94 protein-coding genes and 1 pseudogene are annotated in these 115,343 nt (G+C 47.9%); 24 read left to right on the forward strand and 71 right to left on the reverse strand.

What is annotated here, in order from left to right; genetic code table 11:
- From C161_RS31625 to C161_RS19375, 9 genes and pseudogenes are all read right to left on the reverse strand, one after another.
- A pseudogene (locus C161_RS31625) lies at positions 1 to 489 on the reverse strand (hypothetical protein); the annotation flags it as partial.
- Positions 490 to 535: 46 nt separating this feature from the next.
- Positions 536 to 3,739 carry a DEAD/DEAH box helicase gene (locus C161_RS19340; protein ID WP_036672086.1) on the reverse strand — a complete coding sequence of 1,068 codons (3,204 nt, stop codon included), beginning with the start codon at positions 3,737 to 3,739 and terminating at the stop codon, positions 536 to 538.
- 227 nt (positions 3,740 to 3,966) lie between these two features.
- Positions 3,967 to 4,386 carry a chemotaxis protein CheW gene (locus C161_RS19345; protein ID WP_164783412.1) on the reverse strand — a complete coding sequence of 140 codons (420 nt, stop codon included), beginning with the start codon at positions 4,384 to 4,386 and terminating at the stop codon, positions 3,967 to 3,969.
- A gap of 625 nt (positions 4,387 to 5,011) precedes the next feature.
- Positions 5,012 to 5,959 (reverse strand): aminopeptidase, encoded by a 948-nt coding sequence (locus tag C161_RS19350; protein ID WP_036672087.1) that lies wholly within the window; start codon positions 5,957 to 5,959, stop codon positions 5,012 to 5,014.
- A gap of 93 nt (positions 5,960 to 6,052) precedes the next feature.
- Positions 6,053 to 8,044 (reverse strand): alpha/beta fold hydrolase, encoded by a 1,992-nt coding sequence (locus C161_RS19355; protein WP_051449815.1) that lies wholly within the window; start codon positions 8,042 to 8,044, stop codon positions 6,053 to 6,055.
- Between the two features lie 60 nt (positions 8,045 to 8,104).
- Positions 8,105 to 8,671 carry a TetR/AcrR family transcriptional regulator gene (locus tag C161_RS19360; RefSeq protein ID WP_036607516.1) on the reverse strand — a complete coding sequence of 189 codons (567 nt, stop codon included), beginning with the start codon at positions 8,669 to 8,671 and terminating at the stop codon, positions 8,105 to 8,107.
- Between the two features lie 433 nt (positions 8,672 to 9,104).
- A complete protein-coding gene (locus C161_RS19365) occupies positions 9,105 to 10,403 on the reverse strand; it encodes an ABC transporter substrate-binding protein (protein ID WP_036672088.1) in 1,299 nt (432 codons plus the stop codon).
- A gap of 603 nt (positions 10,404 to 11,006) precedes the next feature.
- Entirely contained in the window at positions 11,007 to 11,843 is an 837-nt protein-coding gene (locus tag C161_RS19370; protein ID WP_036607337.1) for a carbohydrate ABC transporter permease, read from the reverse strand.
- Positions 11,843 to 12,724: a carbohydrate ABC transporter permease gene (locus tag C161_RS19375; protein ID WP_036607341.1), complete on the reverse strand. Its 882-nt coding sequence runs from the start codon at positions 12,722 to 12,724 to the stop codon at positions 11,843 to 11,845. Before C161_RS19375 ends, C161_RS19370 begins: the two co-directional genes overlap by 1 nt.
- A gap of 143 nt (positions 12,725 to 12,867) precedes the next feature.
- Between C161_RS19375 and C161_RS19380 the strand changes: the two genes are divergently transcribed.
- Together C161_RS19380 and C161_RS19385 are read left to right on the forward strand one after the other, a co-directional pair.
- The gene (locus C161_RS19380) at positions 12,868 to 14,697 is read left to right on the forward strand and encodes a cache domain-containing sensor histidine kinase (protein ID WP_036672091.1); all 1,830 of its coding nucleotides are present in this window, start codon (positions 12,868 to 12,870) and stop codon (positions 14,695 to 14,697) included.
- A gap of 5 nt (positions 14,698 to 14,702) precedes the next feature.
- Positions 14,703 to 16,331, forward strand: coding sequence for a response regulator (locus C161_RS19385; protein ID WP_036672093.1), 1,629 nt, complete (start codon positions 14,703 to 14,705; stop codon positions 16,329 to 16,331).
- A gap of 342 nt (positions 16,332 to 16,673) precedes the next feature.
- Here the strand turns inward: C161_RS19385 and C161_RS19395 are convergent, their stop codons facing one another.
- Entirely contained in the window at positions 16,674 to 17,639 is a 966-nt protein-coding gene (locus C161_RS19395) for an arsenic resistance protein (RefSeq protein ID WP_036672097.1), read from the reverse strand.
- A gap of 226 nt (positions 17,640 to 17,865) precedes the next feature.
- On the opposite strand from C161_RS19395, the gene C161_RS19400 reads away from it, so the two are divergent.
- Positions 17,866 to 18,624 (forward strand): tryptophan-rich sensory protein, encoded by a 759-nt coding sequence (locus tag C161_RS19400; protein WP_036672098.1) that lies wholly within the window; start codon positions 17,866 to 17,868, stop codon positions 18,622 to 18,624.
- A gap of 115 nt (positions 18,625 to 18,739) precedes the next feature.
- Here the strand turns inward: C161_RS19400 and C161_RS19405 are convergent, their stop codons facing one another.
- The 4 genes from C161_RS19405 to C161_RS19420 all read right to left on the reverse strand — a co-directional run bounded on the left by C161_RS19405 (position 18,740) and on the right by C161_RS19420 (position 22,986).
- Entirely contained in the window at positions 18,740 to 19,114 is a 375-nt protein-coding gene (locus C161_RS19405; protein ID WP_017690870.1) for a RidA family protein, read from the reverse strand.
- 148 nt (positions 19,115 to 19,262) lie between these two features.
- Positions 19,263 to 19,919 (reverse strand): oxidoreductase, encoded by a 657-nt coding sequence (locus tag C161_RS19410; protein WP_442789435.1) that lies wholly within the window; start codon positions 19,917 to 19,919, stop codon positions 19,263 to 19,265.
- A gap of 285 nt (positions 19,920 to 20,204) precedes the next feature.
- Positions 20,205 to 21,362, reverse strand: coding sequence for an MFS transporter (locus C161_RS19415; RefSeq protein ID WP_235193865.1), 1,158 nt, complete (start codon positions 21,360 to 21,362; stop codon positions 20,205 to 20,207).
- Between the two features lie 208 nt (positions 21,363 to 21,570).
- Positions 21,571 to 22,986 carry a sensor histidine kinase gene (locus C161_RS19420; RefSeq protein WP_036672102.1) on the reverse strand — a complete coding sequence of 472 codons (1,416 nt, stop codon included), beginning with the start codon at positions 22,984 to 22,986 and terminating at the stop codon, positions 21,571 to 21,573.
- A 240-nt stretch (positions 22,987 to 23,226) separates the two neighbouring features.
- On the opposite strand from C161_RS19420, the gene C161_RS19425 reads away from it, so the two are divergent.
- Complete coding sequence (locus C161_RS19425; RefSeq protein WP_036607365.1) at positions 23,227 to 23,880, forward strand: phosphatase PAP2 family protein; 654 nt, start codon at positions 23,227 to 23,229, stop codon at positions 23,878 to 23,880.
- Between the two features lie 4 nt (positions 23,881 to 23,884).
- Here the strand turns inward: C161_RS19425 and C161_RS19430 are convergent, their stop codons facing one another.
- From C161_RS19430 to C161_RS33060, 6 genes are all read right to left on the reverse strand, one after another.
- Positions 23,885 to 25,396: an HD domain-containing phosphohydrolase gene (locus C161_RS19430; protein WP_036672104.1), complete on the reverse strand. Its 1,512-nt coding sequence runs from the start codon at positions 25,394 to 25,396 to the stop codon at positions 23,885 to 23,887.
- A 191-nt stretch (positions 25,397 to 25,587) separates the two neighbouring features.
- On the reverse strand, positions 25,588 to 26,526 hold the full coding sequence (locus C161_RS19435) for an anti-sigma factor (RefSeq protein WP_036672106.1): 939 nt from the start codon (positions 26,524 to 26,526) through the stop codon (positions 25,588 to 25,590).
- Complete coding sequence (locus C161_RS19440) at positions 26,523 to 27,119, reverse strand: RNA polymerase sigma factor (RefSeq protein WP_036607374.1); 597 nt, start codon at positions 27,117 to 27,119, stop codon at positions 26,523 to 26,525. Before C161_RS19440 ends, C161_RS19435 begins: the two co-directional genes overlap by 4 nt.
- A 1,166-nt stretch (positions 27,120 to 28,285) precedes the next feature.
- On the reverse strand, positions 28,286 to 28,597 hold the full coding sequence (locus tag C161_RS33055) for a hypothetical protein (RefSeq protein ID WP_017690878.1): 312 nt from the start codon (positions 28,595 to 28,597) through the stop codon (positions 28,286 to 28,288).
- Between the two features lie 263 nt (positions 28,598 to 28,860).
- On the reverse strand, positions 28,861 to 28,968 hold the full coding sequence (locus C161_RS32810; protein WP_017690879.1) for a hypothetical protein: 108 nt from the start codon (positions 28,966 to 28,968) through the stop codon (positions 28,861 to 28,863).
- Positions 28,969 to 29,011: 43 nt separating this feature from the next.
- Positions 29,012 to 29,116: a hypothetical protein gene (locus C161_RS33060; RefSeq protein WP_017690880.1), complete on the reverse strand. Its 105-nt coding sequence runs from the start codon at positions 29,114 to 29,116 to the stop codon at positions 29,012 to 29,014.
- Between the two features lie 445 nt (positions 29,117 to 29,561).
- On the opposite strand from C161_RS33060, the gene C161_RS19450 reads away from it, so the two are divergent.
- Positions 29,562 to 30,686, forward strand: a complete 1,125-nt coding sequence (locus tag C161_RS19450; RefSeq protein WP_036672109.1) for a PsbP-related protein — start codon at positions 29,562 to 29,564, stop codon at positions 30,684 to 30,686.
- A gap of 180 nt (positions 30,687 to 30,866) precedes the next feature.
- Here the strand turns inward: C161_RS19450 and C161_RS19455 are convergent, their stop codons facing one another.
- Positions 30,867 to 31,193, reverse strand: a complete 327-nt coding sequence (locus C161_RS19455; protein ID WP_036672111.1) for an MTH1187 family thiamine-binding protein — start codon at positions 31,191 to 31,193, stop codon at positions 30,867 to 30,869.
- A gap of 773 nt (positions 31,194 to 31,966) precedes the next feature.
- Here C161_RS19455 and C161_RS19460 point away from each other — a divergent pair.
- Both C161_RS19460 and C161_RS19465 read left to right on the forward strand, forming a co-directional pair.
- Complete coding sequence (locus tag C161_RS19460) at positions 31,967 to 34,285, forward strand: ribonucleoside-diphosphate reductase subunit alpha (protein WP_036607378.1); 2,319 nt, start codon at positions 31,967 to 31,969, stop codon at positions 34,283 to 34,285.
- 406 nt (positions 34,286 to 34,691) lie between these two features.
- Positions 34,692 to 35,723 (forward strand): ribonucleotide-diphosphate reductase subunit beta, encoded by a 1,032-nt coding sequence (locus tag C161_RS19465; protein ID WP_036607380.1) that lies wholly within the window; start codon positions 34,692 to 34,694, stop codon positions 35,721 to 35,723.
- A gap of 108 nt (positions 35,724 to 35,831) precedes the next feature.
- On the opposite strand, the gene C161_RS19470 is transcribed toward C161_RS19465, so the two are convergent.
- Together C161_RS19470 and C161_RS19475 are read right to left on the reverse strand one after the other, a co-directional pair.
- Positions 35,832 to 36,236 (reverse strand): toxin-antitoxin system TumE family protein, encoded by a 405-nt coding sequence (locus C161_RS19470; protein WP_051449816.1) that lies wholly within the window; start codon positions 36,234 to 36,236, stop codon positions 35,832 to 35,834.
- A complete protein-coding gene (locus C161_RS19475) occupies positions 36,211 to 36,927 on the reverse strand; it encodes a helix-turn-helix domain-containing protein (protein ID WP_036607382.1) in 717 nt (238 codons plus the stop codon). Before C161_RS19475 ends, C161_RS19470 begins: the two co-directional genes overlap by 26 nt.
- A gap of 212 nt (positions 36,928 to 37,139) precedes the next feature.
- Between C161_RS19475 and C161_RS19480 the strand changes: the two genes are divergently transcribed.
- Both C161_RS19480 and C161_RS19485 read left to right on the forward strand, forming a co-directional pair.
- Positions 37,140 to 38,114 (forward strand): SMI1/KNR4 family protein, encoded by a 975-nt coding sequence (locus tag C161_RS19480; RefSeq protein ID WP_036672112.1) that lies wholly within the window; start codon positions 37,140 to 37,142, stop codon positions 38,112 to 38,114.
- 21 nt (positions 38,115 to 38,135) lie between these two features.
- The gene (locus tag C161_RS19485; RefSeq protein ID WP_036672115.1) at positions 38,136 to 39,170 is read left to right on the forward strand and encodes a phosphotransferase family protein; all 1,035 of its coding nucleotides are present in this window, start codon (positions 38,136 to 38,138) and stop codon (positions 39,168 to 39,170) included.
- Positions 39,171 to 39,298: 128 nt separating this feature from the next.
- On the opposite strand, the gene C161_RS19490 is transcribed toward C161_RS19485, so the two are convergent.
- The 17 genes from C161_RS19490 to C161_RS19570 all read right to left on the reverse strand — a co-directional run bounded on the left by C161_RS19490 (position 39,299) and on the right by C161_RS19570 (position 57,134).
- Positions 39,299 to 41,110 (reverse strand): S9 family peptidase, encoded by a 1,812-nt coding sequence (locus tag C161_RS19490; RefSeq protein ID WP_036672118.1) that lies wholly within the window; start codon positions 41,108 to 41,110, stop codon positions 39,299 to 39,301.
- Positions 41,111 to 41,217: 107 nt separating this feature from the next.
- The gene (locus tag C161_RS19495; protein WP_036672121.1) at positions 41,218 to 42,024 is read right to left on the reverse strand and encodes a 4'-phosphopantetheinyl transferase family protein; all 807 of its coding nucleotides are present in this window, start codon (positions 42,022 to 42,024) and stop codon (positions 41,218 to 41,220) included.
- Positions 42,025 to 42,058: 34 nt separating this feature from the next.
- Positions 42,059 to 43,282 carry a M16 family metallopeptidase gene (locus C161_RS19500; RefSeq protein ID WP_036672123.1) on the reverse strand — a complete coding sequence of 408 codons (1,224 nt, stop codon included), beginning with the start codon at positions 43,280 to 43,282 and terminating at the stop codon, positions 42,059 to 42,061.
- Positions 43,275 to 44,582, reverse strand: a complete 1,308-nt coding sequence (locus tag C161_RS19505; protein ID WP_036672126.1) for a M16 family metallopeptidase — start codon at positions 44,580 to 44,582, stop codon at positions 43,275 to 43,277. The genes C161_RS19500 and C161_RS19505 overlap by 8 nt, the downstream gene beginning before the upstream one ends.
- Before the next feature lie 25 nt (positions 44,583 to 44,607).
- Entirely contained in the window at positions 44,608 to 45,585 is a 978-nt protein-coding gene (locus C161_RS19510; RefSeq protein ID WP_036672129.1) for an LpxL/LpxP family acyltransferase, read from the reverse strand.
- Positions 45,586 to 45,587: 2 nt separating this feature from the next.
- A complete protein-coding gene (locus C161_RS19515; protein WP_036672131.1) occupies positions 45,588 to 46,769 on the reverse strand; it encodes an arginase family protein in 1,182 nt (393 codons plus the stop codon).
- 27 nt (positions 46,770 to 46,796) lie between these two features.
- A complete protein-coding gene (locus tag C161_RS19520) occupies positions 46,797 to 48,185 on the reverse strand; it encodes an MATE family efflux transporter (RefSeq protein ID WP_036672133.1) in 1,389 nt (462 codons plus the stop codon).
- A gap of 18 nt (positions 48,186 to 48,203) precedes the next feature.
- Positions 48,204 to 49,172 (reverse strand): hypothetical protein, encoded by a 969-nt coding sequence (locus tag C161_RS19525; protein ID WP_036672135.1) that lies wholly within the window; start codon positions 49,170 to 49,172, stop codon positions 48,204 to 48,206.
- Positions 49,165 to 50,322, reverse strand: coding sequence for an acyl-CoA dehydrogenase family protein (locus tag C161_RS19530; protein ID WP_051449817.1), 1,158 nt, complete (start codon positions 50,320 to 50,322; stop codon positions 49,165 to 49,167). The genes C161_RS19525 and C161_RS19530 overlap by 8 nt, the downstream gene beginning before the upstream one ends.
- Positions 50,322 to 51,044, reverse strand: a complete 723-nt coding sequence (locus C161_RS19535) for a hypothetical protein (protein WP_036672138.1) — start codon at positions 51,042 to 51,044, stop codon at positions 50,322 to 50,324. Before C161_RS19535 ends, C161_RS19530 begins: the two co-directional genes overlap by 1 nt.
- A gap of 15 nt (positions 51,045 to 51,059) precedes the next feature.
- The gene (locus C161_RS19540) at positions 51,060 to 52,016 is read right to left on the reverse strand and encodes a 3-oxoacyl-[acyl-carrier-protein] synthase III C-terminal domain-containing protein (protein ID WP_036672140.1); all 957 of its coding nucleotides are present in this window, start codon (positions 52,014 to 52,016) and stop codon (positions 51,060 to 51,062) included.
- A gap of 20 nt (positions 52,017 to 52,036) precedes the next feature.
- A complete protein-coding gene (locus C161_RS19545) occupies positions 52,037 to 52,915 on the reverse strand; it encodes a hypothetical protein (RefSeq protein WP_156946136.1) in 879 nt (292 codons plus the stop codon).
- The gene (locus tag C161_RS19550) at positions 52,915 to 53,175 is read right to left on the reverse strand and encodes an acyl carrier protein (protein ID WP_036672144.1); all 261 of its coding nucleotides are present in this window, start codon (positions 53,173 to 53,175) and stop codon (positions 52,915 to 52,917) included. The genes C161_RS19545 and C161_RS19550 overlap by 1 nt, the downstream gene beginning before the upstream one ends.
- 18 nt (positions 53,176 to 53,193) lie before the next feature.
- On the reverse strand, positions 53,194 to 54,480 hold the full coding sequence (lysA, locus tag C161_RS19555) for a diaminopimelate decarboxylase (protein WP_036672146.1): 1,287 nt from the start codon (positions 54,478 to 54,480) through the stop codon (positions 53,194 to 53,196).
- Positions 54,481 to 55,869 carry an ATP-binding protein gene (locus tag C161_RS19560; protein ID WP_051449818.1) on the reverse strand — a complete coding sequence of 463 codons (1,389 nt, stop codon included), beginning with the start codon at positions 55,867 to 55,869 and terminating at the stop codon, positions 54,481 to 54,483.
- Positions 55,808 to 56,818: a 3-oxoacyl-[acyl-carrier-protein] synthase III C-terminal domain-containing protein gene (locus C161_RS19565; protein WP_051449819.1), complete on the reverse strand. Its 1,011-nt coding sequence runs from the start codon at positions 56,816 to 56,818 to the stop codon at positions 55,808 to 55,810. The genes C161_RS19560 and C161_RS19565 overlap by 62 nt, the downstream gene beginning before the upstream one ends.
- A gap of 121 nt (positions 56,819 to 56,939) precedes the next feature.
- On the reverse strand, positions 56,940 to 57,134 hold the full coding sequence (locus C161_RS19570) for a hypothetical protein (RefSeq protein WP_036672150.1): 195 nt from the start codon (positions 57,132 to 57,134) through the stop codon (positions 56,940 to 56,942).
- Positions 57,135 to 57,318: 184 nt separating this feature from the next.
- Here C161_RS19570 and C161_RS19575 point away from each other — a divergent pair, with 184 nt between their 5' ends.
- A complete protein-coding gene (locus C161_RS19575) occupies positions 57,319 to 58,569 on the forward strand; it encodes a helix-turn-helix domain-containing protein (RefSeq protein ID WP_036672152.1) in 1,251 nt (416 codons plus the stop codon).
- A 120-nt stretch (positions 58,570 to 58,689) separates the two neighbouring features.
- Here the strand turns inward: C161_RS19575 and C161_RS19580 are convergent, their stop codons facing one another.
- Positions 58,690 to 58,893, reverse strand: coding sequence for a hypothetical protein (locus C161_RS19580; RefSeq protein ID WP_036672153.1), 204 nt, complete (start codon positions 58,891 to 58,893; stop codon positions 58,690 to 58,692).
- A 135-nt stretch (positions 58,894 to 59,028) separates the two neighbouring features.
- Complete coding sequence (gene fosB / locus C161_RS19585) at positions 59,029 to 59,448, reverse strand: metallothiol transferase FosB (protein WP_036672156.1); 420 nt, start codon at positions 59,446 to 59,448, stop codon at positions 59,029 to 59,031.
- Positions 59,449 to 59,603: 155 nt separating this feature from the next.
- Here fosB and C161_RS19590 point away from each other — a divergent pair, with 155 nt between their 5' ends.
- The 4 genes from C161_RS19590 to C161_RS19605 all read left to right on the forward strand — a co-directional run bounded on the left by C161_RS19590 (position 59,604) and on the right by C161_RS19605 (position 65,292).
- Entirely contained in the window at positions 59,604 to 60,503 is a 900-nt protein-coding gene (locus C161_RS19590) for a glucose 1-dehydrogenase (RefSeq protein ID WP_036672159.1), read from the forward strand.
- Positions 60,504 to 60,627: 124 nt separating this feature from the next.
- On the forward strand, positions 60,628 to 62,238 hold the full coding sequence (locus tag C161_RS19595) for a gamma-glutamyltransferase family protein (RefSeq protein ID WP_036672217.1): 1,611 nt from the start codon (positions 60,628 to 60,630) through the stop codon (positions 62,236 to 62,238).
- Between the two features lie 367 nt (positions 62,239 to 62,605).
- Positions 62,606 to 63,613 (forward strand): BMP family lipoprotein, encoded by a 1,008-nt coding sequence (locus tag C161_RS19600; protein ID WP_083669874.1) that lies wholly within the window; start codon positions 62,606 to 62,608, stop codon positions 63,611 to 63,613.
- Between the two features lie 26 nt (positions 63,614 to 63,639).
- Complete coding sequence (locus C161_RS19605) at positions 63,640 to 65,292, forward strand: methyl-accepting chemotaxis protein (RefSeq protein WP_036672162.1); 1,653 nt, start codon at positions 63,640 to 63,642, stop codon at positions 65,290 to 65,292.
- An 880-nt stretch (positions 65,293 to 66,172) separates the two neighbouring features.
- Here the strand turns inward: C161_RS19605 and C161_RS19610 are convergent.
- From C161_RS19610 to C161_RS19625, 4 genes are all read right to left on the reverse strand, one after another.
- Positions 66,173 to 67,852: a bifunctional ADP-dependent NAD(P)H-hydrate dehydratase/NAD(P)H-hydrate epimerase gene (locus tag C161_RS19610; RefSeq protein WP_036607437.1), complete on the reverse strand. Its 1,680-nt coding sequence runs from the start codon at positions 67,850 to 67,852 to the stop codon at positions 66,173 to 66,175.
- Positions 67,853 to 68,055: 203 nt separating this feature from the next.
- Positions 68,056 to 68,688, reverse strand: coding sequence for an NAD(P)-dependent oxidoreductase (locus C161_RS19615; protein WP_036607440.1), 633 nt, complete (start codon positions 68,686 to 68,688; stop codon positions 68,056 to 68,058).
- Positions 68,689 to 69,006: 318 nt separating this feature from the next.
- Entirely contained in the window at positions 69,007 to 69,435 is a 429-nt protein-coding gene (locus C161_RS19620; RefSeq protein ID WP_036672164.1) for a GNAT family N-acetyltransferase, read from the reverse strand.
- 28 nt (positions 69,436 to 69,463) lie between these two features.
- Positions 69,464 to 70,282, reverse strand: a complete 819-nt coding sequence (locus C161_RS19625) for an imm11 family protein (RefSeq protein ID WP_036672166.1) — start codon at positions 70,280 to 70,282, stop codon at positions 69,464 to 69,466.
- Positions 70,283 to 70,462: 180 nt separating this feature from the next.
- Here C161_RS19625 and C161_RS19630 point away from each other — a divergent pair, with 180 nt between their 5' ends.
- Positions 70,463 to 71,350 (forward strand): hypothetical protein, encoded by an 888-nt coding sequence (locus C161_RS19630; protein WP_036672168.1) that lies wholly within the window; start codon positions 70,463 to 70,465, stop codon positions 71,348 to 71,350.
- A gap of 934 nt (positions 71,351 to 72,284) precedes the next feature.
- On the opposite strand, the gene C161_RS33435 is transcribed toward C161_RS19630, so the two are convergent.
- Positions 72,285 to 74,996, reverse strand: a complete 2,712-nt coding sequence (locus tag C161_RS33435) for an S-layer homology domain-containing protein (RefSeq protein ID WP_036672221.1) — start codon at positions 74,994 to 74,996, stop codon at positions 72,285 to 72,287.
- 364 nt (positions 74,997 to 75,360) lie between these two features.
- On the opposite strand from C161_RS33435, the gene C161_RS19640 reads away from it, so the two are divergent.
- Positions 75,361 to 77,682, forward strand: a complete 2,322-nt coding sequence (locus tag C161_RS19640; RefSeq protein WP_036672169.1) for a helix-turn-helix domain-containing protein — start codon at positions 75,361 to 75,363, stop codon at positions 77,680 to 77,682.
- A 353-nt stretch (positions 77,683 to 78,035) separates the two neighbouring features.
- Positions 78,036 to 79,574: an extracellular solute-binding protein gene (locus tag C161_RS19645; protein ID WP_084650401.1), complete on the forward strand. Its 1,539-nt coding sequence runs from the start codon at positions 78,036 to 78,038 to the stop codon at positions 79,572 to 79,574.
- Positions 79,575 to 79,672: 98 nt separating this feature from the next.
- On the opposite strand, the gene C161_RS19650 is transcribed toward C161_RS19645, so the two are convergent.
- The 7 genes from C161_RS19650 to C161_RS19680 form a co-directional block, all read right to left on the reverse strand.
- Positions 79,673 to 79,912: a YezD family protein gene (locus tag C161_RS19650; protein ID WP_036607453.1), complete on the reverse strand. Its 240-nt coding sequence runs from the start codon at positions 79,910 to 79,912 to the stop codon at positions 79,673 to 79,675.
- Positions 79,913 to 80,068: 156 nt separating this feature from the next.
- Positions 80,069 to 80,944, reverse strand: coding sequence for a sulfate ABC transporter permease subunit CysW (gene cysW, locus C161_RS19655; protein ID WP_036672171.1), 876 nt, complete (start codon positions 80,942 to 80,944; stop codon positions 80,069 to 80,071).
- 67 nt (positions 80,945 to 81,011) lie between these two features.
- Positions 81,012 to 81,848: a sulfate ABC transporter permease subunit CysT gene (gene cysT, locus C161_RS19660; RefSeq protein ID WP_036672173.1), complete on the reverse strand. Its 837-nt coding sequence runs from the start codon at positions 81,846 to 81,848 to the stop codon at positions 81,012 to 81,014.
- A gap of 87 nt (positions 81,849 to 81,935) precedes the next feature.
- A complete protein-coding gene (locus C161_RS19665; RefSeq protein WP_036672174.1) occupies positions 81,936 to 83,015 on the reverse strand; it encodes a sulfate ABC transporter substrate-binding protein in 1,080 nt (359 codons plus the stop codon).
- Between the two features lie 484 nt (positions 83,016 to 83,499).
- Entirely contained in the window at positions 83,500 to 85,377 is a 1,878-nt protein-coding gene (locus C161_RS19670) for a rhamnogalacturonan lyase (protein WP_051449820.1), read from the reverse strand.
- 233 nt (positions 85,378 to 85,610) lie between these two features.
- Positions 85,611 to 86,978: a helix-turn-helix domain-containing protein gene (locus tag C161_RS19675; protein ID WP_083677579.1), complete on the reverse strand. Its 1,368-nt coding sequence runs from the start codon at positions 86,976 to 86,978 to the stop codon at positions 85,611 to 85,613.
- Between the two features lie 194 nt (positions 86,979 to 87,172).
- Positions 87,173 to 88,228 carry a lactonase family protein gene (locus C161_RS19680; RefSeq protein WP_036672175.1) on the reverse strand — a complete coding sequence of 352 codons (1,056 nt, stop codon included), beginning with the start codon at positions 88,226 to 88,228 and terminating at the stop codon, positions 87,173 to 87,175.
- Positions 88,229 to 88,463: 235 nt separating this feature from the next.
- Here C161_RS19680 and C161_RS19685 point away from each other — a divergent pair, with 235 nt between their 5' ends.
- Together C161_RS19685 and C161_RS19690 are read left to right on the forward strand one after the other, a co-directional pair.
- On the forward strand, positions 88,464 to 89,324 hold the full coding sequence (locus C161_RS19685; RefSeq protein ID WP_051449821.1) for an AraC family transcriptional regulator: 861 nt from the start codon (positions 88,464 to 88,466) through the stop codon (positions 89,322 to 89,324).
- 145 nt (positions 89,325 to 89,469) lie between these two features.
- Positions 89,470 to 90,153: an S-layer homology domain-containing protein gene (locus C161_RS19690; RefSeq protein WP_036672178.1), complete on the forward strand. Its 684-nt coding sequence runs from the start codon at positions 89,470 to 89,472 to the stop codon at positions 90,151 to 90,153.
- A gap of 115 nt (positions 90,154 to 90,268) precedes the next feature.
- On the opposite strand, the gene C161_RS19695 is transcribed toward C161_RS19690, so the two are convergent.
- The 3 genes from C161_RS19695 to C161_RS19700 form a co-directional block, all read right to left on the reverse strand.
- Entirely contained in the window at positions 90,269 to 90,895 is a 627-nt protein-coding gene (locus tag C161_RS19695; protein WP_036607468.1) for a nitroreductase family protein, read from the reverse strand.
- Between the two features lie 65 nt (positions 90,896 to 90,960).
- On the reverse strand, positions 90,961 to 91,092 hold the full coding sequence (locus tag C161_RS33355) for a hypothetical protein (protein ID WP_268745231.1): 132 nt from the start codon (positions 91,090 to 91,092) through the stop codon (positions 90,961 to 90,963).
- Positions 91,093 to 91,157: 65 nt separating this feature from the next.
- Entirely contained in the window at positions 91,158 to 91,622 is a 465-nt protein-coding gene (locus C161_RS19700) for an RrF2 family transcriptional regulator (RefSeq protein WP_051449822.1), read from the reverse strand.
- A 430-nt stretch (positions 91,623 to 92,052) separates the two neighbouring features.
- Between C161_RS19700 and C161_RS19705 the strand changes: the two genes are divergently transcribed.
- Entirely contained in the window at positions 92,053 to 92,784 is a 732-nt protein-coding gene (locus tag C161_RS19705; protein ID WP_036672180.1) for an MBL fold metallo-hydrolase, read from the forward strand.
- Positions 92,781 to 93,353 (forward strand): TetR/AcrR family transcriptional regulator, encoded by a 573-nt coding sequence (locus tag C161_RS19710; RefSeq protein ID WP_036672181.1) that lies wholly within the window; start codon positions 92,781 to 92,783, stop codon positions 93,351 to 93,353. Before C161_RS19705 ends, C161_RS19710 begins: the two co-directional genes overlap by 4 nt.
- 1,060 nt (positions 93,354 to 94,413) lie before the next feature.
- Here C161_RS19710 and C161_RS19715 read toward each other — a convergent pair.
- Genes C161_RS19715 through C161_RS19725 form a run of 3 tightly spaced genes read right to left on the reverse strand, consistent with a single transcriptional unit; the run spans position 94,414 to position 98,176 of the window.
- On the reverse strand, positions 94,414 to 95,544 hold the full coding sequence (locus tag C161_RS19715) for a hypothetical protein (protein WP_036607479.1): 1,131 nt from the start codon (positions 95,542 to 95,544) through the stop codon (positions 94,414 to 94,416).
- A 54-nt stretch (positions 95,545 to 95,598) separates the two neighbouring features.
- On the reverse strand, positions 95,599 to 97,041 hold the full coding sequence (locus C161_RS19720; protein WP_051447038.1) for a glycosyltransferase family 2 protein: 1,443 nt from the start codon (positions 97,039 to 97,041) through the stop codon (positions 95,599 to 95,601).
- Positions 97,022 to 98,176, reverse strand: coding sequence for a HEAT repeat domain-containing protein (locus tag C161_RS19725; RefSeq protein WP_036672182.1), 1,155 nt, complete (start codon positions 98,174 to 98,176; stop codon positions 97,022 to 97,024). Before C161_RS19725 ends, C161_RS19720 begins: the two co-directional genes overlap by 20 nt.
- A 217-nt stretch (positions 98,177 to 98,393) precedes the next feature.
- Between C161_RS19725 and C161_RS19730 the strand changes: the two genes are divergently transcribed.
- Positions 98,394 to 98,879, forward strand: a complete 486-nt coding sequence (locus tag C161_RS19730) for a CcdC family protein (protein WP_036607484.1) — start codon at positions 98,394 to 98,396, stop codon at positions 98,877 to 98,879.
- 119 nt (positions 98,880 to 98,998) lie between these two features.
- On the opposite strand, the gene C161_RS19735 is transcribed toward C161_RS19730, so the two are convergent.
- The 5 genes from C161_RS19735 to C161_RS19755 all read right to left on the reverse strand — a co-directional run bounded on the left by C161_RS19735 (position 98,999) and on the right by C161_RS19755 (position 103,605).
- Positions 98,999 to 100,012: an NADP-dependent oxidoreductase gene (locus C161_RS19735; protein ID WP_036607487.1), complete on the reverse strand. Its 1,014-nt coding sequence runs from the start codon at positions 100,010 to 100,012 to the stop codon at positions 98,999 to 99,001.
- A gap of 174 nt (positions 100,013 to 100,186) precedes the next feature.
- Positions 100,187 to 100,933, reverse strand: a complete 747-nt coding sequence (map, locus tag C161_RS19740) for a type I methionyl aminopeptidase (protein ID WP_036607489.1) — start codon at positions 100,931 to 100,933, stop codon at positions 100,187 to 100,189.
- A 619-nt stretch (positions 100,934 to 101,552) separates the two neighbouring features.
- Positions 101,553 to 101,801: a hypothetical protein gene (locus C161_RS19745; protein ID WP_036672183.1), complete on the reverse strand. Its 249-nt coding sequence runs from the start codon at positions 101,799 to 101,801 to the stop codon at positions 101,553 to 101,555.
- Positions 101,802 to 101,961: 160 nt separating this feature from the next.
- Positions 101,962 to 102,813 carry a serine/threonine protein kinase gene (locus C161_RS19750; protein ID WP_235193866.1) on the reverse strand — a complete coding sequence of 284 codons (852 nt, stop codon included), beginning with the start codon at positions 102,811 to 102,813 and terminating at the stop codon, positions 101,962 to 101,964.
- Between the two features lie 105 nt (positions 102,814 to 102,918).
- A complete protein-coding gene (locus C161_RS19755; protein WP_051447040.1) occupies positions 102,919 to 103,605 on the reverse strand; it encodes a hypothetical protein in 687 nt (228 codons plus the stop codon).
- 547 nt (positions 103,606 to 104,152) lie between these two features.
- On the opposite strand from C161_RS19755, the gene C161_RS19760 reads away from it, so the two are divergent.
- The gene (locus C161_RS19760) at positions 104,153 to 105,106 is read left to right on the forward strand and encodes an L-lactate dehydrogenase (protein ID WP_036607494.1); all 954 of its coding nucleotides are present in this window, start codon (positions 104,153 to 104,155) and stop codon (positions 105,104 to 105,106) included.
- A gap of 164 nt (positions 105,107 to 105,270) precedes the next feature.
- Here the strand turns inward: C161_RS19760 and C161_RS19765 are convergent, their stop codons facing one another.
- The 6 genes from C161_RS19765 to C161_RS19790 form a co-directional block, all read right to left on the reverse strand.
- The gene (locus C161_RS19765; protein ID WP_036672185.1) at positions 105,271 to 107,979 is read right to left on the reverse strand and encodes a PAS domain S-box protein; all 2,709 of its coding nucleotides are present in this window, start codon (positions 107,977 to 107,979) and stop codon (positions 105,271 to 105,273) included.
- A 641-nt stretch (positions 107,980 to 108,620) separates the two neighbouring features.
- Positions 108,621 to 109,355 carry an ABC transporter permease gene (locus tag C161_RS19770; protein WP_036672186.1) on the reverse strand — a complete coding sequence of 245 codons (735 nt, stop codon included), beginning with the start codon at positions 109,353 to 109,355 and terminating at the stop codon, positions 108,621 to 108,623.
- Position 109,356: 1 nt separating this feature from the next.
- On the reverse strand, positions 109,357 to 110,073 hold the full coding sequence (locus C161_RS19775) for an ABC transporter permease (RefSeq protein WP_036672187.1): 717 nt from the start codon (positions 110,071 to 110,073) through the stop codon (positions 109,357 to 109,359).
- The gene (locus C161_RS19780; protein WP_036672188.1) at positions 110,070 to 110,984 is read right to left on the reverse strand and encodes an ABC transporter ATP-binding protein; all 915 of its coding nucleotides are present in this window, start codon (positions 110,982 to 110,984) and stop codon (positions 110,070 to 110,072) included. Before C161_RS19780 ends, C161_RS19775 begins: the two co-directional genes overlap by 4 nt.
- 84 nt (positions 110,985 to 111,068) lie before the next feature.
- Entirely contained in the window at positions 111,069 to 112,574 is a 1,506-nt protein-coding gene (locus tag C161_RS19785; protein WP_076319509.1) for a HAMP domain-containing sensor histidine kinase, read from the reverse strand.
- Between the two features lie 44 nt (positions 112,575 to 112,618).
- On the reverse strand, positions 112,619 to 113,302 hold the full coding sequence (locus tag C161_RS19790) for a response regulator transcription factor (RefSeq protein ID WP_036672191.1): 684 nt from the start codon (positions 113,300 to 113,302) through the stop codon (positions 112,619 to 112,621).
- Positions 113,303 to 113,530: 228 nt separating this feature from the next.
- Here C161_RS19790 and C161_RS19795 point away from each other — a divergent pair, with 228 nt between their 5' ends.
- A complete protein-coding gene (locus C161_RS19795) occupies positions 113,531 to 115,285 on the forward strand; it encodes an alpha-glycosidase (RefSeq protein WP_036672194.1) in 1,755 nt (584 codons plus the stop codon).
- The last annotated feature ends 58 nt before the right edge of the window (positions 115,286 to 115,343 follow it).

A 115,343-nucleotide genomic window follows, 5' to 3' on the forward strand; every position in this document is an offset into this window, starting at 1 on the left:
CTCCGCCCATGCCCCCAGCACGCCGGCGAGCAGCGCTTCGCGCGGCAGGCCGGCGTGCGCCAGCTGCAGCAGCGGCTCGGCCGCGAGGCGCGCGGCTACGGCGCGCTCAGCGGCCGCGGCATGCGCGCAGCCCGGGCGGCCGCAGGTGCATGCCACGGCCGCGCTGACCGTTGTTGCGCCTGGCGAGCCATCGGGCGCTTGCGTAGCCGGCAGCAGCCCGGCGAGCTCCTCGGACGCCGGGCCGCCGCGCAACAGGGCGTACAGCGTCAGCGGGCGCTTGCGCAACTGAGCCAGTACAGCCTCGCGCTGGGCTTCGCTCAGTCGCGCGGGCGTTCCCGTGACCGTGAACATGCCTGCGGCCGATCCGGTCTTGCCCTCAACAGCGGAAGCGGAAACGGAAACTTCCTGGTCCGCTTCCGCTGCTGTATTTACTTCTGCTGTCCATCCACCGGGGGACATATGCAGCTCGATCTTCCATTTTTCGCTCACAATAATCCCCCTTTCTCCACATCTATATTCCCCTGAATGTTCAAGGTCACAGCCACGTCTCACCCTGAAGAGAAATCAGGCCACGCAGCTCATCATCCGACATCTCGGTCAGCCAATTCTCACCCGAACCAACGACCTGCTCGGAGAGTGCCTTCTTACTTTCGATCAGCTCATCAATCCGTTCCTCCAGCGTTCCCTGACAGATCAACTTGTGCACCTGCACGTTGCGATTCTGTCCAATTCGGAATACACGGTCCGTCGCCTGATTCTCAACCGCAGGATTCCACCACCGGTCATAGTGAACGACATGACTCGCCCGTGTCAGATTCAGACCCACACCTCCGGCACGAAGAGATAGCACAAACATGGACGGACCCTCTCCTTTTTGGAAAGTCTCCACCATATCATCTCTTTGCGCCTTCGACACACCACCATGCAGGAAATAAGGTTCTTCCTCATATCGCTGTTTCAACCTCGATACCAGCAGATCTCCCATAGCAACATACTGCGTGAAGATCAGGGCCGATTCCCCGTTATCACGGATGGCGTCCAGCAGTTCAAGCAAACGTTCCATCTTACCAGATGCCTCAGCCTTGCCGTGGTCTTTCCGATTGCTGTCCGCCAGCACCGGATGATCACAGATCTGCTTGAGCTTGGTCAGGGAGGACAACACAATCCCTTTACGGGCAATGCCATTTCTGCCGTCCAGCCCCCCCATCAGATCATCCACCACACGCTGGTACAACACCGTCTGCTCCGGCGTCAGAGAACAATAGGATTTCAGTTCAAGCTTCTCTGGCAGATCCTTGCGAATATCCGGATCACTTTTCAGCCTGCGCAGCATGAATGGAGATACCAGTCGATGAAGCTCACGCAAGGATGCTGCATTTTCTTCAGATGGTCCCAGTCCCGTATAACGCTGACGGAACGATGAAGCGGTGCCCAGATACCCCGGATTGAGGAACTGAAAAATGGACCAGAGTTCGCTCAGTCGGTTCTCTACAGGCGTTCCTGTCATCGCAATACGATGAAGTGTAGACAGACGCATCACGCTTTGTGCTTGCTTGGTACGGTAGTTCTTAATATATTGTGCCTCATCCAGCACAATGGTGGACCAGTGCAACGAAGCCAGATCCGGGCCATCTCTGCCTGCCAGATGATAGGTCGTCAGTACAATGTCATGCGTCTGCGCTTCTGCCTGGAATTCGTTCCCGTGCAGCCGTTGTCCGCCATGATGAATATATAGCGACAGATCCGGGGCAAACCGCTTCAGCTCACGCTGCCAGTTTCCAAGCAGCGAGGTAGGACACACAATAAGTGCAGGCAGATGAACAGGCCGCTCATTCGTGTGCTGATACGCCGGGAATGCATCATCTGATCCATTCAGCAGCTCATTCTCACGGGCTTCCTCTTCAGCTGCCTGGCGTTCCTCGTGTTTGCGATCCAGCAGACAGGTAATTACCTGAATCGTCTTCCCAAGTCCCATATCGTCCGCGAGACATACGCCAAAGCCCAGCTCACGCATCGCGGATAACCATTGGTAACCTCGTTCCTGATAAGGTCTGAGTTCACCATGCAATTCTGCCGGAACCTGACGAGGCTCAATGCTGCGAAGCACCTGTCCATCGAGCAGGAAAGCAAGCATCCCATCAGATTCGGCACCAAAGACGGAGAGGCCCTTCCATGCGGAATCCTCCCCTTCATCCGCTGCCAGATGCAGCCATTCGGAGAGAGGCATATATTGTTCTTCTTCTTTTTTCATATAACGCAGGACTTGGCGAATCTCTTTTGTATCCACTTCAATCCATTCGCCACGGAACATAACATACGGAACTGTGGATTCAGCCAGTGCTGCCAGTTCCTCCGCCGTTACCGGTTTCCCATCCAGCATAGGCTCCGCTTTGAAAGCAACCAATTGTTCCATGCCAAGTGCCGATGTGGCTCCAGGCAACCGTTCTGTTCCCCGATTCAACATCTGCAGACGCAGTCCCGCACGACGTTTCCCGGCACGACTCCACCTTGAAGGCATGAGAACGGTTATCCCAGCCTTCTGCAAACGTGGAACCGCATGTGTGAGAAACTCAAAGAAACCCTGCTGCTCCAGCTTAATTTCCTCCGGACGAGCGGTAAGCAGCGCCGTCTCCAGTTCAGGTGCCAGTTCTGCCGCTTGCCCGAGTGCCATCAATAATTGCTCTGCCGCCGAGGTATATAACACCTTCCCCCGGTCCAGATCTCGCTCTGGATGTGCCCAGATCGTCCGTGCAGGCAACCTCAAGCTTGGTTCCTGCTCACTGTCCGCCCAAAAGCTGATTCCCCAGATCGTTTCATGTTCGCCCAGCGGTGGCTCCAAGCGGAGCACCAGCTTCAATTGGCCTTCAGCAGGTGCCATCTCTTCTGCTCCCACGATTGGCATTGACGTTCCACCAACTTCTTGCAACGTATGAATAAACGCTGTCATATCGTCCGTCGGCCCTTGCACCGTCACAGGACGGAACATCGAGATCAGACTGTTCCACCAGAGTTCGGCTACTGGCGAAGATCCGCGTCGATATGGGGTGCGGTAACGGGACAGTTCACTGTCCATGCCCTCCAGTTCACTTGTCACTACAGCATGAATCATGCCACTCATGAATGAAAATAATACCGCAGCCCCTGCTTCTTCACGCGTTTCCGGTTCCAATGAAGCATAAGCTCCAGGAGCAGCCAATCCAATCGGAGGCATCGCTTCAGCAAGATCGCGGAAGCGTTCGATGTCCTCCTCCTGCTGCAAGCGTGGTCGCCATACGCCTGTTAATGTCTCTTGTCCGGTCCGTCGCCGTGCTCCGGTCTTTGCTGCGAATTCAGCCGATGGAGCAATTGCTCCCCGCAACAGCAGCTCCTGTGTGAACTGCGCCGCCTTGATCCAGTAACGCATCTCTTCTCCAACCTGAATTCCGGCTGTATTTAACAAACGGTCATCCCATTGCAGCAGCAACCTGAAGGCATCCTTTGGCGAGACTGCCAATCCTTCCAATGTGCGTCCCAGCAGTTGACGCCGCTTCGTGTTCTTCGCTTCAGCCGTGTTCCTCAGCGGATTCGGCCAGCGCAGCTCCGCAAGACGCAGAGCGGCAGGCTGAAACAGACGACCCCCGTCGCCAAAATTCAACCTTCTTACCACGTGGCTCCATGCATCCACACGTGGTTCCGATGTTTCACCGGAAAAACAAAAAAATACGTCACCAAGCCATACTCCATACAGCGATTGCATCATTAAAGTCTCCCGTCATCCCTTCGCATTGTTACTCTCCATCATATACGAAAATGACCGGATTTAAAAACCTTTGCCCATAAAAAGTGGTTATTTCGATGGTTAGGGCGTGTCTGAAAACGCCTTAGCGGCACAAAAAAATGTCCCTTCTCCCGAAAAGCGGATGAGGAACATTTGGGTAAACCGAAGGATAATACTGAATATTGAAAGAATTACGGATCGTTATACTCCTATGATCTGATCAAGCTGCCCAGTAATACATCGAGGTTCAAAATACCTGCACGATGATCTTCACAGAACCCGATTTTGTCAAAAACGCCAAGCATGAAACGACGGTGTTCCTCAGCTGGTTCCTCGAAACGATCGTAACTTACGACAGAATCGACCATATCTACGATCAGCGGTACAAATCCACCTTTGTAAGGCACCACAATAATACGTGTAGAAGAGGTATCCTCCTGGTCTGGCATGCCTAACAATACACGAAGACTCACCACCGAAACGACCTTACCGTACAGCGAAGCAAAACCTCGGATCTCCGGGCTTCCAAATGGAACTGTTGTCACCTGTACCATTCTGATGATCTCATGAACTTCATCAATTCGTAGTGCAAAGATCTGGTCTCCTACCGAAAAATTAATATATTGCATTCCCTCGTCCATAGTTATCCCCATATCCTCTCATTCCGTATAATCAGACTACTTTCGTCCCACTAGATGTTACTTTGGTGTATCGGTTATTTTTGACCAAATGTTTAGGCTTCAGATCAATTTTGCCAACTTCAACAGACGTTGCATTACGGTTGCTGTCTCCGCTCTGCTCATTTGCCCTGTTGTGGAGGGTGGTGGAAATCAGTCGTTTTAATATTGAGCGTAAGTAACCTGACATCGGATTGAAAAATTATATTCAAAAAAAAGACCAAAGATCAGCTTTATGCCGATTTTCGGTCTTTTTTATCCCCATATATTATGGATCTGTTTCTATGTTTTCAAATACTTGGAACAAAAAAGCGTTATTACTGTGGATAACTTGTTTAATTACTCCAAAACGACTGTTTTATCGCATGAAAATACGAGTTATACCTGATTTGTGGATAAGTTGTGCACATATTGCACACATGCTGTGGATATCTTTGGCGTTTCATGTGGATATTCATTAATTTAATGTGGACATGTTGTGTATTTGTTTGTAAATCTGACGTAAAATCTGAATTTCCGCTTCAGTTATCCATTACTGTGGACACGTTGTGGACATGCCCAATTTCCTTCGCTGTAGTTATTCGACCAATTCACCCTGACGCATGATCAGCCTGTCATCGATGTACACGTCCGGCTTTTGTACAACTGCATCAATATGAACACCTGCGGCAATCGTTCCACCAAATGTGTTATTGCTGCCAAAGGCCACATGAATTGTGCCGTACACCTTCTCATCTTCCAGCACCACACCCGTGATTCGCGCCTTGTTATTGGTACCGATCCCGAATTCGCCGAGAAAACGACCATCGCCCTCACCAAGCGTTTCCAGTAATTGAGCCCCATCTGGTCCTTCAGCTGACACCAATCGTCCTTCACTAACGGTCAATAGCATCGGTTCACGGAGTGCCCCAATTCCAGCAACGGAACCATCTACAACAATACTGCCCTCACCCTTGCCCTCAACGGGAGCAATATAAGCTTCTCCTGACGGCAAGTTGCCCGATTCACCAGGGTTCAAATACATACCTGTGCTTGGTACACCGTTACGATCTTCAATGGAAAAGGAAAGACTATGGCCCTGCTTCTCTATTCGCACATGGCGACCTGCGGTTAATAGAGCCGTTACCTTCTCGGTCAACGCCTTTACTTGCGAATATTCAGCTGTAATGGCTCCGTTCATAAACATATCCTCTGTCATGCCAGGCATGGTTGCCACTCGGGTCCCTGAAGCAGCGGCTTTTTTGCGTGCTTGGGTATGTGTTAATGAATATCGCGTTACACACACGGCTACATCTGCTCGAATCATGGCCTCTGCAATCGGCGCCGGTGGCTCTTCTCCAGATCTGCTGCGTTCCTCCATGATTAACAGGACCGACTCTGCACCAAGTGCTTTGCCTGCCTCATAGATGGATTCAGCCAGATCCCGCTTCATATCGTCTGCGACAACTACCAGATTCTCTCCGCTGCGCAGTCCGAGACATTTCGTTAGCACATTTTTACTGATTTCCACACGTTGCTTGCTCATACATTCATCTCTCCTGTCTTTGGTTCAGCTCTCAAAAGTCGACTTGACCCTTTCGACAATTAGCACGGGATTCCTGCATGTCCAAACCTGAACTCACCTCAAGGTATCGGCCCATTGGGCGAGGATTGCAGCTGTTTCCTTATACCGAAACGTCGGAAAGTAATGTCCATAGGGGACATCTATCCGTTTGACCTGTGAGTTCATATCTTGGGGATAGTGATATTCCTGATCTTGATTGGCCCACACAACTAATACATTCTTGACATAATGCTGACTTTCCATTTTCGCCCACAACGTTGATCTGGCGCCTTTCCTCTGACCCGAGTGGATCCAGCGCAACAAGTCTGCATGTGCTCCTGCAATACGAGGGGACTGGAGACTGGAGCGTATTCTCTTGCCCATGGCCTCGGCCATAACACTGCTGTCGCCTACGCCGCTATGTGAACTGAACATTTGATTCCAACTTTTCTCCGATCTGCCACGCAGCAGGGAGCGTATCACCCCTCTTGGTAAACGGGAAACCCATCTTAGGACATTCGGATTTGAATTGTTGGCAACTGGCTGGAGCAACCCCAGTCGAATGTCTGTCCGCCCGCTACGCATCTGTGCCGCAGCTACAATAGCAGCCCCGATCGAATGACCAACCAGCTTCACCGGACCCTCAAACTCACCAAGAGCCGTAAGCAGTGCATCCACCTGACCTTCAAACGCTTCATCCCCCTGATGTACCGGGGACCGTCCGAATCCAGCGAGATCGATTAACCATACCGGGTTCCCGGTCCGGTCCCTAAGCTGTTTTCCTAAAGGTAACATCTCATCCGCAGATTGAAGCAAACCATGTACAATAATCCAAGGCTCTCCCTCACCCTCCCAACCAAGCATAGCCATATTTCCACTTCGAGACCGAATATAATCTGTCGGAAAACCCTCAGGTAACGGCGTATACCGAAAACGATAGTCCAGATCGGCTGTAACCAGCGGAAGCTGTTCCCGGATGTCCGGCCAGGATTGCCCCATACGTGTGAACAGAGCCTCCGTCTCTTCAACCGGGAATGACCTGTTGGTAATAAAAGCAACCGACTCCGCTGGAACACCACTGATGCGTGAACCACCTGATTTCATGATCCATTGAATCCACGGTAATGGCACAGCCCCTTTGGGTTTGGGTACGTCCAATTGCTGCGCCAAGAGTTGCAGCAGTTCCTTCATATTGGGACTGTCTTCCCTCCGCGCCAATAGCGGATAAGTTCCTCCGACTGGAGCAGCTTCCCTGGATAGAAAAACTAGTGTCTCTGCAACAATGTCATTCTCCACAAGCGGTAACCAATAGGATGAACCTCCCGGCACTACCGGCATAAGTCCTTTCTGAATCGCCTGAATGAGCAGTCCAATCCCACCCGTTTGCTCGGTTTCACCTGTGGGACGTGGCCCAACCACTGTACTCGGATTTACAACGGATAAGGGATAGCGATGCTGTTCTGCATGCTCGCGAATATGCAGATCGGCATGGAACTTCATCTCTTCATATGCACTTTCATTATTATCCACATGCTCAACCTGTAGATAATTCCCCTGTTCATTCCGCTCTCCATAAGGACTCATATAACCAACAACGTGGATAAAGTGTCTCAATCCATGAGTAGAGTGGATTTCCTGTGCTAGCTGTGCCAGTTCCCTGGCCCCGTTCATGAATATCTGCTCGGCTATTTTTCGTTCCAAAGTGACGTCCATCGTTCCACCCGCGTGAATGATCACATTTGCTTCAAGAGCACGCTCCCGATCTACTGCGGTAAGGCCAAGACCCGACATGGATAAATCACCTGTAATAAAGGTAATCCGCTTGAAATCCTTCACTCCATAAGCCTTCAGCACAGTTCTGGCTCGCTGTTCCGAACGAACCAGCAAGAGCAATTGTGCGTCTCCCTGCGTAAGTTGTTTGACCGTTTCTTTGCCGATAAAACCTGTACTACCTGTCATAAAAATGGTCGTACTTGCCATATCAGACTTACTTATTACCTGATTCATGTTTGTTGAATGTGCTGCTGTGTTTTCTTCATTGGATACACGGTTAGTATGTACAATCATTGTGTTACGGCTCCTTTTAGTACTATATAGTACTAGTTATATTCAAAAAAAGAGCTTCGATTAACGAAGCATCTGACAAAACGTACGCGCCGATTGTTCTATAATCCCTACATCACGGGCAGTTCCCGCTAGGATTAGTGAACCTTCCAATGCGGCAATAAACAACAACGCAGCCGGTCCCGGTTCGATTTCTTTGCGAAATTCACCGCGATCCAAACCTTGCTGAAACAACTTCTCCACCATCGGTCTAAGTTCACGAAAGAATCTGGATATGCTTTCCTTCACTTGGGGTGCACTGTCCGGTGTCTGCATATATAACGTAACAAAAGGACAGCTCCCTTCATAATTTCGGCCCTCAATGCCTGCCGACAACAATGCCATGAATGAGTAGATACGCTCCTCCACTCCTCGCTCACGCTGACTGAGCAGCAGATACAGCTCCGACTCATACTGGGCAATCCAGTATTGTACCACGGCCTGGAGCAGCTCCTCCTTGTTTTTAAAATGATAATAAATATTTGACTTGGATACCCCACTCACGCGCACGACTTCATCCATGCTGACGTAGCTGTACCCCTGACGCAGAAATAATTGTGCCGCCACTTCAACTGCCTTGGTCCGGTTCACCGGATTGGTACTTTTGGATTTGGCGGGTCCCGTATTCATTTTTGGATTTGTCATATTTAGAACTATACAGTACTAATCAGTTGAAAACAAGTATTTCTGTTAACAAAAGAGGACCTCCCACTCCAATTACTCCACACTTGTCCACATTTAGAGTGTAATACACACAGGATATCCACATATAGTATTAACTCTGTGTTAAATACGTCATTAGATCGTTAAACTGCTTAGGGGTTATCCACATTTCAGGGATATAACTGACTTTGAACTTTTCAGAGAGCGTCATTGGCTCCTCGGAAAAACAAAAACAGGCCAACCAGAATAAGATTTCTGGCTAACCTGTTTCAATTAACTCATATATTAGATAGACTAACTTTTCTATCCGAAGATTTCTGAACCATTTTTGGTAACCTGTGGATACCGTCCATGATCCGGATTATTTTTTCAGACTATCCCAGTTCTGTTGCAATGCGTCGAGCAATCCGGCTTTATCCGATTTGCCTGCAACGTAAGCCTGAATCGTGCTGCCATACTCTTGTGGAACCCCTTCAGGGAAACGGTTGAAGTTCCAGCTGAGTGTTTTATTTTCCTGGCTATACTTCATGATCTCTGTGGCGAGGTCACCCAGATCCTCTTCGGATGCCGTGATGGAACTGAACGCCGGAATGAATTTGAATTCTTTCGTCATGTATTGTTTCCCGATATCCGAAGTTACGAGCCACTCCAAAAACTCTTTTGCTTCCGGTTTCACTTGAGAGTTCTTGTTCACAACCCAATAGTTCGGTACACCGACAAATAATTTGTCATTAGGTTCATTGTTAATTGGCATTGGCAGGATACCCAGATTCAGATCCGGATCGATTCCATCGATCTGTACTTGAGTCCAGTTCCCTTGTTGCATCATCGCCGCTTCTCCACTCGCAAACAACGTAACTTGCGTATTGTAGTCGGTTGTCAGCGGGTTTTTGTTGCTGTATTTCAGCGTTAAGTCGAGCAAGTTGATCCAGTCGGCGAACACTTGGTTTCCAGGAATTTTCTCCGTACTTTCGTTGAGTCCCTGGATGAATTTCACCGGATCTGCCTGATTTGCAAATGCGACGTTTACGTTATGATTGCCCAGCACCCACCACTCCTGATATCCATTAGAGAATGGGGTAATGCCTGCGGCTTGAAGTTTCTGTGCCGCTTGATCCAATTGTTCCAGTGTCGTTGGAATTTCAGTAATACCTGCTTTTTGGAAGAGGTCTTTGTTATAAATGAAACCATAACCCTCCAGCGCGAGCGGCTGTCCGTAGAGCTTACCGTCTTTGGTCATTGGCTCTTTGGCTACTTCGAGTGCATCCTTGGCCCATGATTCTCCAGACAGATCTTCCAGATATTCAAGCCATGTATCCAATTCACGATAACCACCTACGTTGAAAATGTCTGGTTGTTCGCCAGCGGCAAACTTGGCTTTTAATGCAGCACCGTAGTCACTGCCGCCACCTACAGTCTGAATGTCCAGTTTGACGCCTGGATGGGAGGATTCATATTCCGCTTTGAGACGATTGAGCGCTTCCGCGATTTCGACTTTGAATTGGAAGATTTTAATGGTTTTATCTCCAGCAGCAGCCTCGCCACCACCTTGAGTATCCGTGTTGACCGGACTGCCACTCTTGTCCCCATTGCCACAACCCGCGAGCATTACCGAAAAAGCAATCAGCATAAGCAACGTCAACTTTGTCATTCTTTTCATACATACACTCTCCCTATAGTAGTTTCAGTATAACCGTTCCACTAATGAATATTTACACTGGCACTCCGATGACAGAATAACCTTCCCTTGAAGCGTGTTTTCATTCTAACGAACCGAGCGCACGTTATTCGCACCTATTTGCACAGGTTCCAATTTTAACGAATCACAGCGACGTTATTTCGTCGATTTGGTCAATTTTTAGGGCTCTGACGCCGTCTTGTACCCGAATAACGTTGCTGAGATTCGTTACAATTTGTATTCCTTGATTATCCACCTATTAAGATGCGGTGGATTCGTTAGCGCTTTGAATACAAGCTTCTTTCTTGGTCATTTCTCTTTATCGTTCTCTTCTCTTTATTGCTCTTTTCCCCAGGAGTCATGCCCAAGCTATACGGGCATGGCTCCCTTTGCACACCTCCATGCGAGGTGGGAGCAAAGGGATCAGGATGCGATGTAGGAGCGGAGCGTTCGCCTTTGATACTCGGTGGCTTCCTTGCCCTAATACATTCAGGCCACCGAGGAGCAACAGCGACCGAAAGCGCAACTTGATCCCGCAGCGACCTTGTGCTCGCACTCGCACCACAGCGACCCTGCCCTCGCACCTTATCCTTTAACTGATCCAGCCGTAATCCCCTGAATGATGTACTTCTGCATCAGCAGGAAGAAGATAATGATCGGCATAATACCGAGCACAAGTGCTGGCAAGGCCAGATCCCATTGCTTCGTATATTGTCCGAAGAGTGCAAAGGTCGCAATCGGGATCGTACGCAGGTTGGAGCTTTGCAGGATCAGCGATGGGAGCAGATAATCATTCCAGATCCAGAGTGTGTTCAGAATGATGACGGTTACATACATCGGTTTCATGAGTGGAAATACGATCCGGAAGAACACTCCGTAGACCGAGCTTCCATCCACACGAGCCGCTTCCTCAATCTCCAGTGGGACGGATTTTACGAATCCGTGGAACAGGAAGACCGACATCGGTGCCCCGAAACCAAGATAACAGATAATGAGGCCGCCAAGGCTGTCGATCAATCCCAGATTACTGGTTACAGTAACAAGTGGAATCATGATAGACTGGAACGGAATCACCATCGCGGCAATGAACATGCCGAACAAAATACGGTTGAACCGGGTATCGCTGCGGACCATTCGGTACGCGGCCATGGAACTGATCAGCACAAGCAACAGATTGCTGACCACGGTAACGATAAGCGAGTTCATCAGCGCGGACGGAAAGTTAATTTTCTCCCAAGCGTTCGCATAGTTGCCCCACTGAAATACTTCCGGCCAAGCAGCCGAATTGGTGAGCAGATCACCGAAGGTTTTGACCGAATTCACAAACAGGAAGTAAAACGGAACCAGGAATAAAAGTCCAAGGAGTACCATGACAATCTCGGTTACAATGGTACTGAAGCGATAATTTTTCGTCGTCTCCATTAGGCTTCTACCTCCTTGCTCTTCGTCAGACGTACCTGAATCATGGTGATGATGGCAACGATTACGAAGAACACGAGCGCTTTGGCGGTTCCGATGCCATATCTGTTATTCACAAAGGCTTCATTGTAAATATTAAGTGCAACCGACTCTGTCGATCCGAACGGTCCACCTTTGGTCAGTGACAGATTGAGATCGAACATTTTGAACGACCAGGAGATCGCCAGGAATAGACAGATTGTCACACCCGGCATAATGAGCGGAAGAATGATGCTCCGCAGTACCTGCCAGCGACTTGCGCCATCAATCTCAGCAGCTTCCAGCAGATCAGGGGATACATTTGTCAGAGATGAGATGTAGATGACCATCAGATATCCTGCGGTCTGCCATACAAACACAATCACGATTCCCCAGAAGGCGGTTGGTTCGTCTCCCAGCCAAGGAAGGTTGAAGAAGGACCAGCCGGTTACATCGCCTACTGCTGAAAACCCTTTCACAAATATGAACTGCCAGATAAAGCCGAGCAACAACCCACCGATCACGTTAGGCATAAAAAAGATCGTACGCAGAATGTTTCTCGTCTTGAGCGGTTTGGTCAGGAAATACGCCAGGAAAAAACCAATCACATTGGTCAGTACCACACCAACCACGGTGAAGCGTACCGTAAACCAAAACGCCGTTTGGAACTTGGGATCATTCGCAAAAACATGCACGAAGTTATCAAACCCTACCCAATTAATGTTCTCGGATACCCCGTTCCAATCCGTGAAGGAATACACCATGCCAAGCAGGAAAGGGACCACGATGATGAGAATAAAAAACACGATGGAGGGACCCACGAACACAAGCTGCTGTAACAGCTGTGAAGATTTGCGATGCTTCATATCGTTCTCCCCTTCTATAGATGGATGAAGTTGGTCTCTTTTTCTATTAAACCCCATTATCGCCGAGGGAAACACCGACCCTTGTGAACAGTTGGGGGTAAAATATTGTCCTCTCTTAACCTGCAACCAGAAGGGGTGTTCCGATGTCCAAATACTACAGTATACGCACCAAATTGATTGCCTTTATGCTCATTGCTACCACACTTCCACTGCTCGCATCGATCAGCATGACGTTTATCCAGACCAAGACAGCCCTGCGGGAACAGGCTGTGGAAGAGAACAAACGCCTGATCTACCAAGCGTCCACCAATCTCAACAACTATGTGGATAACGTGGCCAGAGCGTCGCTCGCTGTGTATAACGACCCAAACTTTCTGCGTAACTTGGCAAAAATTCCTGGTGATTATCGTGCGGTGGCCGAAGTGTACACCACTTTGCAGACAATACGCGCGGCTGTGCCGGATGTATTCCAGCTGTATTTGCACTCTTTTGCCGCTAATCAATCCACCTTGATTACGAACCCCTTTCCGAAGCGGGAGGAACGCAAACAGGCCTATTCCGGCTCGCTTCATGGAAAAACAGGCGGTGACAGCCCGGATATCTGGGTGGAATCGGCACACATGAGTCACACATACGGATTCAAGGCTGCCTCCCCCGATGACCCTGCCAGAACGGTCATTACCCTGCATCGGGTGATCAAGGATATTCCGTCCACCGAGCGTCTGGGTGTACTCGCCATTGATCTGAATATGAATACCATTGCAGCAATCTGTGGCAGGCTGTATGATCCGGCTAAGGAACAGATCTATGTGGTGGATGGTCAGAATCAGATCATTTACCAAGGACGTTCCGAGGTCAATCATACGGATGCACTACGAGCGGAAACGGCTAGTGAACTGAATATCGCGCGATCTGGCGCAGGTACAGCCCAGAATGTTGCAGGGCATTTTGAACAGGATCGTTCCATGTATGTATACCAGCAACTTGGCAGCACATACGCCGATTGGACCATCGTCAAACAGATCCCGAATGAGACGTTATATGCCAGAGCCACCACACTTACGTGGAATAACGCGATGATTGCCATTGCGGCACTTGCATTGGTCATTGTTGCAACCTTGTTCATCTCCATCCGAATCACCGGTCCGCTCAAGCAACTCATGCGGTATATGAACCAGATTCAAGCCGGGCGCCTGCATGTGGATATCCATCTATCCAGTCGCGATGAATTCGGGGTGCTCGCTCGTCATTTCCGGGATATGATGGATACGGTAAATAATCTTATTTTGCGGGAATATCGACTCGAGATCGCCAATAAGACAAATCAACTCAAAGCGTTGCAAGCGCAGATTCATCCGCATTTTCTGTATAACACACTGCAATCGATCGGTACACTCGCCCTTCAACAGCAAGGACAACGGGCGTATATACTACTCTCTAGCCTTTCCAAAATGCTGCGCTATAGCATGCGGGATCAGACCTGCGTGACCTTACGCGAAGAGGCGGAGCATGCCCGGTTATATCTGGAACTGCAGCAGGAGCGGTTTGGTGACCGCCTTGAGGTGGATTTGGATTTTGCCGAAGATACCCTATCTGTCGAAATGCCAAGAATGACGTTACAACCTTTAATTGAGAACTATTTCAAACATGGAGCAGATATTCAGCCTGGCAAAGGTCACATATCCCTGTCCAGCCGCCGGATCAACGATCATTGGATTGAAATAGAACTGAATAATAATGGCCCATCCATACCTGAAGATAAATTACTGGAGATCCGCGGATGGCTGCATCAAAGTCATACAACAACCGGGTTATCCACACAAGAATCCGACGAGTCTGAATCCATCGGTCTACGAAATGTAATACGCCGACTTCAATTGAACTCACATCCCGGTCACTCAGCCAGGCTTGAGATCAGCAATCGGGAACCCAATGGTGTGAAGATCACGGTTAAACTATACGCGGGAGAGTGAACAACATGAAGGCACTGCTTGTAGATGATGAAAAACATGTCCGCGATGCCATAAGGTTGCTTGGTCATTGGGAAGAGTTTGGCATTGATACATTACTTGAAGCAGCAGACGGGGATGAAGCCATCGCCGCCATCACGGCACATCAACCTCAAATCATACTCAGTGACATGCGTATGCCGGGCAAGGACGGTATGGCATTGCTTGAATGGATATCGGCTCATGCCCCACACAGCAAGGTGCTGGTTATCAGCGGATATGATGATTTTGAACTTGTGAGGCATGCAATCAGACATGGTGGCATGGACTACCTCCTGAAACCTGTGGAAGCAGATGAGCTGAATGCATCTCTATTAAAGGCCGTTACAGCTTGGGAAGAGGAAGACGCCATTCGGATACAATCCACCAGGCAATCCATTGTTGTTAATCGAATGCGCCCCCACTACCAGGATCGTCTGCTCACCGAACTTGCCGTCGGCAGAGGCAGCAGCCCATCACACATGCAGCGATTGCAGGATGAGTTGAATCTCCCTAGTGTTATCCCTGTCTGTAGTGTCGCTGTCACCAGCCTGTCCCATCTGGATGCAGGTTGTCTGGCAAAATATCGCAGTCAACCGGACCTGCTTGTGTTCTCCGTGCTCAATATCTGTGCCGAGATGTTATCCACACCAGACGAAGGCGTAATGTTTCGGCAGTTGGATCAACCGGACGAGATTGTTCTGCTGCATTGGGGTCCATCCACATCATTGGAACATATTCTGGACAAGGTCAATCAGGGATTGGAGCAGACGATTCAGCGCCGGCTTCATTTTGGCATCTCCATCTGTGAGTCTTATCCTTGCGGAATCTCAGCGGCCTATCTGGAAGCAAGTTCAAGGCTGTGGCGACGTAATGCTGTGCAAATTAAACAGCGAATCCATGCCTCAGTGGAATCATCAAATGGAAATAAAACCAGGCGTTTAACCGCCCATGAAGAACCCCTGCGTATGGCAGCCATGAGTTGCCGGGCTTCCAGTGTATCTGCTGCGGTCGCCGAGTGGCTTGACCCGATTACTGATCTTGCGGTTGTCAGTGCTGAGCAGATTCAGCAATGGATCGAGGAGCTGGAATGGATGCTGAGCCGCTGGCTTGATGATACGGCAGGTTCGTCATTCCATGAGGAAGAAGTGACGGAGGAACAGTCTATTCCCTTTGCCGAGTTACCTTTGGACGCTGAAGGACTGTTATCTTTCCCCCTGCTTCGTTCATTGTTGGAACAACGACTGCTTGCCGCAGGAAAGGCGCTCACCGCTCACCACCACGCCAATCCTGATCCCATGAGTGAGATTGCACGTTATATGGACGCCCATTATCAGGAGGACCTGTCCTTACAGCAGATTGCCGCGCGTTTCTATCTGAGCCGGGAGTATATTTCCCGTAAATTCAAACAGCATTTTGGTCTGAACTGGTCGGAATATCTGGGCAAACTGCGGATCAACAACGCCAAGCTGTTACTGCAAAATCCTTCCCTTCGAGTCGTCAAAATCTCTGAGATGGTTGGATTTCAGGACGAAAAGTATTTCAGCAAAGTGTTCAAAAAAATGGAGGGCATCACGCCAGCGGAATATCGTAAAACATTATTGGAGGCTGGAACGTAGGAGCTTCAACTCAAAAAGGACCCCCAACGGAGTCCTTTTTTGCTGTTTATTTTGGAACACGAAAATTAGCCTATATCATGACGATTTGTTGGCTCTTTCTTTTCTAAGATAGGATACGATCCGAAAGATTGCAGCTACAGCTATACCCAAGTAGAGATAATAAACTTTATTTCCCGTTGTATGAGCTGCTATGGGAAAAAAGACTACGATGAATGGTACCAGTGCAATATCCAGGTAGAACATGATCTTCCGGTAAGTAAGGATACTCATAACCCCCTTTTATTTACCAAAAATGGTTTTATTAATTGTAATATATCATAACATAGATACACCCTAGTACGCTCACCGATCCCGCAAAATCACCGCAGGTACAAGTCGAATGTAGATTAGCTCCCCTGCAAGCTCCACCATCGTCTGTGTAACAATAACAGCCGCAGCAATAGTTGCCCATTCTGGCGGGAGTGCCAGCGCTAGCGGCAAAACAACCAACGAATTCCGTGTGGCTGAACTGAAAATTAACGCACGCCCTGCGCCTGTATTCAATCGAAACCCATTAGCAATGATCCGAGATATCCAAGGCATAATGATCAGAAAAGCAATGTAGATCGGGATCACTTTTACGATGATCGCCATATCATTGTAGACTTTGCCAATCTGGGAAGCGACAACCACGATCAGCGCAAGTGCCATCATCGGAACCGGGAGCCATGCCGTCGTATTTATGACCCGCTCACCGCTCGCTTTACCTCTTGAGAGAACTTGTGTAACGACAGCAAGCAGCAGTGGAATAACGATCAGAAATAAAAAAGCCTCCACAAACGGCCCTACCTGCATGATCTGCGCCACCTCGGTACCCATCAATAGCCATAAATAAAACGGCAACAGGATCATTTGTATAACAAATAAAAGAGGTGTTGCGGCGAGCATCAGTTTCTCATTGCCCCTGCCGAGTTGTGTGAACACAATGACGTAATCAATACAGGGTGTTAACAGTACCAGATAGACTCCGATCAGAACACCTGGTGATTGCGGAAAGACAAGTGTGAGCAACCATACAACTACAGGTACAACGATAAAATTAGCCACCAGTAGCGCCCCCATAAATCGAAGATTCGACCAGGACTCTTTTAACTGTAAAAAGGGAATCTGTACAAACATGCTGTATAACAGAACGGCAAGAACCGGGGACACGGTGTAGTGTAAAACATTCCCCCATACCGGATTACTCAGCCCTATCACTGCTCCTACGAACAGTGCAACTACATAGAACCAGGTTTGCTGTTGCTCCATCGTTTCTCTTGTGAGCATTCTCTTCCTCCTCTTCCAGTGGGACATCGTGGGCATGGACATATTTCTGCTTCGTTTCGCGTACATTGGGACAGAGTGCCGTTCCAACATAAGCGGCAGAGCACAAGGATCTGAAGGATCAACTTGTGAATTTTTTGCGGCTGTTATTAGAATGTGCAAGAACTGGGTATATTCATTGTAGACTGACCCGTGGTTCATTCATTCGTTAAACCAAGGAGGAAACACAATGTCACGTAACAATCCGTACAAGTGGTTAAACGCCATTGGTTTTATCGCTGTAATTATCGTGAACTACCTCTCCAACGCTCTGCCGATCGGGGGCAAGACCAATAAAGAAGTATCGGATATGTATCCTGTGCTACTCACACCTTCTGGCTATGCCTTCTCTATATGGGGTTTGATCTACTTGCTGTTGGCAGGGTTTGTGATCTATCAGTTCGTGCCCGCTTCCTGGAAAAGGGATTCGATTACCCGTCTCGGGTATTGGTTCCTGGCAAGCTGTGCTTTCAACGTAGCCTGGATTTTTGCTTTTCAAAACTTGCAGACCGGTCTCGCTTTACTGATTATTCTACTTCTTCTGTTGTGCCTGATCATGCTGTATGTAAAAACACGTACCATTACGGTTCCAACCACTGCTGAGATCTGGCTTGTGAAGCTGCCATTCAGCATCTATCTTGGATGGATTAGCGTGGCAACGATTGTCAATGCAGCTGTACTGTTATATAAAATTGGCTGGGATGGTTTTGGTATCAGCGAACCAACCTGGACGATCATTATGCTGATTGTCGGTATGGTGCTGGCTGTCCTCGTTAGTTTCCGTTATCGCGATAGCATATACCCACTTGTATTCACATGGGCGTATATCGCCATTGCACTTAAACAAAAGGATGTCACTTCCGTATATTATACGGCAATCATCATTGCGATCGTACTGGCCATCTATGCGGTATGGTTGTTCTTCGCCCGGAATCAGGATCGCGATTGAGTAGTTTTCATCATATATAACGCTTAAATATAACGAAAACACGTAACGCAAACAGCCGATTCTGGTCTTCGACCTGAAATCGGCTGTTTATGTATAAAAGAACGAATAGGTTGTCCTATTTCAGGGCAATAACTTCAATCTCAACCAGTGCATCTTTTGGTAAACGAGCAACTTCCACTGCACTGCGTGCAGGATAAGGCTGTTCGAAGAACGTGCTATACACTTCATTCACAGGAACGAAGTCGTTCATGTCCTTCAGGAACACCGTCGTTTTCACGATTTTATCCATACTTGTACCTGCTGCTTCAAGGATAGCCTTCACATTGCTCAAGGACAGACGTGTCTGCTCTTGTACATCTGCACCGAATTCTCCCGTTTGGGGATTCAGGCCAAGCTGTCCGGAAGTGTAGATGAAATCGCCTGCATCAACGGCTTGACTGTATGGACCAATGGCGCCTGGCGCCTGATCGGTAGAGATTGGTTTTTTCATGGACGAGTTCTCCTTTGTGTTCGTTATCCTGCTGCCGCATGGAGTCAGGGTTCGAACTCATTTTTGTTGCCTATTATACCACGATCTACCTCAAGCGAGAAACGCTCCTCACTAGCCACATGAAGTAAACAGCTCGTTCAAAGGTTTCTTAGCCCCCGTCCACACCAAGGACATGAATGACTTCATTTGAATACACATGGTTTCCCTTGGCTTGCACCAGCGCAATATTGGTCATGGCCTGTGCAATGGTTGCGGCGTGGACCGCCCGGTATTTGTCCGCTCTGCCTTTCATCCAGCGATCCAGAAACTTCATGGCATAGGCAGCCATCTGCTCACCAAACCGCTTCTCGTTTCGATCTCCCAGAATTAAGGAAGGGCGGAAGATATGCAATGACGGAAAACCGATATCGGACAATGCATCCTCCATTTCCCCTTTGGTCCGACTGTAAAAGACCCGAGAACCTGCACTCGCTCCCATGGAGGAGATCACCAGCATCTGTACTACACCATGTTGCTTCGCAATCGTAGCTGCACGAACCGGGTAATGATAATCCACCTGACGGAAATTGTCCTGACTACCTGCTTTTTTGATCGTTGTACCCAAACAACAGTACAGGTCATCGATTCCATCGAATAAGTGGTCTTGGCTCTCCAGCTGTTCCCAGTCCACTACATGCTGTTCCAGTTTGGGATGTTGCAGCTCAAGCGGACGTCTAACCAGAACGCGAACCAAGCTGTATGCCGGGTGCTCCAGCAGATTATGAACCAGTAATTCGCCTACAAGCCCGGTGGCTCCAATCACCATGGCTTTCCGTTCGAGACGATTCAAATACATCCCTCCACTTCGCCATCTTTTTTGAAGTCATACCAGATACATATGATCAACCTAATGATTTACACGATAACGGAGAGGACAGAAATAACCTGAAGAAGCGGAGCTAAAAGCTTTCTGAAAGAAAGCTTCATCGGAAGCATACGCTTCGCCTTTATCCCCGGATTTTCCCTTTTCTAAAAGGAATCAAAAAATCTGGGGATAACAGCGATCGGAAGGTTGTTCTGTCATCGAAGTGCCCGTGTAAATATTCAATATCTATTTTAACAGTACACGACGTCCAAGGGTAAATGTCAGAATCAGCATCACGACACCAACCCCCATCTGAAATCCATAGGCTGAGATCCAGGCCAGCGCATCGGACCAGGTTTCCATCTTTTCATACAACCAGCCACCCAACAACGGCCCGAGAAACGAAGTGACTCCGGTCAGAGCCGAATACACCGCGACAAACATCGGTCTTTCACTTTTGGGTGTGTCTCCAATCGTAAAGTTAAATGCCAGCTGGTTGAATCCACCTACCCCGATCCCAAGGAAGATATGAGATAGAAATAGTGCGATCAAAACGGGCATGAACGACATTAACCCCCACGACAAACAGGAGAGTGCAATGACTGGCAATGTCCAAAATAGGAGGGTTTTGTTGCTGAATCTGGCATTCAGATTACCCCAAACATAGAAACCGGCCATCATAACCAGCGTCTGGACTACCGTGATCAGGGATACCGTCTGATAATTGATGTTCAATAAATCGAGCATAACATAGGAATAAAGCGGAACAATCAAGGTCTGGATCAATAACCATGAAGCCAGGAACAGCGTTGCTTTCAGGAAAGAACGATCCTGGAACGGCTTGATGAACATGCGCCAGAAAACCTTTTCGGTAGAACGTTCGAAGGGAACGTCCGGATAGAAGAAATAGATGACTGTATTGGCAATAGCACAGATCCACACCGGAATAAACAGGATCAGAAAGCCCATTTCTCCCGGGTAACGGTCCAAAACAATACCGCCTGCAAATAAGCATACGCTTCCAAGAGCATTCAGAATCGTATTTCGAATTCCAAAATAACGCCCTCTCACCTTAGCAGGTACGATATCGCCAATTAGTGAAGTCCAGATCATACCGCCGATGGTATTTGATATAAAAGCAACCGTATACACGCCAATATATACGCTTACCCACCACTCTTTGGGGAATATGAACGGGATCAGTCCCGTTGCACTCCACAAGATGCGATGTGTGCCCACAAATAACAGAAGCATGCGTTTACGGCTGCGAATACGCTGCATCCAGTAAGCTGCTCCGATCTGGGCAATGTTCACAAACGTGGTAATCGCGAGCACAAAGCCGATATGTCTCGACCCGGCCCCAAGGTACAGCAGAAATCCGGTTAAAAATGGGCCTCCCAGCAAGGTCTGTAAAATAATTGCCGGTACACCCTCCCATGTTGCAATCGATAAATTCGTGCGTTGTGTCGAACCCTTGCGCCGTGGTTTGCTTGCTAACGGGGGAGGGTTAACGTTGACCGTCTTCTGTATGGGGATACACTCCTTAGACCGGGTCTCAAAAGCCGGTCGATGCTAGTTGTCATCCCAAATTCTACTCACGGCGCGAAGGTTGTCAACTCATTTTTTCACGGTCCAACGGGAGATAGAGATAGAAGGTGCTTCCTTTACCTTCAGTGCTCTCCAGTTCAATCGATCCCCCCAGTAATCTCGCTAAATCCCGACTGATTGACAGGCCTAGTCCGGTACCGCCAAATTTTCGACTAATCGACCCGTCTGCCTGCTGAAATGCTTCAAATATGGAATGATGCTTGTCCTCAGAAATGCCAATACCTGTATCCTGAACGGAGAAAATAAGCCATCGATTCTGAATACCTGCATTCTTAATCTGCTTGGTGCTTACGGTCAGCGTGACCTTCCCCCGGTGAGTGAACTTGATGGCATTGGACATCAGATTCCGCAAAATCTGTTGAACCCGCTGGGGATCAGACCAGAGCGTCTCGGGCAGTCCCTGTTTTTTGTCCAGAACCAACTGAATACCTTTTTTCTCGGCAACAAGCTGAAAGTGGCTCATGGCATCTTCTGTAAGTTGTGCGACACTGATATCCTCCAGTACAATATCCAGCCGCCCCGCTTCTACTTTGGAGAGATCCAGAATATCGTTAATGAGCGTGAGCAGTTCCTGCCCGGAGTGGTCGATCATATTGGCAAAACGTACAATATCCTCCTGATCCATCGTGTCGGCATTCTCGCTGATCATCTGGGCAAAGTTAATGACACTATTGAGCGGTGTACGCAGTTCATGGGACATATTGGCGAGAAATTCCGATTTGTACTGTGAGGCAATCATCAATTGTTTCGCTCGATCCTCCAGTACAATCTGGGCTTTCTGTAACTCTTCCTTTTGCACAGACAATAGCCGGTTTGTACTCTGGATCAGCAAAATTCGATTCTGTTCATTCTGAAAATCACGTAAAATAAATGCAAAAATAAGGCTCAGCAAAATACCTGTAGGGAGTGTATAAGGCATAATATGTGAAAAGAAGTATGTAGCCGGGATCACACCAACGATAGCAATGTTTACACTATTGACCACATTGACGATAACTGTAACAAGGATTCCTTTAATAATCAGCCTGTAGTTGCTGCGTCTCATCCATATATTCAGACCTGCACATATCACGCCCAAAACAGACATGTTAAGAACTGCCGCCAATGTAGCATCCGTGATGCCAAAAGTCAGCCTCGACAGCCCAATTCCAATACCCACGATAATTACGCTATAGGGTTGTCTATACGTTAGAACGGCTACAATTAAAGGAACATATCGAAGATCAAAGACCACTTCATCGGTGAGTTGAAACCCAAAAACCGTACTGATCCAACCTGCAAATATAAGGACAAGCACGGAGCTGATCTGCTTCACTCGGGAAGAGGTACGTATTACGACATATTTATAGAACACACTAGCAAGATATGCAATGGTAATAAGCATCCCCATATTCAATACGAACATTTTTGAAAATTGCATTCACTCACTCCTGTTGTACCGACTTTACTGGCCAAAGTGCCTTCGTCCGTATGTGTCTCTATCATATCATGCCCATTGAAACTTCCGCATTCCTTCTTCGTCAAAAAAATACACAAAAATACACAAATCAGGATTCAATTTGTGCGCTGGTCGTAGTAGAATATATTGTTGTTTAAATTTGAATTAGTTATTTGCTGGGGTCATGCTCCTAGGGAGCATGAATGAAAGGAGTAAGGTGTTGTGCAATTGTTAAAAAGCAAATCCTATTGGCTGTCATTGAGTTTAATGCTGTCTTTGGCCGTCATGGGGCTCTTCTATGATATTCTTAATAGTCCAGAACGCGGGTTCGTAGTGCTTGATTCGCCGCTTGACCGGATCATTCCTTACGTGCCTGGCATGTCCATTCCATATTTGGGCTGGTACCCGTTTGTATTCGGTGTGCTCGCTTACCTGTGTGCCAAGGATCGCCTGACGTATTACCGTGTCTTGTTATCCATGAATATCTGTGTCTGGATATGTTATCTGATCTACTTCAACTTTCAGACCATGGTACCGCGCCCGGAACTTACGGGTACAGGCCTGGGAGCATCTGTCCTCGGATGGCTCTATAGCCAGGATCGTCCTTATAATTGTTTTCCAAGTATTCATTCTCTTCACTCTTATCTGGTTATGCGTGCTGTTCTCTCGGTTCCAAGCATCCGCAAACCCATCAAGATTTTGGTGGCCGCCGGGGCAGCAACCATTATAGTATCCACGCTAATGATCAAACAACATGTGATCTATGACGCCTTGGGTGCAGTCATACTCGGCGAATGTGTTCTCACCATCATAACTGGCCTCGCTCTACACCGGAGACGCAGAAAAGAATCGAAGTGGACAGAGGGAATCAGCTGATCCCTCACTTCGATGGTTTCTGAAGATGCTGTTGACGTCTCCATTCATCAATAAACAAACCTGCAAAATAGGGGTCCCATTGGGTCCCTTTTCCTTCTTCCAAAATCGTTAACGCTTTCTCGTGACTCATCCCATTCCGATAGGGTCGATCAGACGTCATGGCATCAAAGGCATCCGCTACCGCAATGATGCGGCCAAAAAGGGGAATATCATCACCAGCCATCCCATCCGGGTATCCTTTGCCATCATATCTCTCATGGTGAGATCGTACACCAGGCAGAAAGTCAGCCATGGCATCGATGGGTTCTATCTGTAACAATATACTCTCTCCCTGCACGGGATGTGTCCGAATAATTGCGAATTCCTCATCGCTTAGTTTTCCATCCTTCAGCAACACCTCATCAGGTATGCCGATTTTCCCGATATCATGAAGCAGGGCTGATTTGTACAATAAATCCGCCTGTTCCTCACTCATTCCGCTCAGCTTACCAATCATCAGCGAATACTCTGCCACACGCATGGAATGTCCTGCCGTGTACTTATCTCGGGCGTCTAAAGCAGCAGCCAGCGTAGAAAAATAACTTTGCAACAACTGTCGATTGCGTTCCTGTCTCATCTCCAGCCGATTAATCATCATATTAAAACCGGAGATCAGTGCCGAAAACTCATCCGCATATAGATCCGGAGCTCGTCTGCCAAGATCTCCCCCCTGAATTCGGTTCATCTCATGCGTCAGTTCAGCAACTGGATCACGAACATCACGAATCAACAGCCAGCTTCCCACCAGCGCAAACCCCGCGCCCAGAACAACGATGAGAATTCCCCACAGTATGTACTCTTTCGCAAATTCACTGTCCATATACTGAAGTCGGATATATGTAGCCAGGAAAAATAGAAATAGAGGAAATAATCCAATCAGTGCCGTACTTAACTGAAATTTACGCTGGATCGATACCAGGATGCGCCCTCCCAGTGAAGGTTCCATCCCGTATTGGACTTTGCCTCGATGTCGAATCTCAAGTAAAAGGGGTCTAATCGCCCGCACCGTTAGGTAATACTCAATCAGCGCATGCATGATGGCAATCAGAAAGGCACACGCAGCGGCCACGACAGTATAGAAGTAAGGAAATTCAAGCCACCCTGTGGATATCATCCATATTGTTAATCCGGCTGCCGGAAGTGAGAAGCCAAGCATGTGCGGACCCATGATCCGATATATGGTCTGTCCCGGGAAACGATGAATTTTCTCATACATGTGGTTCAATTCGTCTCTCTCGTGGTGCTCGGAATTGAAAAATTGTCTTATGGGGCCAAGCTGTACCCACAGCGTAATTAATTCTGCAACCAGCATGAACAAGAGTGAAATCAGTACAATGAAGATGAGTCGAACAAATTGAATATTGGGTATTTGCAGAGTAGATACCATAACTACTGTACCGACAACAAAAACAGCTGCCAGTGAACCGATCAGATAATTGCGTATCAGGCGAAAGATAAATGAACGGTATGCTTCCAACTGAACCCCTCACTCTCTATGTGCAACCAGTTCTCCCTTGAGACACAGGGAGATTAAGGGTATTGCCTTCTATTTGTTTATCGGTTGCTCCGACTAAAAAAATTAATAAAATCCAATGGATGGGCATCAAAACTGGAAAACACAAAAAGGCTACTCCACGACGGAGCAGCCTTTGGTGTTATATCCTATATTTATCCTTTAATCTTGGCAGCCAGAATCATTGTACCGCGCGGCTCATCTCCCATTGCATCCGGTTCAAGCGTGATGGCAACCGTATCATAGTCGTTGGCCGAATCCAATGTGTAATATACCGCTCCCGTTCCGTCACGACTAAGGAAAGTACCCGCATTCTGAGGGGTATCTCCTTTGATCAACCAGACCTGAAAAGCCTCGTTGCCTTCCAGGTTCGGCAGGTTCTCAGCCTGCACAACCAGGTGGGTGCCTTTGTTGTCAATAACGATGGTTGCGAGACCCTGAGCTACAATGTCCTGCGTTGCAGGATTCAGCTTCACTGCCTCGCCAGTCTGCATGCCCTGTGCAGGTTCCAGAGCTGATGCCAGCTGCTCTTGCAGCTGTGCATTCTGCGCCTGTGCCTGCACCAGTTGCTCTTGCGTAGCCGACGAGCCCGCCGCTTGCTGCGTCAGCGAGTCGATCTGGCTCCGCAGCTGCGCCGTGTACACGCCCAGCAACAGTGCCGCGGCCGCAAGGCCGGCACTGGCTATGCGCCAGGCGCTGCTGCTACGCGCACGCGCGCGCGCTTGTGGCTGCCATGGCTGTGCCTGGGCAGCCTCTTCCACCCGGGCCGCACGTTTGTGCTGCGGCGCAAGATCTTCCTGAAGCACCACGGGTGCTTCAGGCTCTGCAGGAGCAGCCGCTGGCTTCGCCTCGGCGCTCTCCTGCCCATGTCCGAGCACGTTGCCCAGCACACGTGCTCGCATGCCTTGCGGCGGTGCTACAGGTTCCGCCGCAAGTGGCAGGAAGCCAGTCACTTCCTGCAATTCCCTTACCTCCTGGCGGCAAGGTTCGCAAGTTGCCATATGCGCTTCAAACGCCGCCACTTCCTCTGCTTCCAGTCCGCCCAGCACATACATCGGTGCCAGATCAGACCACTCCTCATGTCGTTCTATCATGGATGTATGCCCTCCCTTCCCGCGTCCGGATGCAATTCAGCATCGGCCAGCAACTTTTGGAGCTGTCGCATGGCAAGCCTGACACGGCTCTTTACTGTACCCAGCGGAATCCCGAATCGGCTGGATACTTCCTGCTGGGTTAATCCCGCATAATAAATCGATTCTATAACTTGTTGCTGATCACCGTTTAGTTGGGACAACGCCTCTTTAATCCGGGTTCCTTCCCATTTACGCTGCACTTCTTCTTCCGTATTCGTATGCTCATCGGCATAGGCCGCCAGTGTCTCGTGTTCAACTGAAGTAGTCGCTGCCCCTTTTGATTTCCGCCTCAGCATGTCCACTGCTATGTTACGCGTGATCGCAAACATCCATGTGGTCAGCTTCCCCTGTGAGGCATCGTATCGTTCAGCATTATTCCAGACCCGCATAAAAAGTTCCTGAACGGTCTCTTCTGCCGTCATGGGATCACCAACGATCCGGTAGGCAAAAGAATACACCGCTCGCTCATAACGGTCATATAAAAGCTCCAGTGCGGAGGCATCACGTTCCGCAATCTGCCGCATTAACCTGCTGTCCTCCATCGATTCAGTCATGCGAGGGCCCCTTTCTGTTTCTTCCCTCTTATTATAACCTACGCAGAAACTTTTGAAGAGGATTACCCCTATGAAGAAATAGTCTGAGAAATTTTCTGTATCTTTTCAAACTAACCTTTCACTTCCCAACTTAAAAACAGTCCGAAAACATGCTGCTCTGGTCGCGCTTTCCTTTTTATTGCAGAAAATTACAACCTGTGGTATACTATAAGAGTTGTATTAAACAACCTCATATGATTTCTGTCTTCTTTAAACCCCGGAATATTTTCTTCATGCTGCGACCGCAGCGAACTATAAGCACATTTAACCTATGAAGATTGAAGAACCTGAATCACAATAACCCGGTAGTACAGAGTTTCACAAGATGTTCCCATTCACACTGGCGCGGTCATCGGAGCCGCAAGGACAAAAGAGAGGTAGGGCTTTTGTTGTTTTGGATATCACTTATTCTTGAGAAGATTGAAAACATACACAAAGCACCCGGAATTGGGTTCCGGGTGTTTATCCATGTCTACATATCCAATTTAGCACCATCTACAGGCAATTGCTCCCCTCTTCATTGAGAAAAGTCTTCCTTCCACTTATCAGATAATCAGATAAATTCGGATATGCTTTAAAAACTTTTCCATTCTCCCACTGACTGCACTCCTGGATACTTCCTTACTTCCTTACTTCCTTACTTCCTTACTTCCTTACTTCCTTACTTCCTTACTTCCTTACTTCCTTACTTCTCCAATTGTGCAAATAACTTCGGCCTCTAAAGCAAATGTTTACGCTCACCAGACGCTAACGAATCCTGCACACCTTATATTGGGGATTTCTGTGCTATGTAAAATCTAACGAATCTCAGCCACGTTAATCCATGTCACTTCATGAATATCGGCTCCAAACATGCCCAGATTCAGATAATAAGACGTCTACGATTCGTTAAACTTTTGAAATGGCAAAAATGCATGGAATAGCGTCTGTGGAGTTCGTTAAAGAAAGTAATCCCAACGCTCCTTCACTTCTAATAAAAAAGGGACACCGCAGGATGAAATCCTACGCTGTCCCGCTCTGAATCATAGGTACGTTATGCCCCAACATGGAACTCAGACTCGGAGTTTATTTAGAGCACCCAACGCAACGATCTACGATCAGCAAAGTCTCCTTGCACTCCCAAAGACTTAGATAAACATCGTTTTGGAGATGATGACCAGCAAGATGAACAGTACAAGGATCGTACCCATGGAACCCCAGCTTCCGCCGCCATGACCATAGGATACTCCACAACCCTGTTGATAACCGTGCATCATTGGAGCCTGATTGGCATGGTGTCCGTATCCATAGCCATATCCCATTGGCATTGTTCCACAACCATATCCATACCCATGCATTTCATGACCTGTGTATTGGTATCCTTGCATATGCTCATAACCTCCCATATGTCCGTATACGTGTCCCTGTCCGTTCGGTGAATTCGGTTTTACTTCGCTCATTGTTCATTCCTCCTTAACATTTGCCTACACCCCTAAGCTATGTATTCAGCCTACCTCTGGACCGGGCTATCGCCCTCATTTTGACAAAATGGGCGTTTAGCCATGAGGTACCTTCCCCATTTTCGAAGCATACGCCGTCCTTCCATTTCTTGAATTCCACCAATTCTTCCATTCAACCACAAGCTATCTTATCTGCCTGGCTCTCCACCATGCTTGTCCTCTAGAAAAAAAACCCCACCGGTTGCCCGGCAGAGCTCGCCATATTATACCCAGAAAGATTTAGTGATGATTACGAGAAGAATGAACAGAACCAGGATTGCTCCAGTCGATGTCCAGCCGCCGTATCCTACGCCTTCAACTACGTTGCTCATGCAGAACCCTCCTTTACAAATATATTAGGGTCCAAGCGGTTTATTAGATCAAGAATGCTTTAGAGATGATGACCAACAAGATAAAGAGAACCAAGATCGCGCCAGTCGATGTCCATGCGCCGCCGTATCCACCTACTACTCCACTCATGTAAACCCCTCCTTTGATTTGAGGTACAGTTCACTATATGCACCAATCACACATGGGACCGGGCTCAGGTCGAAAATGGGCTGTTTTTTTTCCACCGACTATTCGCTAATTGCACCTACATAAAGGGTTAGTTCTTAAGCCGGAATGTTATGTTCATATATGTTTAAGTCATAAATAAATCCCACGGTTATATCAACCAAATGTATGTACTATCACTCAAAATGGATACCCATACGGTATATTATTAGCTTTTAACTTGTTAAATACAGATAAATTATCTTTTTAGTAATTATGAATACTGAAATCTTTATTTATGTTATTATTTTACTAATAAAATAGAAAGGAGTTTCCATGCCCACCACCTAAACCAGATTATCCCAAACGAAATGATGACCTTAGAAAAGAACCCAACCGATGGGAAGCACATTAGGAGAAATTAGACATAATGAAGAAACTTATTACGATTTTGGCATTAGCCACATTGCTTACTGCTTGTGGTAATTCAGAAACAAATACAACAACCAATAACCAAACGTCCGAAGCATCCAAGGCAACTGAAACTGTCTCAACAGAAGCAAAAGCTACGAAATACACTACATATAGTGGAGAAGGATTTTCTTTTGCATATCCTGAATCCTGGAAAAGCGTAGATACAAGTCAAATGAATGCTCCATCCATTAAAGCTGCTTTTTCAGACCAATCTTCATCAGTCACATTTGCAGATAATATGAATCTGACGATTGAGGCCAGCTCAACCGGTTCAATTAATCCTGAAGAATACGCCAATAATATAGTGGATTATTACACACAAAGCGGTTCAAGCATCGGCATTTCCGATTATAAAAAAACCAGCTACACAAACAAACCTTATAAAGAATATAGCGCTGGTGTCTTGGAAGGATCCTATAAGCATTCCTCGGGTACAGATGTTATCCTTGTGCAGTATCTGATTCCGACCAATACAGAACTCTATACCATGACGTTAACCTACGCCAAGGAAACTTATAATCAGGATGAGATCAAAGATATTCTTGATTCCCTAAGCATTACTGCTTCTCTGGAGCAAACAGCACCAACTGCAACGACTGGAAATTCATCTGCCACAGCATCAGCTGCCGATTTCTTTAATGAGTTAACTCCGTACATTACGGAAGATACAGCCTTCATGGAGCAGGCTTCCTATGATTTCTTTGGCAAGCATAGCGATGTATTCCCTGCCAGCACAGCAGAACTCCGCAAAAAGGCGAAGGATCTCGTTGACACCAATGTGACGACCCGCCATCTGAATAAAAATGTGGCTAACTATTATGATCAATTCGTGCAAGTTAGCGGTGAAGTCATTTCAGTTGAGGAAGATAGCTCGCTCGGAGCAACCTTCTCTATCGTTCATGTCATGGATGAGAACGGAAACGATATTATAGCGTTATATCCTGCAACGACCGGAGATTTGCTTGATGGTGATTACGCCACGGTTATCGGTGCACCAATTACCAACTTCTCTTTTGAAAATGTTGGCGGTGGTTACACCAACGCCACTTTGATTGGAGCCTCATTGGTAGTTGCAGATTAATTGATGATAAATGTGTGTACACAAAGGACCAGCTTATGAACGCTAAGCTGGTCCTTTTTTGTCTTTCAGTTTATAAATGTCAGAAATTCACGTTAGCTACACAATATACACAATCTAAGCTTTAATTAATGACTTATAACATACTGAATAACCGAATATACGGATGTTTACACTAATCCATTAATTAGGTCTCGCCTGATGTGACGTCAGTTTATCCTGAACCGATTGTAACTTCTGTATACTTGAGGCATCCGGTTTATCACGACGGTCGTCAATTTTGACGGATGTGGAAACACGCTGAGCTCCTGACAGAAACGGCGCTTCATGCAGAGCCGCAATTGCTGTAAAGATCTCGTTAAGCGGTCCCTCAATAATGGTGCTCATCGAAGTTAACTGATATGTAATGCCCCGTTGATGTTCCAATACCTTTTGCATGTCCGCCACATAACTGCTTAGACTGGTTGTACCCGTTCCGATTGGAATTACAGTCACTTCTGCTATTGCCATTTTGCTCCGCCTCCTCTGGGCCCCGTGAACAACCGCTGCCGCTAATTTTAGTTGATTTTTGACTATTTTTATTCTACCAGTTGAATGCGTTACAATTCAAACTGACGTGAAGACGTCATTCAAATTGGTCAAAAAATTTTTTTGATAAATCTTCAAATCTTCCAGTCCTTTTCCTTTGCGGATTCCTGGCTTAAATGGTATACTCGGAATTACGTTTTACTGTATCGGCCCACTTTACAAACACAATATGTTGGGTTACAGTATGTTGACAGCTACAAAATGTAGTAACACTAGATTTCTCCGCTTCTATTAGTCACCTTCTGCATTCTCGCGAAAAACAGGATGAAATCACCTCCAAAGGCACGTCCCTGTAGGTGTAAATCGCTTTCTCGAAACAGAGTTGACATGGAGGTTAACGGGGCTGTTTGGACTGCATCCGGTATCCTCAAACTACAGGCACATCTGCAATAGACCAAAGCTTACATAAGCACCCTTTTCTGTCGATATCCAGAACTTCTAAGACAGTAAGGAAGCCAGAGCATCCATGGGCATTTTCAGCCGCGAGGCGGGAGAATGCTTTTTATATGAGCATGTTCTGAATTGTGCTGTTTTGTGCTCCTCAAGTTGAGCGATTTAAGACATGAACTTGTCACCGCCGTTTCAGTCTGCCAAAAGCAACCTTTACCTTTTTCTCACCGTAAGACAACACTCAATTCTTTATATAAAGAATTTCTCCAATTTATATCTTTAACATGCGAAAGCGAGGAATATTCATGCCACAAGTTGTGACCAAGCCGAACAACCGCCAGCTTGCCTTTGATGATATGCGCATCTCGGTATATGCCGACCGTACTCTAGAAGGACTGGAAATGCTGGACAAGGAACGTCTGGTACGTGGGGTAAACAGCAAGCTCCGCCGTGATGAAGTTACCGGAGACGAAATCAGCAACGCTTTTATCATGAGCGCACTGGAACTGGTAACTAAAGAGGAGCCTAATTGGAAATTTGCAGCGGCGCGCTCCCTGCTCACTTCCCTTTACAAAAAAGCGGCTACCAACCGCAGATACAAGTCTTACCCGGACGAGCCTTATGGCGCATTTCACCCTCTTCTTGTAGATCTCGTGAAGAAAGGTATCTACCGCGAAGAATTACTGGAATGTTACACCAAAGAACAGATCGACGAACTTGCTGAGTGCATTGACTACCGCAACGATCTGCTCTTCGATTATATCGGTTTGCTCACACTGGCAGAACGTTACCTCGCTCACGATTTTGACGGAAAAGTAATGGAATTGCCGCAAGAGCGTTACATGGTTATCGCCATGTTCCTAATGCACCAAGAGCCTGCCGAGAGACGTATGGATCTCGTCAAGGAAGCATACTGGGCCATGAGCAACATGTACATGACTGCAGCTACTCCTACGATGTCCAATGCAGGTAAAAAAGTAGCCGGTCAACTCTCCAGCTGCTTCATTGATACGGTGGACGACTCACTCGAAGGTATCTTCGATTCCAACACGGATGTAGCTCGTCTGAGCAAAATGGGGGGCGGCATCGGCGTTTACCTCGGCAAAGTCAGAGCTCGTGGTTCGGATATCCGTGGTCACCAAAATACAAGTTCCGGTGTAATCCCTTGGATTCGCCAACTAAACAATACAGCGGTCAGCGTAGACCAGCTCGGTACGCGTAAAGGTGCCATTGCCGTGTACCTGGACGTTTTCCACAAAGACATTCTGGCTTTCCTCGATCTGAAGCTGAACAACGGTGACGAGCGTATGCGTGCGCATGACGTATTCCACGGCATCTGTCTGCCTGACTTGTTCATGGAGCGGGTATCCACCCGTGGCGAATGGAGCCTGTTCTGTCCGCACGAAACGAAGAAAGTGATGGGCTGGAAGGACGAGAATGGTCGTGCACTCGGACTGGAAGATTTCTATGATGAGTCCTTTGGCGAAGGTGCGTTCCGTGATAAATACGAAGAAGCGGTGAATCACCCACTGCTGTCCCGGATTACAGTACAGGCGATTGACATCATGAAGCGTGTACTGAAATCCCAACTGGAGACAGGTACGCCATACATGTTCTACCGCGATACGGTTAACCGCTCCAATCCTAACCGTGCACACGGTATGGTATACTCCTCCAACCTGTGTACCGAAATTATGCAGAACCAGTCTGCCACTGTAATTGAAAAGGAAGAACTCGTAACCAAGGATGGACAAACTCGCATCGTGATTTCCAAAGTGCCTGGCGACTTTGTTGTCTGCAACCTGAACTCCATCCATCTGGCACGTGCTATACCTCATAATGTATTGGAGCGTCTTGTTCCAATTCAGGTGCGCATGCTGGACAACGTTATCGACATTAACAACATTGAAGTGTTGCAAGCCCAATATACCAACAGCCAATATCGCGCAGTCGGTCTGGGAACGTTTGGACTTCACCACCTGCTTGCTCTCGAAGGCATTCATTGGGAGTCTGAAGAAGCTGTAACGTATAACGATAATCTGTATGAAAAAATTAACTACCTGCTCGTGAAATCCAGTATGGAGCTGTCCAAAGAAAAAGGACATTATCCGAAATTCAAAGGTTCCGATTGGGAAAGTGGTCATTACTTCGACCAACGCGAGTACACATCAGGTGAGCGCGTAGGCGAGTTCGTGACAACCGAACAGTGGAAAGAACTGCAAGCCGAAGTACGACAAAACGGTGTACGTAATGCTTGGTTGTTCGCCATTGCACCTAACGGTTCCACGTCCATTATTGCCGGTTCCACCGCTAGTATTGATCCGCTCTATGAGCTGTTATCTTATGAAGAGAAAACAACTTACAAAATTGCCAATCCGGCTCCGGATCTGTCCGAAAAAACAAGCCCTTATTACCAAACAGCGTTCCAGGTGGACCAACATGCTTCCATTAATATGGCGGCTGCCCGTCAGCGCCACGTCGATCAGGGACAAAGTTTCAACTTCTATGTTCGACCAGATATTAAAGCAACAGAATTCCTGGAATTGCATCTGCACGCTTGGAGAGCCGGCATGAAATCAACTTATTATGTTCGTAGCCGGGCATTAACGATTGAAGAATCTTGATTTTTACGCAAGTTACGTTTTATCCATGGTAGAGAAGATTTACTAGATTCAAGGTGACCACCAGGGCATCCTGTTTTGATTGCAAAATGGCGTTGCCCTGGTTCTTTTTTGCCTAAAACACGATCACAGCATCGCAAGATGTTGATATAGATGCCACATTATACAACCCTAATATATATAAAAGAATTAATGATTACACGATAACGAAGAGGACAGAACAAAGCTGAAGAAGCGGAGCTAAAAGCTTTCTGAAAGAAAGCTACTTCGGAAGCATACACTTCGCCTTTATCACCGGATTTTCCCCTTTAAAAGAGGGAATCAAAAAATCAGGGGATAACAGCGATCGGAAGGTTGTTCTGTCATCGTAGTTATACAGTGCAAATTCATTCAAGGAGTGAACGGAACAATGCAAGTACAGAAAATTTTTAACACCGAAGCCCCTAACCAATCAACACGTATTATTGAAGGTGAATGCTCCGGTATCCTGAACTGGAACGACATTCGCATGCCTCACATGTACAAATTGTACAAAGTATTATTGCTCAACCACTGGATCGCGGACGAGATTCCAATGTCCAAAGATGCTTCCCAGTTTGCTCAACTGGACGAGGAAGAGCAACGTACGTTTAAAATCAACATCTCTCTGCTCGCGGTACTTGATTCTATGCAAACGATGTTTGTTGGTGACGTAAAACGTTACTTTACCGATTCTTCACTCGAAGCGATCTCGGCCATTATCGGACAACAGGAAGTCGTTCATAACCAATCCTACTCCTACGTCCTGTCTTCGATCGTATCTGATCGGGAGCAAAAGGAAATTTTTGAATACTGGAAACATGATCCAGTCCTGCTTGACCGTAACCGTTTCATCGCAGACATTTACCAAACATTCCGGGACGAGCCGTCTCCACAGACGTTCTTCCAAGCTATGGTAGCCGATCTGGTACTCGAAGGTATCTTCTTCTATAGTACGTTTGCCTTCTTCTACAACCTGGCCCGTGACCAGAAAATGATGGCAACCAGCCAGATGATCTCGTATATCCAGCGGGATGAAAACCAACACTGTTACTTCTTCGCTGAAGTGTACAAACAGTTGCTGGTGGACTTCCCTGAACTGAACACACCTGAGAACATGGACTACGTATACACAACCATCCATCGTGCTGTTGAGCTTGAAACCAACTGGGCACATTACACACTCAGCAACGTGCGCGGTATTGACCTGAACGAGTTGGAAGATTACATCAAGTACATCGCCAACAAACGTCTGCGTCTGATGGGTATGGAAAAAGCATATGAAGGTGTGGATGTAAACTGCATGCCTTGGATCAAACCATTCTCCGATGAAGCTCTGAATGCAACCAAAACAGACTTCTTCGAAGCTAAATCCCGTAACTACGGTAAAGTTGGCGACGATAACGGATTTGACGATTTGTAATAAAGAATAGATTATAAAAACAACACTCCCTGAACTGTGGCTATAATGCCTAAGTTCAGGGAGTGTTGTTTAATTCGTATGTACAAACATCATATTAGCGTTGAACTATTATAATTTAATAGAGATATTTCTTAATCTAATAAATTCAAGAATCGTATATAATTCTTGAAATTTTTCATTATTCAATCTTCTCTCATTTACCGTATGAATATGAAACGGGTCATACATCGTAATATTAGCAGGTGTTTCATCAGGATGATAATGAGCATGGAATTTCATAATCAACTCTTTTTGATCATCATACCAATCATACCAATATAACTCGATGAATCCCCCGTTTCGATCTATCTCCTCTACACAGTACATCTTCGATAAATCATTAAAGACAATTGTTTTACGAATAGTTCTAGCACTGCTTGGAAGACCCTGGGCACCATCTCGAATCTCCATAATAATATCTGAAAAATCATTCTCAATAAAACGAAAATTACTTTTCGGTATCTTTAAAGCCAAGACGCTGCCTCCCCAAATGGTGTTTCCAAACTTGTGCATCGGTTTCTTCTTCAGGTGTTAAGTTCAATTTAGTTCCGAGTGTCCGTTCGAATTCCCCTTTGTATTTATCTTCATATAAGGCAATTTGCCCTGTGTGGTAATCCAGGTCACTGACTTCTATTGTGGATTGGCGTTCTGCCTCTTCCTTTTTCCACATAGTCACAATCTCTTTAATCGTCGTTCTCTTACCTGATCCATATACATATGTAGTATCGTCTGGGATGAGATTATGTTTGTTGGACCCGGCTCTTTGAATCCCCATAAAACGGCCTTGATCAATCCAGTTAAAAATCGTCGTAATACTCACTCCAAAAAATACAGATAATTCTTTAGGAGTATAAGAATGTACAACTTCAATAGAAGGAATAGAAGGAACACCACTGTCTGTAATTCCTGTCGGTACATCCACTGCTTGACTTAACGCATGTTTGAGAAGCGTAACATACTTTTCTCTAAAAATATCAGCATCTTCAAAGATAGATTCATCCAGGTTACGGACAAATTCAGCATTATTTTTGACTGCAAATGCCAGCACTTTGAACAGTAAAATGCTATTATCCGAATTACTTAAGCTCTGAACTAACTCAGAAGCAATCTCATCCGTGTTCTGACTAAATATATTCTTCTCAACTCTTGTGATTCCCATATCCATCTCACCTCACACTCCTAGTATAGGATAGTAAAGTTTAACTTTCAACATCATACTTAAACAAAGTTAAACACAACTTAAACTTTATAGATCAAACTTAAAGTATACTTAAACAGTATGCTACGAAGAGCTTGATTTATACATTCTCCAACCAACACATACTTATTATATAATGAAAGAGATTCATACCCCTCCTACGGAAGTGAGGCCTATTCATGGAAAGAGAACTGCTGGAACAAATCAACTTGTGGCATGACCAGGACCAATTCAGTCTCATTATTGAACATATTGAACGAATCCCCGTCTCAGAGCGGGATTATGATCTGATTGGTCAACTCGCCAGAGCTTATAACAATGATGCACGTTACCGCGAAGCCGTTCAACATTTGTTGTCTGTCCAGGAGCAAGGGGTAAACGACCCGCTCTGGCAATACCGTTTGGGTTATGCATACTGTCATATAGCGTGTTATGAACAGGCATTACTGGCTTTTGAGAGAGCTGATGAACTTCTGCCCCATGATGAATCTACCCTTGAATTCCTTCGAGAGATTCGTCCCGAAGCGGACAAGATGCGTCAAGATCGCCAGCGTCATGAAGAGGAACTTGCCGCATTCGAGCAGAGCGGTATACAGAACCATCTAAGAGCCGCTTCAGGGACTTATGATCCCGCAACGTTCTGGGTACAAAGTGATTATGCGCAGGACAATCATGTATCAGAACCTTTTGATGAAGAAGAGATTTTGACTATTGAGAAAGAATTGGGTTACAAACTGCCCGCTTCCTATATTCAACTGATGAATACGCAAAACGGCGGTATCCCTGCGCTCACTGTATTTCCCACCAAAGAAGCGACTTCCTGGGCTGAGGATCACATTGCCATTTCAAGCATTATGGGAATTGGACACGATAAAATATACGCACTCGCTGGTGAGCTGGGAAGTCGGTTCATGATCGAAGATTGGGGATACCCCGACCTAGGGATTGTGATCTGTGATTGTCCATCTGCTGGTCATGATGTTGTTATGCTGGATTATCGCTTCTGTGGCCCTGAAGGCGAACCCTGTGTAGTTCATGTCGATCAGGAAAATGATTATGAGATTACATATCTTGCGCCGAATTTTGAAGCTTTCATCCGTGGATTGGTCGATGAGGATACGTATGACCTGTCTGACGAAGAGAATGAGGACTAAAACCCAGGAGGGTCCGGCCATATGACAACCCGTATTTATTTTGGTTCCAATCAACTTGGCGAAGTGGCCGCAGTTCCATTGCAGGATGCGCTGAATAAGCTTGACCTGGGAACCCTTGAAGATTATCAACGAACGGATAAAGGGGTTATGGGTCAGACACTGCTCATTCGCTCTTCCCGTGGAGAGTATATTCTGAAAGGCAATCCTTTATATGCAGGACAGTTACAGGAAGAAAAGTTCTTTGTAGAACAACTGGCAAAACATACGTCCATCCCTGTCCCTGATCCATATTTATTACATGAAGATACCCATCTGCTAGGCTGGAGTTATGCCATAATGCCACGCCTGCCCGGGAATCACCTGTATGATCCAGCATTCCAGGCTTCGCTGTCACAGCAAGATCAGGAAGAGATTGCCTGTATGTTTGCCCATACTTTGGCTGAACTGCATCGCTGGAAGGTGCCTGATGCCGGGGAATATGATCCTGTAGCGCAGCAGATTGTTTCCTTTGCAGGCGATTATCTGGACTGGTTGTACGGAACCATTCGTCACTGGTTACATGATGCTGAACAGTACTCGGTGATTACGGATGAAGATGTTCAGTGGGTGGACGAGCAATTCAAGAATGCTGAACCGGCATTTCGGTCCAGGGCTGTTCCGTGTTTTGTTATGGGAGACTTCAAGGTCGAGAATATTCTGATACAAAATCTGGACGACCGTTCTTCAGGGTGGCAGATTAGTGGTCTGTTCGATTTTACAACGGCCTATTTCGGAGACGGTACAGCCGACCTAACCAAAATATCCACCAGGTATGTTCGTGAGGGTCAACCAGAACTGGCCGCACAGTTCCTTCGCTGCTACCGGGATCTGGTCTGTGCAACAGATGCGGAGAAATGCCAACACTTCCGCACACGTCTCAGCATGCATCTGCTCTATCAACGTATCTTGTGGTGGGGGGAAGCCAAAGCGACAGGACAAGTGACGTGGGCAGCCGACCTGCCTTTTGCACAGTGGGCGCAGCAGTCCATCAATTCGATTGTCGCATTGTTAGATTAGTAGAATGTATCGTTCCATATATGTCGCCCAACATGCGGGCGCACGTATAAAACCGCCAGAGATCATCCTTGATCTTTGGCGGTTTTCCTCATCTCACTATATTTCAGTCAACGATGGAATCTCTCAACTTAAGCTTGTGCAACGGGTGACTCCTGATGTTTCTGCAAAAACTCCAGCATCCGGCGGTACACAAGAATCTCGTTTGTCTTCCTGGAGAAGCCATGACCTTCATCATCCAAAACGATGTATTCCACATCAAGTCCCTTGGACTGGAGCGCAGCCACGATCTGATCGGATTCGGCCTTCACGACCCTTGGATCATTAGCACCCTGAATGACCAGCATTGGATTCACCATCTGATCGAGATACGTAATCGGTGAATCCTTCGTTAAACGTTCGCGGTCACGGACCGGATCACCCAGCCAGTTATCCATCATCGGTTTCCAGTCTTCCGGTACGGATTCCAGGAATGTGAACAAGTTACTTGGCCCAAAAATATCGACCGCTGCCCGGAAGAGCTCCGGATGGCGACCTGCCAATAACAGGGTCATATATCCCCCATAACTTCCACCTACCACAAACAACCGCTCTGGCGATGTAATTCCCTGATCAAACAACCAGTTGATCCCGGCAACACAGTCCAGCCTTGGGCCTTCGCCCCAGTCCCGCTCAACCAATTTGACGAATTCCGCACCATATCCGGTACTGCCCCGGAAGTTAGGTGCAAAGATATGATAGCCCTGAGCGAGCATCATCTGGAACATCGGCCGAAAAAACTTTGCTTCGGAAGATTGCGGCCCACCATGAGGCCAAAATACGGTGTAACCATTGGCCTGCTCTGGTTTTGCTTTGAACAAGAGAGCTTCGATCTCCAGTCCGTCGTAGGAGTTATACCGAATAACGTCAGGGTACACGAGATCACTTGGGTCCAGTCCGGTTACCCGATTGGCAGTCAGCGGCTCCCAGGACTCAGCACCTGCTATTTTGCGATAAATGTTATGCGGTTGGATCGCTCCACGTCCGAGGATATACACATTGCCAGCCTTTGTAACGTTCACCTGCTCTATCGTATCCAGCGGCATCTCTATGCGCCGAGGCTCATCGGCATTTTTGCCCAATACGTACATACGATTCTCCGGCCCTGTAAGTGTCCAGAAATATAAGGTCTCGGAAGCCTGATGCCAGCGGATGAACTCCACATCTTCCCCTTCGATTCTGCACAATAAGCGGAATTCGCGGGTATCGATACGGTATTCAGCCACATAGGCGTATGCGGAGTCATCATTGGTAATGAGCAGAAGACGATTATCATCTGCAAAAATCAGATCAGATACCTGACTATGGCGTTCTGAGACTGGCAAAATCTCCATTTCCTCATTGTTACGATACAGATGCGCCGTCTGATACGTATTGGAGTACATTTTTAAAATGACATAACTCTTCTCGTCAGGACTTACAGCCACCAGGCTGCTCGTAACCTCTTCTCCACTGTATAACAGTTCATCTTCCCCTGTCTCCAGATCGATGCGGCGTGAATTCAGATAATTCGGATTACCCGCGCTGGTGACATAATAGAGACGCTGTCCATCCTCGGACAACTCAGCGAAATAACAGCGATCATTCGGTTCCGCCGGAACCACGGGCAGTGGAACACCACCCTCGGGTGGGAGTGCATATAGATGATAGTTCTCATCTCCATCCCGATCAAACGCGGTAAGAAGATGACGCCCCTGCGGGTCTGCTTTGATAACTTGACTGCTCTGATTCAAGTACGTTAAAGGATACGGGTATCCTCCAGGCAAATGCATCGCCCAAATATTCGGCTGACCGTTCAGATTGCTGTCCATGAACAAACGTTTCTCGTCTGCCGATACGGCAAAATGTGAAATACGGTACGTCTGAAAATATTGCTCGACATCCGGTTTAGGGAACTGAATCATGACAAACCTCCTTGGAATTGAACCAACGAATTTAACATTGGTAAATTAAGGTACCATTTGTCCATATTATAGGTAATGCCAATGTTTAGACAATAGATATGTAAGATTTAATTACCAATTCCCTCGTAGCTTTGTATATGATTATCCACATTCATCCAGCGTATCAGTGGTATCTCCCTCCCTGTCACGCATAATGATGCGGAGTAGCTTTTGCCCATTTTCAAAGACTGCAGCACATACTTCTGTCCGGCCCATTCCAGCAATTGCTCATGATTTCGTATCGCTTGTATCGTATTTAAATTTCTCCACTGTCCACATAAAGATTGACCTGAAGCCTTGATCCAGGCCTCCTTGCCTGTGAGGACTTTCCACAGCAGGGAAGAAGAATCCTCACCGGAACATATGGCTTCCAGCACATGATCCCGCTCTTCTTCCGTCAGGAAACGTTGGATGATGGCTTTCTCTCGCAGTAGTGGACGTACCCATTCCACATCCACGCCAAGCTCGTTGTTAGTGGATGTAACCGCCAGTACACATAGCCCATTCGTATGCGAAAGGCTGAATTGCGGACCTCCCACGAGATAAGGCTTTCCGGAAGTGCCGTATTCAAATCGAATATCCCTTACCTGAAGCTGCATGTACTGTGCCAGTACTCTTCGCAAGAAAACCCTTGAAATCATCCAGCAATGAGCCTTTAGACGTGAGGTTTTGCTGATTCTGACCATACGTTCATGTTCTTCTGAAGTCATTGCATCGGAGTCCATGGCAGCCGCTGTCTGCAGTTGATCCTCCCTTATGGGCAAAGTCTGTGTCCAAATGTGGACCTCTGGTTCTCCTGAAAACGGCATGGACGTATCATTCCCTTGTGCCCTCATTGCCAGAAGGCTGCTGATTGTTCCGGTTCTGGAATCCATAAGGCCCTCCTCCCTATGCGGGGTTACATACATGCTAACGTATAACAACCATCCGCAGACGAGTAGACGTTGCAATAGTTCTAAGACCACTCCTAACCTCTTCTTCTGTCAATTCAAGTGCATACGTGCCAAGCTGTATATAATCCAGTCCGATCACCTCATATTCGGAGACGTGCATGCATCGCTGTTTTAACGAATCCATGTCTGCATAATACTTGCTTAACCACTTCATCCGTGCATAGTTGAAGTTGGATAGGGACAGCGTTCCGTTCTGAATATGCTCACACATCTCTTCAACCCGGTTATATAAAGAAACGGGATCAGCTGAATACCCACAAGCGTTCGAAAAGGCAAATTCCTTACGATAATAGTGGTCCCATTCTGCACCTTTATGAAGCAGACCCAACTCCATACATTCCGCATGGAAATCCGAAGTTTCACCCAGTAAAGCTTCAATGCCGATCATGCAAGCGACTTGCTCTTTTAAATGCATCCCATCTTCGGCACGGAACCCATACCTTACAAGTGGCAAGGACAATCCGCATTCAATCTCTCGATATTGCTTATTGGAGTCCTCGCCCAAATAGTCGAGTGTAACTTCTGGCAGGTAGGCACCATTCAGTGGTTCCATCGCAGGGAATTTTTCCAGCATATCCGTAATGAACTCCGTTTCAACCGGACCGGCAACCGCTATCGCCATGCTCCCTGTGGCATAGTGAGTGTTGTAGGCATGCTTCAGCTCATCCGTTGTCATTTGGTACAGACTATCCGGTGTACCTGCAACATCCATCGTGATGGGGTGATTGCTGCCATACATCATCTGAGTCAACTGCTGCAAAGCTCGCCAGGAGGGCTGGTCTGCATACATGGACAGCTCCTGATGAATGACGGACCGTTCCTGTTCCACATGCATCGGGGTGAAATATGGAGCAGCTAGCATGCCGGTGAACACCTCCAGACTTCGTTTCAAATCGCCTGTGCAGGCCATTTGATAAGTCGTTACATCGTAACGTGTCAATGCAGATGTCGAAGCTCCCAGAGTATGAAATAACGGCTTGACGGGCCGTTGATCCGGATTGTAGAACATCATATGCTCAAGGAAATGTGCTCTGCCAGGTAGGGCTCCATCATGGATTGAGCCATAGGACACGGACCACGAAACAAAAGTATGATGGAACTGGGGTTCGGGGAAAATGTGGACCGACAGACCATTGGATAAACGCCTGCGGACAGGTGCGCTATTCACAATACTATTCATGAGTCACCTCCTGCACTGGTGCGGAATATTCGCTCTCAGGATACAAAATCCAGGTGACAGCCTTTTTCATGCCAGAGGCTACCTCAGCCACTTGTTCCGCAGTAACGCAGGATATGGCTTCCAGGAATTGCGGAGTTGTCATCTGGACCCGGTTGAGCAATCGATCGATATGAAGGTTGACCACCTGCTCAGGCAGATCGTATCCCACTTGCACATAATGCATCACATTCTGAATAGCTCTATTCAGCTCCACTTCCTGAATGTCTCCCCTGCATATCCTCAGCCATTCAGCGTCTATCGCTTCAAGGACCTCTGTCACATATCCACTGTTTGTTCCCGTTGTCACATGAAGCATTCCCCGATAATCATCCAGCGTGCTGTAGATCTGATACACCCATTGCTTTCGTTCACGAAGCTCAGATTGAAGCCTGGAAGCTGGCGTTGCGCCAAACAGGGAATGAAAAAGAAACAGGGCAGGATAATCCGACGATCCATACGTCACTTCGGTGGTAAAGGCCGCATTAATCTTGCATTGCTGAACATCCATCAGTTCAAGCATCATCTCGCCTTCCTCCCGGTGCTCAGCAGGTTGATCTTGCTCGATCACAGATGGAGTTGCTCCCCCATCAGTCGTGAAAATCGAAGGCAAAAAGGTCTCCATGACCTGAGCTATCATCACATCCGATTGGAAATCACCAATCACATGAATATGTATTGGGCTACAAAGCACTTCCCGGTACCATTCCTGCAATTTACCATTACGCACACAATGTTGCAGTTGCTCCAAGTCGGCATCCCTGCTTCGTCCCGCATACCCAAGCCACTCCAGACTGCGCCCCCGTATCACCTTGTCCCAATCGGAAACAGCATAGCCAGCATGATATTCTGCCCAAACAAGTTCCTCCTGGATCTGCGCTTCATCAAAATCAAATCCGCCCTTAAGGCTCGGTTCGAACATCATGTCTGCGAGCAGCTTCAGCGCATCGAGCGTCCGTGCATCGGTCCCGGGCAGCAACCCTGCAGGGATACGCAACCAGATGGATGCAAGCTGAGTCTCCCCCTTCTCCTCCAATTCGCACCTTAGCTCATCGGCATACATAGACCATAGTTGCTGCTGTAGCTTTCTTTTGCCGAGAGAATCCTGCCTGAAAAGCAGCCGCACAATGACTGCAAATACCGCTGAGGGAATCCTTCCCTGTTTGTTAACGATACCAAGGTGGAGATAACAGTTGGCGTATTGGCTTGTTGGCATCACATGGACCGATAGACGATTGTACTGCTCCGTAATGAAAGACTGCATCCTTGCCTCCCCCCTTATCTGACGGTTAACCCAAATTGTAGATCATGCCACTCGCGGTGTTCAGTCCAAGCTGACCGAATCCCTCCAGCGGCTTGGAGAACCAGTCCACCTGACTCTCAGCTTCCGCTGAATGAAGATTAGTCTCATCCTCTTTCCAGTGAATCACTTGCTGATGGTGACGGTCCCAGAATCTCCATAATGCAGGCTGCTTCAGCAGTTGATTGCGAAACGGCTCATATACACGTCCTGCTGATTCTTGAATATCCCCTTCTAAAATGAAAGGCGGCAAGAAAACAATTTTGGAACGAAAATCTTCAGTCAATGTCATGAAATAGGGACATACAGGCTTGCGTGTCTTGGCTAAAATACGAAAAATACCGCTCCTCGTCCGGATGCGTGAACTCAGGAAAGGAAGCTCCACTGCGCGATTATCCGCGTTGAACCCAGTCTGACCATCTACGAAAAGGTTGAATGAACCTCCCTTCCGCAAATGAGAATATAATCGTATGCCAATCATCTCATCCTCGGCATTCAACAGATCAGCACCTGCAAACTGCCGTAGGGTATTCCAGGACGATAGCTTCTGTTCCTGCTCTACGGTACCTTGTTCAGCCACCAGATAGAAGGGTAAGCCGGACTTCATGTGGCCTGCGCGAATCTCCTGTCCGATGGTAATCATGTTATGCCGGACGAATCCATAATGCCAGCTCAACAAGGCCCCACCTTCCTGCAGCGTCGCTTGCAAATGTTCAAGCCCCTCGACTTCATCCCAATCCATAAAGGAGTAAGGGTTTTTTTTGTGTTCATCAACCGTCCGCAAAAAAGCCAGATAATCCATCCAGATCAACTCCGGTGACGTTTCCAATTGAAGAGGCGAAAGTTCCTTAACAATATTCATTAGCGCATAGAAGAATCCCAGTCGAATTCCGTCTGTCTTTTCCCGATACAGCTCCTCCCTGACCTGTTCCCGATGTAACGTATATAATGTACGAAAATCCTTCATCCTTACACCTCCTGTATACCCTGATTCATGAATACTCCCGCTCCCGACAGCATTCCTTCCCTGGCTGCGCTAGTTCTAGAAGACGATTCAAACCGCCGACGATTCCGGTCGATACCATCCATCATATAGACCAACATTCGAAGCGCCAGCTCATATTGTCCAGGAATGTGCCGATCCGATTGCACACCCTGTCCTTCAACCATATCCATCCCTTCATAAGATAACGGGACCTCCAGCGCTGCAATAACGCAGTCTCGAATGTTCTGCCACGTCGGTCCTGCAGCAATCGGAAAATCAACAAACGGGAAGCTTCCCGGATCAAGGGAATCCAAGTCAAAAGTTAAATAAGCCGAGTCGACATCGTACTTCTGCCTTACCTCGTTCAGAACATGGCTCACCCTCTCGGGTGTCATATGCTCTGCCGATATCTGAATCAAGCCAGTATGGCTGTACATCTGATCTGCTGAGCGAAGACCACGCAGGCCGATCTGTACAACAGCAGCAACCGTACCCTGCTCTAGCAGATGTCTTACAAAATTGGAGTGACTGGGATGCTCCTGATGAATGGCATCGATACCGCAATCATGATGGGCATCGAACTGTACCAGCACCCTTCGACTGCCCGTGGCCTTTGCCATCATCTGAAGCACAGCATGCGTAATAGAATGGTCTCCGCCAATGCAGCACAATAGCGCCTGTTGATCCAGCGCATGATCCAGTGCGGCCGCAAGCCCCTTTTGATAAGGAACAGCTGTATCCGCCTCCGCTTCATTCATAAGACAAGTACCCCAATCCTGCATGGTTACGCTCTCAAGCAATCGTCTCCCACTTCCAATATCGTACAAGCTCGAATTCCCGGACTCTTGTAACGATGGATAGATGACCTTTTTCCACGATTCTACACGTAACGCATGCGCAAGTCCGGCAACGGAGGAGTTTAACATGCTTGTCCCACCAGAATGAGGGATACCCAAGATCCCCAGTTGAGGAGCCCGATGACCGATGAGAGGCTCATACAAAAAAAAAGGCGCTTCCGCAGGTTCCACCCCCGGCAAATCCGGGGGGCGTTGTGGCTCCAGCTCTTTCGCAGGTTCCAGCTCATAAAACTGACTGAACGTTTCATCCGCAGCGATCCACGTATCTGCAATGCGACGTACCAGATAAGCAGGTTCTGATGTTGTCATGCAAAAACCTCCTGTACGTAGTTAGAGTCAAGTCTGTGTGGAATAGCTCTTATTCGGCAACGTCGCTTCACCATCTGTACTGATGTCCTTATCCGCAGACGATTCCACATATTCCCGCTTCAGCATTCGCATGAAAGGCAGCAAGAACGACGACATGCCGACCACATTCATGCCAGCAATCACCGCATAGAAGTAAGTAACCTCATTGAAGGCCCGAGTCAGTCCCCAGCCAAGTGCGATAATAATCAGAAAATACACCGCATTCAGGAGTATGGCCTGGTATCCGCGCCCGCTCTGTTCCATCGTCAGCAACGTTGTCATCATGGGACCCATGCCAATATAGGAAAGAGCCACGATGGACAGATACCTTGCCGCTTCGGCTCGGGTTGCTGCGTCTTCGATCAGAAATGCGATAAGCGGATCTCGCCAGATCCAGACGGCAACGGCAATGATCACGTACAGAACAAAGGATTGCAGCAGACCTTGGCGATAGCTTGCATAGGCCCTTGGCCGGTGTGGCGACTGCAAATTATGATTGATGATAATGCCGATGGCCGATCCAATCACGATACCCGGCAGGATCGCCATCGTCTGAATTCGATAACCAACGCCAAAGCCAGCAACCGCCCCTTCGCCAAAGTGACTAACAATTTTATTGAAAAAAAATGTGCTCAGAAAAATCATGCAGTACGAGATGAACACAGGAATACCGACATGCCTGAGGGCCATCAGATGTTTTTGGGCAAAAGCAAAGCGTTCAAAGATCATTTCCCGACGAATGAACAGAATCAGCAGGGAGATGGCCAAGGACAAGACGGAAGTGATCAGGTTGGCATAGATGATGCCCTTCAGATCCAACCCGAAGACCGACACAAATGTATACACAAGAGCAATGTTTAGCATCGCCATCCCAACCGCGTTCCACGAAGCTGCCTGTGCCCGGCCCAGTCCTCGTAACGCCGCACTGGTCACCGCCGCCAGGACAGCCGGGATGCTCACTGCCATCATGCCCCCTACGTACAGCGTAAACATGGGCCCAATGTCGGCAGGCACACGGTAAAACCATGAGAGCACAGGGGTCAGTAACATCACAATGCCCCCGGTCAGAATGGCAAGCAGCATTGCACTGCCCATCATGTGCACGAACAGCTGGGTAAATGCACGTGAGCCCCCGGCACGACTGCGCGCCACCGCGACCTGAACAGACAGCTGCATCGCTTCGATGATGGCAATCATGACGAATGAGACAGGAATATACAATGAGAGCACATATAATACACTTTGACTCGTATGACCCAAGAAGAATACATTGGCCAGTTGTGTAATCACGTTAACCAGAGAAGCGAGCAGCATCGGAACGGCCGTACGGAATAACAAACGATGGATCGAGCCGGCCGTATAATCGATCCCCTGCATGGGGTTCACCTCCACAATTCATGAAGTCTTGATTTCTTGATTCATTGTAAGCCTGCTGAGGATCGGCAGACGTATCACATGCACGCAACAAGCCGATATCATCCGATCGTCATCCCATGAGACGAGCATGACCCGATCATCCGGCCTGATGATCCCCCGCTCTAGCTTATCTGCCAGCTGTATCCATACATCACCGCTCTGATAATCGGTTCGTGGTACGCAGATGGTCTTAGAAGGGGAAATATGCAAAACAGCACTGCCATTGAGACGTAATCCCAGTCTCGACTGAAGAATGACATGCACGGCTCCATGGCTATCCATCCATTCGCGGATCATGCCGAGTGCCTCGGATGAAAAAGCCGTGGCATCATCCGATCTAATGATCCGTTTTCCCGCATAGTGTATCTGCAACGCTCCTTGACCAAGGCCTACCTCAAGCGCCACCGCCATGTCGCCCAAATCACCCTTAGGTTCAGATGGTTGACCATATGCAATCTGTCCATCGTCATGGAGAATTCGCTGCTCCACCAGAACAATCGCAGTCCGTTCGTTAGGAAGCATGCTCCAAAGAGCAACCTGAATGGCCTCGGTGCCTGCGAGCGCACCCATATGGGTAATACCAAGTGGATGATCAACTCGCCACGGCGCCGTTTCAAGCATTCGGGCAAGTGGAGCATTCAGCGCATGACGTTCTGGACAGGTTTGGGCTAGGATCAACCAATCCCAATGCGGCTTTGTACCCAACTGCTCCAGCACCATAAGCGCAAGATCACCGGCTGTCACCCGTCTCCCGTCTGCCATAAGGGAGCGAGTCAGCGTTCCCACGCGACCATAGTAGTGATCCTCCATGTATATGTGCGGCGATACGTAAACATAATCATCCGGTGTTGGCCAATCCAGCGTGTACAGATGATCCTCCGCAGTAAGCCAGCAAATATGATCCACATAGATTGGTGCGCCAATATCACCATGAAGTGAATCAGACATGCTGCATCTTCCCGTTGGCATACGCCTGAAAAACGCTAATCTTCTGAATGGACGTTGTGCCTTCCATGAACTCAAAGGCCCTTGCATCGCGATACCATTTGTTCAACAGAGGATGCTCCAGCATGGAACCTGGCCCCATCATCTCCAGTGCCCATTCCGTCGCTTCCTCGGCAACTGACGCAGCCCGTATTTTACTGAGGGAAGCCAGATATCCCTTATTCGCATCATGGTCAATCTCTACTGCTGCATTCCGAATCATGCTGCGTAGCGCATGCAGACGCATCTCCAATCGCTCCAATTCTGTCTTTTCACGTTCTGTGAAGATCGTTCTGTGCTCCACAACATAATCATAAGCAGCCTGTGCAACACCAAGCGCCAATGCCGCCACACTAGGGCGCATCCGGTGGAATGTACGCAGTGCTCCCCACAGTCCACGCTTGGTTGGGCTTAAATGACGACCCAGAATATCTTTCTCTTCCAGTGGGAAAGCCTCGAATTGCAGATGGCTGAGTTGCAGACCGCGAAGCCCCATCGTGTCCAGCGGGGTTGCTGTGAAACCCGGCAGAGAAGGATCAACTATAGCGACCTGAATGCCCAGAGGCGTACGATTGGTCTGGGCAAATACCAGTCCAATACTCGCCCGGTGTCCGTTCCCAATGTAGAATTTATGTCCGGTTAGCTCCATTCCCCCATCCGGATGTCGCGTAATCCGCGTGCTGATCTCGGTTGCATCTGAACCCTTCTCCGGCTCTGACAAGGCAAAAACAGCCCAGGCCGGACCTTTCAGAAAGTGGCTATAAAAGCGCTCCTTCTGTTCCTCATCGCCCAAGTCAATCATGACGATGCTGGACATGGAAGGCCCAGGTCCTCCCAGAAAAACGCCCGCATCTCCTGCGGACAACTGCTCGATCGTAATGACTCTTTCCAGCGAAGAGAGTCCATAATATCGATCCTGACCTATGGTTACAATTGGCTGGCCGCCATACTCCGGGGGAATCATCATATGATTGATGGCCTGCAGGGCAGACGTGTGCAAAAAATCGGTGAGTCGGTCTGGCTCCCGGTCAATCGTCTGGCCGATCTGACGAAGCTCCACAGCATACTGCTTCATCACATGCTCGAATATCGCAATTGTTGATGGAGTAATCATCAATATTCCTCCTTAGCTGGCAACAGCATGTTTTTCACCAGTTGGCCTGCATATGTATATGCAGATACGCCATGTCTCAAAAAACCGAAACCGCCGCCAAGACGTTGAATCTGTCTGAAAGCTTCGTCCAATTCCTGATGTATCCACGCATGAACCCGGACCGATGGAAGACCTGGATTTGCTGAGAGGAAGCGGTCTTCAGGCAACGTTTCCGCCATGTAGAGCGTTGTCAGGATGTCAGCGACCATGCCTTTCACGAGCTGGTGCTGAAACGTGGATTGCCCGCCCGATATTCGCACCGACAAATGCCTGCGAACCTGCTCCAATCCAGCCTTGCACAGCTCTACGCGGAACTCAAGCAGGCGTGTTCTCAGCTCATTCGAGGTCACTTTCTCGCCTGATGTCTCTGCCTTCTCGCCCTCGTTCGGCTGTACCCGGCATAACAGTAGTCCAGAGGGCTCAAGCATCCGATCCTGCACATGAACGGCATGTAGTTGGTTCCAACGATACAGCCCTGCTGATTGTTCATGCCAAAGTAAAGCATCTTGTTCCATGAGATGAGCGGTTGCGAGCACGTAGGGACCTGTTGCCAAAAGCACTGGACGATTGTTCACCAGTAAGGTTTTTGCCTCCAACATTTCCGATATCGGAGCTACGGGGTTGCCTGCTGCCTTTGATCCGACGGGCTTAGCATCTGGGCCCTGGAATTCAATAACGTGCATTGTCATTCCTCCTGTTCATTCTTCTTCGCATCCTCCATGCTCCACCAGTGCAAAACCAAAAAAACTGCCGAGCCCGATACTGACCATGATGGAGCGTCCCTTCCTACACACCCAGTCCTGCTCCAATCCCGAACTCAGGTTAATGAACGGGTCGGTGGAAAAGTTATGTCCGATTCGCTGAATGTTATCCAGATATATCCGTTCAAGTCCAACTCCCGTACGTCGCGAGAATTCCTTCCAGGTAGTCCAGTTCACATTATGGGGAAAAATATGATTCACATCTTCGAAACTCAGGCCTTGCGTTGACAGCAGCTCTTCCATCCCTTGAATGATATGGTCCACATACAATCGGTTAAATGCCGAGATCTCATCGGCGGTTGCATGATAACCAGTATGGAACCGGGTATCTCGCAGCACATGCGCCGCCTGAACGACATGCTGACAGCTCTCTCTGCTCAATAGAACAGCTACGGCAGAATCACCCAGAATGGCCGATTTGCGCAGATAGCGCCATTCGGGAGGCAAAAAATTGAATTGATCCGCACAGATCAACAACACATTCCGAATGTGAGGCTGCGTTTGCGAGATTCGCTCAAGCCATTGAAGAGCGGCTATCGACGATGCACAGTTCATTTGGGATATGCCATAGAACGGTACATGTTCAAGCCCGAAGCGCTGAAGGACACGCTGCACAAGCCTGTAATCGCTCGGTGTCTGCACCTGAAAGGAATGGACATAGAGAACAAGGTCGATTCCGGAAAGGGCAGGTCTGGTCTGGAGCCGTTCCACAGCCTGTGCGATCGTATCGTCAAGCATCTGGCCCGGTTCCGTTACAGGCACACCTTCCAGGCGGTGGTACTTGCGCAGAAACTGAAGCTCGCCTTTTCCAAGCTCCAGGGCAGCCAGCACCTCTTCCGGCTGCTGAATCTGTTCAGGCAAATAGACGCCAATATCCACAATACCGAACCCCAATGTTCTCCCTCCTTCTGCGATTAGTGTCCATTCATACTCCATTCACAAGTTCGGATCAGCAAGGCGTGAACAAACGAATCCGTCTGCTCCAGATGCATAAGACATATGTACTCGCCCCCGTCCTTCTCTTCCAGTAACTCCTGTAATGCGAAGAATGGCGCTGCACTCCAGCGCGATGGATCATAATAACTCTTCGATCCACACTCCCTGTACCAAGCAGCCTGATTGCACAGCTGCTCCAGATCAGGATGGATGAGCAGGTTAATCTGATTCCGGTGAATGGATGCCCTGACACATAATCGATCAAGTACCATCTCCGCAGTATCGGCTACGGAATGCTCGGCATGTCGCATCTCTACACCAAGCAGGGAAGGTCCTACGCCTGTCATCCGATCAAGGTATATGGCTGCGGCCGTGTCCGGTCCAGGCGGCGAAACAAGTTCCATCGTTTCATAGGGGAGAGCCGTCTGATCCATGACCAGCAGCATGCCTTTCATGTAACCTTCTCTGCCCAGATAATGCTGAAGCATGTGGAGCGCCGCAAAAGGAGCACCAAAACCAAGATCATTTACAGCAAAACTGATAAAACGGGCCTGATAACGATCCATCAAATAATTCACAATTGATATATCCGGGCGGGTATTCGGAAAATTGTATGCCAGCAGCAACACATCCACATCCTGCATGACCCGATCAAGTCCCGTCTCTTCCAGCAGTTCCACACTCATCTCGTGATAGGCATTGTTGTTACGCCCCTGCAAAAGTTGAACGTCGTACTTGATCTGAGTACCTGCAAGCATATCTTGATGAAATCGCAGCAGTTCCGGATGTTCGAACGGAGGCTTCTTCTCCGAGAACAACCTGACTCCCATCTCCCGTATGGCAACAGGCGAAGCCATCAGGCCGCAATGAGCTGCTTCTCAATATAAGCAGCCAGGGAGCCTACCGTATCAAATACATCGGGCTCCAGATCATCCGGGTCAATCTCCAGACCTTCAATCCGGTCTTCCAGCGTCATCAGTAGTTCCAGAACCGAGGTCGAATCCAGGTACAGCTCGTCAAATAAAGATGTGCTTAATTGAATATCCTCCCTGGCTTCCGTATTCAACACTTCAGCAAGGGCACCTTTGATCTCTTCAAGCAATACTGCAGTTGTCATGATCATCATCTCTCCTCATCAATTGGTTATTGCCGTATGGGATATTTTAATCAAGCGTTGCTTGGACAGTAGATCCTGCGGAGTATCCCGCTCACGGATCAAGTGAGCCTCCCCAGCGACAATCAGCACTTCCGCCGGACTTCCATGACTCAAAAAGTGTGTGGGAGAAGCCGTTGGTCCGTAGGCCCCCGAATGAAAAACACCGATTAGATCGCCCCGTTCAACAGGAGGAAGCAATACCCGTTTCCCAACAACATCATTCGGCGTACATAAGGGACCCGTAATATTGTATTCGGCTACAGGGGACTCCCCATAACGCGTCAGGGAGGCAATCGGAAAATTACGCTTCACGTAAGAACCTGTGCCCACCGCCGCCATATGGCAGTTCGTTCCACCATCGGTTACGACGAAGTGCTCTCCATACGATTGCTTGACGTATAGAGCTCGACTGACCAACATACCGCAGGTGCCTACCAGATATCGCCCAAGCTCCATGAACAGCCGGGTGTTGGTATGACTATGCCGAAACGATTCGAACATTGGATTCAACTGTTCTGTCAGTGCGGCTATGGATAGGAACTGCTCACCTTCATGGTAGGGCACGCCCAATCCCCCGCCTACATCGACCATACGCAGCGTGATATCCAGCTCGTTCTCGATTCGATCAGCCAATTCCAGAATATGGCGGGTATTCTGAACGATCGGCTCTACATCCAACATGCGGGTTCCCATGTACACGTGAAGTCCCATGATCTCCACATGGGAGAAGCTCTCGAACTGTTCTTTCCCCTGGAGCACACTTTGTTCATCCATACCAAACTGACGTGGTTTGCCACCCATGGTCAGCCTGGAGCCTTTAACAGAAAAGGATGGATTCACTCGCAGCGCCACCGGCACGATTCGCCCCTCACTTGCAGCGATGATCTCTATGCGCTCCAGCTCCTGGAACGATTCACACACGATCGCATATATGCCCAGACGTATGCATGCCGTAATCTCGTCATCGCTTTTTCCGGGTCCAAGGAAAATAATGCTTTCTGCTGCTACTCCAGCCTGTACAGCCGTATGCAATTCGGCCAGGGAACATACCTCTGCCTGTGCTCCCATCTCCCGGAGCATGTGTACGATCGAAATATTGGGATTGGCCTTCAATGAATAGAACAGCTCCACTTGAGGCGTAAGCAATCCCCTAAGCTCCTGATACACCTGCTGCAACACATCCCCGTCATATACATACAGCGGGGTCCCGAATCTCTCGGCGATGTCCGAAACAGGCAACTGCTGAATCTGATATTCCTTAGACACTCACATCACCTCATTAATGGAAGATAGGACGGCTTCTATCGCTTCGTCGATCACTCCCAGCCGTTCAGGGGAGGACGCAATAATCACGCCATACAGACGTCCGGAGAACAAGGTCCCCTCACTTCTGAATGCCGCATTGACTGTGGCAAAATTATTAATCAATAATCCTTCGCCGCGTTCCGGTTCGAACATCAACGTACCCAACCGGGAACGAAGTACTCCGTATTCCAGCAGGTGATTGAGCCGGAGCGTATATTTTTTCGCCAATCCACATTGATCTTCGGGCAGCCATTGATACTGAATGTTGGTCTGATAGGTAGACATATTAAACCTGGCATTTATCTCAAGATTGGGCCAGATTGTACCGTCCTCGTCCAGAATGGCGTCCATGCCGGCAATGCCGTAGTATCCATCTCGATACAGAGCTGCTCCAATTCGCATGGCCGCTTCACGAATAACCTCAAGTTGAACATCGTTGAGCCGCGAAGGCATGAGATGCCCTTGATGTACGCCTTGCTCTACCAACGATTCCTTTACGCCAAGAAACTCGACTCCACCGGATCGATCGATGAGAATCTGGTAATTCAGGTCACAGATTTTATCAATCCATTGTTCAAGCACGTAGTTGATTTGTCGAATTCCTTTTTTGCTAGCCTGTTTCTCCAGCATGCTCATGCATTTGTGAAACCTGGCTTCATCGGTGATGACGGTAATTCCCTTGCCTGATACACCCATGGAATCCTTCAGCACAAGGCGTCCACCCTGCTCTAGAACGGCCTTTAGCTGATCGAAACCAGACACCAGTTCATCCAAAGACGTGCATTCAACGCCTGGAATTTGGCGAATACCCAGCTCCGCGTTGAGACGGCGGGAATACCCCTTGTCATTCACCCTGCGGAAGATATCTGAAGATGGAACAGCCAGCGGAATGCCGGTTCGTCGGGAGAATTCCTCTTCCTGATCCGAGGTTCCAAAGGGAACCAGATAAACATTCGTTCCAGCAGCCTGTGACAGCTCTCTCAGCTTGTCCATTGTCCTTGGACAATTCAGAAGATTCGCGGTAATGTTCAGTGCCGGATCATTGTGCTCCACCGTTATGCATCGGGAGCGACCAAACCCAAGCGCCTGTGCATCTGCCATGAATCCCTGATTCGGCGGCCCCTTGAGCAGGATAATATCGTTCTCTCCGGCGAGGAAAACACCCAGTTCCTCCATCCGATTAACAACGTCCGCAGCCGAGCCTATGCTTAATGAGGGCAGCTTGAGAATACCCGTTTCACTCCAGTACTCCTCCACCTCAAAATTGTTCAGATAGATAAAAGTAACGTCATGCTGGCCCGTTAACGCCCACTTGAGCTTGCTCGAAAAATCCGTCAATACGGTGGTCAAGGCCATCCCCTCCTATTCCTGCATACTGCATCACTGCTACGCTGAATGTAACCCCAAGTCCGACCGTAACAAGCAGATAATACTCCTCTGGTTGCAACAACTTCTGCTCTAGAATGGCTTGCAGATTAATAAATGGGTCCGAACAGAAGCAATGTCCGATCTCCTGTACGTTGGACGTATATATGCGTTCAAGGGGATAGGATAAACGGATAGCCACCTTCTTCCACGAGGATAGATTCACATTGTGTGGGACGATGTATCGAATATCCTGCAGCGCCAGACCCGCCTGCTCCACGGCTGCAACAATGGCTTCACATAACCGAGGCGTGTAGATTTCCTGAAACTCCCTGAGAATCTGCGGGGTTCCCGTTAGTACATTACAGAATTGGCCCAGGGTAACACTCGTCAGTCCAACGACACGACTTCCGTTACCCTTGTTACCCACCAGCACGGCGGCTGATGCCTCTCCCATCACGGTGGTATTGGGGATCAATTGCACAACGGGACTAAAGGTTTTTTCACCTGTCAAAATTAAAATATGATCATCCGCTTCCAATGAAGGCAGCAATGTCTCGGCAACATTCAGGGCAATTAAACCCGATGCACAGTTCTGCTGCGTAAGCGAAAACGCGATGGCATGCTGCAACCCGTAAGCCCTTTTCAGGGCTTGCAAAACTTTCATAGGAAAGGGGAAATTTTCCTGAATTGTGTGGCAATAAATGATATACTTAATCGAGTTAGGAGCGATCTCCGGGTTATTTACCACCTGGGTTAATACGCGCCCAAGCAACGAAGCCAGATCTCCATCCCTGTCTTGCCGAACCTGTTTCAAACCATGAATTTTTTCCAGTACCTTCGTCTGGGCATTATTGAGTCCCAGCACCTCGTTCAGTTCCCTGATCGGCACAATGTGCTCCGGAATGTAAGACCATATTTGCTTGATATGCATCGGCTTCAGACACCTCGTTATCACTAACGTACGAATCTCACTGAAATATAGGGAGATAAAGAGCTTCCGCAGAAGCTCCCATCTATGAATCTAGCGTAATGCAATAAGTAAGTAGGAAAAATCAGGCACGAGCCGCCGCTGCTGCACGAGCTGCTACAGCACGAGCCGCTACAGCACGAGCTTCAACTGCGCGAGCGGATACCGCGCGTGCACTGACTTCACGTGCCTCGCCCAGTACATTCGTTTCCAATTGTGCTGCTTCAACTTCTTTGCGCTTCAGTTGCTCCAGTGTAATGGGAGTCGCTTTAATGACCATTCATATCTCCTCCTTTCATCTTGGATACTCTGATTCTATAATCTCCCAAATTGGATTTAAACTGTAAATGGAGGTAAATGAACCTCTCACTCTCCTTACCCCTGCTTCTGCACGTTCGATGGACCCAACATACCAATCACATCTCCATTCCAATCAAACTATATTCAAGGGACGGTGAACGATCATGCTCGGACCCAAAATCCGGCAAATCCGGGAGCAGCTTGGACTGTCTCAGAAGCAACTGGCAGGTGAGGATATGACGCGTTCTTACATCAGCCTTATCGAAAAAGGTAGAGCCGTTCCCTCGCAGCGTATGTTAAAAATCATTGCCAGGAGACTTAATACACCCATGGAGTTTTTTTTGGGAGGAAGTGTATCGACAGATTCGGATATTGGTGAGGCTGTGTTGGAAAAGGCCAAAGCCTGTTACGCCGAGCAGAATGATTCTGCCTGCATCCGCATAGCTCGTAAAGTGCTGACACTGACGGAGGATACATCGGATCAGTCTGAAGCCTACCTGCTCATTTTGCGAAGTCACAACAGACTTGGGGATTATCGACAAGCCTTGGATGAAGGGGAAAACGCAGCATTTACGGTCATTCGAACGGGGGACAGGGAACGTATTGTTGAATATTATCTGGAAATGGGGAGAGCGGCTTTTCATGCAGAGCTGTTTCATGCTGCCCGGAAACATTATGAACAGGCGTATACGTACAGCAGCAGACTCAAACATCTACAGGAAGAACACATCCAATCGCTGACCTTTCTTGGCACAACTCATTTAAGACTAGGCAATGTGAATGAGGGGTTAAACTACTATCTCAAAGCGGAGAAGGAAGCCCAGATGGCCGGACAACCGGAACTGTATGGCGAGATTACGCTGGGTTTGGGCAAAGCCTATTATATGTCCGAACAGGACGGACACATGCTGCTAAGTTATGACTGGACCAAGAGATCCGTACAGGCCTATAAACAGGCGAGCAGCGAATCCTACGTTCTGGCACTTCACAACCTCGCCGTGATCCAGCTTCATATGGGGCAAAAAAAAGAAGCCCTCCCCTTGCTGGATGAATGCGCACGAATTTACGATAAACGCAATCTTCCCCACAAGAAGGCTTCCATATTAGAGGAAATCAGTAAAGTTTATTTGGAACAGCGTGAGCCAGAACAGGCAGAGGCCATCATCAAAGAAGCCCTCCAACTGCTGGATAAGCAAGATGAAGGGATGCTTCGTGCCAAACTGTATCGCTTGCTGGGTATTGTATTTCATGAGAAAAACAACAGCAATGAAGGTTATTACTTTTTAAGAATGAGTCACGATCTGCTTAAACGCATCTCTGCAAATCGCGAGGCTGACATCAGCCATCAACTCCTCCTGCTAAGCCTGCAAGAGCGTAAAATGAACTACGAAGATTATAAGTCATTTATCAAATAAAAGCGGATACCTTCTTCATCTAACAACTGAGGACATAGGGAAATGAACAGATGGATTTTAGGGTCTCTGAACAGGGACCCCACTTCCGGGAATCCACGGTGAAAGGGCACAGGATCAATCTCATCGAACAGGTACAGGATCATTCAGCTCCAGCAGCGTTTCCGTAGATACGGCATGCTTTTGTCCCTGCTGACCACTAAACTTAGCCGATCCTGCATGTGCTCCCGAAACATGAAGCTGTCCTGCAATAAAAGGTAGAAGCATGATGGTAACCATGCAGAGTTCACTTGCCATTGTAACGTATTTGCTTCCTTTACTCTCCATGCTCATCTCTCCTCATGTCTATAATCGGGTAGCATAGTCCACCATCGATTCCTGGCAACCTAAGACGTATTTTACGGATAATTGCAATGACTTTAAATACGTTAATCCCCATTTACCTCTACTTGCACATGAAACTCATGTATAAAAGGTCATATGATCTTTGTCTTCGCGATAATAATCCAGCCTTTGCTTCATCGTACCTGTATGCAGTTCGAACAGATGACCATCCGGATCGGTAAAATATACAGATAATGCATCCCGTGGATCTCTTGGCCTTCCGGGCAGAATGTCCGCCCCCGCTGCTCGCAGCTGCTGCACAGACGCGTCGAACTCCTCTTCTGTAACGGTAAATGCAATATGGGTATAGGTTCGTTCCGTATAGTTGCGAATAACATCCTCCTGATTCAGGGCAATCCACAGACCGGCAAGCTCAAAATAAGCCAGTTTGCGTCCTTTCACCTGAATTCGGGCACCGAGAGCCTGCTCATAAAAGGTAATGGCCCGCTCCAGATTGGATACGGAAAAGCACAAATGATTAATTCCTTGAATATTCATGTGGCTCCTGACACCTCCATCGATTTAAGGATCTATCCTTATTATGGTATATTCTGCGCAAAAAACAACCGCTCTGCTGTTTCCTCCCGCACCTTCTTCTGGGCGAATGCATAGGTTATCCGTATCAATGAACATTCGAGGAGGATGTAAAGCGAATGAATCCTGTCTATCCTTTTTATGGTGAGAAAACGGTATGCAAGGAGCAAAAGCTGGCATTTCCACCCCAGCATCAGGACCAGCAACCCGGTCTGGAAACCCTGATGGTGCCTGAACCGATCAGTGAAGATCCTGCCTATATCGGCAGCTGCAAACTCCAAGGTAAAGTTGCCATTATTACGGGTGGTGACAGTGGAATCGGCCGGGCGGCCGCCATCGCTTTTGCCAAGGAAGGTGCGGATATCGTCATTGCTTATCTATATGAACGGACAGATGCCGAAAGGACTCGTGAACGGATCGAAGAACTAGGACAGCGCTGTCTCTTAATCGAGATTGATCTCCGCTTAAAGAAAAACTGTGAAGCCGTCATTCGCACAACCATGGAAACCTACGGGAAGATCGATATTCTGGTCAACAATCATGGCGTACAGTATGTGCAGCCAAGCATCGTTGATATTACAGAAGAGCAGCTGTATCACACCTTTCAGACGAACGTGTTCGCCTATTTCTTTCTGATTCAGGCCGCTCTCCCCCATCTGTGCAGAGGTGCCTCCATTATCAATACAGCTTCCATTACAGCATATAAAGGTAATACCCAACTGATCGACTACTCTTCTACCAAAGGAGCCGTCGTATCGCTGACTCGTGTACTCGCCCAATCACTCGCTGCACATGGAATCCGTGTGAATTCCGTCGCCCCGGGACCCATCTGGACACCGCTCATTCCTGCCAGTTTCTCCGCTGAGGATGTACAGGTATTTGGAACAGATACACCCATGGGTCGAGCTGGTCAGCCTTACGAACTGGCGGCAGCCTACGTTTATCTCGCTTCCCGCGATTCATCCTACGTCACAGGTGAATGCATTCATGTAAATGGCGGCGATATGGTAACGACATAGGCTGATGTCAGGTTGGATTTGGCAGGTGTGGCAGGATATCGGTTGTTCAGTTGCGAAGAGGGTTAGGAGTATGATCCGGTTATGCCGGAGCCTGACATCTAGCGACAAGGAGCTGAACAACCTGATGAACTTCGATCCACTCTACCAACCGTATCCCTCTTACCGCGTGCCTGTGTATGCGAAACAAGGCATGGTCGCCACGTCTCAACCACTGGCTGCACAAGCCGGTCTGGATGTATTGAAAAAAGGCGGCAATGCCATCGATGCCGCCATTGCAACTGCGGCAGCACTCACGGTGCTGGAGCCAACGTCCAATGGCATTGGAGGCGATGCTTTTGCCCTCGTCTGGACCGAGGGCAAACTGCATGGCCTGAATGCCAGCGGCCCTGCGCCTCAGGGCATATCCATTGAGGCGCTTCAAGCGGCAGGCCATACGGAGATGCCGAAGCTCGGGGTTGTTCCGGTGACGGTGCCTGGCGCACCGGCGGGTTGGGCTGAGCTGAGCCGCCGTTTTGGGCGGCTCACGCTGGCGGAAGCGCTGGAACCGGCCATCCGCTATGCGGAGAAAGGTTATCCGCTTGCGCCTGGGCTGGCCCGCCACTGGGCAAGGGCAGCCGAGATCTATGCACGCCAGGGTGATGCGGAGGCAGGGCGTGCGTGGTTTGAGACATTTGCTCCAGGCGGGCGTGTTCCCGCAGCTGGAGAGATGTGGCGCTCGCCGGATCATGCGGCGACTTTGCGCCAGATTGGCGAGAGCGAAGCGCGAGACTTTTACGAAGGAGAACTGGCAGAGCGCATTCATTCCTTTATGGCAGAGCACGGTGGTTATCTGACTCGCGAAGATCTGAAGGCTTTTCAGCCGGAGTGGGTTGATCCCATCTCCGTCTCCTATCGTGGTTACGATGTATGGGAGATTCCGCCGAATGGACAAGGATTGATTGCTCTCGCAGCGCTTAATCTCCTGAAGGGATATGATTTTGACGAGAAAGAATCCGTTCTGGCGTATCATCAGCAACTAGAAGCCATGAAGCTGGCATTTGCCGATGGGGAGAAGTATATTACTGAAGAACGCAAAATGGGTGTGACGGTGGAGGAACTCCTGTCCGAGGCATACGCGGAAGAACGGCGCAAACTCATTGGTGATACCGCACGAGCACCTGAGGCAGGTGATCCACGTGCAAGTGGAACAGTCTATCTGGCTACGGCGGATGGTGAAGGCAATATGGTTTCGTTTATCCAGAGTAACTATATGGGCTTCGGCTCTGGATTGGTTGTTCCGGGGACAGGCATTGCTTTGCAGAATCGTGGACACAACTTCTCACTGGACCCTAATCATGCCAACGCCCTGGAGCCAGGCAAACGAACGTATCATACGATCATTCCGGGGTTCCTCACCCGTGGCAGTGAAGCAGTTGGGCCATTCGGTGTCATGGGTGGTTTCATGCAGCCGCAGGGTCATGTGCAGCTGGTTATGAATACGATCGATTATCACCTGAACCCACAGGCCGCCTTGGATTCTCCGCGCTGGCAGTGGACGAAGGGCAAAACAATTCTCGTGGAACCGGGTTTCCCGCAGCATATCGCTCAGGCACTCGCCCGCAAGGGACATGATATTCAAGTGGCAGTTGATCCATCCCAGTTTGGACGCGGTCAGATCATCTGGCGCAACCCGGACAATGGCGTATTATGCGGGGGTACGGAAACCCGAGCTGACGGCTCGATTGCGGCTTGGTAAAACTCGCGTCATTTTTATAATAGGATGATCACCTTATCATCCGTATAGGGTGAAATTTTAAGGCACAACAGAGATGATTCATGTTATCTCTGTTGTGCCTTTTTTCGACTTCCAACATCAGTAAACAACATACTGTAGATATTTATGTACCCTTTTAACCAGAGAAATGTAAAAATAATGTGTAATTCATGAAAAATACTTATTTTTTCGTAAATTTTCACTACATACCATAAATCACAGTGCCTTTCTGACCGATATAGATAAAGGGAAATCCTCACCATACGTGTCATCATGTACACGTCATTCCCTGGAGCTAAGGAACCATGCAAAACAGAAAAATGCGACTACAGAAATGAGGGTACCACACATGAAAACAAACAAGAACAGACGCGCAGGTCTAGGTCTCACCCTAATGATGATCCTGACGGTACTGATCCTGGGGGCATGTTCAGCCAACAATACAACAACGGCAACAGACAAAAGAACAAAGGTTGGGATCGTGCTTACGGAAGTGGGTCTGGGTGACCGTTCTTTTAATGATGCTGCTTTTGATGGACTGGTTCAGGCCAGAAATGAGAAAAGCATTGTCTTTGACTATCGTGAACCGGGCGACAATGCCGAAGCTGCATTTGAAGAGTTTGCGCAAGCCAAATTCGATCTGGTTATCGGCCTGAGTGATGCTGTCCAAGCGGATATGGAGAAAGTTGCAGCCAAATATCCTGACCAGCAGTTCCTCATGATTGACAGTCAGTCCGAACTGCCTAACATTGCCTCCATTTCATTCCGGGCGGAAGAAGGAAGTTATCTGGCAGGTGTTATTGCCGCTATGGCTTCAACGGAAGATCATGTTGGCTTCCTTGGTGGAATAGAGATACCGGTCCTTCGTAATTTCGAGCAGGGTTTTAAACAAGGTGTTCTGGCTGTCAAGCCGAATGCAACCGTTGATGTCGTCTACGCAGGGGACTTCGGCAATGCCGAGCTGGGTGAACAACTGGCTACAGAGATGATTCAGGAAAAGGGCGCTGACGTGATCTACGTTGCTGCCGGTCTCACAGGCGTAGGCGCACTGACGGAGATTCAGAAATTAGGGAAATACGCCATCGGTGTAGATACCGATCAATTCTTTTTGGCGGAAAAATCCATTCTTACGTCCATGCTGAAAAATGTGGATGTCTCTATCTATAATGCCGTTAACACGTTTGTTCAAAACAATCATACCTTCCCTCAAAAGGAAATCGTGGAGGGGCTGGCGGAGAACGCCGTGGGTCTGACTGCTCTACATAATATCACGCTCAGTGATGAACAACAGCAAACCTTCGAAGATCTGAAGGCAAAGATCTCTTCCGGTCAAATCAAAATTAAGCTTGATCAATAACCCATCGGATACAAGGAGGTACGCACATGAAACTACAGGGAAAACTGATACTTAATGCTCTAATTTCACTACTTCTATGCCTTGTGCTAGTCGCTTATATCATCATGCAATTGCTCAACATGAATGCCAAAAATCAAAATCTGGTACCAGCCATGCTCAAGGTGAGTGAACTGAACGCCAATCAGATTCAGACCCAGCAAGCGCTGGATGTCTACTCATTCTCCATGACAGCAGGAAACCAGGACGCCGTACTTCGCTTGCTGGATGAAGGTCAAACGATGATTCAGGAACTTACGGACGGATTGCTCGAAACAGATCAGCAGTTACAACTTATTCAGTCCATCGAGACAAAATTAGAAGCTCTCAACCAGGGAGCCACCGAAGCGATGAGTGCGATGAACAGTGCGGAAGCGAAACGTTACAGCACTCGGGTTCGGGGCATACAGAATGATATCTATTCGTTAGATGAGATGACTCGGGATCGTTATGATCAATATACCGTCGATTTGGAACGTGACATTCAGCAAACGTGGCAAGCCGCTCTGGCAGGAGCTATCGTATTGCTCGTCGCCGTGATGCTGTTTAATATGTATACTTCACGTCAGATTGCCAAGCGTATTCGAACACTCAAAGACGCCGCTGGACAAATTGCGGACGGTGACCTGACCGGACAATTACCGGAAGCTCGGGGCAAAGATGAACTCGATGACCTGAGTCGTTCCTTTGGTACCATGACTCATAATATCCGCGGCATTATTCAGTCGATTGGTGAAGCGGGTCATCGTGTCGATCTGATGGCGCAAGATATTGACCGCGGTAATGATACAGCCCAAGCGATTGTGCAGCAAGTATCCCGCACCACGGAGGAACTCTCGATTGGCAGTCAAAAAATTGCCGAGGATCTGAGTGAAACAGTGATGGTTGTGGACAAAATGCAGTCTACCTTCAATAGCAATCTGGAGGCCACTTCCCAATCGGTAATCGATGGTCGTGAAGTATTAACTACCGTTGAGGAAGGTAATAAGGCTGTAGCGGAGCAACTCCGCTTGGCCGAAGTGAATCGTATGGCGATGGCCGAGGTGGAACAAACGGTGCGGGAACTGGAAGAAAGCGCGGTTCGAATCACTACGATGACGGCATATGTATCGGAGATTGCCAAACAAACAACCATGCTCTCGTTAAATGCCTCCATAGAGGCTGCTCGCGCTGGAGAAGCCGGACGTGGCTTCGCTGTTGTTGCGGGCGAGGTGAACAAACTCGCCGAACAATCTGCGCAATCGGTCAAACATATCTATGCGGCTGTGGGCGAGATCACAACCTCCATGGACAAGGTGAAGAACTCTGTAGCACAAAGCATGCAGTTATTCGGCGAACAGGAACAAGCCACTGGCCAGACTCGCGAATCCTTCTCTGCTATTCGTGAAAGTGTGGAGCGCATTAGTACCGGCATCCATCAGCTTGCTGAGGACATGCAACACTCCAATGAACTCAGTACGCAGGTGCAACAAGCCATCGAAAATATCAGTGCCATCACCGAGCAGTCGGCTGCCAGCAGTGAAGAGATCACCGCCTCCACATCGGAACAACAACGTTCCTTCGCTGATGCAAGTATCAAGGTGAAGTCATTGCGTGATATTAGTGCAGAGATGCATCAGGAACTGCTGCGATTCCGGCTGTAAGCAGGATGCCGGAGAATTTTGGGTTGGACGTAGTTCAGATGTAGTTGAGATGCAGGTTAGATGCAGATTATAGGCATGTTATGGGCAGGTTATAGCCGAGCCAGGATTAGGTAGCGTGAACATACAAACAAATAAAGGGGAGCCTCCGTCATGCATCATGACAGGGCTCCCCTTTTCAGTACTAATCATTGTTTCATCCAACCATTAATTCGTTTCAAAGATATGAAAGTATATAAATTGAACTAAACATTTACACGAAACGGAGAAGACAGAAAGAACCTGAAAAAGCGGAGCTAAAAGTTGTCTGAAAGAAGCTGCCTCAGAAGCATATACTTCGCCTAAAAGCTTCTTGAAAGAAAGCCGCTTCGGAAGCATATGCTATCCCCGGATTTCCTAATTTATAAAAGAAAAAACTGGGGATAACAGCGATCGGAAGGTTGTTCTGTCACCGGAGTGTCCAGTGTAAATATTCTTTAGATCAACTTATATAGATAACAAGGCATCAACATTTCAGATCCAAACGTTTAACGAACTGAGCAAACCTTATTGGGCCATTAATTGCATGTTATAAAACCTAACGAATCTCAGGCACTCTATTCACTAATTTAGTCCGGTTTTTCAGGTGTTTTATCTGAAATACACAGAAATAACGTGGATGAGGTTCGTTAGCTTTTGCTCCTCGATGTAAACCGTGGTATAAGGTGTATCAGGTTCGTTAGGGCACTGGGAATTGGGTAGTGAGCACTGAGCAATGGACATCGTGCACTCATCTACTTTTAATGCGCTGGTGCGCTAGTTCGTTGGATCACTTGCAGTTTAGAAATGATTAGTCATAGACAGTAACCCAAAACCATAAGCTAGTCCCACACCTGCCCTATCCTCACAGTGCGTCGATGATGTCTCCGGCCAGCAGGGATGATGGGTCACCGCGCAGCAGTGCTGCACGTTCAGCGGCCTGTCCGTGGAGATATACGCCGAACGCGGCGGCTTGCTCCGCGCTGAGCCCTTGGGCAAGCAGACCGGCGATGATGCCGGTCAATACGTCTCCGGCACCGCCAGTCGCCATGCCGGCGTGCCCGGTGGTGTTGATGTACGCCTCGCCGGACGGCGTTGCGATGACCGTTCGTGCTCCTTTGAGCACAAGGGTCACGCCCTGCTCGCGGGCGTATTTTGCAGCGTGCCCAATGCGGTCACGCTGCACCTCTGGGGTCGACATGCCCAGCAGTCGGCCCATCTCGCCAGGGTGCGGCGTCAGAATTGTCGCCGCACTTCGCTGGCCCCAGTCGCGAGGCCCATGTGGGCCAGCGTCTGCCAGCATGTTGAGGGCGTCCGCGTCGATGACGAGCGGACGATCCGTATGTTGCCACAGACGGCGCAGCCAGTCTGTGTCGCCCTTGAAGCGGCCGAGGCCGGGGCCGGTCGCGAGCACGTCGCGGCTCTCCGCGAGACGCAGCACGGCGTCGGCGGAAGCCGCGTTCCATTCTCCGCTTTCGCCATCGGCGGCGGCAGCGAGCATGAGCTCGGGCACGGTGCCGATGACATGCGGCAGCAATGCCGCGGGCAGCGCCCATGTGGCGAGCCCGCAGCCTGCGCGCAGCGCGGCCTTGGCCGAGAGCAGGCCAGCGCCGCTCATCGGCAGACTTCCTGCGGCCAACAGTACGTGGCCGTAGGTGCCCTTGTGGCCGTCCGGTGCCCGTAGACGGCCTGTATCCACGCGCAGCGCACCGCGCAGCACCTCGTCCGTCAGCAGACGGACCGAGGGGCCATGCTCTGGCGCAAGTCGCGCGGGAATGCCGATGGCGCGCACCACAATGCGCCCCGCAGCAGAAGCACCCGGGTACTGCACCAGCCCGCGCTTAAGCAGCGCGAGACATACGGTCACCCGGGCTTGAATGCAGGGCTTGTACACCTCTCCGGTGTCGGCGTCCAGCCCGCTTGGCACATCGGCGGACACGACCGGCTTGCCGCTGTCGTTCGCCGCCTCAATCAGCGCCGCGTAAGCTCCGCGCGGCGCTCCCCGCGACCCGGTGCCCAGCAGCGCATCCACGATGCCTGTGCACCGGCTGAAGTCCACGGCTTCGCGCCCGTGGACAAGAGCAGGGATGCCAAGCTTCGCGGCGGCATCCCGTTGCACTGCGGCTTCGCCCCGCAGTGCATCAGGGGCATCGGCGTAGACCAATGTCACGCCAAGCCCTGCTTCAACCAAATGGCGCGCGGCCACTAGCCCATCGCCGCCATTATTGCCCTTGCCGATCAGCATGTACCACTGCTGATCTCCCGGGCGCTCCATCACCAGCGCCGGATCGGCGATGATGTCGCCACCATAACCTTGCCGATCACCGGGCCCGGTGTGTGCCCGCCTCGCATCGGTCTTGCTGCTATAGCCAAGCTGCCCTGAATCCACAAACCAGCCTTCTGCCTGCACTTCCCGGCACAGCTTGATCACTTCCTCGGCTATGGCGCGACCTGCATTCTCCATCAGACTTGCTGCCGGAATACCGAGCTGATGAATGGTATACTCGTCCAAAGCTCTCATCTGTTCAGCGGTTACGATAAACAACGTTCATCCCTCCCCGTGACAAGCTCATCTCATACTTAAAAGTAGCAACTTTGCACCTAAACGCTGCATCTTATATGTGTGTCGCTATCTTTCCTCTTACCTCATCCAGTTACCACGATCCACTCGGTACATCATCGAAAACTCTATCGATCCCGTGTACGAGACCTTCAGATTAAATCATCCATTCCAAAGCCTGTCTACACTTAATAACCTACCGTAAACCGTGCTTGTATAAATTGCGGATCGTCAAGTTCGTCCACCAAAGCCGCTGCAAAATCGCCAACCGAAATCGAGCTTTCCCCGATATCATCCGTAATCACCCGGTTCATGCCAACCCGGAACTGGCCTGTTCGACGTCCTGTTGTGATTGTCGCCGCAGGGCTCATGTAAGTCCAGTGAATACCTGATGCTTCAATCAGGTCATATGCTTCTGCATGTGCTTTTGCGAGTGGTTTGACTTCTTCCGGGAATCCCGGCGTATCCATCAGCATATCCCCGGAATCGGTTAGCAAACTTCCCGCTCCACCAACTACAACCAGACGTCCTGCTTTTGCCCGGCGCACACCCTCGATCAACGAACGTGTCACTTCCAGCATCTCTTCTTCTCCACCAAACTTCGGTCCATATGCACTCACAACCACTTCCTGACCCGCTGCAAAATCAGCCACCTGATCCGGGTTAAGCAGATCTCCCTGTTCTACACGCAAACGCTCATGAACCATCTCAACCTTCGAAGGGTCACGCACCACCGCTGTCACTTCATGCCCACGATCCATCAGCTCCCACAGTATCATCTTGCCAATCGCTCCGGTTGCTCCAAAAATGGCTACTTTCATATGAATTCCCTCTTTTCTGTAGATATCATTTCATCAACTTACCGTTATTTTAATACTTAATCCTATTGTTATATACCTTAAACGGCTCACGCCATCTTAAACCGGATGTGACATCTTGTAAACCTATCTCTTACAGCTTATATGTAGAAAAACAATCTTCACTGCGTGATCGAAGGAAACACCGCCATTCAGAAGCATCCCCTCTCCTCCCCATCAAGCAATACGGTTCATGTAAAAAAGCCGCTAATGCGGCTATACGGAGATGATTTCATAATCATATGAAGTGTAGTCTCGCATCAAAATTCAGTTTTCATTCCGCTAGGCAGTCGGCCCTTCTTCTCCCTGCCTCCACCACATGCCCTCCGATTTTGGGCTGGTATATTCAAATCCAAATTGAGCATACAGACGATCAGCCGGAACATCCGCCAGCAGACTGACCAAACCGCGAGCAGGCACAACGTCACGCAGATAATTCATAATCTCGCTCATGATCAGCTTTCCATAACCCATTCCCTGAACATCCGGGTGTACGGCAATGTCAACGACCTGAAAGAAGCAACCGCCATCTCCAATCACTCGCCCCATACCTACCAACATATCCTCTTCACGCAGACATACGGCAAACAGACTATTCGGTAGTCCAATCTCCGCCCCTTCCCTGCTCATTGGACTAAGACCCGCGATCTGCCGCAGGGCAAGATACTCCAATGCTGCGGGTGGTGTGTGTTCAATATTCACATGATCCATGAATTGTGCCCCTCTCCAACAAAATAAATTATTCTTTTATTCTGTCAACCACATGCCAAGACTTCAACAGCAAAACCGGCGGGATATATACAGGCATAATCCACTGGTAAGACAGATCTTGAAGCAACTGACCTAGCCATAACCTCCCTTGATAATCCAGCCGAATCCTCCACAGACCGCTAGCCATGGTTTCTCCCTGATCTACAAGTTCACGGGCATCATCATAGGAATACTCTTCTCCTTTATTTCGTTCAATTTCTTCAAGAGCTGCATCATATCCCCGTTGCTGCTCTTCTTCCATTTCATTTGTAAGGTCAGAATCATATATCACGGAAAAGTTAAGCCCTTTGAGCTTACGCTCTTCAATCCATTCTTTAAACTTTTCTGTAACAAAAACCTGAACACCAGGAGTTTCCTTAATCTTGAACATACACGTTCCTTCCGGTATTTTGGCAGGATCGAATACAAGCTTGTTAAACCGTGCCCAAGACCCATCTTTGAATCTACCAATATCAGAACGATGATAATCAACACAGTCCAATATATTAGTAACATTTAGTATGAACAATTCCATATTATCATTCGTTATGGGCAAAAATTCTACTTCGCTTGTTAATAAACTCTCTTTCTCCATCATCTCTTTAACTCTTTTTGAGAACACAGGTTTACCGATATGGTAATTCGGAAAATCCTTGTATGATTTTTTATAAAGGGTTTCTAAACCTATTGTTGTCCATCCTTTTATTTTAGATTGACCGTGGAAATCACTATTAATTGGATGATGATCATCTTCCACTGAAGCTAGGACCTTCGTTTTCGTATCATGATTAAACCTATAAAATTTCATTTCTCCCCACCTTAAAATCTTTCTATTATAATTACATCTGTGTCACTGAGCTACTCTAAGTATCATGACTTTAACATATGAATTCTGCTTGAATTCATCTACTTCCTGTGTAATAGTGAGAGAAAGCTTACGTGAAGCGTGTTTCATGATACGTGAAGTTGGTGCAAAGGAGGAACAAGTGTGTTTCAAAGTTGGATTGAAGATCTAACATCGCGCCCAAGCGCTGTGGCTGTGCTGTTTGGAGTCATGGCTTTGCTTCTGGGGATATACATATGGTCTGCCACTGAAGTTCGCCGCAGCCACGAAAGGCGAATGAGAAGGATACGAGATACATTATACATAAGTACAGCCCTCTTGGGACAACTTACCATCCAGGAAAATCGGAATTATGAACGATCGGAACACGAACATGACGATCTGATAACAGCAATGTTAGCCTGCAAAGCTGCATCTTACCTATCTCTTCAGCTGCAGGACCAGATCCGTGACTGTATTAAGGATCATGACCCTGCCAGAATCGGACTGATGCACAGAGCACTGGAACGGGAATGCACCGTATTATCGGATGAACTCAGCCGGGAGACTCATGCAGATCATTGGGGCACAGCGGTATGGACCATCCTTCGGCCTGCAGCCGAACCAGCCGCACTGGCGGCTACAGGGTTTCTGGTTATAGATCTGGTATTTCGTCAGCGGATGTTGGACGTGCCTGTGGACTCATGGGACAGCATCTTGCCATGGATTCGCGCAATTTCCCTGATGATCACCATAATATATGGTTACCTGCTCTGGGCCAGCCCACGCCGGGATAGGTCAAGTACAGTAACCAAAATGCTCTCCTTGCTGATCGCGCTATGCTCGTTGCTCCATCTGATTGGACCTATTGCTGCGCCCTACGCCCTTGGATTACAGCTGATTATATTCACTTCGGGTTTCGGGTTGACTGGGACACGCTCTCGAAGTGAGCGCCCCTACGCAGGACATACGGATCTGGAACCAACGAAGCAAGTCTCTACGGAACTGGAAGGAAATACACGTCGTACATCTGGTACCAACACCGACGAATAACCTACGATTCAGCCGCTTCCGTATGATTAAACTTAGATACCCACATCGATGATACGAGACTTGGCCCTCCCTCGGCTGGATTTTCACCGATCAGGTCGTGTCTCCTTACTCGGCATGCTATACGATGATGTATGTCAGTGTCCCAAAATTATGGAACTCCCGTCTGGATGTTCCTATTGAGTAGCCAGACGATTTTCTAAGGAACACAGGACGTCTTATTCGGCCTCTACAGCCTCTTTCAAAATTGTAAAGAACCTCAGACACGTTATTTCCCAAAATCGCTCGATAAAAACGCTCTAAAACGCCGTACATTTCGATATAACGTGTCTCAGATTCGTTAGCGCTCAACCCCTGCTCATGCTCTGTTCCAAACGCGACTGAGAGGAAACCTCGTGTCCCTCTCGTACGAAGCGAAAATTCTCATTGGTAGTGGAAAATAGGAAAATCGCTTTTGCGACGTCCTAATTGCTTGCTCTTACATTCAGTATTTAGCGCTTGCCTACTCCGGACACGTTCAGATACACTTCGGCTTTCAGCACGTGTTGAAAACATCCCCTATATCCAACGTATCTGTACGCAAAAAGGGCTTAAACTACATTGTAGTTTAAGCCCTTTTCTATAATCTTTTCTTGCGAAGAATTGAACGATATAAAACGAACTTTAATAATTACACAAATACGGAGAGGACAGAAATAACGTGAAGAAGCGAAGCTACAAGTTTTCTTTAAGAATACTACTTCGAAAGCATTCGCTACGCCTAAAGGCTTTCTGAAAGAAAGCTCCATCGAAAGCATATGCTAATCCCCGGAATTTTTCCTTTGAAGAAGGAAATCAAAAAAATCTGGGGATAACAGTGATCGGAAAGTTATTCTGTCATCGAAGTCGCATGTGTAACATTCTTTAGTTCACTTTGTATCATGCATAATTACTGCACTTATTTGGCTACAACATGTGCAATGACGTGGCCTTTTTCGTACGTGACAGTCACGTCATAACCTTCGGCAGTTACACTGTCGAATTCACCTGTAATTCCATTAGCCGTGATTAACGTAATATCTTTGGAACCTTCAATCTTATAGTTGGACAAGTCGAGTTTGAGACTTCCTCCATCAATATAGAGCTTTCTGCCAACATTCAGCTGACTGTTGTTGTCAGTCACTACCAATTCCAACGTACCGTTATCCATGGTAAAGTTCCTATTTAAGTTGAGTGCTCCGTCGACATCAACGACAACTGTTCCATTTTCCACATACAGATCACCTGTACCAAAAGCAGTTGCAGATTCTGCTACCAGCGTTCCTGCTTGCAGCAATGTTCCTCCAGTGTAGCTATTTTTCCCTGTCAATGTAAGGGTGCCTGTCCCCTTTTTCGTGAGCATTCCACTACCGGTGATATCATTTCTCCACCAGTCTTCTGCATTGAAGCGCCCTTTGGAAGCGTCCATATCCACAGTTACATTGTTCAAGAATGCGCCGTAGCCATCCGCAGCCGTGACCAGATCAATTCTACCCCAGCCCTTGGATTCATCCAGTACAGGATATCCAGAGTCAATGGATGTTGTATACAATACTTGTCTGCGTTGCTCATCTGTTAAATACGGTTGACGTGTTTCTAACAGGGCTTCTGCTCCTTGCGGTACAACTGGAGCCAAACCTTTGGTTCCGGTTTGTGGTAGACCGTAAGTCATCTTTTCTCTATAGAAGGCTTTATTGGCATCATGATCTTCCCATTTGTGTTCATCGTAAGCACTCTTGAACGTGTAATCCTCTGTTACGGTGTGTGCATACTCATACAGACTCATATTTTTTTCCTTGGCTGCAGCTCCAAATACTTCTCCTGCATTCTCATAACCTTTCTCTAACACATCTTTATTCTCAGCCTGATTAAGTGCATATGCAGCCATGGCTGTGGATTGTATTCTTCCTCCTATAACGTCAAGCGGTGAGTGCATCCCCGTTACGATTCGATTCTCGCCCAACTGAGCTGCTCTCGTTAACAATTCAGTGAATCGTTCTGGTGTAGCGTATGCCAAAGGAAATACGGATAAGTAAGCTGCACTGGTATGTCCGCTCGGAAATGCGCCATCTTTCCCTCTTCCATCCTCAGCGATTCGTTTGACATACGTTAACGCAGGAATAAGCTTAACGTTAGTTTCGTATTGCTGGTAATGTTTTTCTCCTGTTGATTTGGTGCCGCCTGAAGCCAAAGGTACTTCTTTTTTCTCACCTTCGCCCAAGGTTTCCCATACAGGCAGTCCTTTGCTGTCAACAACTTCTTTCACTTCTCCATTGGAATTCATTCTCCACGGTCTAGGGGAAGAGTAGAAATATTTAGAGGGATTAGATGAGGCAGGAATTTTAAATCGAACCAGATCAACTAAATGAACCAAGTCTGCAAGTTCCGTCTTTGCTTCCCAATCTCCAATGCCTTGGCTTTCATCTTCCACTGTTTCTTCGGTCAATACCACATTCATCTCGTCCACCGTTCGTTCAACGTTTGTCTTTGGCTTGATGATATCTACATACGTGTTAGCCAACGGACCAAAGCCCTCCATCACGCTATAGATCTTATCTCTTTGGTCATCATAATAGGCTGCCAATGTCTCTTCACCTGTGCGATTTTGCGTGACCTTTTCTACATATTTGATATTGGCTTCCCAAGTTGCTTTGTTTCGGATCTCTTCATTTGCATATGTTTTCTGATCAGCAACTGCTACGGTTGGATCATTCTTAAAGCCGTCATAATATGGAGTCGGTCCATCTCCATACTTTGCATTTTTCCCGTCAGCTCCAATTTTAGTTGCCGCTGTTCCATCTCTCCAATCCGCTAGGTTCATGGACCATACTTGATCAAAACCGTCTAAAATATCAATAAACGGATTGGTTTCCGCAATATTTTTTAAGGTGTCGTCTCCGGCATTGGCTCCGTGCTTCACGGCGGATAACCGAGCTTCATCTGCTGGGGGATTAACATTCAGAACGGTTGCCGTTCCTTTTGGCTTAGCTGGTTTGGCAGCTGTAGTAGCATCTGTTTCCACAGCTTTAACGAGCGCAGACACCGCTTCGGCACGAGTAATGGAATTAAGCGGTTTGAAGGTTCCATCTGCATATCCAGAGATAATTTTCGCTGCTGCCGCTCCACCTACAGCTCCCTTGCTCCACGCCGCTATAGACGATGAATCGCTAAATACATTCGCTGCTGTTTCATTTAACTCCAAATTCAAAATGCCAGCGATCACTTTAGCTGCTTCTTGACGGGTGATCGGATCTTGCGGCTTCATTGTGCCATCGGTGTATCCATCTATATATCCATTCGCATTTGCAATAGAAATTGCTTCGTAATACCATGCACTCTCAGACACATCATTAAAGGTAATTTTAGCTTGTCCGGAATATCCAAAAGCACCGTTTACCAAATTCATAAATTCTGCTCTGGTAATATACGTATTCGGTTTGAATGAACGATCCAGGTAACCTCGAATTAATCCTTCATCACCCCATGCTTGAATATTCGCTTCCGCCCAGTGTCCCTTAATATCAGAGAACTGAATCTTCTGATCGGCTGCAAAACTCTTCTCTGCAAATGTCGGACCTACCATAGACAACATTAGAAGTAATGCCAGTGACTTTTTAAGTGGTTTTCTCATGGCTTGCAAATACACGCTCCCGTTATGGTAAATTATTTTTTTGCTTCTGCATCTGCAAATGAGTAAGAAAGACTCTATACAGATGTCTGATCTGCCGTTACTGTAGCATTAGGGAGCGTTTCGCATCTATAGAACAAATTCCGTTTTATATCAAAATCGTACGTTCCGGAGCTCATATGCCAAGAAAAATGGAGTTAGATACTACATTTATCAATTAAAATACCTACTTTTGTAAACGCTTTATTAACTGAAAGTAAATTATGGAGTGGGAGTTTGTTAAATTTCGATCAACATGATTTCTAGTCCTCGGCCTGCTATATAATGATGAAGTTGTTTAGAAAAGAGACATAAAGGGGGAAAAAGAATGCTTAAGCCATTTCAATCTGTAAGATCCAAGATGGTTCTTTCCTACCTTGCTGTCGTTCTTGTCATTGCGCTTCTTTTCGGCTCCATTCTATACCTCTTCTTCTCCCATCAATACAGCAAAGAGATTCGAATCAATAATCAACTTTCGCTGAAAAGCACTGTCAATACTATTGAGAGCTCCGTTATCCAGAAGGTGAATCAGGTCTATCTGTCCCTGGCACTCGGTAACGCCGCAAGTATCGATTTAGATAGCTTAAAAGGAAACCATAGTAAAATCCTGGACATCGAACAGTCCCTCAAAAATATGGTGCAAAATTATTCCGATCTCATTGAAGCTATTCATGTGTACGATACGAAGAACCACTTCATCGTCTCCTCTGTATATGGGCTGTTGCTCTATGAGGACACGCCTTCGAGTGTGGATCATACGACGGATTGGATTACTGCGATGAAAGAGAATCCAGAAAGCTCCTTATGGATGAAGACTCGCATGGTGCCTCAGGATGTTTATATCGAATCACGGGAACAGGGCAAGATGAGTCCTCTAATTTCCTATGTCCATAGTTACCCGTTTCAATCGTCTGGACAAGACAGTAAGGCCATGATTGCGATTGATATCAAAGAATCAGCGATCAGTCAGATCATTAAAAATATGCTCCCTGCTGACTATGCAAATACATTAATCATCGATCAGGATGGAACTGTCATATCTGCCGCGGACAAAACGTTGATAGGCAACTCCACGGAGGAGAATCTGACGCAGTCGCTGCTCACCTTTCATTCTTCAGATGCGAGCTTCAAACCTGTATTTAACTATGACTCTCATGTCGTTACCCAAGATCAATTTAAAGGAAATGCATGGAGAATCTACACAACCACACCTAATGAAAGCTTCTATTATAAATTGGATAGCTTGAAGGAGATTTCGGTTCTTCTCGGTTTATTGGCTGTTGCAGTTGGGATAGCGATGTCGTCCATCTTTACCAGGGCCAACTATAGTCCTCTTAAACGAATCATGAATAACATCAAGAGCCGGATGGATAGCCCAACCAGCTTAAAGCAGGACGAATATCGGTTCATCGATACAACGTTTAACAGTCTGTCCAATAAAGTTGATAGTCTTGAAGAAACTTTACAGGCCAATCACAGAATGATTAAGCATAGTATCATGCTCAATATGTTAAATAACCGATTTACACCCGAGGAACTTACGGAACAGCTCCAGTCTATTCACATTTCAATGGCCTACTCTCGCTTCCGTTGCATCGTCATTGACCCTGTTAATGAGAAGTGGAAGGATCTGCAGCCACGACAGTTGCAGCATACGTTGTATACGATGATCCAGCAACTGGAGATCGCAGAAATGGATGGAACTCAACTGCTGGCAGAGGAATTGCAGGATCACAAAATAGCCGTAATCATCTGTACCAACCAACCCGAAGAACCGCTCTCTGATCACATTGTAGACTTTATTCACGCTGAGGCGAGCAGCAGATTTGGTCTGGAATTTGTACTATCGTTAGGCGGATGGGTAGAGCACTTCACGAAGATTCACACAAGCTATCATCAGGCGAATACCCTGATTCGATACAGCTACTTCTTTCCCGAGCAGTCTGCCATTCAGGATCTTGATCTTCTGAACAGGGAAGCCAGCAGTCTGGAGATCCCGGAGTCATACCTCGTAAACTTTGAAAAGAAATTGCAAACTCGGGATGTGCAAGGTACGGTTCAGGCCATTCAGGAATTGGTCGCGACAATAAAAGAAGGCCCCTATTCAGCCGAATACAGTCGGATCATCTTATTAAAAACGGTATCTATTTACGCTGAGTGTATTAATCAGGTGCGCCTGCAACCCACCGAGGCGAGCTCATTGAATATGTACAAACAATTTTCATTGTTCTACAATATCAACCGCTATTCGGAATGGATGATTCATCTCGTGACCGAATTTGTGATGCAGATGGAGAAGCGCAGTGAGGTACGAAGTGTGGATACCATCTCGGCTGTCAAAGCCTATATTCACGAGCACTTATCGGGCGATCTCACACTGGATCATGTCTCAGAACAAGTATTCATCAGCCCTAAATATCTCAGTAAACTTTTCAAGGAAGAAACCGGGATTGTTTATTCCGAATATGTTACGAATCAAAGAATGGAACGTGCACTGGAACTCATGACACAGCGTGAAATTACGGTTGAGCAGGTCGCAAGTACGGTCGGTTACCGTACCCCTGCCTATTTCATTAAGAAGTTCAAAGAAATTCACGGCTGTACACCAAAAAACTTCATGCGCAATCTAATGGAACAGGGATCTATATAGGGTCAATTTAACATTTACACAAAAACGGAGAGGACAGAAAGAACCTGAAGAAGCGAAGCGTTCGCCTAAAAGCTTTCTGAAAGAAAGCTACTTCGGAAGCATACGCTATTCCCGGATTTCTTCCTTTAGAGAAGGAATCAAAAGAAATCTGGGAATAACAGCGATCGGAAGGTTGTTCTGTCATCGGAGTGTCCGTGTAAATATTCTTTGATTAAACCTATATAGAATTTGAAATCAGGAAAGGAGCTGCTATGAACCTTAACCTTTCAAGAAAGTTATGTCTATATTCCGCAATGCTCCTCCTTCTCGTATTTACAAGTGGGTGTACCTTTTTAGGGAGAGAAACAGCACAAGTGCAACAGCAGGACCATCTAGCAAGCGCTGAGAAGAGTACAACACCGCAGTATACGATATCCTGGACTATGCATCAAAATATCCCTGTTCCCGAGGACGCGGAAATGATTGCATATATTGAGGATAGGTTTGATGTCGATCTGGAGGTGTGGAATCTTGAGAACAAGCGGTACGAGGAACTGCTGGACCTGGAGCTTGCTCAAGGGAAAATACCCGATCTGTTCCGAATCAGACAACCGCATGATCTGCTTAAGTATCAAATGCAAGGGGTCTTAGCGGAAATCTCCCCGGAAGTCCTTGAACAATATGCGCCAAATATCGTACAGCGAATTCGTGATTATGATTCACATTACCTAGAGTATGGAAAAATAAACGGTGGCTTATATGGAATTCCGGCCATTAATCAGACCAACATCTATCGAACCCCTGTTGTATACCGAGAGGACTGGCTTAAGCAGCTTGGTCTGGAGGTGCCAAAGACATTAGATGAATTTGAAACGGTTATGTATGCCTTTGCCAAAGATGATCCAGACGGAAATGGTAAACAAGATACGTATGGCCTATCCAGAGAGGGCTTAAATGTCGTGTTTGGCGCCTTTGGACAGTCCGTTTTCACCGAGCAACTGTATTTTAATGAAAAAAACAACCAACTTGTGATCGGTGCTTTGGAGCTTGAGATGAAAAAAGCATTGGCTTATATGCAAAAGTGGTATCGGGACGGAATTATCGACCCTGAGTTCATAACCGGTGAAAATAAAGGTGGCTATAAACATCTATCCCATGCTTTTATTAATGGAAAAATTGGGATGACCTCGATGGGCAACTATTATCATTGGAATCAAGAGGGAGACTACAGTGTCCTTAATGAACATGGCCAAGAAACTCCAGTGGGAGCCTCGTTCAATGTTAATGAGCTGTTACAGAAGAACGCAACTGCAGAGGTTGTATTTGGTTCTCCTGTTATTGGGCCTGATGGACATAGCGGTTCAAAAGGGAACAATCTGCTGATGAATTTTATTGCTATAGGTGCTGAGGCTGCGAAGGAGCCGGGAAAACTGGAGAAAATTTTGGAGATACTCGATTATGTAAGTGCCAACCCCGATCCGGAGGAGCAGATCAAAATGGAGTATGGCCTTCCAGGAAAACACTGGAATTGGAGCGCTGAAGATTCAAACTCGTTCCATTTACTTTACCCATACAACAGAATGGAGAATTATATTAATATGATCGGCTCAAGTATCGGCATGACGGTTCCAGGTACACCCTCGGATAAACGTGAACAGTGGGCTGCATCTGCAGGGTTGACGGAGAATGGTATCTATAATCGCCTGGAGGTTGCAACCCCTGCCCTGATTCAATATTCATCTGATTTGATTCGCATGAGAGACAGAGCGTACATCTCCATCATCACTGGTGATCAGCCTGTGGGGTATTTCGATACCTTTGTGGAAGAATTCATGGATGCAGGTGGGCAACAGGTATTGCTTGAAGCGAATCATTGGTATACGGAGCATATGGAGACAAGTCGTGCACAATAGGTAGGAAGATCTGGAACATGCATTTCCCATGAGTTTCTGGAAAGTATACATTTGTGTTCCTATGCACCAATCCTAGATTCCTGACGCCACGTCACTCTCTATCCCTTCGCACTCGCATTTGATCCGCGTAGTGAACGGGCTGAACTGCTTCGTGCCGTGCTTCCGGATTTGGAGGCGCTGCCTGAGGGCGTGTTTTCAAAACGCTTACGTTCGGTCCGCTCCATCTGCACAATCTGACCTTCGTGCACCACGATATGCAATGAACCAAACTCCATGTCATTCAGCTGTCCGGCAATTCGGTCCAACCATACCTCATCCACTTTTAACGGCTTAGCCATAGAGCCGCCTCCTCTTCTCGGGCTATTGCCCGCCATATTCCTAAGTACGCTGTCATCCAACGGATTTATAAATCATTCTTATCCAACCTATATACTTGGTTTATACATTAGCAGGGCTTCCAGTAGCTGTCAATCTGTATTTTCTTCTTCTCATCATCACTTTTCTGAAACGGCTTTGTGTCCAAGCCAGCTCTTGAGTAGCAACGTGGCAAGAGCCAGAATCAGGAGCAGGGAAGCTACGGCAAATGAAGCCGAGAATTGATATTCGTTATACAAAATCTCGACATGAAGTGGTAACGTATTGGTCTCCCCGCGGATATGCCCGGACACCACAGATACGGCTCCGAACTCGCCCATAGCGCGGGCATTACACAGAATAATACCGTACAGCAGTCCCCATTTGATGTTGGGCAAGGTTACACTCCAGAAGATTCGCCACCCGGAAGCACCCAGCGTAACCGCCGCTTCCTCTTCCCGGGTTCCCTGGTCCTCCATTAATGGAATCAACTCCCTGGCTACAAAGGGGAAGGTAATAAACAACGTTGCAATGACAATGCCTGGCAGCGCAAAAATGATTTTGATATCATGTTCGGACAGCCACGGCCCAAACCACCCATTTGAACCAAAGACCAATACAAAGATCAACCCGCCCACCACAGGCGAGATGGAAAAGGGAAGATCAATCAGGGTGATCATGAGTCCCTTGCCCTTGAATTGGAACTTGGTAATGACCCATGCAGCAGCCACACCAAATATCGTATTCAGCGGTACGGTAATCGCCGCAACTAATAACGTGAGTTTCAATGCAGACATGGCATCCTGCTCGGTAAGAGCCGCGATGTACACACCCCAGCCCTGCTTCAACGCCTCCATGAGCACAATGGCCAGTGGCAAAATAAGCAGCCATATGAGTACCAGGCTTGCCAGTCCAATCAACAACCATTTGACCCAGGGAGCTTCCGTTGTTGCACGGTTAGTTCCACGGCTGGTCTTAACGGGTGGAACAGGGCTCAGTGGAACAGAACCCGCCATATGCTGCACCTCCTTTGGTTTGGGTGAGTGACGTCTTTTAATATCCTTACTCCACCATGCTTCATTGTCATGCTCTGCCCGCCTTTCTGCTCCAACGCTGCAAGGAATTAATAATCAGCAGCAGGATGAAAGAAACTAGAAGTAGCAGCAAAGCTACAGCTGTAGCGCCTGCATAATCGAACTGCTCCAGCTTGGCCATGATCAGCAAGGGGGCAATCTCCGTTTTCATCGGCATATTGCCTGAGATAAATACAACCGAGCCATATTCGCCAATGCCCCGGGCAAAAGCCAGAGCAAAACCCGTCAGCAGCGGTGGGATCAGATCTGGCAGCAGAATCGTACGGAATATCCGCCATCTTCCTGCCCCCAGTGTGGCAGCCGCCTCTTCCACCTCAGACTCCAGCTCCTCCAACACCGGTTGCACCGTGCGAACTACAAACGGAATTCCGATAAACATCAGCGCCAGCGTAATCCCTGCCTGTGAATAGGCGAGCTTGATGCCCAAAGGCTCTACAAACTGCCCAATCCAGCCATTGCCGGCATAGATCGCCGTAAGAGCAACCCCTGCTACCGCTGTCGGCAAGGCAAAAGGCAGATCAATGACCGCATCAAACAACCTTTTGCCCGGGAATTCATACCGAACAAGCACCCATGCCAGAAGTAGTCCCAGCACGAGATCAATCAGCGCCGCTGCACCTGCGGTCAAGAAACTGACCTGGAAGGAAGCCAGTACCCTGGGATTGGTCGCAACCTCAATCATGGTTGCCCACGTCAGTCCTGTTGAGTTAAATAACAGCGCAGCCAGTGGAATAAGTACAACCAGGCTCAGGTAGAACACACTGTAACCCATCGTTAATCCAAATCCCGGCAATGTGCGTCTCCGCGCCACAACCACCTTGCTCATGCACGTTCATCCTCTCTGCCTTCAGCCGGTAAGGCTGGTTGGCCGCTCACAGCGCGATTGATCGGGTGTTCATTGAACAGAGCAACCTTAGCTGCCTGGAACATAGATCTGGTCGAAGATACCACCGTCATTAAAATGTTTGGCCTGAGTATCCCGCCATGTGCCAAATACATCTTTCAACGTGAACAGCTCAAGTGCCGGGAACTGATCTTTGAATTTTTCCTCCACGCTGTCCAGCGTTGGGCGGTAATAATTTTCAGCAGCAATCGTCTGTCCTTCTTCACTGTACAAATATTTCAGATAGGCATCCGCCACGTCGCGGCTTCCTTTTTTGTCTGCATTTTTGTCCACAATCGCAACGGGCGGCTCTGCCAAGATACTAACCGAAGGCACGACAATGTCGAATTTGTCCGGACCCAGCTCTTTTACCGATAAAAAAGCTTCATTCTCCCAGGCAAGCAGCACATCACCAATGCCACGTTCAACAAACGTCGTTGTAGATCCGCGAGCACCCGAATCCAGCACAGGCGCATGTTTGAACAATTCACCAACGAATTCCTTCGCCTTCTCTTCATCATTGTTATTATGCTTAAGGGCATATCCCCATGCCGCCAGATAGTTCCAGCGCGCCCCGCCGGACGTTTTGGGATTCGGGGTGATGACTTGGGTATCCCCTTTGATCAGATCATCCCAGTCCTTGATGCCCTTTGGATTACCCTTACGTACAAGGAAGACAATCGTAGAGGTATACGGAGAGCTGTTATGCTCGTATTTATCCTGCCAGCCTTCATTAATCAGACCTTTATCTTCAATCGCATCAATATCGTATCCCAATGCCAGCGTCACCACGTCTGCATCCAGTCCGTCAATAACAGAACGACTCTGTTTGCCCGATCCCCCATGGGACTGCTTGATGGTCACTTCCTGGCCTTTCTCTTTCAACCAATGCGCCGCAAACGCTTTGTTATATTGCTCATAGAGTTCCCGCGTTGGATCGTAGGAAACATTCAGCAGCTCGATGGCCTTGGCCTTTTCTGTGTCGCCTTCCGATCCCCCCGATGTTCCTGCTGCACTGGACCCGCCGCTATCCGATCCGCATGCTGCCAGTACCCCTGTTAACACCAGTGCCAGACCAACCAAAATACCCTTATGAATTCTCTTTTTCATAAATAACACTCCCCCCGATATAGATCTGCATGACTACCTCAGGCCGGCTGAACAGGATCAAACGCCCCGTAAAAAACAAGAAGACGGAGGAACCCCCGCGCACTTCTCCCCATAAAGTCATGCCGGCTTAAAGGCCGTGCATGCTCCATCTGGAAAGGATGCGCTGCGGTGTTCCTCCGTCTATACGGTGAGAACGTTATTCTGTTCAGGTTGCATGGTTGCATCTGTCTGTAAAATGACTGTTTTCACAATGAAAACAAATTCATTTTTTTATTATTCCTACCTGTTTAGTAAGTTATATACGTATAATAAAGGCAGTCTATATACCTGTCAAACGTTTTTTCCGATTTTTACCGGATTTCTGGCCTATTGGTAAAAAAAGAGGAACAACGAACCAGCGTCCGTTGCTCCCTTCAGCGAATCCCATACTTCGCTGGCTATTGAAAACATGAACGGAATTGGACAGCCACACCTTGTCCACTCCTCATCTGCCTGCATACCGGATATTGGGTACCGGTGGTGTGCTCATGCCTTCTCCCAGATAAAAACCGGTGTGTGGCGGTTGATTGTAGGCTACATTTTGCCAAGCGACGCCAAGACGGTACACTGGATCATGCATCAGCGTATAGATGCGTTTGTCCGTAACTGCTGTTGTGGTATAGATCCGCAGTGCTGAACTGTCATTCGTCCGCCATACCACTTCCTCTCTCCAGTCCCCGAACAGATCGGCCTGCAGATTCGGCGTAGACTTGGTTCCGTTGTTGGAAGATACGCCGGAAGCGGTGAGCAGGTTCATCGTTGTGCTGTTAGCATAGTTCCACTTATCGATTCGGTTGCTGTCCAGCAGTTCACGGAGCAGATCCCCATCCCACCAGATGCCAAAATTCGTGGAGGAAGGCAGGGTTGTCCCGAGTTTCTGCCCTTTGGCTGTGTACAGACTGCCGTCTGCCCATACTTCGGCACCTTTATATCTTGGATCGATATCTGCCGCCATGCCACGTCCAATATCCTTTGTTGTTTTGACCCCCCAGATTAACTGGCCTGTACCTGCATCCCGGAACTCCACTCCGGCATTGGATGGCGTCTCATGAACCTGAAATACCTCAAGTCCAGGGCGGTCCGGGTCGAGGTCACTCAAATGCATGGCATCGCCATGATGAAGCCCTGTTGTGTACAATCCTTTGCCGTTATCATCCACCGCCATGGCACCATAAACGATCTCGTCTTTCCCATCTCCGTCTACGTCCGCCACACTCAGATTATGATTGCCCTGCCCGGCATAACCCGAGTTACCGGAGGTATTGGAATCAAATGTCCATTGTTTGGTCAGCTGTCCATTCCGCCAGTTATAAGCCACGAGCACTGTGCGGGTGTAGTACCCACGCGCCATGACCAGACTTGGGCGCTCTCCATCCAGATAAGCAATGGCGGCAAGGAATCGGTCCACCCGATTGCCGTAGTTATCTCCCCAACTGGATACATTGCCACGCGCCGGTTCGTAGTTCACCGTGGAGAGCGCTTTGCCAGTCTGTCCATTGAAAACCGTCAGGAATTCGGGACCAGACAACACATAACCGCTAGAATTACGGTAATCCTTGCTTGCATCCCCGATGACCACGCCAGTGCCATCCTTGGTGCCATCGGCTGTTTTCATCGCAACTTCGGCTTTGCCATCACCGTCGAGATCGTACACCATGAACTGGGTGTAGTGAGCACCCGCTCGGATATTTTTGCCCAGACTAATCCGCCAGAGGCGTGTTCCGTTTAATTTGTAGGCATCGATAAACACTTCCCCGGTATAACCACTCTGGGAGTTATCCTTGGAGTTGGAAGGGTCCCACTTCACGATCAATTCATACTCACCATCACCATCCAGGTCACCTGCACTGGCATCGTTGGCACTGTAGGTGTAGGCTACTCCATCGGGCGTTGTCCCACCTGCAGGTACACTGAGCGGTACAGATAGATAGTTATTGCCCCATACGCTTGCAGCCGCTGAAGCAGCTTGCTCCGTTCCACTGACGACAGCGCGAACCGTATATTTGGAACTGCTCGTCCCGCTTGCATCCTGAAGGTTGGTGCTGTTTGTTATGGGCGATGCGTTCACCTTGGTTCCATCCCGATATACGTTAAACGATACATTCGATCCTTCCGTTCCCAGAAGCCGCCAACTGATAAACACACCTGTCCCGGTCTTCACAGCCACCACACCGCGATCCAGATATTCCATCTGCCTTGGACCCGCTGCATGTGTTACCGACGTGTTGCCAAGGCCAAGCGAAGTAATCAGTAACGCGGAACTCAACAACGATACTCCTACTGTACGTAATGTGCGCTTCCACAATGATGATCGATTCCCCATAAACAATTGCCTCCCCAATTGGTTTGGTAAGCCCGATGCCCTTGTAGCGCCATCTTTTATGTAAGCGCTTTAATGTATTCATTTTAAATTAAACATATAATTCCATCTATAGGTCTAATTTAGTAATTGGATGGTGGTAAAGGAAAAAAGCCAAAGGATTTTTCCTTCGACTGCGTTAAGTATATTACAGTTTAATCATAATGCTAAATAGATTCAGAACTGAAGTACTTCTATTAAGCATTAATTCGCTGCATTTCATTAATTAGTAATTTAAGCTTTTCCTTGTCTTCAAAATTTTCACTACTAAAGCTTTTTTCAAGAAAAGCCATTACATATTTAATGAAATTGAGATCATTATTTTTTTGGATAGAGAAGTTCAATCCTTCTAAAATTCGACTTATTGCAACATCGCGATTGTGGTTTAAATAGTATATCGCCAATTCCCCTAGAAGTTTTGCATAATTTTGATCCATCATTGAAGAATTGTATTGTCCAAATTCTGTCTTGTATGTACGTAAAGGAATGTAATCCGAGAAACGCTCTAAAATATCATCAATATTCCAGTTAAACTTATTCGCTGCCTGGATGATGTAACGTAATGCCAAAAATATCTCATCCGGGTATTGTGTGATGTAATTTGCATATTTTTTAACAACATTTATATCCCCAGATAACATCTGATAGAGATACTTATTAGCCGTTGCCCATTCTTCGAATTGCTTCAGCACACGTCGAGACTCCTCATCGTCCTCCCGCACCCAGCTCTGTCCACTTGCATAAAGCCCCACAAGTTCTAATGCTTTGTCATAGTCTCCCTGCTCCTCAAATACCGTCGACTGAATCAACCAAGCATATAGTATATAAAAGTAAAGTGGCCGTACTGTTAGTTTCCACTCCTGATTTTGTCGTTCCGAAATGTTAATTGTATTATATTGAATTTTGGCTAACTGTAACATCTTGTCAGCGAAATTTTTAACTTCGCTCCATTTATTTACCGAGCCAAAAGCATGGATTAGATCTTTGAAGGCTTCAAGTTGGTACCCCTCATCCAACCGGTCAACATAGGGCTCGAACAAGATAGCCAACCTTAGATTTTCCTCCAGGTTCTCTCCTTGTCCAATTAGAAACAATCGATACTGACACATCGCAAGCCGTTCGGAATGCTGATATTTCTCAACTTCACTCACACTCTTATATAACAATGCCGCCGCAGACCGCTGATTTTGTTCAAATAATTGTTCAGCCATCTCAAATAGTTCTGTCGCATAATCCAGGTCGTCCAGTAGCCGATAAAGAATCTGTTCAATGCAGTCCAGCCGATTCAACTCCGCACTTCGGAGAATAAACGGTCTGATCCGCCGCATGGATACGGAATAAGCAAAACATTCTTCCACATAGTCGGCAAAAAAATGATCCGCTGCCACGCCCATTCCTGATGATATCGCAATCAACTGACTCACGGATATGGGACGATTCCCATTTAGAATACGACTAACTGTGCCTGTATTAATGCCAGATACTTCCGAGAATCGGGAGAGCGTCATACTGTTCTTATCGATAAACTGGGTTAATTGCTCCCGAATTGAATTTGCAGGTTCCAAGGAAAGCACCACCCTTCGTGTAACATCCAGATTTCAGGTTTTTTTCACCCTATATTATGATCATAATGAACGTTCGAACGAGGGTCAATAAAAAATGTTATAATATCCACCATTTTCAAGTTACTCGCTTAAAAAGCCTAAAAAAGCTGTAAAACCATGTGTTTCTCCATGATTTCACAGCTTATAGACAACTTTTATACCACAGGAGCAATACATACCGGACGAGACAGTTCTAGCTTGAACCCGTTATGCGTCAGACGTCCGTCTTCTTCACTGATCTGGAAACCTACGAGGTTATTGCTGTCCTGATTCGCCACAACCAGAATCCCACCTGGCAAAATATTAAAGTTACGCGGTGTCTGCCCAATCGTGGACGTCCACTCTACGGCTTCCAATTTACCGCTCTCCTGATCAATATGATAGAGCACGATGCTGTCATCTCCCCGATTGGATGCATACAGGAAACGTCCACATGGAGATACACGGATGTCTGCAGCTGTACCCTCTCCTTTATGCCCTTCTGGAAGTGTGGAAATGTGCTGTACCGTAGTGAACTCCCCTCTACGCTCATCGTACAGGAAAGCCGTAACCGTGTTATCCAATTCGTTGATCACATATGCCCACTTCGAGTTGGGATGGAACACAAGATGCCTTGGCCCTGCGCCTGGTGGCTGATCCATCTCACGATGGGTAACCAGACGTCCCTCTTCCAAGCGATACACAATGATCTGATCCAGACCGAGGTCACATACGATAGCATACTGCCCGGACGGATCGGGTTGAATGGAGTGTGCATGCGGCCCTTCCTGGCGTTCTTCATTGATTCCACTTCCCGTGTGCTCCACCCATGCACTCATCTCACCAAGCGTCCCCTGATCGCCAACCGGGAATACATTGACACTGCCGCTGCTATAGTTGGATGAGAACACCCACTGACCATCCTTGGAGACAGACACATAACATGGAGAAGCCCCTCTGGTCTGTTTTCGATCCATCAGGTGCAGCTCACTTGTTGCCGCATCTCTCCGATAGACCAACACCTCTCCCTCGTCCGTTTCACTCGCCACATACAGACAGTTTCCATCCGGGCTTAGCGCCAGATAAGACGGATTATCCACACCATCCATGTGATTGACGATTCGCATCTCTCCTGTATCCGCATTCAACGCACATAGGAATATTCCGGGTTCATCCGCTGACGCATACGTACCTGTATAGAAAAGTGTTTCCTGTGTTGTGACTGGTTCCATAACTAAATCTCTCCCTTATCTTGTATATTCACTGTTCTGATTCTTCCCACTGGTATGTAATTACCCAATTCACGGGCAACTACTTCACTTCCTGTAACGTGGCTTTCTAAATCGAGAACAACCCCGGTGAGCGATCTCATATCTGGCATTGACTCCCTTATCACCTCTCACCATAATACAAAGTATGAGACCTAACAACAGACCCCCCCTACTGCGTAAATCTGACGGATTTCGTATGCAAAAACTCATTGTGCTGCCGGACTCCCTGCTGCAAGAAACCGCAGCTTATCCGGTCACGTCCGGATTATATGTTACCGATATCGGTTACTTTCACGAGGCGGAGCATCATTACCGTGATCGTCCCGATGGTTGTGAATCACACATTCTGATGTACTGTGCCCAAGGCACAGGCTGGTATACGATGGATGGCAGCAAGACTTATGATGTCAGCCCGGGAAACCTCGTTATATTACCTGCACATGTCCCTCATGTGTACGGAGCCAACGCAGCTGAACCATGGAGCATCTTCTGGATTCATCTGCGTGGGGAACACGCTTTAGACTACATAGAACCCTTGTTAACTCATCATATTACTACCATGCCACCGGCCAAGGCTCAAAAATGGCTTGAGCTGTTCCATGAATGTTACGGCGCACTTGAGACGGGTTACTCCATGCAGACGATGACGTATGCCTCCCAGATTATTGGCTATATGCTGGGCATGCTCGCTTATGGACCGGAGACGACAGGGTCAGATGGTGGGATCGTGAGCAGCAAACGTGCGGCCGAACAATCCGTTCAATATATGCTGGAGCACCTGGAGAATGGAATCACCCTCAAGGAACTGGCGGCTCACGCGCGGCTGTCTGTCCCTCATTACTCTCAGTTATTCAAGCAAGCTACGGGGCATTCGCCCATCGATTATTTCCTGCGGCTGAAGATTCAACATTCCTGCCGCTATCTGGATTTTACCGATTGGACCGTGAAGCAGATCAGCTCCGAGCTTGGATTCAAGGACCCTTACTACTTCTCCCGTCTGTTCAGCAAAATGATGGGACGTTCACCCACAGATTATCGAAATAAATCCAAAGGTTAGAGGCAATGCCTTTACTTAGCCCTATCTGAATGATTATGAATTCAGTTGGAAAATTCCAGCAACCTTTTGAACAGAAGGGTCGTCTATAGGGGCAAATAACTTTTATATAAAGGGATCATCCCTGGAAAAGTGAGGCGAACCTATCATGAAAAAAAATATACTTGCTACATTAACTGCGGGAGCTCTGCTCACGCTGTCTCTAAGTGCAGGCCCGATCAACGCTGCGCAGGCCCAATTCACGGATATTCAAGGTATCGCAGGAGCAAACAAAATCGAATCTCTCCATAAAGATGGATTCATCAAAGGTGTGAGTGACAGCTTGTTCAAACCTGAACTGGAGTTAAATACCGCTCAAGGCATTCAACTGATTGCGGACGGCCTGAATCTGAATCTGGACACGATTCGTTTTATCAAAATGCCGGTACCAAGTGACTACTTCTCTGCTGTAAAAGATGGCGTATGGTACAGTGATGCATTTATCCGCGCACAATATAATGGCATTCAGATGTCACAGGGTATCGATCCGTCCAAACCGCTTACTCGTGAACAATTCACACTGTTCCTGATGCAAGGCATCGAAGCCAAAGGCGGTCTGCCGATGATTAATATCAAACCTGTGGACATTACCGACGAACAGGAGCTGACGCCAGAGTATCAAGGTGCCATTCAGCGTTCACTCGTTCTCAAAATCAATGAATTGGATGCCGACGGAAACTTCAATCCCAAACAAACGATTACTCGCGCCGAAGCAGCAGTGATGATGTATAACGCAATCGAGTACATGGAATCGTTCCATGCACCACAAATCCCGGAAACACCTGGGAAGTAATACTTCCTTGGTGGAAGCAGTATGCCAAACAGCCGCACCTTCCCTCAACAGGAAAGTGCGGCCGTTTGTATTATACCTATATCACTGATGCAATCATCAGATTTAACTTTCTAACTTAGAAAGAACCTTTAACAACAACCTCAGACAACGGTAAACGTCCTGACGGGCGAGCTGGCTGTGCAGCTTTACCTACAGTAATCAACAACGTTGGCACAAATCGTGCAGGAATGTTGAATGTTTCCATCAGTTTTTGTGGATTATATCCACCGATTGGACATGTATCGTAACCCAGGGAGCGTGCAGCAATCATAATATTTTGGGAAGCAAAGGATGCATTGCGAATCGCTTCATCACGAGCGATTTGCGGGCTTTGGTAAGCACCGTTGATCTGTCCAACCAATGCGTCACGAACCTCTGCAGTCAGTGCGCCTGCTTCAACAGCTTGATCGTAGATTACGGTGTTACGGTTTGCTTCCAAATCTCCGAGAACAGCAATCGTAACCGAACTTTCCACGATCTGACTTTGACCGTAAGCAACTGGCAGCAATTTCGCTTTGTCTGCTTCGGATTCAATCACGAGGAATCTCCAGTGTTGCAGGTTCCATGAAGATGGTGCTTCCGCAGCTGCTGTCAGAATCGCATTGAGATCAGCTTCAGGCAATTCAAACCCTTTTTCGTACTTTTTGACAGCATGGCGTTCGCTAATGACGCGAAGTGTTTCATTTTTTTCAATGCCTGACATGTGTTCCACTCCCCAGAATCTAGTTTGTTTATACTTCTTTTACTTTCGCAAGGTGATCTCGAAGTTTACTCTACCAGGGATTTTCCTTCCGAAAATAACATCAGCGCAGACGATCTCTCCCCATCTGTGTTCACGTTATGCCCGGAATCGCCTGAGAACATCAATGGATCTTTCACCGGAGCACACGCCAATGCCATAACTTGTCCACCATGCCTGACTAAACCAAGGCCATGTCATGAAGGACCATTCGTTGTGGACTCCGTCAGGACTTCTCCTTTGCAGATAATCCATTCAGCGACAGGGTTATCGCTTCCCCATGACCTATGCGCTCTTTCACATCCTGAATGGATATACGGTCAAAATAAGCGCTGAGCGCCTCTTCGCCTCCGTTATATATGTTCCCCATCACATCCTGCATATTGGAAGATACCACGCACGATGAACCGGACTCCCCTGAGCACCAGTTGGGACCGAGTGAACCACCAGCTACCAGTCTGTACAATTCTCCAAGCTTGATCTCTTCACTCGGACGGCTAAGCAAGTACCCACCATGAGCACCTTCCTTGGTCGTCAGGTAACCATGCTTGCGCAGAACACTAAGTACCTTACGGACTCTGGCCGGGTGTGTACCCACACTCTGGGACAAATCTTCACTATTGGCCATACACTCATCTCTCATCGACAGAAAAACAAGACAATGCACCGCTATGGTAAATTCACTGTTCATAACTTACTCCTTCCCGGCTTACAACACCGATGAACTCCAACTCAAGGTAAGTATAACTGTCATTATATGAATAACAGTTATGTTTGTCAACTTTCACCCAGCATGGAGATCAAACGTGATTTTTCCTGTTATACCAATACTTACAGCTCATCCACACAATTAAGCTAGGATTAACATCCCGTCTTCATTTTAATCCAAAAAGAACAAAAAAGTGAGCCTTCCGCTACGCGAAGGGCTCCAATAAGATAGACATATGAAAGGGCTTACGTGATTATTATAATCGGTAATCTCCAATTTGAAAACGCTTTTTTTGTAAAGTGCATCATTATTTTAAATTTTTTTTATTTAAATAAAATGAACAACAGGTATTGCTAAAACTAATACCATTAGTTATTATACTAATACCATTAGTTTTAAGGAGGGTTTAACGATGCGTATTACCCGAGAATTTGATGTCGTTCAAGTTACGTTTTTCCCAAGACTCTTCCCTGTGAACGTATACCTGGTTGAAGAGGAAGATGGTTTAACCCTGATTGATGCCGGAATACCGGTCAGTCTTAAGGGGATTTTGGCAACTGCCCAGTCCCTTGGAAAACCCATTACCAAGATCATTCTGACTCACGCGCATAGCGACCATATTGGTGCGTTGGATCGTCTCACAGAGGCACTGCCCCAAGCCGAGGTCTTCATCTCCAGACGGGATGCCCGGCTATTGGCGGGTGATACTTCCCTTCTTCCCGGTGAGCCACAAACCCCGGTACGCGGCGGCGTGCCTAAGCCCAAAGCGGTGCGCACCCAGCCAAACCACTTGCTGGATGACGGTAACCAGATTGGTTCACTGGTCGCCGTTGCCTCACCAGGACATACGCCGGGGCATATGTCCTTCATGGATACGCGCAGCCGCGTGCTCATCGCTGGCGACGCGTACCAACTGCAAGGCGGCCTTGCCGTATCCGGCCGCGTGCGCCCGCTCTTCCCGTTCCCCGCGCTGGCGACGTGGAACCGCGAAGCGGCTCTGGCCAGCGCGAAGCGCCTGGCGGAGCTGGAACCGTCCGTGCTGGCTGTAGGCCACGGACGGATGCTGCGCCAGCCCGCGGCCGCCATGCGCGCGGCAACCGCTGATGCACAGCAGCGGTTTGATCTTGCCGGGGGGCAACTATGAGCCCCCGGCAAGGGCTGGATCGCGGCGCTCTGCTCAGCGCCGCCACCCAGCTTGCTGACAGCGACGGCTTTCAGGCGCTGACACTCGCCGCGTTGGCACAGCGGCTGGATGTGCGCTCGCCGTCGCTCTACAACCACATCAGCGGACTTCCCGGGCTTCGCCAGGAAATGGCGCTGATGTCCGTACAACAGCTTAGCCGCGCATTAACCGCGGCTATCGCTGACCGCACTGGCGATGATGCCATTCAGGCCATCGCTGCGGCATACATTGGCTTCGTTCGCGAGCACCCCGGGCTCTACGAAGCCTCATTTCATGCCCCGACCCGCGAGGAGCCACAGCTCGCCGCGGCCAGCACAGCCACGCTGGAGTTGCTGCTGCACAGCTTGCAGCCCTACCCCTTAACCGAAGCGGAAGCATTGCATGCCGTTCGTGGTTTGCGCAGCCTCTGCCATGGATTTGCCTCCATTGAGGCACAGGGCGGCTTCGGCATGGACTTTGATCCGGACGAAAGTCTGCGTCTGACCGTATCCGCCTTCCTCCACGGACTCCGGCATCTTCACCAGGACTAGTAAGGCACGCATTGCATCATGAAAAAGGACTGCAGAGGATCTGCAGTCCTTTTTACATTGCCGTGTACTGGGTACATCCCATAGATAGATTTTGACAGTAATAATGTTATAGTTGCGCCAAAGACTTCTAACACATTAACATCCACTTTGAATTCATCTTTCATCCGCTTGTGTTCTTTATAATTTCTTTCTTTACAATTTCATTTAATACAGAGAAAAGTGGCGCCTCGGTTGCACGATGCCATGATCGGTGCCCTCTGACCAAAATCTAACGAACCGAGGACACGCTATAACGGCAATTAGAGCGAATAACAACAACTAACGAACTCCACACGTCCTATTTCGCAGAAAACTGGCTGCGGGACAGGAATAACGAGTATATTCCGTCATTTAACGTGTCTGTGATTCGTTACATTTACCAACGTGCCAATTTAGGCCCAATAAGATGTGCTGAGTTCGTTAGAACGTGCTACGTACGGTGCTTCAAATCACATTGCCATAGCGGCACACGTCCAGACACACATTGTGTTATGGAGCTAAATACGGAGCGTTCATGCTCCAAATTGCGTTGATCAAGCGGATGCGGGTACATGACTAGATAAGGATCTTACCTTGCTCGTAATGCACATGGTAGTACATGCTTTATTAGTATTCATGTATAGATCACGCTACAGTTCAGTACACACATTGGGGCGATTCTAGATACGGAGCTTACCCTGGTCGTGATGCACACTTTAGTACTTATTTTAATACGTGTCCTAATACGAATCATTTAATAGATCTCACTACATGTACGCCGCAGCGGGACAATTTTTGTTTTGGATCTAGCTACAACTCCCATTGTTCAGGGCGGTAAGAGTCTGAAACATATTCGATCTACCCAGTCCCAGTCCCATTTCACCTGGCCATCTGATCCTTACTTGATCCGCCTTGTCTCTCAACCGCACTTTTGCCTTTCACATCTACGCACTTCTCTAATATGTACATCTCCCGTTCCTCTCGCAAGGTGGAATGGACTTTGGCTTCCCTTTTTCCATCGAAACGGTTCTCGATAATCTATCTATGGCCATTGCTGCCGTCCATCCTGCACTTCATTCAAAATATGCTTCATCACGGGCACGTACACTTTCCAGTAGAACATGTCCGGAATATCTTTCTGATCTGGCGTAAGCTTGGACCGGACGACCTCCCATCCACGGATTCGGCGCCAGAAGGAATAATGCTTCATCTCTCCAAAGGACCCTGCCATGTAATACGACCGATTATAGTCGTCGTACCGGACCAGTGCAGCAAATTCCGCAGGAATTCCTGCATCCACCAGCTTCTGCTCACCTGTCTCCGTCAGATCCGTCTTATACCAGGCCAGTATGGAGTTCTTCTCTTGCGGCACAATGATATCGAACCAGCCACTATAATGTATATCCTGGGTTATGCCGCTCCAATCACTGCCTTCCGGTGTAAATGCAATCTGTATATTGCCTGTCTTCACATCCGGACCTTTCGCCAGTACCATGACCTGTCCATCCATATGGATCAGCAGCATACCCGCTCCGTGATAAGACCATTTCTTCTTCTCTTGTTGCTCATAGTTCGTCCGAATCCAACGGGGTACTTCTTCTATACTTTGCAGATTAGATACCGATTTCCCTTGCCATCCACTGCTGTCCACACCCAAGATGGGGTATAGTTGCTCTCTTGTCATCTTGGAAGCCGTATTTGCCAATGCACTGTATTCGGCAACAATCGTTACCCCTTTATACGCAGCCTCGCGGATTTTCTGCACATCATATATCGTTAATCCTTCATAGATTCCGCCTTGTTTCCCTTCACTCTTGTGTGCAGACAGACTACTCCGATTCGCCGTCAGATAGATCAGATCCGTATCTGTCACCTCATCAGGCAGCAGTTGCTTCATCCGTGGAAGCCCGTTCTGAAGATCATAACCGTAATAATCCTCTTCATACGAGTAGTATTCCCCTGTGTGCTGTACAATCTTCTGTTGATTCAGAAGCCAAACCAACCCCTTGTGCCCCTGATAGGACAAGTCCGGTCTGCTCTTGTCAATAATCATGATGTTCAGTGAAACCGGGGCCTGGGATTGCCACATAATCCATGGGACAACCAGCACCACCGATACCACTGTAAAACAAGCCAACGTCCACATCGTGGCTGGCCTGTAACTTTTTTTCATGAAGCGTATTCCTCCTTGCTCTGTTCCAAGGTATTGTCAGGATCGATCGTTAGATTACCCTAATCCATGTCTGCTGTCCTTTTCCTCTGCCTTCCGCAATCCCATAGCCTGCAACATGCCATATATACGGGATATGTTATTCAGCGGTCTGAACCAGAACGTCTCCGTACATGCATACAACAGCAGACGTGTCACCTCTCGGGACGTATATACCTTGCGTGAACACCATATTTCGAACATCACCACACTTGCGGACAACAAGGAACCATAGAGGGTCAGTAGCAGAACGAGAATGATGCATAGGTTAATATCCACCCACTGTAGCCCTATGCCTGCAATGAACAGCACGATCGCTCCCAGTTCCAACACAGGCCCCAACAATTCGATCAAAATAAAATACGGGATGGATACCATCCCCATCCAGCCATAGGCCGGATTGAAGATCATGCTCCGCTGAGTCCATAGACTGCTTGCAAGCTGCATGTGCCAACCGATACGCTGTCTGCACAGCTGATGCCATGTACCGGGTACTTCTACCCTGCAGATCGGATCGGGAATATATATAATACGGCCACGTTCCCGAATCTGCTTCATATGTTTCTGTAACCGCATCACCAGTTCCATGTGAGCGACCTGGTCATCGCGCTTGTAACCTCCAACTTCCAACACCCGGTTCTTTTTGAATATACCGAATACTTCAGACGTAAATAAAAGCACATTAATATTATAACGAACAAGGCCCACACCGCTAATCAGAAAAGCACGCACGTATTCAATGGTCTGCATTACAAACAACGTACTGCCCGTCCTTCTTGCGCCGTTGTCGGTTAAATCCGTTTGATTCGTATTTCTGGAGGCCATGAGATCTACTCGTCCACTACAAGCAACGACCTCTTCTCCTGGGAGAGCATCCATAACGGGCTTCATAATCTTCACCAATGCATCCCGTTCCAGAACTGTCCTGGGTCCAACAGAGGCGATATAAGGATATTGCGAGATATTCAGACCGGCATTCAGGGAGTCCATTCGTCCCCCATAAGCCTTGTCGATCACAACCAGACGATGATGTAATCTGGATTGGTAGACACATTTAATCTGAGCCGTCTCCTGACCGAGTCCCGAATAATGAACTTTACTCCGAATGGGCATCAGATCATAGGTTTCTTTTAGACGCCGCATGGTCTCATCCTCTGATCCATCATTAATGATAATAACCTCATAACGTGCATACTGAATATCCAACAGACAGCTGATTCGCTGTACGATCGTATCCTCGCTATTCCGCACCGGAACAAGCAGGGATACCGCAGGAGCCAGTTCTTCATCCAACATCTCATGATATTGCAGCGGGTCCAGATCCCTCTGGCGGATCAATGTGCGAGCGGCAGCAACGACCAGAACACTACACGTCACAATCGCTAACACCAGATAGATAAATATCCCCTCGTAACATGCCAAAACAAAACTCCGCAGCATCTCAATCCATCTTTCGTCCATACTGCATCCTTTCCAGCGTTTCCTCCGCTATCTGCCTTGCATATTTATCCGGATGGTTTACAGCCGTATCCCGGAGCTCTTCAAGTCCCTGCTCGTACCGGGCAAGAGAGTTCGCCGCTTCCTGTCGGATCTGAAAAGAAGGATCACCCATCATTACCTTCAGTCTAGGAATAAAAGCATCCGCATGAACAGTACCCATAAGCTGGGTCACTGTTAGTCTTTCAGAGCGTTGCCTCTCCTCACCAGATTCGTTCCATACCAGCAATAGCCCCTTCAGCAATTCTTCGCGACCTCTGCTCACTTGAGCCAATGCCTGATAAGCATGGGTACGCAGCAACGCATCCTCTCCAAGAATGAGCTTCTCCAGTAGAACAACGGCACCCTCCGTCTGGTCATCCCGAATACGAATGGCATGGACGATATTAGACTGGACCTGGTAAGGTACATCCTTAAAATGATCCTTCATACGAGTCCAGGATGAATCGGTAAGCAACAGCAGAATCTGCAGATACTGCGTATCGGACCATACATATTGCTCACGCATCAATTCCTTCACGATTCTGAAATAACCGGTTCTGGCATATATGCGCAATATGATGAAGCGTTCAAGCGGCGTACAGGAAGTAACCCGCAACATATCCTCTAACCTGGGCAGAAGCTCTATCATATGAAACTGTTCAATATATAACAACGTGTTGACCCGTTCACTCCACTTTCCCGTCTTCAGAACCGACCGGTATGAACTTCCAAAGACTTGCCAGGATAACAGACGAATTCGCAGAGTCTCGTGCTCTTCCGGACCTTGAGCAAGCCGTTGCAATAACAGCTGCTGCAAAACACTCTGTTGATCTCCACTCATATTCATTAAGTCAGCTTTCACTTCTCCTTGGCCCAGATACTGCTGTAACACCGAATCTTCGGAATGTAATTCCTGCATCAGTACCGTCTTAACCTTTTCCCTGCGTCTACTGCTATATTTCATCCATAAGATGTAACTGTAGATAACCAGCAAAAAAGCTAGTACACTTGCACATATGAGGCTGACCACATGTACTAACCAATCTGTATTACCTGCAAGCCACCCTCTATGATGTGAGCCGATAAGCTTGATATACATCCATTGTTGTCCAATCATTGCATGATTTCCCCTTAATCGAATAAACGGCCTTACAACGGGCACAATAATACAAAATTTTCAAATACACCCTGTGAATACATATCGGGTATATGATACACTAAGCTTTCTATCGGCTTTCTGCGTTTGTGATATAATAGGAACTGAAAATTCCGGCAATTCGTATTGGGTTCCGGATCTCCGGATAACATATTATTCCAGAAAGAGGGAGTTCTACGTGGCTCAAATCAGTCCGTACTACCTGCAAATCGGAGCAACCGTGGGCATGCTTGTCATGGCACTGCTTGCCATCTTCATCCGCATGAAAGCCAGTCACAGACCGGTGACCATTCGTAAAATCCTTATTCCTCCGCTCGGCATGAGCACAGGATTTCTCATGTTTGTTGTACCAGCAACACATGTTCCTCTACTCTGGGCATTCTTTGCGTTTTTGGTGGGCTGGTTCCTCTTCTCCTATCCCCTCATTCGCAGTACACGGTTTGAACGAGTAGGTGAAGAAATTTTTGCCACACGTTCTCGCAGCTTTGCATTTATCTTGCTTGGATTGCTGGCCGTACGCCTGATCCTGCATGAAGTCATTCAGCGATATGTAAGTATTCCGCAAACAGGCGGATTGTTCTTCCTGCTGGCTTTTGGCATGATTGTACGCTGGCGTGTATATATGTACAAACACTACAAAGAAGTGCTGGTCGCCGAACACTAGTCACCTACATAGACCACGCATAGATTTACAGATAAAAAAGACACGTTCTGCTGCCCCCTCGGTGTGCAGAACGTGTCTTTTCGTTTTCAACCTAATTGTACATGTAAACCATTCAATATCTATTCAGGATCTGCAACCTTAACCAGTTGCTTGCCCAGATTATCTCCCGAGAAAAGACCCATAAATGCTTCCGGCGTCTGTTCGAACCCGTCCACAATGTTTTCTTCATACTGGATATGACCTTCCTTGATCCATTTCGCCAACTTGGCGCGGCCTTCCTTGAAGGATTTCGTATAGTCACCCAGCAGGAAACCTTTCATTAATGCTGTATTTGTTAACAGCAGCGTCTGTGGTCGCATCCCGATATCCGGCTTCTCCAGATTATAGGACGAGATCTGACCGCATAACGGAATACGTGCATTCCGATTGATGTGGCGCAAGACTGCATCCGAGATGTCCCCGCCCACATTGTCAAAGTAGACATCTACACCGTCCGGGCAAGCCCGTTCAATGGCCGCTGACATATCCTGCTCCTTCTTGTAGTTCAACACCACATCGAAGCCCAGCTTTTCTTTCAAATAAGCGCATTTCTCATCAGAACCTGCAATACCAACCACGCGTGCTCCCACAATTTTACCAATCTGACCTGCAATCATGCCTACCGCTCCGGCTGCTCCCGATACAACAACCGTTTCGCCGTCCTTCGGTTTGCCGATATCCTCCATACCAAAATAAGCCGTCAGACCCGTCAGGCCCAGCGCACCCAGGTAAGCCGTGATTGGTGCTTCTTCGGTATCAATTAGCGAAAGATCAGCCGTATTCACTGCGGCATATTGCTGCCAGCCCCACATACCGGATACGAGGTCACCTTTGCGCAGATTCGGTTCCGAAGATTCCACAACCTGTCCAATGGCTCCACCCTTGATCACTTCATTTAACGCGTACGGTGCAGCATAGGATTTTGTATCTTTCATGCGGCCCCGCATGTATGGATCAACCGACAAATATAATGTACGTACCAGGACTTGCCCAGCTTCCGGTTCAGGAAGAGGTGCATCAATGAATTTGAAATTCTCTCTGGATGGGGCACCTTCGGGACGAGAAGCAAGTACGATCTGTTTATTTAAAGACACCAAAATTACCTCCTTGTTGCCAAGTGGACGCAAGGTTAACCCTTGTCAGCTGAGATCACTTACCACTGGCTCTGTGTTATCACTTCTTAATAGTTTAAACCGAAACAGGCGGTTCACAAACGTGGGCCGCCTTGAAATATGCAAATATCGTCACATTGTAGCTGCTTTTGGCTATTATTGTGCTGTCAAAATCACTGGACCATCCGCCGTAATCGCAATCGTATGTTCATACTGGGCAGACAGACTTCCATCCAAAGTACGAGCAGTCCATCCATCTGAATCCAGCTTACTTCGGAACGTACCAATATTCAGCATCGGTTCGATCGTAATAACCATGCCTTCCTTGAGACGCGGACCCCGATGAGGCGGACCGTAGTGAGGCACTTGTGGTTCCTCATGCATCTTCTCACCAATGCCGTGTCCGATAAACTCACGTACAACCGATAGGCCTTCACCTTCTGCATACACTTGAATCGCATTGGAGATATCTCCGATCCGGTTGCCCACCACGGCAAGTTCAATGCCTTTGTACAGAGAGTTTTTGGTTACATCCAGCAGATGTTGTGCTTCCGGAGTCACTTCACCTACGGCATATGACCAAGCCGAATCCGCCAGCCAGCCATTCAGATTAACGACCATGTCGATTGTAACGATATCGCCGTCTTTCAGTGCATATTTTCCCGGAAACCCGTGACAGATCACATCATTAACCGACGCACATGTCGCATATTGGTACCCGTTATATCCCTTTTGTTCCGGCGTAGCGCCATTTTTCTTCATAAAAGCTTCTGCAAACTGGTCGATCTCCTGTGTCGTAATGCCTGGACGAATCATTTTGGCAATTTCTCTATGGCATGCGGCGAGAATTTCTCCGGCTTTTTTCATATATTCAATCTGTTCTTTGGTCTTTATTGTAATCATAACAACTGCTCCTGTCCGTTAAAATCTTATCCTGTCCTCTATTGTAACGCTAAACGCTCAAAATAAAAAATTCCGCGCAATCAGCAACATCCTATTATACGCCAAGCTCCTGTCCAATGAATACAATTATCCATGAAAAACTCGAAACCCCTTCTGATCTAGCCACGTATATGCTTAAAACAGTTGAAGTCGAAAGGGTGAAAGCTCATGTTCAAAAAGATTATCGGCAAACTTATCGATTCCAAATCTTCATCTCACCGCAAACGTCATAGCTCCTCAGACAGGCGCTCATATAAACGTCACAGCAGCTCCTCAGGCAAGCGTTCCTACAAGCGCTATTCTTCTTCAGATGTGAAATACCGGGATAGCCGTAGTGGCTCCGGGTATTACAAAAGCAGGAAATATAGCTCCAGCTAAGCGGCTTTCACGACTGCTTTTAAAGAGTAATGATCACACCAGCTTATTGGACCCTACAATAAATGAATATGTAATAAAGGGGTGTTCGCTAGCCATACACACGGCTAACAGAACACCCCTTTATTGTTTCTATATAAGTATGTATCAATTTTGCTGAGTAAGCGAGAGCCTGTCTTGCTGAAGGTGTCCACTGGATCAACATCTATAAATTCCCTTTTTCAATTGCGTCAATTATATCATCTGTAGAGTAGACCCTACCCGAAGAAATATCTTTTTTGGCTTGCATAATTAAAGCTTTGAGCTCCAGATCACTTTCTATTTCTTCCTGAACCACGTTTTCCAGCGGCTTGATTAAATAATGCTTACCTTCAATATCCACAATGGTGTCTTTTTTGCTATGAAACCATGTTTTGAATAATTCGGCATGATCGCCTTCCAGTTTTTTAAGCATAAGATGAATCGCCTCCTTCAACGTGTAATTGTTATCCATTATATCATTTAACCCACTGTTTTGATACGTTTTGCATTTTCAGCAAAAAGGAAAAAGACCCCTGAAGATATAATACGAAGAGGTCACGGATAACAAATATAGGTCCGCCTATAGAGCTTATTCATTGTAATTTCAGCAACACATTCTCAATTTCTGCCTGTAACTCCGTCGCTCCACCCTCATAACCTGGACGGAGTCCAAGGAGTCGCTCCAGCATCTGGTGCAATTCCGGCGTAAGCTTCAGTTCCTCCTGCCAACTGGCGGGTTCACGGCCCTTCTCTGGCTCATAAGCCGAATACAGCATAAAGAGAAGAAAGTGGCCGATATCCTGCAAATCATGATCCGGTGTAGCCGGTTCATCTTCAGGCTCAGGGACTTCACGCATACGTCGCTTTAGCTCCGGCAACAACGGCTCCCCCAAGCGTCTCGCCAGGCCAAAGTCAATCAGATGCACCGTCCCTTCACGTAAAATAACATTGGGAATCCGCACATCTCCATGAATATATCCCTGCTCATGCACATGAGCCACTGGAGCCAGCAGTTGACCTGCCAATTCCACACATTCCCGCTCCGTATATCGAAGACCTTGCTCAAATATGCAATCTTCCAGCGTCTGTCCACGAATATACTCGGTAACGATATAACTTCGTCTCCCGGATGTGAATACATCCAATAGATCAGGGATCGCTGGATGATGCAGACGTCTCATCACGTCCGCCTCCCGCTCCAACAGGTGCGCAGAGAGTCTGCCCTTGCTAGGCTTGGACTCCTTCAATGCCACTTCCCTGCCGTTCTGGTCATCTGTACACAGGTATGTCAGCCCATAACTCCCCATACCCAGCAATTCCTGTATTGTATAACGCTCAGCAATGGTCGTGCCTTCCCGCCGAGGACGATCCGTCCATAGTCCAAGCAATCTTTGCCAACTTCGTCGCAGCTCCACAGATCCTCCCACGCCAGCTTCCTGATCCACTCAGTCTTTATCTATACTGAGCAGTTCGTTGCCAGTCTTCATGTTGTATGGAGCTTATTATATCAGGCCCATAATGCAAAATCACGATGGGTAAATGCCTGTTGCTCAAGCTTCCTTATGCTTCTTGGGCAGGAACCCGAACAACATACGCAGGGATACTCCTTTGGGTTTGCGTTTTCTTCCCTGAAAACTGCGCAGATTGGTTACGAGTTCACGATCCCGCTCCTCTTCCAGCTTCTCGTTCATCCATAGACGCTGTTTTTCCATCTGTTCCTGAAGAGCCATATGTGTATCAGCCAGATGCTGAAGGGTCAGCTCCAGTTCATCGACCCGCTGTTGCAGCAGCTGTACCCGATCATCCTGTTGTTGTTCCACGGCACCATAAGTCACCTCACTTACCAGTTGCCCCAGACCTTCATAGGATCTCAGATTACCCATTATTTCAGGTTCTTGAGGGAGTACAGATGACATGACTGTCGCTGCACATTCCGTCTCTGACAGACCTTCAATTCCCACCACCGGGACATCTACTTCTACTACAGCTACAGGTACTTCTGGAGCCAATACAGTCACCACAGCATCAGCCAGGGGTAGATTATGCTCTCTGAGTTCAGTCATCAGGCGTTCAATGCACTCGATGTCGTCGGACTTAAATAGTCTGGATTTGTTGGCTGACCGTTCGAACCGGTATCCCTGTTCTTCCAGTGCCGCCGCATATTTACGAAGAGTACTTGCACCTATGCCCAGGCTCTTGGCCGTTTCCGTCGTTGCTCCCGCTTCTTCAATCATCATTAATTCCCTCCCGGAATGAAGTCTTTTGGGAATCAATTTCATAATACCTTTAGTGAGTTATGAAATTGATTCTTGGATAAAAACATTATGGCTTCAGCGTTCCTTTTTTTGGAACCGTCATCGGATCGGGGCAACCTGTCTCATGGATCAAGTATGCTTATCTTTTGCTTGTCCGTATGTATTCGTCAGCTTCTCGGCAGATCCCTTTGGCGGTTTTGTTCTGTTTCTGCGGATTCCTAAGAAGTTTTGTCAGGTATATGATCCGCACAAATAACCCCCAATCCGACAACGAACATGAATGCCGTCATGTCGAATGACACAGGTGCAAACGCCGTCAAATCATATGATTATGAATTATTCATGTCAATTTTGTTAACTCCTTTACTCCAATACGCTCCCGCGATAGCGGATATCATTGCTGTACAGCTTTTCCATGTGTTATCTTATGTAACGTAGAAGTGGATTCCAGCATAAAATAAAGGACTATACTTAACATAGGACACATTAGTAACGGATAAATATCAATCTAAATGGGGGCTGAACGGCAGTGTTAGGCAAATCAGGCAAAGTAGCGGTGATCGGGGCGGGTCTTGTCGGTTCGAGTTGTGCGTATTCCATGATTAATCAATCTATATGCAGGGAAATTATGATGGTGGACCGGACGTATGACCGTGCTGTAGCACAGGCACTGGATTTTTCCCATTGTATGGACTTCACACATAACCGCACTAAGGTATATGCAGGCACGTACGCCGATTGTGGCAATATGGATGTGATTATCTTAACTGCCGGGGCGAATCCCAAGCCAGGACAAACACGGCTGGATATTCTGGAGGAAGCAGAGTCGATTGCCAAAGACATCGTGGTCCCGATCATGAACAGTGGATTTAACGGGATTTTTGTCGTCGCTGCTAATCCGGTTGACATAGTAACTTATATGGTATGGAAATTATCCGGCCTCCCGCGCGAACACGTCATCGGTACAGGCACGTCCATTGATTCTTCACGACTCAAAACACTGCTGTCTGAAGTCTTCTCCATCGATCCACGCAGTGTGCATGGTTATGCTCTCGGGGAGCATGGAGAATCACAGTTCGTGGCCTGGTCGCATGTGACCATCGGTGGCAAACCGATTATGCATATCATGGATCAGCACAAGGAGCGCTTCAAACATCTGGATCTGGAGGATATTGCACGCAAAACAAAGGATGCCGGCTGGGAAATCTTTACCCGTAAAGGTTCTACCCAATTCGGAATCGGCAATGCCCTCGCGCATATCACTCGTTCCATCCTCAATGACGAACACAAGATCATCGCCGTATCGGCTATTCTGGACGGAGAGTACGAGCAACATAACGTATGCGTCGGTGTTCCTGCAATCATCGGTGGCAATGGTATTCAAGAGATTATCGAATTGAATCTGGATGCAACGGAACGTGAGAAATTCAACAATTCCTGTGAAATCCTATCTGGTAACATCAATCGTCTGACATTGGTATAAGCCATTCGTATACAACTCCACTTTGTATGCTTCAGCTCAACTTCAAAAGCCTGCCAACGCAAACATGCCAATAACACTCCATGCGAGGAGTCTTATTGGCATGTTTGCGTTTATTATTTTTCACAGCCAGATGAATCAATTTCATAATTGATTTGAGTAGTTGTTCAATTTGGTGCAAGTTGAGGTTCGTCCCTTGGCCCCCACTGTTGTAACACCCGCTTCAACTCACTCAGCATAACCGGTTTGCTAATGAAGTCACGCATACCAATCTCCAGACAAGCTTCCTTATCTTCACGTTTGGCATTGCCTGTAACTGCGATGATTGGAGGTATGCGATCCTGTGGAATTAGGCGGTGTAAAAGGTCTGTCGCCTTCAGTCCATCCATCACAGGCATATGAATATCCATCAGGACAATATCATAAGCATTCTGAGAGATGGCATCAATTGCTTCCACACCATTAGTACATACATCTGCGTGGTATCCGAGCTTCTCCAGATATTCTCGTAAAATCTTCCGGTTCACCGGATGATCCTCCGCCACCAGAATACGCATGGCGACCTTGTCACTCTGACGTGTGCGATCATGATGGAACTGACTTGCTGTCTGCTCTGCTGAAGCATCTACACTCGCCGCAGGAACAGCAAACCGGAAGGTTGAGCCTTCCCCTTCTATGCTCTCGACACTAATACTGCCTCCCATGATCTCCACGAGTCGCTTGGAAATGACCAGTCCCAATCCGGTACCACCATACTTCCGGTTAATCACCGGGTGTAGTTGAGAGAAGGACTGAAACAACTGATCCAGCTTGTCAGCGGGGATGCCAATTCCCGTATCTTGTACCGCAAAATCAAGAACACTGTCTTCAGGCTTTCTGCCCTTGATAATATCCACGGCAACCTCAATGCTTCCCTGATCTGTGAACTTGAGCGCATTGCCAACCAAGTTCACCAGAATCTGCCGGATACGTATGGCGTCACCGACCATGAACTCAGGGATGCTCGGATTGAGACGATATCTGATCTCCAGATGTTTCTCATCTGCAAGCGGTTTAAACAGTTCGGCAACCTGTTCCAGCATCTTGCGTAATGCAAATGGTTCATAAGCCAGTGCCATTTTCCCGGATTCCAGCTTACTGAAGTCCAAAATATCATTAAGGATGTTCAGCAGAGCATCACCGCTGTCTCGAATAATCTCGGCATATTCACGCTGTTCTTCCGATAAATCGGTACCGATCAACAATTCTGTCATCCCCACGATCCCGTTCATCGGTGTCCGGATCTCATGGCTAACCATCGACAGAAATTCCGACTTGGCCTGAGCTGCCAGCTCAGCTGTCTCTTTGGCACGTACAATTTCACGTTCGCCAGTCACATCATTAAATACAACCACCGCGCCCTGAATCTGTCCCTGTTCAATAATCGGCGTCACCTGATACTGCACCAGAAAGCTGCTGCCATCTTTACGCCAGAACACATCTTCCTTGATTGAACGTATCTGTCCATCCAACACGGTCATGTGGATCGGGCATTCTTCTTGTGGCAAATGACTTCCGTCTGCACGGGTGTGATGGATGATGGGATGTGAGTTTTTGCCAATGAATTCTTTCGCCTCATAACCGAACATCGAAGCTGCTGCTGGATTCATAAACATGGTGATTCCATCCGCATCCAAACCAAATATTCCTTCTGTAACCGTGTTGAGAATCAGCTCATGTTGCTTGCTGAGCTCCTGAATCCGTTCCGTGTATTCCTTGCGCTCGGTAATATCGGACACGATCCCATAGACGCCCACCATTTCCTTATCCACAATAATGGGCACATTCGTAACAGATACTTCAATCTTCCGACCACTTGAATTAACGACTCGGGTCTCATAATATTGCGGTTCGCCTTGCTTCACCATGTCAAAATAATGTTTGCCATGTTGCACTTCGCATTTATCCAGATTGGATAAAAAAGATTGGCCAATAAGCTTATTACGCGGAATATCCAACATTTGCACCAGTTTGCTGTTCACTGCGCTGTATTTACCTTCCAGATTCAATGAATACACAGCTGCCGGGTTATGTTCGAACAACGATCTGTATCGCTGACGGCTTTCCCGAAGACGTCTTTCCGCATCCTTATGCTGGGTGATATCCCTGCTGATGCTTACAATCTGGACACTCTTGCCACGCTCTCCAGCCACAGGTTTCGCCAATGTCTCCATCCAGATATAATGTCCCTTCTTGTGCAACACACGCATCTTGCAACCATTGCCGATCTTGGAAAGATCCATAGGGTCCGGATAATCTCCCGAATAACAATAATCTTTGAAGGACTTTCCTATGACTTCCTCCGGCCTATAACCCAGTAAGGTGTACACGGAAGGGGAAACGTATAACAACTCGCCATCCGTAGCACAAGTTGTAATCAGATCTTGTGCATGGTCAGCCAGCACCTGATATTTCTCCTGTGCCTCCTTAAGCTCACGTTGCACTTCCAGGATATCGGTAACATCTTTGGCAATGCCATAGATTCCTACAACTTCTTTTCCCTCCGTTATAGGCACATACGTTATCTCTGCCTGTTTCAGGGAACCATCTTTATGATAAAAAGTAATGGGATTACTGACTGAACGTCCAGCCAGTACCTCTTTAATGTATTGTTTGCGTGAATTTTCACTGTCCGGAGGACAGATCTCACTCTGATTCATACGAATCAAGTCATCCAGTGTATACCCAGATATCCGCTCTACCGAGGGATTAGCATCAATATAGTTTCCATGGATGTCCATTACATAAATGGCATCCGGATGGTTAAAAAACAGTGATTGGTAAGAACTTCCCTCAGAAATAATGCGCTTCAGGGTTTCCGTTTTATTAATATCCAAGGCTTACCCCTCTTTTCTCAGCCAATATCTTCATCTAACAGCAGGGATTAATTATCCCTTACAAAAATGGGCCTACCCTCGAATAACCATGTAAGCCTGCCTAGAAACAGCTTTTTTTATTTTACCAGATTCTCGTCTCATTTTGCTTGCAATCTATGATTCAATTCACACGATGTGTGAGGTAATACTTGGAATTTTGATTTACTTAGGAGGTGCCTGCAAAGGCAGACATTTTATACAAAGATCAAATTAAGCCTCTAACAAGCTTGAAGTTCAAGTCCAAGTCAGCCGATTCTGGCGGATGGCTAAACGATTTTCTAAAGAACCCAGGACATCTTATTTGGCGTCCATGTGCTCTTTTTATATTTTAAGGAACATCAGACACGTTAATCCCCATAATCTCCTGTCATATACGCTGCAAACGGTTGTTTCATTGGATATAACATGTCTCAGGTTCCTTAGATTGCTGAGATCACTTCAAATCCTTGATTAAGACTCCTCAGGTTCGTTAGCGAGCTAATCATTCATGATGGGTGGTCAGACATTAGAAAAAATCCTCCTGAAGCCTACATACAATAGAGCTTGCATGTTTTGCTTAAAGAGGATTTGGATCTACGATAACCAAGGGTGTAACAGATTATTCAGATTTCTTTTTTCGCAAAATACATCATGCCGATTCCAATGAAAATAACAGCACTGCCTCCAACAACCGCCAGCATTGTGATCAGTGGAACATTGTAGGCTCCGAAACCTGCGCCGTCCACGGGTGTCATCAGAATCATCGGTTGTGCCCATGGATAATACGGCCCATATGTCGCCGAGTTTACAATGAGAATATTCGGTATGGTCAATGCAAAATTCAGTGCGAGCGGTGCGGCAAAGCTGCTCCACACCAATGAAACGAACATCTGCAGGGCAGCCAGGGGTATACAGGCCAGCAAGCCAAGCAGCAGTTTACCTACCAAGAATCCCCAAGGTACTGGCATCGTAATGCCGTGAAACATGCCTGCCAGCAGAATGGACATCAGCAATAATACTTGTGTACCCGCCAGAAGCATGAGCACAATCGTCAGTTTACCTGCATATACGCCTGAACGTGTGAGCGGTAAAACCAGCATCTGCTTCCACCCTCCACCTGCATGTTCGAAACGGCAGACAAAGGACGTAAACACACCAGTCAGCATCGGTAACAATAACAATCCGTGCAGGAAAACCATCGTGGTCATCAATACCTGCCAATTGCCCGATGGCGTGGACAACAGTCCGATGAGCAGCGCAATGAGTGGACTCAGCAGAATCAGGAGCCATATGGGCGATTTGCTCATTTTCAATCGTTCAGCGGACAAGATTCGGAAGTACGTTGTCGCAAAGCTCATATCAGGCCACATCCTTCCGGCTAAAATGCATCATACCCAGCAACAGGATTAATAACCCTAGACCTGCCCCCATGCCTGCATACAGGTATGGATTAGGCCCATTCCAGGCCATCTGTGCCCATGCGAGCGGAAAGATTGGTGAGATACTGAGTGAGAACATACCCGTTATCGCGAGAACGATGCCCAGGGTGACGGGAAGCGCCTGATTTTTGTTAACCATCGTGAGCCACAACTCCAGTGACAACACCGGAAGTGCACCAGCCAAAGGCAATAGACCCAGCTTGATCGCATGTGTCCAAGGTATTTCGCTGGCATGGAATCCGAGGATCAGACCCAGACCTACAATGCCTGCGGTTAAGAGCAGGCAGGAGATCACCAGCAGCACACAAGCAAGCAGGAACTTGGCTAAATACACGGCTGGTCTGGGAATGGGCATCGCGAGCAACTGTTTCCACGATCCCTGTTCATGCTCAACATTAGCGATCATGGAGCTGAGAATGGTTGCTCCCAGCATCAGAGACAAGGGCACAAAGACAACCACATTGCCCAATAATCCGCCCCACAGGTTATCTGCATACTGCTCTTTCAGATAGTCCAGCCGTAAGCCAAAATTAAGCGCCTGCATCGCTGTCAATCCAAGAGGGGCCAGAAAGACAAGAAACCAGATCCCTTTCCCCCGAATCTTGAGCCAGTCTGACGATAATGCACGCCCGGTCATATGGAAGCCCCCTCGCCAATGACCCGCATGAACAGATCTTCCAGCGACTGACGCTGTTCCTCTACACGATACACATCATGATCCTGCTCAATTAATCGGCGCACAAGCAGTGCCACTGAACTGTTATCCATATAAGGAAAAGTTAATGCAGAACCTTGTTGCTGACCAAATTGGCCCTGTTCTCTCGCCAGCTTCATAGCCTCTTCCGGCTCGGAAACCGTTAATCGGATAGAGCTACCCGTCTGACTATGCAGACTTGCGATGGTATCCTGAAGCACCATCTTGCCTTCACGGATAATACCAACACGACTTGCCATCTGTTCGACTTCACTCAGCAAGTGGCTGGAAACCAGAACGGTAATGCCATGTTCCAGCGGCATGCGTTTGATCAGTTCCCGAATCTCCTGAATACCGGCAGGATCAAGCCCATTCGTTGGTTCGTCCAGAATCAGCAGCTCTGGTTCACCCAGCAAAGCGCTGGCAATACCCAGACGTTGCTTCATCCCAAGGGAATACCCCTTCACTGAACGTTTGGCATCCTTGGTCAGATCTACAATGGACAGCACTTCAGCAATTCTTGATTTAGGTACATTGATGATGCGGCGCAAAGTTTCCAGATTCTCTACTGCGTTCAGATGGCCGTAATAGGACGGGTATTCGACCAAGGAACCCACACGGCGCAAAATATCCATGCGATCCTTGCGGATATCCTTGTCGAAGACACGGATCACACCTTTGGTTGGTTTAATCAAGCCGAGAAGCATGCGAATCGTTGTTGTTTTGCCGGCGCCGTTGGGACCGAGGAAGCCGTAGATATCTCCCTTTTTAATATGCAGATCAAGTTCACGGACCGCTGCACGGTCCCGGTATGTTTTCCATAAATTAGCCGTTTGAATAATATTTTCACTCACTGTATGATCACCTCAGAACTATCGTAACCTTCCAAGGTTAAAGCCAAAGTAGTCTCTAGTTTAAGTTTAGTTTAAAAAGCTATTTCAGCGGTTTGTTGTTTCCTTATTTCCCTTACCACTGTAGATATATGTCTGTACACCCGCATCGGAACTATCTACCCGCTTGCGCAGACTCATCTCACGAATCAACAGGTCTACAATGGATAAGCCCAGACCTGTGCCTTTTGTGTCGGAATCCTGCTGCATTCCCGGACCCCGATCCTGAATAACAATAGCCGTCTCACCCTGAATCTCCTGGGTTGATATGCTAATATACTTCCCGCTGGCGGCATGACGGATCACGTTTTGGAACAAATTATCAAGTACACGGCGCATGCCCTGTTCATCCATATGCCAGATCAGCGGTTCCTCCGGGAGGTCAATATCAATCTCAAATTGCTCTTTCTCCCAGACCGGGTACCAGGCCGCCGCCGTTTCCCTGACGATCCGCAGTATATCTTTCTCTTCCAGCTTCAGTGTATATTTCCCGCTCGTGAGCAAGTTGTAGGATAACATGTTGTCAATGAGCCCGCCGAGGTCCTCCATCTTTGCTTCCATGCGATGTAATGAACGGTCACCTTGCTCGCTCAGCTCTTCCTTGTGCAAGGCATGCATATGTCCACGAATCACCGTTAGCGGGGTACGCAGATCGTGGGAAAGCCCCGCAATGAGACGTTTGCGCAATTGTTCCTCCTCGCGTTCACGGTGACGGCTATCGGACAGTTGATGCACCATCTGATTGAAGGCTTCTTCCAGTTGACCGATCTCGTCTGACTGGCGGATATCTACCGGAAGCGGGAGGCCTTCCTTGCCTGTGGTCATCATGGCTGTCTGCAAACGAATAAGTCGTTTGCGAATGCGTGCGAAGAAGAGAATCGACATCATGATGAAGCTCAGAAAGATGATGGTCATTACAATGCCGAGATACAAAAGTTCCAGCAGCCCGTTACTGTGATTCATTTGCAGAAGTGATCTCGGCACTTCAATGATCATGAAGCCCTGCCCTCTGTCCTTTTCACCCCCGCCAATATATGAAACTACGGTCAACGGATCGCGAAAGGAAGCCTCTTTCATGAATTGCACCGTATTGTTCGCATTCCATTCGGCTGGAATTCGGGTCTCTGCCGTTTGCCCGGAATCCAGTGACCATCTCAATGTCGTGTCTGTCCTGCCATCCGGCGACGTGGATTCCAGAAGCGTTACATCTTCACTACCGAGAATAAAGAGGGTCTCACCGCTCGCTTTCACACGATACATGGAAGATTTGGGATACGAGCCATGTAATTGCTCCAACCGGGCCTTAATCTCTTCATCCGAAGCACCATTCAGGTTCTCCGCTTCAAGCGACCAGAGGTTACTGATCTGGGTAACGTCACCATAAGGTGCCGCTTGATTCATATTCGTGTTATTCACTACGACAACATATATGATGGACATGATCGGAAGAATGACGGGGACGAATAATACTGCCGCCAGAATCAGGATGATATATCTGGACATCAAGGACCGCCCAAAGCGAAGCTTGCGCTGCCCGGATTGCTTTTGATCCATGCTTCGTTCTCCCTTCATGATCTTCCTTTCTCTAAACCACCGGATCATGGCTTCTTCACACGATATCCCACACCACGGACCGTCTGAATAACTACCGGATTGGCCGGATCAAGCTCCAGCTTTTCGCGTAGATGTCGAATATGTACCATTAAGGTTTTGTCCCCATCCAGATAGGGCTCGTTCCAGACGGCTTCATAGATCTGCTCTTTGGTTCGAATCATGCCCATATGCCGTAGCAGGTAGGCGAAGATGTGGAACTGTTTTCCCGATAAAATAATCTCATCTCCCGTCTCCTCATTGATAATTCGATTGTCCTTCTCATAGATGGAGAGATGATCCAGCTTCAGGGCTGTATCCGATGAGACCGCTGTTCCTGCCTTACGCAGTTGTACTTCAATCCGGGCAGCCAGTTCATCGGGGTGAAATGGTTTGGTCACATAGTCATCGGCAAAATCAAGACCGTGCAACTTATCGTCAATGGACGTTCTGGCCGAAAGCATGACAATGGGCACGGCGGGATGTTCTTTTTTCAGTCGCTGGCCCACCGTAAATCCATCCAGCCCGGGCAGCATGACATCCAGAATAATGAGTGAGCAACCGACAGCAGCCTCCGCTGCACCTTCACCACTGCCGAGCCACACCACCTCATAACCGCGCTCCTCCAGATCGGCTCTGACCCAAGTCGCAATTTCCGTATCATCTTCAATATATAACAGTTTGGTTTTCATCCGAATATTCGTTTCCTTTCTGCCCCCATTGGGTTAATGATATATCTGAGCATCATCATGATAAAAGCTGTCTATAACATATGGATTCATGTCTTGTTGAAACAATGTTGAAGTCCTTTACGTTACCACACATGCTAATTATAGCTTATCCATTAACGTGGGGAATGTCATATTAATCAAGTCTACCAAGTACATATCAGTTCTACACCTGACGGGAGGAAATTCATTATGCTGCTGGAAGCCATCTATCATCAACCGAAACGAAACTGGGCCTATGCCTATGACCAAGATACAATCCACCTGCGCCTGCGTGCCAAAAAGAATGATCTGACCGAGGTACATGCCCTGACCGGGGATAAATATGCGTGGGATGCAACCAAAGCGCTGGTTCCCTTAACAAAGTTCACCTCTGACTCCATGTTCGATTACTTCGAGGGTGAGGTGAAACCTCCCTACCACCGACTGAAATACTCTTTTCTGCTCAAAAACGGAGACGAACAGATCTGGATGACCGAGACGGACTTCCAGGAAGAAGAACCGGATGATCCAGGTCGTATGTTCCAGTTCCCTTATATTCATGCCGGAGCTGTATTCACACCCCCTGCATGGGTTAAGGATGCAGTGTTCTATCAGATTTTCCCTGAACGATTCGCCAACGGCAACCCGGATATTAGTCCGGAAAAGGTGGAGCAGTGGGGTGGCGAGCCGACACCTTTCAATTTCTTCGGCGGTGACCTTCAGGGCGTGATCGACCATCTGGATTACATCAGCGATCTTGGCATTAATGCGATCTACTTCACACCCATCTTCGAAGCCACTACCAATCACAAATACGATACCGAAGACTACCTGCGGGTAGACCGGCACTTTGGTGACGCAGATACCGTGAAACGACTGGTCGAGCTGTGCCATGCACGCGGAATTCGCGTACTTCTGGATGCTGTGTTCAACCATTCCGGGAAGACATTTGCGCCGTTTGTAGATGTGCAGAAGAACGGAGAACAATCCAAATATAAGGACTGGTTCCATGTACACGAATACCCGCTGGACGTGAAGGATGGCATTCCTACGTATGAGACCTTCGGGTTCGAAGCGCATATGCCAAAGCTGAATACGGAGAATGCCGAGGTTAAGGCCTATCTGCTGGAGGTTGCCGAGTACTGGATCAAGGAAGTGGGTGCGGACGGATGGCGGCTGGATGTGGCAGACGAAGTGGACGATGCATTCTGGCGTGATTTCCGCCGTGTAGTCAAAGCGGCTAATCCGGATGCCTACATTCTGGGCGAAGTATGGAACGAGTCTTCTTCCTGGCTGCAAGGCGACCAGTTCGATGCGTCCATGAACTATCCGTTTACCGATGCCGTGAATGCTTTCTTTGTGAAAAATACGATGCACGCCGAACAGTTCGCAAACTCCATCGGGCGACAGTTATCCCGTTATCCGCTTCAGGCCAGCGAAGTGGCGTTCAACTTGCTGGACAGCCACGATACCACGCGGCTGCTCACGCTGTGTGAAGGCGACCAGCGCAAGATGAAGCTGGCTGCGTTATTCCAGTTCAGTTACATGGGTGCTCCATGCATCTATTACGGAGACGAGATTGGCATGGACGGCGAACATGATCCGGGCTGCCGTAAATGCATGGAATGGGATGAAGCGAAGCAGGACCGAGAGCTGTTCGACTTTTATCAGAAACTGATCTCCCTGCGTCATGCGCATCCTGCCCTGCGTGCAGAAGGCACCGTTCGTTTCCTGCAGGCTCGTCATGATGGCAGCCAACTGGTATTTGAGCGGCAAAATGAGGAGGAACGCATTCTGGTTCTGTTCAATCGATCAGAAGAGACAGCTATTGTCGAGCTGGAGGCCGGTGACGAGGAATGGACCGAGTTATTTGGCGGAAACCATCGTACCGCCAAGGAAGATGGCGTACTCGCCATTGAACTGCCCGCGTATGGATATGCCGTATTGAGTACTAGTCTCACATAAACACCAAGCTATCCTTGCTCATATGCAAGACTGGAGTCTGTTCAATTCATCGGCATAT

This window comes from Paenibacillus sp. FSL R5-192, from assembly GCF_000517845.1.
Taxonomy (GTDB): domain Bacteria; phylum Bacillota; class Bacilli; order Paenibacillales; family Paenibacillaceae; genus Paenibacillus; species Paenibacillus amylolyticus.

Excerpts from the sequence above, each read along its gene's own strand:
- C161_RS19340 (WP_036672086.1), bottom strand. The coding sequence starts at position 3,739 with ATGATGCAATCGCTGTATGGAGTATGGCTTGGTGACGTATTTTTTTGT.
- C161_RS19345 (WP_164783412.1), bottom strand. The coding sequence starts at position 4,386 with ATGCAATATATTAATTTTTCGGTAGGAGACCAGATCTTTGCACTACGA.
- C161_RS19350 (WP_036672087.1), bottom strand. The coding sequence starts at position 5,959 with ATGAGCAAGCAACGTGTGGAAATCAGTAAAAATGTGCTAACGAAATGT.
- C161_RS19355 (WP_051449815.1), bottom strand. The coding sequence starts at position 8,044 with ATGATTGTACATACTAACCGTGTATCCAATGAAGAAAACACAGCAGCA.
- C161_RS19365 (WP_036672088.1), bottom strand. The coding sequence starts at position 10,403 with ATGAAAAGAATGACAAAGTTGACGTTGCTTATGCTGATTGCTTTTTCG.
- C161_RS19370 (WP_036607337.1), bottom strand. The coding sequence starts at position 11,843 with ATGGAGACGACGAAAAATTATCGCTTCAGTACCATTGTAACCGAGATT.
- C161_RS19375 (WP_036607341.1), bottom strand. The coding sequence starts at position 12,724 with ATGAAGCATCGCAAATCTTCACAGCTGTTACAGCAGCTTGTGTTCGTG.
- C161_RS19380 (WP_036672091.1), top strand. The coding sequence starts at position 12,868 with ATGTCCAAATACTACAGTATACGCACCAAATTGATTGCCTTTATGCTC.
- C161_RS19385 (WP_036672093.1), top strand. The coding sequence starts at position 14,703 with ATGAAGGCACTGCTTGTAGATGATGAAAAACATGTCCGCGATGCCATA.
- C161_RS19395 (WP_036672097.1), bottom strand. The coding sequence starts at position 17,639 with ATGCTCACAAGAGAAACGATGGAGCAACAGCAAACCTGGTTCTATGTA.
- C161_RS19400 (WP_036672098.1), top strand. The coding sequence starts at position 17,866 with ATGTCACGTAACAATCCGTACAAGTGGTTAAACGCCATTGGTTTTATC.
- C161_RS19405 (WP_017690870.1), bottom strand. The coding sequence starts at position 19,114 with ATGAAAAAACCAATCTCTACCGATCAGGCGCCAGGCGCCATTGGTCCA.
- C161_RS19410 (WP_442789435.1), bottom strand. The coding sequence starts at position 19,919 with ATGGTGATTGGAGCCACCGGGCTTGTAGGCGAATTACTGGTTCATAAT.
- C161_RS19420 (WP_036672102.1), bottom strand. The coding sequence starts at position 22,986 with ATGCAATTTTCAAAAATGTTCGTATTGAATATGGGGATGCTTATTACC.
- C161_RS19435 (WP_036672106.1), bottom strand. The coding sequence starts at position 26,526 with ATGATAGAACGACATGAGGAGTGGTCTGATCTGGCACCGATGTATGTG.
- C161_RS19440 (WP_036607374.1), bottom strand. The coding sequence starts at position 27,119 with ATGACTGAATCGATGGAGGACAGCAGGTTAATGCGGCAGATTGCGGAA.
- C161_RS33055 (WP_017690878.1), bottom strand. The coding sequence starts at position 28,597 with ATGAGCGAAGTAAAACCGAATTCACCGAACGGACAGGGACACGTATAC.
- C161_RS32810 (WP_017690879.1), bottom strand. The coding sequence starts at position 28,968 with ATGAGCAACGTAGTTGAAGGCGTAGGATACGGCGGCTGGACATCGACT.
- C161_RS33060 (WP_017690880.1), bottom strand. The coding sequence starts at position 29,116 with ATGAGTGGAGTAGTAGGTGGATACGGCGGCGCATGGACATCGACTGGC.
- C161_RS19450 (WP_036672109.1), top strand. The coding sequence starts at position 29,562 with ATGAAGAAACTTATTACGATTTTGGCATTAGCCACATTGCTTACTGCT.
- C161_RS19455 (WP_036672111.1), bottom strand. The coding sequence starts at position 31,193 with ATGGCAATAGCAGAAGTGACTGTAATTCCAATCGGAACGGGTACAACC.
- C161_RS19460 (WP_036607378.1), top strand. The coding sequence starts at position 31,967 with ATGCCACAAGTTGTGACCAAGCCGAACAACCGCCAGCTTGCCTTTGAT.
- C161_RS19465 (WP_036607380.1), top strand. The coding sequence starts at position 34,692 with ATGCAAGTACAGAAAATTTTTAACACCGAAGCCCCTAACCAATCAACA.
- C161_RS19475 (WP_036607382.1), bottom strand. The coding sequence starts at position 36,927 with ATGGATATGGGAATCACAAGAGTTGAGAAGAATATATTTAGTCAGAAC.
- C161_RS19480 (WP_036672112.1), top strand. The coding sequence starts at position 37,140 with ATGGAAAGAGAACTGCTGGAACAAATCAACTTGTGGCATGACCAGGAC.
- C161_RS19485 (WP_036672115.1), top strand. The coding sequence starts at position 38,136 with ATGACAACCCGTATTTATTTTGGTTCCAATCAACTTGGCGAAGTGGCC.
- C161_RS19490 (WP_036672118.1), bottom strand. The coding sequence starts at position 41,110 with ATGATTCAGTTCCCTAAACCGGATGTCGAGCAATATTTTCAGACGTAC.
- C161_RS19495 (WP_036672121.1), bottom strand. The coding sequence starts at position 42,024 with ATGGATTCCAGAACCGGAACAATCAGCAGCCTTCTGGCAATGAGGGCA.
- C161_RS19500 (WP_036672123.1), bottom strand. The coding sequence starts at position 43,282 with ATGAATAGTATTGTGAATAGCGCACCTGTCCGCAGGCGTTTATCCAAT.
- C161_RS19505 (WP_036672126.1), bottom strand. The coding sequence starts at position 44,582 with ATGCAGTCTTTCATTACGGAGCAGTACAATCGTCTATCGGTCCATGTG.
- C161_RS19510 (WP_036672129.1), bottom strand. The coding sequence starts at position 45,585 with ATGAAGGATTTTCGTACATTATATACGTTACATCGGGAACAGGTCAGG.
- C161_RS19515 (WP_036672131.1), bottom strand. The coding sequence starts at position 46,769 with ATGACAACATCAGAACCTGCTTATCTGGTACGTCGCATTGCAGATACG.
- C161_RS19520 (WP_036672133.1), bottom strand. The coding sequence starts at position 48,185 with ATGCAGGGGATCGATTATACGGCCGGCTCGATCCATCGTTTGTTATTC.
- C161_RS19525 (WP_036672135.1), bottom strand. The coding sequence starts at position 49,172 with ATGTCTGATTCACTTCATGGTGATATTGGCGCACCAATCTATGTGGAT.
- C161_RS19530 (WP_051449817.1), bottom strand. The coding sequence starts at position 50,322 with ATGATTACTCCATCAACAATTGCGATATTCGAGCATGTGATGAAGCAG.
- C161_RS19535 (WP_036672138.1), bottom strand. The coding sequence starts at position 51,044 with ATGCACGTTATTGAATTCCAGGGCCCAGATGCTAAGCCCGTCGGATCA.
- C161_RS19545 (WP_156946136.1), bottom strand. The coding sequence starts at position 52,915 with ATGGCTTCGCCTGTTGCCATACGGGAGATGGGAGTCAGGTTGTTCTCG.
- C161_RS19550 (WP_036672144.1), bottom strand. The coding sequence starts at position 53,175 with ATGACAACTGCAGTATTGCTTGAAGAGATCAAAGGTGCCCTTGCTGAA.
- C161_RS19565 (WP_051449819.1), bottom strand. The coding sequence starts at position 56,818 with ATGCATATCAAGCAAATATGGTCTTACATTCCGGAGCACATTGTGCCG.
- C161_RS19570 (WP_036672150.1), bottom strand. The coding sequence starts at position 57,134 with ATGGTCATTAAAGCGACTCCCATTACACTGGAGCAACTGAAGCGCAAA.
- C161_RS19575 (WP_036672152.1), top strand. The coding sequence starts at position 57,319 with ATGCTCGGACCCAAAATCCGGCAAATCCGGGAGCAGCTTGGACTGTCT.
- C161_RS19580 (WP_036672153.1), bottom strand. The coding sequence starts at position 58,893 with ATGGAGAGTAAAGGAAGCAAATACGTTACAATGGCAAGTGAACTCTGC.
- fosB (WP_036672156.1), bottom strand. The coding sequence starts at position 59,448 with ATGAATATTCAAGGAATTAATCATTTGTGCTTTTCCGTATCCAATCTG.
- C161_RS19590 (WP_036672159.1), top strand. The coding sequence starts at position 59,604 with ATGAATCCTGTCTATCCTTTTTATGGTGAGAAAACGGTATGCAAGGAG.
- C161_RS19595 (WP_036672217.1), top strand. The coding sequence starts at position 60,628 with ATGAACTTCGATCCACTCTACCAACCGTATCCCTCTTACCGCGTGCCT.
- C161_RS19600 (WP_083669874.1), top strand. The coding sequence starts at position 62,606 with ATGAAAACAAACAAGAACAGACGCGCAGGTCTAGGTCTCACCCTAATG.
- C161_RS19605 (WP_036672162.1), top strand. The coding sequence starts at position 63,640 with ATGAAACTACAGGGAAAACTGATACTTAATGCTCTAATTTCACTACTT.
- C161_RS19615 (WP_036607440.1), bottom strand. The coding sequence starts at position 68,688 with ATGAAAGTAGCCATTTTTGGAGCAACCGGAGCGATTGGCAAGATGATA.
- C161_RS19620 (WP_036672164.1), bottom strand. The coding sequence starts at position 69,435 with ATGGATCATGTGAATATTGAACACACACCACCCGCAGCATTGGAGTAT.
- C161_RS19625 (WP_036672166.1), bottom strand. The coding sequence starts at position 70,282 with ATGAAATTTTATAGGTTTAATCATGATACGAAAACGAAGGTCCTAGCT.
- C161_RS33435 (WP_036672221.1), bottom strand. The coding sequence starts at position 74,996 with ATGAGAAAACCACTTAAAAAGTCACTGGCATTACTTCTAATGTTGTCT.
- C161_RS19640 (WP_036672169.1), top strand. The coding sequence starts at position 75,361 with ATGCTTAAGCCATTTCAATCTGTAAGATCCAAGATGGTTCTTTCCTAC.
- C161_RS19650 (WP_036607453.1), bottom strand. The coding sequence starts at position 79,912 with ATGGCTAAGCCGTTAAAAGTGGATGAGGTATGGTTGGACCGAATTGCC.
- cysW (WP_036672171.1), bottom strand. The coding sequence starts at position 80,944 with ATGGCGGGTTCTGTTCCACTGAGCCCTGTTCCACCCGTTAAGACCAGC.
- cysT (WP_036672173.1), bottom strand. The coding sequence starts at position 81,848 with ATGAGCAAGGTGGTTGTGGCGCGGAGACGCACATTGCCGGGATTTGGA.
- C161_RS19665 (WP_036672174.1), bottom strand. The coding sequence starts at position 83,015 with ATGAAAAAGAGAATTCATAAGGGTATTTTGGTTGGTCTGGCACTGGTG.
- C161_RS19670 (WP_051449820.1), bottom strand. The coding sequence starts at position 85,377 with ATGGGGAATCGATCATCATTGTGGAAGCGCACATTACGTACAGTAGGA.
- C161_RS19680 (WP_036672175.1), bottom strand. The coding sequence starts at position 88,228 with ATGGAACCAGTCACAACACAGGAAACACTTTTCTATACAGGTACGTAT.
- C161_RS19685 (WP_051449821.1), top strand. The coding sequence starts at position 88,464 with ATGCAAAAACTCATTGTGCTGCCGGACTCCCTGCTGCAAGAAACCGCA.
- C161_RS19690 (WP_036672178.1), top strand. The coding sequence starts at position 89,470 with ATGAAAAAAAATATACTTGCTACATTAACTGCGGGAGCTCTGCTCACG.
- C161_RS19695 (WP_036607468.1), bottom strand. The coding sequence starts at position 90,895 with ATGTCAGGCATTGAAAAAAATGAAACACTTCGCGTCATTAGCGAACGC.
- C161_RS33355 (WP_268745231.1), bottom strand. The coding sequence starts at position 91,092 with ATGGCATTGGCGTGTGCTCCGGTGAAAGATCCATTGATGTTCTCAGGC.
- C161_RS19700 (WP_051449822.1), bottom strand. The coding sequence starts at position 91,622 with ATGAACAGTGAATTTACCATAGCGGTGCATTGTCTTGTTTTTCTGTCG.
- C161_RS19705 (WP_036672180.1), top strand. The coding sequence starts at position 92,053 with ATGCGTATTACCCGAGAATTTGATGTCGTTCAAGTTACGTTTTTCCCA.
- C161_RS19710 (WP_036672181.1), top strand. The coding sequence starts at position 92,781 with ATGAGCCCCCGGCAAGGGCTGGATCGCGGCGCTCTGCTCAGCGCCGCC.
- C161_RS19715 (WP_036607479.1), bottom strand. The coding sequence starts at position 95,544 with ATGAAAAAAAGTTACAGGCCAGCCACGATGTGGACGTTGGCTTGTTTT.
- C161_RS19720 (WP_051447038.1), bottom strand. The coding sequence starts at position 97,041 with ATGGACGAAAGATGGATTGAGATGCTGCGGAGTTTTGTTTTGGCATGT.
- C161_RS19725 (WP_036672182.1), bottom strand. The coding sequence starts at position 98,176 with ATGATTGGACAACAATGGATGTATATCAAGCTTATCGGCTCACATCAT.
- map (WP_036607489.1), bottom strand. The coding sequence starts at position 100,933 with ATGATTACAATAAAGACCAAAGAACAGATTGAATATATGAAAAAAGCC.
- C161_RS19745 (WP_036672183.1), bottom strand. The coding sequence starts at position 101,801 with ATGCTTAAAAAACTGGAAGGCGATCATGCCGAATTATTCAAAACATGG.
- C161_RS19755 (WP_051447040.1), bottom strand. The coding sequence starts at position 103,605 with ATGATGATTGAAGAAGCGGGAGCAACGACGGAAACGGCCAAGAGCCTG.
- C161_RS19770 (WP_036672186.1), bottom strand. The coding sequence starts at position 109,355 with ATGAGCTTTGCGACAACGTACTTCCGAATCTTGTCCGCTGAACGATTG.
- C161_RS19775 (WP_036672187.1), bottom strand. The coding sequence starts at position 110,073 with ATGACCGGGCGTGCATTATCGTCAGACTGGCTCAAGATTCGGGGGAAA.
- C161_RS19785 (WP_076319509.1), bottom strand. The coding sequence starts at position 112,574 with ATGGATCAAAAGCAATCCGGGCAGCGCAAGCTTCGCTTTGGGCGGTCC.
- C161_RS19790 (WP_036672191.1), bottom strand. The coding sequence starts at position 113,302 with ATGAAAACCAAACTGTTATATATTGAAGATGATACGGAAATTGCGACT.
- C161_RS19795 (WP_036672194.1), top strand. The coding sequence starts at position 113,531 with ATGCTGCTGGAAGCCATCTATCATCAACCGAAACGAAACTGGGCCTAT.